This is a genomic window from Photobacterium minamisatsumaniensis, from assembly GCF_050336695.1.
GTDB lineage: Bacteria > Pseudomonadota > Gammaproteobacteria > Enterobacterales > Vibrionaceae > Photobacterium > Photobacterium minamisatsumaniensis.
The window spans coordinates 1-91,026 of the sequence record NZ_JAKJSI010000034.1; the positions used below are offsets into that span (position 1 = coordinate 1).

Sequence of the window (91,026 nt, forward strand, 5' to 3'; positions counted from 1 at the left end):
CTATCACTGTTTATATATCGTGGTAGTAATGTTATTACTAAAAATTTCAAACGTTTGTCAATGCATTCAATAAAGTGATAATAAAATTTCTCTTATTAACTTCGTTTATCAGATCATAGGTTGATTATTTAGGATGAAAAGGTAATCTAGAATTTATACCTATAAGAGAAAGTAAGTTTTTTTCTTTATAAAAGCCAATGTTAGATTGGTTGTTCTCTATAATGTTAATTGAAGTGATGCTCCAGTTTTCCCAGTTTGGTATGTTTGAATATTCATATGCAATTGTAAGTTTATATATATAATCCTCCTGTTTTTTATTAAATATCGGGTTCTCTGCTCCATATGTTTGATAGGAAACACTGCTTGTTATCGCTAGATTATGATTGTTAAACTGGGAAAAATAGGTTGCTTCTAATTTGTAGTTATCAAAAGAAGCAGCATTACCTATAGCATCATTATTTGTGTATGCGAGCGAAGACACTAACCCCGAATTCGGTTTCAACATTGTTAAGTATTGGCCTTTAACAAAATATGCGTCAGAGTTTCTATGAAGCTCATTATAATGAATAGCCTCTTTATCAACTTTTGATGTAGCACGCCCTAAACCAACCGAGAAGTTAGAGCCTAAGATGTGAGATAACTTTAGTCGGTAGGCATCCCTCTCCATATCGGTCTCCTTTCTATGGCCGATTTGGTATGGGTCTTCCCATACTTCACCAGAAATGATGCTTGGAAGGTAGGCAATGTCTAATTTTGTCCCCATATGAAGCCTACGGTGATAACCAATTTCAAATGCGAGTGTACCTATAGTCAAGTCGTAACGTGAGGTACCGATATAAATGCTTTGCTCTTGGCTGTCGTCTAACGTGTAATTTAAACGACCAAAAGGAACAATAAACACACTGTCATCATAGGATGACTGCTGTGATAACTTTTCCTGTTGGTTTTTCCCGTTTGAATTTAAATTAGAATTACTCAGAGATAACCCTGTGTTTATTGATAACTCTCCTGCTAAGTTAGATTTGTTAAATCCAAAGGAAGAGAAAGGAATACATAATAGTATGCAACCTAAAAATAGCTGTTTCATTTCTTGAGTGCCTATTATAAATTTATGGGTTACTTAATATTTTGGAAATAGCCTCACTTAGCTGAGAGGCTATTAATTTTCATTAACGACATGTTGTTATTTAATAAAAATAGTTTCACCATCTTTAATGGTTTCAAGAATCACTATTTTGTTGATACTCATAGGTTCGACAGTAAGTGGGTTCTCCGCGAGTACAACTAGATCTGCGCGTTTCCCAACTTCAATACTGCCTTTGGAATTTTCTTCAAAATTTTGCAATGCTCCTTTGATAGTGACGGCTTCTAATGCTTGATATGGGGTTAGCTTATGTTGCTCACCTAGCGTAATTCCACTTCTTGTTGTTCTGTTTATTGCAGTCCACATATTGGTCATCATGTCAGGGAACAGTACCGGTGCATCCATGTGTATAGTAAAGTCGAGGTCGTTAGATAGAGCCCAACCTGTTGGAGAAATATTGGAAGCACGCCATTTACCTAGAACTGACTCTCGGTGCCAGTCACCCCAGAAAAAGGTATGAGCAGGGAAGAAAGAAGGAATCATATTATTTTCTTTCATTCTTTTAATTTGGTCGAGTCGTGCGGTTTGGGCATGAATCACCACCGAGCGTCGATCTTCCTTACCAAATTTTTCATCTGCTTTTTCAATAGCATTCAATAGAATATCAGTCGATGCGTCGCCGTTACTATGACTTAAAATCTGAGCATTTAACTTATAGGCTTCTTGAACGTAGTGATCCATTTCTTCTTGAGAAAGCACAGGGTAGCCATGATAGTCGTATGAATGGCTATGGGGTGCTACATAATATGGTGTTGATAAATAAGCTGTTTTCCCCTGAGGGGAACCATCTCCAACAAGCTTCACTCCTGCCATTTTGAAATTGCCTACACTTGTTCTCATCGGTACTATTTTGTGAGCTTCATGTAGGTTAACCCACTTAGCATAAGCCAAGACATCAATTTTCAGCTGTTCTTGTTCCGCCATGTGCTTTAACATTTTTATCGCTGGAATCGTAGCAACCCCTTCTTGTGTGGTCGTAATGCCATATCCAGCAAACATATCTTGGACTTTATTGAACTTCCTTATTACGTCCTCGCCTGTCATCTCAGGCAAGTAATTAAGAATGGGGTATACCGCTGACTCTTCAAGAACTCCAGTTGGTATGCCGTTTTCATCGCGTCGGATCACACCGCCACTAGGGTTTTTGCTATTATTGGTGTAGCCAATGAGTTCAAATGCTTCAGTATTACAACTGCTTAAGTGCCCAGAAATGTGAATGKCGCAAAATTTATAGCCAGTGGTGTAACTGTCCAGTTCCTCACGCGTTGGGTGAGCTTTTTCTTCAAGCTCGGCATCATCGTAGCCCCAAGCGACATGAAGAATATCCTTGTCACGCTCTTCAGAGTCAAAATAGTTGGTTATCTCTCTTTTTAGCTCAGAAAAGTTATTCACATTACCCATTGGGGAAGGGTAGAGGAATGGACTTTCAATAAATGGCAGGTATTGGGCGAAATGAGCATGAGAGTCGATAAATCCTGGAGCAATAATTTTAAGATTCATGTTTCTTATTTCAGTATCTCCTGCTCTAGTTTTTAACACTACATTGTTTGTGCCGACCTTATAAATTAACCCATCTTTGATTGCGATAGCTTCTGCGGTGTCATTTTCACCGGTGATCGGCAAGACATGAGCGTTATACAAGATTAAGTCGGGTGCAGCAAAAATGACAGGGGAAAGAGTAAGGGACAGCACTAAGCAGAGTCTTTTCATCAGTTAGTTTCCTTATGTAGGCATGATATACGAGATGTGTCATACTTTTGCAAAAAATACTTACCAGATAAAATCGTATATGTTTGGGTTTCCCATACATTTAAGGGGGCGTATGCACACAATTGATCAGGTTCTAGCTTTCGTTTCAGTTTTCGACCATGGGTCATATAGCAGTTCAGCGAAGGATCTTGGAAAATCTAGAGCAACAATTAGGGAACATATTCATACTTATGAAGATATTTTGGGGTATGAGTTGTTTTCTATTGAGGGGAAAAAAGCAACGCCTACTCATAATGCCAAACGGCTAATCAAGCGAGCGAGACTTCTTGCGAGACAGCATCGTTCTCTTCATGATCATGGACTAAATCTCTTTGATAATGCGATTTCTGATATCACAATTTGTATTGATACCTTCACTCCAACACAGTTGATAACTGAAACAAATAGTTATATTCGAGAAAAGTGGCCTGAAATTAATACTCACTGGTTGATCAGAAATAGAGAACAATCACTACAAGGTTTGAGTAGTGGTGACTTTGATATAGCGATCTTACCTTCACATGGAAAGATATTTGCGGTCGAGAATGCAACATGGCGTGCATTAGGGTCAGTGAAATTTGGGGTATATACAGGAAAGAATTCAAAACTGGCAAAAGAAACCAACCCAACTCTTGAAGACTTATTTTTAGATACTCACATATTAACTGAATCGCAAGTAGAGTTAGGAGCAAGTCTTGACGGTTTTCGCGCGAGTCCCAATTCAATAGTAGTTAGTAATAATGATTTAATGTTCGAATTGATAAAAAATTCTGGTTGGGGGTTTATGCCAAAATCATATATGGATGCTTTAGAATCCAGCGAACAAATCGTTGAGTTGAATGTAATAGAGATCGGAAAGGAGTTTTCTTTTTTACTACATGCTTTTCATCTACACGAGAAAGATCAAGAAGAACCATTTTCCTCAGTTATTAACTTCATCCGAGGTTTTTTTAGTGATTAAGTTCACTTTCTGATGTCTTCAATGACCCATTTGGATGGAATTGCCATCCAAATGTGATTTCTTTGTTTGGTTTGTCACCTATAAAATATTGGTCATCCGATTTAGGAATACAAACAAACATTAATTGAAGTCGAGGAATACATAATGGCTAATAGGTTAAATAAACTGCTTTTATCAACATTAATTTTCGCTAGTCCGATGGTATTCTCCCACGAAGACGTTGATTCCATTATCAACCCAGATGACCTACAAGATGTGACAAAAGTAAACCCACAAGCAGCGCTATACATTACTTCAGATGCTAACATCCGAGTTTCGGGGATGTTTTCGGGCAAGTGGAATGAAAATGTAGATTTTGCAGGTTTTGCGGAAGGCATTTTCGGTAACCGTTACGGTGAAGATAGTTTTGATGGCGATTATTTAGGCGGTCGTGCTCAATACTTTCAAGTGCATGCTACAGGCAATTCCTATATTCCTCGTATTGGTTTTTCTACAGATCTAATTCATCAGAAAAATCGAGGTCTTGATGATACCTCACTGTTCTCAGCAGGTATTGTAGCTGCTATAGATGGAAGTTTTACACCCGGTTTCCAAGTGTTCCCAAATGTTGCTTATTCCGTTGGTGAGGTGTTTGGGGAAACAGCAGATGGTTATTTAGCGAATCTATTCGTTTCCACACCAATAGGTGATAATGGATCTTTTTTGCTACTTTGGCCAGAATACTTTGACGTAAGTGGTGATAATGTAGAGTTGGAATCTAAATCGCTAAATTTTGTTTTCCAATCTCCAATTAAAAATAACTATGGTCAGTGGTTTGTGACCAAGTTAGCTTATAACGAAACAGATATTACCTTACCCAACGGTGCTAGAATCGAAGGTGACGGTGACGTAACTCTCGAGTTCGGCGTAAAGTGGTACTTCTAACGTATCGTTAAATAAAGTTGTTCAATGAAGTTATCTAGGATTATGTCATGAATAGACTCAAGGCGTCTCTTTTATTCGCTGTTCTATTTACTGTTATTGGCTGTAAAGAGGTTAACGAATCAGAGTGCCTTTATGAACCAATGTGCGAATATGATACTAAACCAGTAACACCAGTTATTTTAGTAGTGGATTATTAACTGTATATTTATCGCTATGAATTAGTGTAAATGATGGATGTTCGCTCATTATTGGCGGAATTAAGAACTGAAAACATAAAGTCGAATACGGTACAGGTAACCAATATGTTATAGCAGTAATAGAATATTCAAAGTTAAYTATAAAGAATTAAAAATTAACGGCTGAACTTATCACACGAAAAGGCGGTATAGATGACCGTCTTTTTAGGTGCTGATATAGTAAATCGTACTCAGTTAGGCCTTTCAGGGATTTTATGCATTATAAGTGACGTAAACGGCGCACGAATGAAGTCTGTGTATTAATTTTAATGAGCTTATTGTGAACAACTTATCAGAATTAGATTAAATTCATCGAATTGTACATTTAACAAACTGAGATTATATTCACTATCTACGAATTACTCATAAAAATAATTTGTTATTACAGTCAGGTTATTAAAAGAATTGTGGATAATTAGTCATAAAGTGACTATTTATCCTATTTGTCCGGTACTCTAGTGGAATGAGATTTAGATGTATCTCACATTTACCCTAAATAATATAATTTACCATTGCTTCACTTAAATTATTCTTCCAAATGATAGCTATTAAAGATTAATGGCTATTTATGTACTACTACAAAGGACAATATTCGATATGACTGGCGCTATCATTAAAGTTTCTCGAAACACTGAAAATGCACCTCAAAGCTCTGTATCTTCACAGTCAGTTGCTTTCTCTCACTACAATAATTTCTCGGCACAATTACCTGTAGACCCTAAAACAGGTGAAATCGTTATTGGTGATGTGAAAGATCAAGCGAAACAGTGTTTAACGAACATTAAAGCAATCGTTGAAAGTATCGACCACGTGATGGACGACGTTGTAAAAATTAACGTATTTCTTAAGAACATCGAAGATGTTGAAGCGGTAGACGAAGTTTACGCAACGTTCTTCGAAAACCTTCTTCCAACACGTACCACGGTTCAAGTTGCCGCTTTACCTATGGGCGATGCTTTAGTTCAAATGGATGCGCTTATTTCAAACGGTGAAGGTACTGCTCCACAAGACCCTTGCGCACTTATCAAACTTTCACGTAACACTGAAAGTGCACCACAAAGTGTTGTATCTACACAAACTGTCGCTTTTTCTCACTACAACAATATTTCAGCTCAGCTACCTGTAGACCCTAAAACAGGTGCTCTAGTGGAAGGCGGTGTAAAAGAGCAAACAGCTCAGTGTTTAAGAAACATTAAGACAATCCTAGAAAGCATTGACGTACCTTTCGATGACATCGTTAAAATCAACATGTACCTTAACGATTTGTCAGATGTTGACGCGGTAAATGAAGTTTACTCAACATTCTTCCCTGACTCAGCTATCGCTCGTACAGTCGCTTATGTGCCTGCACGTACAACAATTGCTGCTGACGCACTACCTATGGGTGCTCTAGTACAAATCGATGCATCAGTATCACACGGTGACGGTACACCACCACAAGAAGTTGAAGATCGTCACGGCATCGTCATCATTGCAAACAACACTGAAAATGCACCACAAAGCGCACTACACACGCAAACAGTTGCTTTCTCTCACTACAACCACATTGCAGCTCAACTTCCAGTTGACGTGAAAACAAATGCCATCGTTGCTGGCGGTGCCAAAGAGCAGGCTGAGCAGTGCATGAAAAACATCAAAGCAATCGTGGAAAGCATTAACCACGTGATGGACGATGTCGTTAAAATCAATATCCAGCTTAAAGATATTGCAGATTTGGATACTGTGAACGAAGTGTATACGACATTCTTCCAAAGCGATCTTCCAGCACGTACTGTTGTTGGTGTTTCTCAAATTGAGATGGACGCTTTAGTGCAAATTGATGCCGTTGTATCTAACGGTGAAGGTACACCACAGAAAGCTTAATTAACTTATGGGTTAAGTTATTAGCGATGAAATGATAAAAAGGATCTAGTGAACTAGATCCTTTTTAGTTTATTAGCCCAAGCTTATTGCGAGGTTTTCTTCGTTTAATGAACATTTCCTACTTATTGATTTGGCCAGCTTTCTTCTTCAATTTTTGCTAAGGCTGCTGCGGCTCGTTGTAATGCCGGCAGAAAGTGTAAGGCTTGTTCGGGTTTTAGGCGCATAATCGGCGCTTGAATTGCAATGCCTAAGTTTGAACGTCCATTTTTTGCGGGGACTAATACGGCAACACAGAATAGGCCGGGTAAGAACTCTTCATTATCGATGGCATAGCCATTTGCTTTTACGTTTTCAAGCTCAGCTTCAAGCTCGTCGAAATCGATAATGGTTTTTTCCGTATACTGCGTGAGTGGAACATTGTTGAGTAAGCGGCGACGCTGCGATGGACTCATACTGGCTAAGAATAACTTTCCGGTTGCCGAGCAGTGTACTGGCACTCGTGAACCTGGGTGCAAGTAAAAACGCAATGGTGCTTCAGTTTCGACACGATCAACATAAATGATCTCACCACCGGATAACGCGGTTAAATTACAGCTTTCTCCAACCTCTTCCTTTAGTTGTGAAAGCACGGTATGACGGGCGCTATGGGTTGTACTGTTAAGTAGCAGTTTTTCTGCAAGGTTACGTAGCCTGATCCCTGAACTGTAGTGGCGGTCATCGCCATCTCGCTGAATAATCCCTGCACTTTCAAGCTGCTGCAGCATCCGATGCAAAGTCGGTTTTGGCAACCCCGTTTCCTCAACTAACCCTTGTAGCGAGAAAAATTCATCCTTCGCGGCAATGACTTCCAGTAAAGAAAAAAGGCGTAATGTTGGTGTGTCTCCCTCGACACGAGCTTGTTCTGGTATCTTTTTCACTTGTGCTGTCATTATCATATCTGTTTGATTCCTTTCTACATAATACTACTAATTATACCGTTTATTTGAATTTGCGTTGACGATTTGCGATATAGTGATTAATATTTAATCTTATATCAATAATTGGAATTATTTGTCTCATTATTTATTGTTTGTATTGTGAGGCCGATTAAGGCAGGCAAAGTGAAAGCAATCAATCGAATCATCGAACAAGCGAAAAAGCACCCAAAACGGATTGTTTTATGCGAAGTTGAGGACAAAAGGGTTTTATACGCGGCTCAAAAAGTGGCTTCTGAAGGTATTGCGAAGGTTATTTTGGTTGGTAGCAGAAGTAACATTCAGCATCAGCTTAAAGCCAATAAAATAGAAATTAGTGGGGTAGAGCTTATCGATCCTGCTGATTCAGCATTAACGAGTACTTTGGCTGACACTTTATTCGAACTTCGCTGCGAAAAAGGAATGACACGGCAACAAGCAGCACAAGAAGTAATGAAGCCGCTTTGTTTTGCTAATTTGCTGGTTAGGCAAGGGTTGGCTGATGGCTCGGTATCGGGCGCGGTACATACAACGGGTGATGTAGTTAGAAATGCGATTCAGGTTATTGGGATGAAACCTGACAGCAAACTGGTATCAAGCTTCTTTTTGATGATGTTGTGCCAACCTTTCCATCACTTAAAAGGAGGAATGATTTTCTCTGATTGTGGTTTAGTGGTCGATCCTAATGCCGAGCAACTCGCAAACATCGCGTTATCTGCTGCGCAAAGTGCCAAAAGTTTGCTAATGGAAGAGCCAAAAGTTGCAATGCTGTCATTTTCAACCAACGGCAGCGCAAAGCATATGGCGGTTGATAAGGTTGTTGAAGCATCAGGGTATGTAAAACAGCAGCAGCCAGAATTAGCGATTGATAATGATGTCCAATTAGATGCTGCCATTGTCGCTGAAATTGCCCAACGTAAATTGCCGGGTTCTAAAGTGAAAGGACAGTCTAATGTATTGGTCTTTCCAAATTTAGAGGCGGGTAATATCGGTTATAAATTAGCTGAAAGAGTCGGTGGCGCGATTGCTATTGGTCCATTACTGCAAGGGTTAGCAAAGCCTGCGAATGATTTGTCACGAGGCTGTAGTGCCGATGATATATACCATGTCATTGCGGTGACTGTTGTACAGGCCCAACAAGAAGCCGTTGGAATACAGCCGGAACCTGAATTAATACCCATTTAAGAGCTGACAGCGAATGACGATAGACAACCTTTTACTATTACTAACGATTATTATGGTTGGTACCTATTTTCAAACCGTGACGGGTTTTGGGCTGGGGATCATTGCAATAGGGGCGACAACGGCTTTTGAGTTAACGACAGTTGCAATAATGGCGGCAGTTGTAAGCTTGATCACGCTTGCCAACTGCGCTTTTGCATTGCCTGGCGCTACCCGAACGATTGATTGGAAAGCGGTTCGGGCTGTCGTAATAGGGGTACTGCCAGGTGTGGTTGCAGGCGTGCTGTTGCTAGAGTTTTTGAGCTATTCAGCGGCGAGTGTATTGCAATGTTTAGTCGGGATTATGATTGTTTATAGTGGTATTAACTTTATGCTACAACCGAAACAGCAAACGGAGCGCTCGGGTAATACCAGCTTTTTTGTTAGCGGGTTTGGCTCTGGGTTGACTGGAGGCCTATTTGGTATGGCAGGGCCACCACTTGTTTATCAGTTCTATCGTCAGCCATTTGATATCCATATTATCCGTAATATGCTCTTGGTCGTTTTCGCATGTACCTCTGCATCACGCAGTATCTTCATTGGTGTGCAAGGCCAGCTGAATACTGAAATATTGTTGCTATCAGCCATTGCGTTACCCGTTGTGAGCCTGACGACTTATCTTGGCCGGCGCTTTCCTCCGCCATTTAGTGCCGAAACAATGCGTCGGGTAGTGTTTAGCTTGTTGATGGTGATCGGGGTCTACCTGACGGTCTCGGCAATACAATCGATGATGGCTTTATAATTGTGGATATCTGCAAGTTACTCTTGCCGTGTTTATTAAAACAAGCCCGAAGGCGGGCTTGTTTGTATCAAGTAGAATTATAAATTATGGGATTAGATGGATTCCTTTTTCCATTTTTTAAAAGGGACCTTCATCAACATCGAGTTGTAGTAACAACGTTTTCCTGTCACTTCCTCAGCTAACCATGAGGGCTTTTCAAACTGTTCATCTTCTGAGCTCAACTCAACTTCTGCAACTACCAGTCCATGGTTATCACCGTAGAATACATCTACTTCATAAGTATGCTCACCACAAGTGACCAGATAGCGTGTTTTATCAATTATGCCTGTCTCGCAAATTTCCAGTAATGCCTGAGCTTCTTCTACTGAAATTTCATGCTCCCACTCAAATCGGCTTGCACCCGATTCACTACCAATACCTTTAACGGTCATGAAGCCTTTATCGCCTTTGACTCGTACACGGACAGTACGCTCAGGCACTGAACAAAGGTAACCTTGGATAATTCGCGTTTGCGCCATTGCTTGTTGCTTAAATTCATAACTACTAACTAAAAATTTACGTTCAATCTCAATCATATCCAACTCCTAGTTAGTTAGTGGGTCTCTAAATTTAGTTGTTGTTGCACATTATCTTCGGCAATAATCCGTTCTGGTTTATGGCGAAGAAAGAGGACGCTTGCAAGTAAGAAAGTGAGGCCTTCCCCGATCGGTAGTGCAATCACGAATCGGTTGTCGTCAAGGACTATAAATAACACGATCAACAGTGACGCAGGGAAGATAAGGCTACGGCATAATGAAACTACACCAGATTGGAAAGGCAAGTGAACCGCTGTGAGGTAACCGGATATAGTCATATTAATGCCAGCGAACACAAAAACTGGCCAAATGTAATAAAGGAATTCAGTCGCCATCGTGACGGTGGATTCAGTACCTTGAACATCAAGGAACATATAAATCAGTGATTCATTAAAAAACAGTAAAATGAAAATAAACAACGCGCTGACTAAGCAGCTCATCGCAAAAGTGATGTTTAAAAACTGTTTTAGCCGCTGGGTGTTTTTTGCCCCAAAGTTCTGACTAAGCATGACTTGTGCTGTATCGGAAATGGAGAAAAAGATCATGAATCCAATCATCAACAAGTAGTTTAACACTGTGATGGCAGCGACACCTTCAACACCCGCACGAGAAATTAGCATCAAGTTAAAAATAAGCGCAATAATCCCGCCAGAAATTTCATTAATGAATTCTGATAGGCCATTGTAGGCCGATTGAAACACTTCCGACCATTTTTTCTGGCGCAATGAGAAATGCAGTTTCCGCTTGGAGCTACAGAAATAGGTTAATAGGGTGAGCAGTGGAAACAGCTGTGATAAACCGGTAGCCCAAGCAGCACCTGTTAGTCCCCAGTCCAACACGGCGATTAATAGGTAATCAAGTGCGATATTAAGTACCGAGCCAATCACTAATGCGGTAGCCGCGAGGGTAGGGAAGCCATCAAGCCTGACAAAAAAGTACAGCACAATGGTAATTAACTGTGCTAAAAGGAACGGCATAATCACACGATAATATTGACTCATTAACGGGATCAAATCTTCACCAGCGCCGAGTAGCCTGAACAAGAAAGGTTCGAAAAGTAGACCTATAGTGATGATGAAGATGGCATATAAAACGACTGTAATCAGGATTTTACTAAATATGGCCGAAGCTGCTGTCGTGTTCTCTTCTCCAAGGTACTTGCCAGCTCTCACCGACCCACCAATGGATAGCATTAAACCAACGCCAAATAATACTGACAATATTGGAATGATCAGATTAACTGCAGCCAGTGCTGATACACCGACAAAATTGCCGATAAAAATACCATCGACAATTGAGGCTGAACTCATCGCCAGCATCCCTACGATGGAGGGCACTAGGTACTTTAAAAACGTGGTGAGAATAGGTCCATCGGTGGCACTGTTTTCTTGGTCAAGTTGGGGTTGCATGAAGGTCTCAGGTTAATAATATACGCGAGGGGCACGATACCAATTATTGATAGTGAACACTAGTCGACAGTGTTCAACGAAGAACACTTTGTCGCCTATGGCAACTTACATTACTAGCAAAGTGATTAAAACGATGTAGTTAAACAGATGATTACCAGTTGTGAGCCTGACGACTTATCTTGGCCGGCGCTTTTCACCGCTATTTAGCGCTGAAATAATACGCCGAGTAGTGTTTAGTTTGTTGATGGCTAAATAAATAGTGGCTAGTGTTCTGAATTAAAATTGGATATTTCTGTGTCAGGTCGGCAGCGCATAAATGTCCTGCTGTCGGAAGCCAAGATTGATTATTTTCTACATATAATTTAGCATTTCAAACAGTAATACTAAATTATATGTTTGTATAGATTTTTCTAGGGTATGTTGAGCTTTCGTGATTGCCATTTTGAATGGTATGGTGAAAGATTATAATTACTTCGAAAAAAACAACCAATCGTACAATACTATGGCGAGAACAATGTTAACTGATAAGCGGTCGCAACTGTGACTGAAAATTATCGTCACTTGTAGACCATGCATTTGCTAGGATTAAACATTATTTTACTGTATCAATTAGGTACGATAAATTGTTCGAAATTATGCCAGCGTGCTATCGCTGGCATTTTTAATGATGTGGCTACCAATGGAAGGGTGAATGAAACTTATACAACAAAGCTCAACACGCCCTTGTTAATGTTTTACTCAATCGTGAATGAATATGCAGCACCAACAGTAGATAGTGAATGGCCAGGGTTGTATTGGACAATATATTTACCTGGAGACAAAACTAGATCAGCCACAGAAATATTATGAACACCGCCAGATGATGGACCGACACTTACATGTTTTAAATAATTACTATTATTCATAATAGGTTGATCACCCTTAAAGAGGTAGATCCAATCAGCTCTTGAACTAGGTGAAACATTTTCAGGAACCTGATATCTAACACTTATATTTTGTGTTGTTGCGTTTGTAACAAATACTGACGTCGATTGATAATTCAATGGATTGGATTGGTTTAAAATTGCTGTCGCGACTAAAGTGCTCACATCATTGGCTTTCATGAATAAACCAATCGTATAAACACCATTAAATAAATCTATCCCAGGTTGGTTTGTTTCAATTGTTTTGTTTGCAAACTGACCTTTAGAAATACCAGATAGTTGCGTTTGTCCAACTATCTGCTTCATAGAGTGGGGAGCCTCAAGTCCTTGCCAGACACCAACAAAGGCTGCAAGCCCCCCCAGGTCACTGTTCAAAACAGTTTTTTCTTCTAATGTAACCGTATTTGATGAGGTAACAATCGCTTTATTCAGACTACTAGTCCAAAGGTTGACAGAACTAGTCACGTTACAAAGAGTTTCTTGTAATTCATGTAATGCTATACTCATTTTAGTTTCCTATATATAAAAATTAATATAAAAGTTCCATTTACAACTTAAATGCTTAATACCTCAGGAACACTTTTAATATAGGAAAAATAGCAAAATAAACTATTACACCTTATTACAACAAAATCATAAAGACATAAAAATATTTTGTCACCTAATATCCCTGTGATCATTGATGATGCTTAATTCAGAAATGTTGAATTACTTCGCGTATGGAAAACTCAAACTTGAAAATTTCGGCTTAAATGTGCATTATCAGAAAACCCAGCCATGTGAGCGGCATCTGGTGCTGGCTCACCATTTAGTATTGTACATACAGCACAAATCATTCGGTATCATAGCAGGTATGGTTGCCAGGGAATGCCAATTTCTTTGCTAAATAAGTGAAGAAAACGGCTTTCCGATAGAGCGAATTTTTGAGCAATATCAGATGCCCGCCAATGACTAGGTTTAAGGAATTTCCCATCTAAGCATTGGTTAAGCTTATGAAGTAACGTCTTAATGCGATGACCCGTTACCTGATTTTCGTTGATAAGAGGAAATTTGTTTGAAAGTCCTAAGCCTTCAAATGATGGGGAAAGAAGAACAGTCAAATCATCAGTGTGATCGGTATGTTTAAAAGTGGGAGAGGGAGCTTTAAATATTTTTGAAGGCTGCCCTTTCAGTATAATTAGACAATGCTAGCTCTAATTCACTAGTGGCTCGACCAGCAAGATCCAACCTTCATCAATTTGTAGCTGATGCTCGATGTTAGAATCAATAATTATTGGTGTCGATATTTTATTATTATCGTGTTTGCAGCAATATCCTCTTCTAGGTCAAGCTAGCTGAATTGCATGTTGACGAGAGGAGATGCATCGATAGACGAACTATATATGATAACTATACCAGCGTTGTTCCAAAAGTTAGACTTCATCGTTTCTCATCTCTTTAAAATCGCATTTTGTTTAATTGTTTGACTGTATTTACCTGTTTTAATTGTACTCGAAACAGCAATGGGAAGTAATGTTGAGTGGTTCGTTTCCATTAGTGCGATTTAGTCAAATAGGAAGCAGCAGTGTTGCTAAGTAATTATTCTAATGTTTGGCTATAAGCATCACTATTTCATTGAGTTGCTCCTGAGTAATCGAATCACCAACATCGAGAGCGAGGTTGTGACGGTAGTAAGGGCTAAGATCTAACCCGATGCCAAGTCCGTATATTTCTACTTCGTTGCTTGCTTCGTAACGCTGAACGATGTCTTTAAGGTGGTTATCGAGGTAGTACTTATCATTAGTGAGGTTTGTTGCTGTGTCCATTGGGCAGCCATCTGAAATAACAAAGAGCAGCTTCCTTTGTTCTGAACGTTGGTAAAGTCGTTGGCATGCCCAATGTACAGCTTCACCATCTATACCTTCTTTGAATAAATCTGCTTTTAATAATGCGGCAATATCTTTGCGTGTGTGTCGCCAGTTGCTCTCGGCATCCTTAAAGATCAAATGGCAACATTCATTCAATCGCCCAGGCAGAGAAGGGCGACCTTGTTTTAGCCAATCAGTATAGGCTTTACCACCATTCCAGCTATTTGTGGTGAAACCAAGTACTTCACTGCTGATCCCAGCGAGACCGAGCGCTTTGATCATGACGTCCACTAACATAGTGATACGGTTGATATGCTCACGCATCGAGCCAGAGCAATCAATTAAAAAACTGACAACACTGTTTGGCCGACGACGATAGTATTCAGTGCAGAAAACACGAGTTTCACTGGGGGAGCTGATGAGCTGGCTGAGCCTACGTCCATCGATGTAACCTTCCTCTTCGCCGTACAGCCAGCCATCACGCTCAGGTATATTTAAGATCGCGGCTAGTTGACGAGAGAGTAACTTAACATTCACTCCTTGCTGCTGAATACGCTCATCAAGTTGCTGACGAAGCTCTGTTAAGAGTGCTTTGCGAACGAGTTTGGTTGCGTGTATTTCGCGATCATATTGAGTGGTAAATACTTGGTAATCTGTATGGCTATCATGAAAGGTGGGGCTTCTTCCGCTAGCCACGGCTGCCATTGCTACGCTTTCTTCGTTATCAAAGTCTAATAGCAATGAAAATGCTGAGATGGCTTCATCGGTATCATTCTTGTCTTCAACTGTGTGTAACGCTCGTTCATCTTCAATCATCTCATTGATGACTGAAGCGATATAAAGAGCGTGTTCAGCATAAGCTTGCTGATTGACGCGATATTGGCGTAATCCGGCTAAAGCTATACCGATTAGCGGGACGATACCTGCACGGGTTGCTTCTATGTGATCTTCTATCTGAGGGTTAATGGGCTGACTGTGTAGTCGGGAGTGAACGATTTGTACGACGGTAAACAGCAAGATCCCCAAGTGGGTTTCTGTTAAGCCAGATGCATAGAATTCTTTACTCCAAGACTGGAAATTTCCCTCGATATTGACCTTCATGCCTGGCATTGCCTCTGGGGCATGTGTCTCGCAGCGAAACTGCTCAAGTATTTCGAATATGAGCCTCACTACTGGTTCTTTTGGGCATAGCTGCTGGTGCAAGGTTTCATTGCAGTGGAGTAATCGTAGCGAGACTGAATCAACTTTGCCCCGTTTATGACTCAATGGACGGATTCCATATTCAGCGCTGGAAGTATTATCTCTAAGGTGTGCTGCGTGTATAGGAACGAGCTCCTGATCGCGGTAAAGCTTGTCACCACGAAAGTGGAGCCTTGGCTCGTTGCTCAACGCTCTTGCTGCTGCGGCACATAAATTCTGGCTTTTCTGATATTGGCGATCCATTGGCTTCACTTTAGTTCTCCAGCTTGAATTACCCACGATTCTTCTAATTCTTCATCAAAGCAACGTTGGTAATACTCAGCGACGACAGGGCGTTCAAATTCATCGCACTTATTTAAGAACGACAGACGAAAAGCCTGCGAGGGACTGTTAAATATCTCGCAATTTTCAGCCCAAGTGATCACTGTTCGTGGCGACATCAAGGTTGATAAATCGCCTGCAGTAAAGCCTTTACGTGTTAGGTCGGCCAATGCGACCATACGTTGTATTAATTTTCTGCCTTGCGTTGTGTCTTTACTGGGTACTCTGGCTAATACAATCGCAGCTTCTTCCTGAGGAGGAAGGTAATTAAGGCTGGCAACGATGTTCCAACGATCAATCTGGGCGTGGTTCAAGACTTGAGTGCCATGATATAGCCCAGATAGGTTACCGAGGCCAACAGTATTAGATGTTGCAAATAAGCGAAACGCATTGTGAGGGCGAATGACTTTATTTTGGTCAAGTAGTGTGAATTTACCGTCACGCTCAAGTATTCGTTGGATAACAAACATCACATCAGGTCGACCCGCATCATACTCATCAAAGATCAGCGCAACAGGGCGTTGTAATGACCAAGGCACAATACCTTCCTGAAATTCAGTGACCTGTTTACCATCGCGAATGACAATTGCATCTTTCCCCACAAGATCAAGCCGGCTTAGGTGACCGTCTAAGTTTACGCGAACACAAGGCCAGTTCAGCCGAGCTGCAACTTGCTCGATGTGCGTCGATTTACCTGTGCCGTGCATACCTTGGATCATGGTACGGCGATCTTGAGCAAAGCCAGCCAGAATGGCCAATGTAACCTCGGGGTTGAAACGATAAGCATGATCGATTTCAGGAACATGATCATCTCGAGAGCTAAAAGCCGGCACCTGTAGATCGGTATCAATTCCAAATAATTGCCTAACTGACACCATTTGATCGGGCCTACACATCGCGATATCTGTCATCTCTCTTCCTTAATTATCTAATTGAGAGTCGATACATCGACAGCTTTTCTGATTTCTCGACAATGCATTCTTTCCCACTTAGCGGTAAAGCGGAATATCAAAATAGTAAAAATGGTGACCTCGTATCACTTTTCGGAATAATTTGTATCAATTATGTGTTTTTTGTTGACGGATAAAAAATGACCGACTAGGGTTATTTTGAATTCGAAATATTGAAACGATAAGTTCCATTTTGTGGATGTGGAATCCATCACCAAGGAGATACAGATAATGAACGAACTAGATGCACGTACTGTTGTAAGTGGCCCGACTAAAATGACCCCTTCTGAAGCATTTGTTGAAACCATGGTTGCCAATGGTGTGACCGATATGTTCGGGATTATGGGTTCCGCATTTATGGATGCGATGGACATTTTTGCACCGGCAGGCATTCGTTTAATTCCAGTTGTACATGAGCAGGGCGCAGCTCATATGGCTGATGGTTATTCTCGTGTATCAGGAAACCATGGCGTGGTGATAGGTCAAAACGGCCCTGGTATCAGTAACTGCGTAACCGCGGTTGCAGCAGCGTATTGGGCTCATAGCCCTGTGGTTGTTATAACGCCTGAAACGGGCACGACAACAATGGGGTTAGGGGGCTTTCAGGAATGTAACCAGTTACCTATGTTCCAAGAGTTCACCAAATATCAGGGGCATGTAACACACCCGTCTCGTATGGCTGAATACACAGGCCGTTGTTTTGACCGCGCGATGAGTGAAATGGGGCCAACGCAGCTGAATATTCCTCGTGACTACTTCTATGGTGAAGTGACGTGCGAAATTCCAAAACCTGCCCGTCTTGATCGTGGGCCTGGTGGTGATCAGAGCCTTAATGATGCTGTAGACTTATTGGCAGAGGCAAAATTCCCAGTGATTATTTCTGGTGGTGGTGTCGTCATGTCGGGTGCAATTGAAGAATGTAAAGCACTGGCAGAACGTCTAGGGGCGCCAGTTGTGAATAGTTACCTGCATAACGACTCATTCCCTGCAAGCCACCCACTATGGTGTGGTCCATTGGGTTACCAAGGCTCTAAAGCGGCGATGAAACTCATCTCACAAGCAGATGTTGTTATTGCTTTGGGTTCTCGTTTGGGTCCATTCGGTACGTTGCCTCAGCACGGTATGGAATATTGGCCAAAAGATGCCAAGATCATCCAAATTGATGCCGACCACAAGATGCTGGGCTTGGTGAAGAAGATCTCTGTTGGTATTTGTGGCGATGCTAAGGCTTCGGCTGTTGCATTGGGTGAGCGCCTTGAAGGCAGAACACTTGCGTGTGATGCAACAAAAGATGATCGTTTTAATAAGGTACAGGCAGAGAAAGAGATCTGGGAGAAAGAGCTGGATGAATGGACACATGAACGTGACCAGTTCAGCCTTGATATGATTGAACAGAATGCTCAGGAAAAGCCGTTTTCTGGTGGCGAGTATCTACATCCTCGTCAGGTATTGCGTGAACTAGAAAAAGCGATGCCAGAAGATGTAATGGTTTCAACTGACATTGGTAATATTAACTCAATTGCTAATAGCTACCTCCGTTTTGAAAAACCACGTAGTTTCTTTGCTGCGATGAGCTTTGGTAACTGTGGCTATGCATTCCCGACCATTATTGGCGCAAAAGCGGCGGCACCACATCGCCCAGCAATTTCGTATGCGGGTGACGGAGCTTGGGGTATGAGCTTAATGGAAACAATGACTTGTGTTCGACACAACATTCCAGTTACAGCGGTTGTTTTCCATAATCGTCAGTGGGGTGCAGAGAAGAAAAATCAGGTTGATTTCTATAACCGTCGATTTGTTGCTGGAGAGTTAGATAACCAAAGCTTCGCTGAAATTGCGACGGCGATGGGCGCAGAAGGGATCACGGTTGACCGCCTTGAAGATGTCGGCCCTGCACTACAAAAAGCGGTAGACATGCAAATGAATGAAGGTAAAACAACCGTCATTGAAATCATGTGTACACAAGAGCTTGGCGACCCGTTCCGTCGTGACGCACTATCTACGCCGGTTCGCTTCTTAGATAAGTATAAAGATTACGTTTAATTACGCGTAATTCGATGAGCCTGACCACATCAGGTCAGGCTCCTTTATACATGAAGCGAGGCAGTGGCAATGACAACCAGAGCGTCGAATATCGGTTCCTCAAAAGGGCCTAAGCTCATATTTAGTGATATGAGTGTCGTTTTACCCGGCTTTTTACTTTGTAGTGTAATAGCAGCGGCAGCATCGTTTGTCGCGGGTCAATATGGCGGGCCTACTTTTTTATATGCTTTATTAATCGGTATCGCTTTTCATTTTTTATCTGATAACCATAAGTGCATTCCTGGCATTGAAATGTCAGCCAAAAAGCTAGTACGTATCGGCGTGGCATTACTCGGCGTTAGAATTGCAATCAGTGACGTGAACGCGATTGGTGCTGTCGGCGTGGTCGCGTTAGCGGGGGCTGTGGTACTGACAATTGGTTTCAGTTTGTTGTTAGCTCGTTTACTGAAATTACCGTCGATGTTGGGTTTGTTGTCGGGGGGCGCAACGGGGATCTGCGGAATATCAGCGGCGATGGCCATTTCATCTACGCTGCCGCAAAATCGTGATAATGAACACTTCACATTACTGACCGCCATTGGGGTCGCGAGCTTTTCGACCGTTGCCATGGTGTTATATCCGTTAGTGGTGTCAGTGTTAGGGTTAACAAATTCGGAAGCTGGCTTGTTTCTCGGCGGCTCAATTCATGACGTTGCACAGGTTGTTGGTGCTGGGTTCATGATTTCATCTGAGGTTGGTGACTCTGCAACGTTAGCGAAAATGTTTAGGGTTGCCATGTTAATGCCTGTGGTAGTGCTGTTTGCATTTGCCTTTCGTTCAGCACGGGAAGCGAGCGGTGAAGACGCTGTATCTAAACAGCCTATTGTGCCTTTCTTTTTAGTTGTATTTATTGGGTTGGTGATCGTAAATAGTATGGGGTGGATTTCACCTGAAGCTGTCACGCTCAGCTCCGATATTTCTAAGTGGTGCCTAGTCATTTCTATTGCTGCACTGGGTGTTAAAACTTCTTTTGAAAAGCTATCAGAGCTCGGCTGGAAACCAATTATTTTGTTACTCGGAAATGCTGTGTTTATTGCCATGTATATGTTGGCTGTTGTTTATCTGTCGCGTTTTATTTCTTAAACGTTGTTAAGCATTAATACTCAGGAGGAAGTATGAATTCTTTACCTCATATAGGTTCATTAACTAAATACTTAACGGTTATTGATGAAATAAGCCAAAGTGGTGAATTGGTGTTATTTCGAGGGCAACCAAATAAGCGGAAATCGTTATTACCATCTATTGCGAGAGAAAGTGAAAATGTAAATTCAATATCAAAAGAAAAAGACATGCTTGATTATTTGTATCGTCTAGGGCGAAACAAGTTTGAAACGAAAAATATGGACTATTGGGGCTTATTATCGGAAGCGCATCATCATGGCTTAAAAACACGATTACTCGATTGGAGTAGTAACCCTTTGGTAGCACTGTGGTTTGCGTGCCAAACACCTGGTTTCCAACCCCATGTTTACGTGCTTAAGGCCGATAGGCGTCAGAAAGTTGATTTTGCGAGCGATCCTTTTGAACAAACCGAAACCAAAGTATTTTTGCCACCTGTTTCCTACCCGAGGGTGAAAGCGCAAAGTAATTGGTACAGTATACATCCATCATTAAATGATCATGCTAGTGGTCAGCGTTTTACTCCTTTTGAAAATGAAATTACGAACAACGATGAAATGTATGAAATTCCCATTTTATCTGAAATGAAAGAGCAGCTATTAGCCGATCTTGATAAATGTGGTGTCAATGAGAGACTCATATATCCAGATTTAACAGGTTTATGTCTACACACAAATAAACTGTTTGAACAATCACCAGAAGTGGATATTGAATTAAGTGCTGGTGGGGACGATTCAACTGATTTGTTACTAACATCAAATTTATTCGATTATCAGCGTTCACCATCAGAAAGCGTATTAGCAAATGGATCTCTGCAGCAGTTAACACGACGTGAAACCGTTGATGGCTTTCAGCAATACCGCCATACCTATACCAAAGACTTTGATTTCGATTGAATACAGAGTAGCAGTCCATATTGCTATAGCCATGCCACTTATATGAGGTGGCTAAGGCTTTGCTTTGTTTACTCCTTGTTATTGGTCCTGGAGGTGGAAGTTTATTCTCTTACATAGTGAAACAATTAAATGGAATGTTTTATCTCATTTTATGGAATTTAAATTGACCAAACATGAAGTGATGACTAAAGTTAAGTTAAATATTTGTTAATGAGATAATTGGTTCCGAGAGTTCACAATAATAGAGTCAGTTTTCAAACATGAACGTTAATGAAAGCACAACATAGAGAAATTACATAGTAACCATAAACTGGAATAATTTCATCTGGTTATAGATGGATAAATAAATAATTTTTCTGTAAGAAAACTGAATGAACATCAATGTCTCGTTTATCAATAAGTCTAATTGACGTCATTTTTACAGGGATATAAATTAACCAAAATTTAACATTTATATTGCAGTGGTTAGTTGAAAGATCATAGTAACAATTACTTTTATAAGGATAGAAAAATGAATACTCAGTCTGTTGTAAGCACCCAAAATGAAGTCAATGTTGATTTTTTACAGGCATTCAGTGATGCGTGGAACAACCATGACATTGATGCATTAATGAGTTTCGTAACAGATGATTGTATCTTCCACACCGCTGCTGGTGCTGATCTGCAAGGTAATACTTTTTCCGGCCGAGAAGCTGTACGTGAAAGCTTTCAACAGGTATGGCGTAATTTCCCAGATGCTGCTTGGCTTGATGGTGAGCATTTCATTAGTGGTGATCGCGCGGTTTCGGAGTCAACATTTTGTGCGACGAAGCCCGATGGCAGCCGAATAGAAGCGCGTATGGTAGATGTATTCACCCTTGAAGATGGCAAAATCAAAGTAAAAAATGCATTCCGTAAGGATCGCCCAGCCTTTTTTGAAAATAATTAAGCACCTCTGTAGATACCGAAGTTAGTACGTTGACACTAAGGAGCTTTATATGAACACTCTCGCTGAAAAATTGCGTTCTCCTAGTAAGGAGCAGCAACAGGAAGAGAAGCAAAAGACAACGCAAGCGCGAAATAAATATGATCCCACTTATGATCCACTAACTAAAAAAACGCCAGGTCATGGTACTGATTATGCGCCAACTTACTGGGTCGACACTGCGGGTGAGCCGCCTGCTGATGATGGCCCGATCACCAACGACGTTGATGTTGATGTTGTGATCATCGGTTCTGGTTATACCGGTTTAACCACTGCAATACATCTCGCGGAGCAGTACGGTATAAAAGCGACTGTATTGGAAGCGAATAGGGTAAGTTGGGGTTGTAGTACACGAAATGGTGGGCAGGCTCAGTGTGCATCGGGCCGATTAAAACGTTCGCAATGGATACAGCGCTGGGGGGTCGATACCGCACTAAAAATGCATGAAGAATGTCTTGATGGTATGGAAACATTTAAGTCGCTAATCAAAGACATCGATTGTGAGCCTCAGCATGGAGGCCATTTGTATGTTGCACACCGAGCCAAGGTGATGCCAACACTGGAAAAAGAAGCCAAACTACTTCGCAACACCTTTAATTACGATGCACAGATCTTAGATGCTGATACCGTTAAGAAGATCTACGTAGGTGATGAAGAAGCGGCAGGTGCAATGCATGAACCTGAAGGAATAGGTATTCATGCAGGAAAGCTAGCCTTCGGTTATGTGAATAAAGCGAGAGCGCTTGGGGCAACCGTTCACCCAGCAAGCCCCGTTATTGGCTGGGAAACCAAAAATGGTGTTCATTACCTGAAAACGCCAGGTGGTATTGTCCGTGCAAGAGCGGTGGGTGTAGCGACAGGAGGTTACACTTCTCAAGGGCTGCATTCACAATTAAAAAACCGTTTACTGCCTATATTATCTAATTCGCTTGTTACCCGTCCGTTATCAGAATCGGAACTGGCAGCGTGCAACTTCAAAACAAACCAAGTTATTACCGATACGCGTGTACTGCGTCATTACTATCGGTTACTGCCGGATAATCGGGTTCAAATTGGTACGCGTAGTGCGATTACAGGAAGCGCAGCACCAGAAGCTAAATATGAACATATGCTTCGTGCTGATTTAGCGCGAAAATTCCCCTCACTCGCAGGCATTGACGTGGACTATTCATGGTGGGGGTGGGTCGATGTTAGCCACGATATGATGCCGCGTATTTATCAGCCAGACGCTAAAGAGTCTATCTATTACGCCCTTGGTTATGGCGGAAACGGCGTTATGTATTCAGCTCAGGCTGGTAAACGTCTAGCTCAATGGATTGCAGGTGAAGGCAAAGAACTCGACTTGCCTATTTTCCAGTCCAAACTTCCTTTCCCGAATGTACGAGAGGTTGTCGAATCAGAAGCTTTTGCGCCATTTAGGCGATTTGGTCAGCGGTTCTTATATCGCTGGTATCACTTAAAAGATGAAGTGCTGTAATTAAAAAAAGAAATACTCTGCTGTACGTAATACACATAAAACAAATATGACCAGGATGTCTATGCACGTTGTTCCGCGGTCACCTTTAAATACTTCGCAATTCAATGCGAGAAAATAGAAAAGGTTACGACTATTATGTTCACGAAAAGCAAACTATTACCCTTTATTACTGCTGTTAGTCTTGCTGTCTCATCACCTGTGTTGATGGCTAAAAACTATAAAATGGCAATTGGTGATGCCGCAGGCGGCACACAATGGGAGCTCGGTACGAAATTTACCGAGCTTCTTGAAGAGAAAACGGATGGTAAAGTGAAGGTTGATATGTTCCCTAACGGCCAGTTAGGTAATGAACAAGATACCGTCAATAATGCCGCAATAGGTTTGCTCGATTTTTCAATTTTGGCCATTAATAACGTGACACCGTTTTCGCCAACGGTCGGTTTATTAACAATGCCTTATGTCATTCAAAGTGCCGATGAAGCGAAATTACTCACTCAGGGTGAGGTTGGTCAAGAGTTGGTTGAGAATACCATTCGAGATGCTGGGGTAAGAATTATTGGCTGGGCTTATTCAGGCTTTCGTGTGTTAACCAATTCTAAGCGTCCAGTGGCAACCCCTGAGGATTTAAAAGGGTTAGTAATTCGAGTCCCTCGTAATGAAATTATGATTTCGTCATATCAGGCGTGGGGCGTAAACCCAACACCAATGGCATGGTCAGAAACATTCACAGGTTTACAACAAGGTGTTGTTGATGGGCAAGACAATCCGTATATCACTGTTTATGCAATGAAATTCAATGAGGTACAGAAGTACGTTACCAATATTCGCTATATTTTCTCATTAGAGCCTCTCATTATTAGTGAATCGATCTTCCAGCAGCAAACACCTGAAATGCAAGCCGCTATTCTTGAAGCGAGTAAAGAAGCGACGGAGCACAGCTTTGCCTATTTGCAGCAGACAGAAGGCAAGATACGTAAAGACTTAGAAGCAAAAGGCATGGTATTTACCGATCCGGCCAATGATGAAAAAGAATGGATCGAAAAAGTGACAGCCTCAGTTTGGCCTAAGTTTTATGCCAGCATTGGTGGTAAGGATAAACTTGATGAAACACTGGCCTTACTCGGCCGCTAATTTCACTATTAATGACATGCTTTATTCGAGTGGCTGGCATTTGAATAAAGCATGGATCTACTTAGCCCCCTAACTTAATCGAAATATGGAAGTACTAAAAATAACTAAGTTGGGAATTGAAGTCGATTGGAGGCTACATGTCTGTCATGCAAAGTATCCGAAAGCATTTAAATAATGTTGAAGAATATACCTGCTGTTTGCTCCTTGCTGTTTTTGTTTTGCTATTATTCGCCCAAATTTTATTACGACAATTTTTTCAGTATTCTATTCCGTGGGGAGATGAAGTCGCGACGTATATGTTTGTGTGGTTTGCCTATTTAGGGGCTGTCGTTGCCGCCAAAATGTCAGCCCATAATAGAGTGAGTTTCCATTTTAAGTTCTTTCCTCCAATCGTAAAAACCATCAGCGAAACCATTGCAGACATGTTATGGGTTGCGTTTAACGCTTATTTTGTATACCTCAGTTATGATTTTGTCTTCAATAAAATGAACCTGTTTTGGAAGTCTCAAACAACAGGCATTCCGATGAAGTACTTCTATATGATTTTGCCAATTGCATTTACGTTAATGTCGATCCGCATTTTGTGGAATAACTACGAACGTTTGTTCAAAGGCGTTGAAGCGATTGATCCCGAAGCAGAAGAGCTGAAGAAAATGCAGAAGCTCCAAGTCCAAAAATCAGCGGCATAAACCAAGGCTAGGGATTAACCATGGAAGATTATCTAACACTTATATTATTCGGCGGCTTTCTCGTTTTGCTGATCTTAGGTGCGCCAATCACGGTGTCGCTCGCTGGTGCCTCGATGGCGGCATACCTAATACTCGACAAAAACCCGATAGCCTTAGTGCAAATTGCGTTTACTTCAGTGGGGAATTTCCCCCTGATGGCATTACCTGCTTTTGTATTGGCGGGTGCATTAATGGAGGCCGCTGGAATTTCAAAGCGGCTGGTCGATATTGCCGAAAGCTTGGCTGGACCTGTAACCGGCGGTTTAGGGGCGGCTACGGTTGTAGCATGTCTTTTCTTTGGTGCAATTTCAGGATCTGGGCCTGCAACAACGGCTGCCGTGGGGATGTTAATGGTTCCTGCCATGGTGAAACGAGACTATGAACGTAGTTATGCTTCGGCAGTGACAGCTGCATCTGGCGGGCTAGGGATCATTATTCCGCCATCAATTCCCGTTGTTATTTTCGGTATCTCTGCAATGGGGTTAATGCCGCCACCTGAAGCGATTGCCCAGCACGGTCAATTTGCGTCACTGTCTATTCCAAAGTTATTTGTGGCAGGTGTTGTACCTGGGTTGATCATGGCCTCAACGTTGATATTTACTAATTATGTCATTGCTAAGAAACGCGGTTATAAAGGATTAACTGAAGACTGGTCATTTGGTGATATCAGAGGATCGCTGCGTAAAGGTGTTTGGTCAATTATGGCGCCCTTTTTGATTCTTGGTGGTATATACAGTGGTATGTTCACACCAACGGAGTCAGCCATTGTTGCGATATTCTATTCGCTATTTGTTGGTTTCTTCCTTCACCGCGAGTTGGCGTTTAAGAGCATTATCAAATCGTTAACCACAACGACTTGGATTACAGGTCGTGTATTACTCATCTTGTTTGCTGCCACGGTATTTGGTCGTTTGTTAATCGAACAGAAAATACCTGTTGTCGTTGCCGATTCATTATTGAGTCTTACAGACAATATGTACATGGTTTGGGCGCTCACCATTATGTTGTTGTTGTTTGTTGGTATGTTCATGGAAACCTTGGCGGCGATAATGATTATTGTCCCAGTACTGCTGCCCATTATGTATATGCTTGGCGCTGACCCAACGCATGTTGGCATTGTGGTGGTGTGTGCACTTTCTATTGGTTTTGCGACGCCGCCATTAGGGGAGAACATATTTGTCGCCTCGGGCATTGGCGGCTCGACGGTTGAACAAATTACCTCACGGATCCACCCGTTTGTAATTGCATCTATTATTGGGGTGTTCCTGATTGCATTCTTCCCCCAACTTAGCCTCTGGCTACCGTCCTTGGTTGGTTATTAATTGCTTGGTGTAGGTTTATGAATAAAGTAAGTAGTTTAGTCATTATTGTAATGTCCATTGTGTTTATTGGTCGAGCTGTAGCATTGGATGTAGAGGAAGTATCAAAGAAGGGTACACAGGTAGTTTCTCCACCAATTATTACTGAAGATGCACGACGGGCTCAGGCGTTGTTAGATAAGGCTATATCACATGTTCAGAACAGAGGGGCAGGGGCGATATCAGACTTTTCTAACCAATCCCGATTTACCGATAAAGAGTTGTATGTATTCACTCTTGATATTGATGGCGTGTTTCTTTCTAGTGGCGGCTCGTCAGCGGTGCTTGTGGGTGACAATGTAACAAATACAGCAGACATGCATGGAAAGCTTTTCTTTCGTGACATGATAGAAATCGCTAAGCAAGAGGGAGGTGGTACTGTCGAGTATTACTGGACTAACCCTGTTGATAGTCGAGGTGAACCTAAGCGAACGATGTTCAAGCGGATCGGAGATGCTATTGTGGCTGTAGGTTACTACCCATCTCGTTCAACGGACTATCAGGCAAGGGGGTTCTTGGATGAAGCAACTAAAGCGTTAATCAATGATGAGCAAGATGCCTTGGCCGAGTTTAATCATCATGATAGTCAGTTCGTAAAAAATGACTTATACGTTTTTGTGTTAGATAAACGGACAGGGGTTTTTCTTGCTCATGGCGCGACACCAAATTTAGTCGGCAAGGTGTTTAATATTAAGGGAAAGCCGATGATAGAGGAGATGCTGAAATTGGCTGAAGAAACTGGCCGCGGCGAAATTAACTATCCTTGGCTTAATCCGACATCGGGAAAAGTGGAAAGTAAACACACTTACTACCGTATTCTAGATAACAAGTTAGTTGCGGTGGGATATTACCCAAGATAAGCCAACTTAGTTACTCGAAATCATTTAAAAAAATGGCTCTTCTATATCAGAAGAGCCATTTTTTATGCCAATTATTTACGCGGAATTGATGAAGTTTTCAGCGTGTTACCTCGCCCACAAAATGAACTATTTATTTCAAATTTGCTTTGAAAAGATTTTTTCGTTCGATTATGATTTTTGGAAAATAAATTCCATACCATGTCAGACGGCGAGGACGGATCATGTCAAAATTGCTTTCCAAATATCAAACGCCAGACCAGCATGGCAATACCCAAACCATTACCCCTGAATCGGCAGAGTGGGGCTATGTAGGTTTTCAGGCGTATGAGCTTAAAACCGGACAAAAACTTGAATTGCCTGCCAGTGACAATGAAGTATGCGTTGTATTGGTTGGTGGTTTTGCCACAGTGACAACAGCGAATGACACATTTGAGAACATTGGCGATCGAATGGGGCCATTTGAGCGGAAAAAACCGTACGCTGTCTATGTTGCCAAAGGTGAGCCAATTTCGGTTGTAGCGAATACAGCATTGGAAATTGCGGTTTGTCAGGCGCCGGGTAAAGGAAATTATCCTACTCGCTTAATCAAGCCTGATGACATTGATGCTGAACAGCGTGGTGTGGGCAATAACAAACGTTATGTTCATAACATTTTGCCTGACTATAAAGAAGCAGATAGCTTGTTGGTGGTTGAAGTGTATACCGATGAAGGCTGTACAAGTTCGTACCCGAGCCATAAGCATGATCAAGATGCAGAGCCTAATGAAACCTACCTTGAAGAGACTTATTATCACCGTTTGAACCCTGAGCAAGGCTTCTGTATGCAGCGTGTATATACCGATGATCGTTCATTGGATGAATGCATGGCGGTGTATAACAAAGATGTTGTCCAAGTACCAAAAGGTTATCACCCCGTGGCGACCATCGCTGGTTATGACAGTTATTACCTAAATGTAATGGCGGGGCCAACGCGTAAATGGTTGTTCACTTGGGAAGATGAACATCAATGGATTAATGAAGATCAATATGCAAGAAAACACCAATAATTAATTTCCGGCTAAGGAGTAAGTCATGTTTAATATAGCTCTATTTGGAGCTGGCAGGATTGGCCAGGTACATGCGGTAAATATTGCGAGCCACCCTAAAACGCGTTTGTATTCTATTATTGACCCTTATGTTGAAGGGGCAAATAAATTGGCACAAGAATACGATGCAATGGTGCAAAGTATTGAACAAGCAATGTCAGATCCAGCGGTTGATGCGGTTTGTATTTGTTCTGCAACTGACACGCACGCCGATTTAATGGAGCTTGCAGCCAAACATGGCAAGGTTATTTTCTGTGAAAAGCCGATTGATTTAGATATCAGTCGTGTTAGAGATTGTTTGGCAACAGTTAAGCAATATGATGTACCAATGCTTCTCGGATTTAACCGCCGTTATGATCCACAATTCCGTACGTTGAAAAACCAACTGGATGCCGGTGTGATTGGCCAGCCAGAATCGTTAGTGATTACATCGCGAGACCCGTCACCACCGCCAGCAGAATATACGAAAGTATCGGGCGGTATGTTCCGTGATATGACTGTTCATGACTTGGACATGGCACGCTTTATCATGGGCGAAGATCCGGTGTCGATCACCGCGCATGGCAGCTGTATGGTTGATCCTGCTATTGGTGAAGCCGGCGATATTGATACTGCCGTTTTAGTCTTGAGCTTTCCATCTGGTGCAATTGCAACCATCAATAACAGCCGTCGTTCTGGCTATGGCTATGATCAACGCCTTGAACTACATGGTTCGAAGGGGTTGCTACAAGCGCATAATGCAAAGGAAAACTTGGTACAGCATTGGGGTGAAGACGGATGTGTCGCAGCTAAGCCGCAGTATTTCTTTCTAGAGCGCTACCAAGCAGCTTATGTGGCTGAGTGGCAGCATTTTGTTGAAGTTCTGGAAGGTGTAGAACCTGAATGTAGCGGTGCCGACGGTGAGTTTGCACTTGTGCTTGCTGATGCTGCGCTTGAGTCAATGAAACTCGGCAAAACAATTAAACTGTAACGTGAACGCGTTCCTGAGTGATGTGAAGTTTGATTGGAATGTACCCCCAGAACAATCACTAATTTCATATCATTCTTTCTGATAAGCCTCGCATTTGCGAGGCTTTTTTCGTTAAACATATACGCTATGGCGTTGTGCTTTCGAAGACTTAACTGTCTGGGGCCAATGGTACGTCTCTGTTTACATTCTGTTTGTAGGCAAGGGATACAGCAAGAGTTTGCGCTAAACAGAGAGATGCAGATTGTGATCGGAAGGCATCGACTTGTGCTTCTTTAACAACGAAACAAACATCGCTAAATGTTGCCAGTGGGCTGATTTGGCTATCGGTAATGACGATTTGCTTCGCACCTGCTTTAGAAGCGACTTCACTTAGGGTGACAGTTTCTTGAGCGTAAGGTGAAAAGCTAATGGACAACACGGCATCATTAGGTCCAATCATTGAGAGCTGTTCTTTAAACATTCCGCCTAAACCATCAATAAGAAAGGCGCGACGCTCAAGGTGACGAAGGGCATAGGTTAGGTATGATGCAACGCTGAATGAGCGTCTGAGGCCGATTAGGTAGATATTGTCAGCTTTACTTAGGATTTCGACGGCTTCTTCTAGCTTATCTTCTGGCGTTTGAGCGACCAAGTGGTTCATTGCTTGTGTGTTAGCTCGGGCAAATTCTTGTAGAATCATCGCCGGTTTTTCTGCCGAACTCTCTTCAACTTCTAGTTCTTTGAATAACTTAGCCCGTTCGGTGTAGCTGGTGGTTTCTTCAACGAGGTTACGTCTGAATAGTTGTTTCATGTCATTAAAACCACTAAAACCAAACGCATTAGCAAAGCGGATTAATGTCGATGGAGGCACCTCTGCTTGGCTAGCGATAACGGCCACAGTATCGAATGCAACGCTATTAGTATTGTCTAATACATAACGAGCAACTTGTTGTAAACGCTTACTCAAATCACCATAACGAGTGCGAATTTGATCTTGTAATTCAGTAAGGTTGGTAGCGGCAGACATGTTTAACTCCCTAAGCTGATTCTATGATCTATTGTAAGGTTTTGAATTCAACTATGAAACATTTTTTTCATAATTACTGTTTTATATGCCTATCTGGAATGAATGTTCCAAGCGAAAAAAAGCCACGCTCTGGGGGGAACGTGGCGCTTCAACGTGAAGTCCTACAGTAAAGCTATATTTTGGGGTATTGGTTTAATTATTTACTTTTCTTTTGTCGTTTCATATCGAAGACAACAGCAACCACAATGACCAACCCTTTAACGACTTGCTGCCAATAAGCAGAGACATTCAATAAGTCGAGGCCATTTTGTAATACACCCATAATCATGGTGCCGACAATGGTACCTTGAATCGTACCGATACCGCCTGCATGGGAAACACCACCAACAGTTGCTGCTGCAATGGCATCCAATTCGTACATAACACCGAGGCCTGGCTGACCAGAGTTGATACGGGCAGTTAAGATAAGGGCTGCAATACCGGCGAGTAAACCTGCGTAAACGTAAACTAAAATTTTGTATTTTTTAACGTTAATGCCAGATACATAGGCTGCGGTTTCGTTACCACCAATCGCGTAAGCGTATTTACCAAATCGGGTGTAATTAAGCAGGATATAGGTGATCAAAGCCATCACAAGGAATATCACAACAGGAACAGGAATGCTGCCGATCGTACCTTGTCCAATCCACTGGTAAGAGTCTATTAGGCTACTGACTGGGCGACCGTCAGAATAGAGTAGTGCAGCACCGCGAGCGATGATCATCATACCGAGTGTTGCAATAAATGGAGGGATACCAGTATAGGCAATTAATGCACCATTAATTAGGCCGCATAACGCACCAACAGCAAGCGCAACAAGAATGGGTACAATGATAGGTAACTCTGGCATTGCAGGATACATTCTCATCCCCCAATCCAATGTTTGTGCAGTACTTGCTGAGACGACCGCAGCAACGGCAAGAACAGAGCCGGATGACAGGTCGATGCCTCTAGTAATAATGATAATGGTCACGCCAAGAGCAAGTAGACCGATACTGGCCATTTGTGTCATTACATTAAGAAGGTTGGCTACTGTTAAGAAAACAGGAGACAGAATCGACATCACCACACACATGGCGATGAAAACGAAATAAATTGCGTATTTTGATAAAAAGCGTTTTGTACTAGTGACTTTCGGTTGATCCGACGTCCCTTGAAGAATTTTAGCTATCATAACAACATTCCTTGATTTGTTCTGGTTTAGCTGATGGCTGTTTTAGTTGAAAGCCATTGACATAACTTGTTGTTGGGTGGCTTCTGTACCATCTAGCTCACCTTTTAGTTTACCTTCGTGCATAACCAATATTCGGTCACTCATACCAATAACTTCAGGTAGTTCAGATGAGATCATGACTAAGCTTTTTCCCATACCGGTTAATAAGCGCATGAGCTTATAAATTTCAGATTTAGCACCAACGTCAATACCACGGGTAGGTTCATCTAAAAATAAAATGTCGGGCTTTGTGAGCATCCAGCGTGCAAGGAGGACTTTTTGTTGATTGCCCCCGCTGAGGTTATCAATGGTTTCAGACATGCCAGGTGTTTTTACTTTTAACTTGGTGCATTGGCTTGCACAGTCTTTTTGCATCGAACGTACATCGAGCACGTTAACCACTTTATTTCGATAGGCATCGAGGTGAGCAATGGATGTATTTGCAAAAATATCGAGCATTAAATAAAGACCTGAATGGCGTCGATCTTCGGTAAGAAAAGCCATTTTATGATTGATAGCATCTTGCGGTGTTTTTATTTCGACATTCTCGCCGTTAATCCAAATTTCACCGACGTTATGCTGCCTAACACCAAATAAGGTTTCTATCAGTTCTGTTCGTCCGGCCCCAACAAGGCCTGCTATACCAAGAATTTCACCTTCATGGAGCTTGAAGTTGATGTTTTCAAACACACCATCAACTGAAAGATTTTTAACTTCTAGTCGTGTTTTTCCAGGTTTTGCCGTTGCTGGAGGGAATACATCACCAAGGTCTCGACCAACCATCATATGAACAAGTTCATCGTTATTCGTATCTTTAGCTTCACGTTCACCAATGTAGTTTCCGTCACGGAAGACGGTAATATCATCACAAATACGAAATATTTCATCCATCTTATGACTGATATAAACGACTGACACACCTTGTGCTTTTAACTTTTCGATAATCTCAAATAAATGATCTACTTCTTTACCGGTTAAGGCTGAAGTGGGTTCATCCATAATAATAATTTTTGAATTGTAGGAAATCGCTTTAGAAATTTCGATCATTTGCATGGTTGCAACCGTAAGCTCACTCATTGGCGTACGAGGATCGAGGTGTAAATCTAATTGTTTTAATAATTCTGTTGTATCATGGTACATCTTCTTATGGTCAATAAGCTTTAGTGGCCCCTTTACGGGTTCACGGCCTAGCCAAATGTTTTCTGCAATACTGCGGTGGAGAATAGGGGATAGCTCTTGATGGATCATTGAGATCCCAGCTTCAAGCGCTTCTTTTGCACCACTATAATTAACTTGCTCCCCAAGGTAGCGAATTGTCCCACCGTCGCGTTGATAGATACCAAACAGCACTTTCATTAGGGTAGATTTACCTGCGCCATTCTCTCCCATCAGAGCCATCACTCGGCCTTCTTTTAATGTTAATTGCACATTATCAAGTGCCTTCACGCCGGGAAATGTCTTGGTAATTCCACGCATTTCTAATACAACATTGTGCATGCTTTATGCTCCATTTAGGATGCTCTATGTATCAGTGTTCAAACACATAGAGCATGTCAGTGCGGGGGATGATTAGCCTTGCTTAGCTTCAAATGCTGCGAGGTTATCCTTTGTCACGAGCTCAGCAGGAATCCAAGTGATTTTGTCGCGAGGTGTTTTGTTTATACCGTTTATAGCTGCATCTAATGCTCCACGTGCTTGGCCAGCACCATCTTGGAATACCGTTGCATCAAGCGCACCGTCTTTAATTGCCATGATGCCATCTGGCGTTGCGTCAACACCTATAACGATTGTTTCATCGAGTTTACCAGCAGCACGTAAAGCTTGAATTGCACCTAATGCCATATCGTCATTATTAGAAATAATGATGTCTAATGGGTCACCAGAGTTGATCCAGTTTTCCATTACGATCATGCCTTGCGAGCGCTGCCATAGACCAGTTTGCTTACGGATAATGTTATATTCAGGCTTGTCTTTGAAGAAGTCTTCTACACCTTGAGTTCGCATAATTGCCGCTTCAACTGTCATCATTCCCATGATAATGCCAATGTTTCCGCCTTCAGTATTATCGGCAGCATACTTTGCTTGCTCTTCACCAAAGCGAAGTTCTTCTGAACCGACATAAGAAACGCCCTCTGGTAGGTAAGAAGGACGGCGGTTTAGGTACACTAAATCAATACCCGCTTTTTGAATATTGTCAGTCATCGGCTGCGTTGCATCGGTATTTACTGGTACAAGAATGATGCCGTCAACTTGTTGGATAATGAAGTTTTGAATTTGACCAAGTTGTTTTACCGTATCTTCTTTAGCGTCTACGAATATAAGCTCTACATCATCATACTCTTTGGCATATTCTTCCATTGAATCTTTCATGGTAACCAAGAAAGTGTCATCAAAATTCGGAATGGCTACACCGATACGCTTAACGTTACTATCCGCTTCTTCCCCACCACAAGCGGCAAGTAAGGCAACGGCGCCGATAATCGCAACCTTACGTAAAACGCCTTTGGATAAGTCTTTTGTGGTTGAAATACAAAGTGTGAGTAGAGAAGTAAATCCATGCTTCGTTGATGGCATTATTGCCTCCTTATTATTGTTCACGACACTGCATTTTTTATGAAATGTTCATTTCATAAAGTGCAGTGTTATTGTGCAATGTACTTTCTTAAACGAAAATTTTGTTTAGAAAGCATATTCGCGCTTGTTGAAATAAATTTATTGTTTTTATGTTAACGACTATAAGTCCGAGCTTGAAAAATGACCACCCCAAAAGACATCAAAATAACAATTTTGTTAACTACGTCTCACTGAAATCGATTAAACACATTTTGAAACATTTGTAAGTTATTGTTTTTAATAAAATAAATATCAACTATTGATTGATTTACTGCTAAGTCATTGATCTTTATTGCTTTGCTTGCTCGTAGTTACAATGTGAAATAAGTGTTGTGTGAATATGAAAAATATTTTTCGTCGCATAAGGGTTGATATTAGTTGTTGCTGATTTTACGGCTGGAAATAAAAAGGCTACCTAGGTCACAAATAAGCTCATCTATTTCGCATTTCATTTGAAATGAAATGAATATTTCGTATAGTGGTTGTATCGAAACGATGTGTGTTTTGATTTTTAATCAACACAGTCGCAGATAATCAATTTAGTCATTATCCGGTTGGGTTCTTAGCTAGTTAAGGTAGTTATAGAGGGAGTGGAAAGGATGAAAACCAACAATAAGGAATTAGATCTTATTTGTATGGGGAGAGTGGCTGTTGACTTATATGGACAACAGATCGGTGCCCGTCTTGAAGATATGGGCACTTTCTCTAAATACCTTGGTGGATCATCAGGTAACGTAGCCTACGGTACAGCAAGGCAAGGGCTTAAGTCATCCATGCTTGCACGAGTTGGTGACGAGCATATGGGGCGCTTTCTTCGTGAAGAGCTGCAGCGAGTAGGGGTCGATATAAGTAATCTTATTACTGATAAAGATCGCCTGACTGCTTTGGTTATTTTGGGTATTAAAGATGAAGATACTTTTCCACTCATCTTCTATCGTGACAATTGCGCAGATATGGCAATAACAGCTGATGACATTAATGAAGATTACATCGCATCTGCTCGTTGCCTTGCTATTACGGGTACTCATCTATCACACCCCAATACTCGAGAAGCAGTATTAACCGCGTTACGTTATGCACGTAAACACGGCGTCAAAACCGCGATTGATATTGATTATCGGCCTGTTTTGTGGGGGTTAACTTCGTTGGGAGACGGTGAGTCGCGTTTTGTTGAATCTGAGAAAGTGACAGCTCAACTTCAAGAAGTACTGGGCTTATTTGATCTCATTGTTGGTACGGAAGAAGAATTTCATATTGCAGGTGGTTCGACAGACACTCTTGATGCATTGAAGGCTGTTAGAGCGGTTAGCCAAGCTGAATTAGTGTGCAAGCGTGGTCCATTAGGCTGCTCTGTATTTACTGATAATATTCCAAATGACCTAGATGATGGTATTACCGTACAGGGGGTGCGTGTCGACGTGCTTAATGTGCTCGGTGCAGGCGATGCCTTTATGTCGGGTCTATTACGTGGCTACCTCAATGAAGAAGGCTGGGAGAAAGCCTGTTCCTATGCGAATGCCTGCGGTGCGTTAGTTGTTTCTCGCCATGGCTGCGCACCTGCCATGCCATCTAAAGAAGAGTTGGATGATTATTTAATCCGTGCCAATGAGGTTCCACGACCAGATCTTGATGAGCGATTGAATCACCTTCACCGCGTAACAACGCGAGATAAGGATTGGGATGAGCTTTGCGTATTAGCCTTCGACCACCGCATTCAGTTTGTTGATATGGCCCGCGAAGCGAATGCCGATATTGCTCGTATTAAGCCTCTGAAACAGTTGATTCTTCAAGCAAGCCGTGAAGTCGCACAAGAAGCAGGTTTGGCTGGCAAAGCGGGTTTGCTCTGTGACAGTACATTTGGTCAAGATGTACTGAATGAGATAACAGGAGAAGGGTGGTGGATTGGCCGCCCTGTCGAGCTACCAGGTTCACGCCCGCTGGAGTTAGAACATGGCAATATAGGATCTCAGTTAATTGACTGGCCTTTAGATCATGTTGTGAAGTGCCTAGTTTTCTTCCATCCAGATGACCATCACGCATTGCGCTTAGAGCAAGAAAAACAGGTACGTGAAGTATACCAAGCATGTTGTAAGACAGGGCATGAATTACTGCTTGAAGTGATTTTACCTGCAGATATGGAGCGAAATGATGAGTTATACATTCGTGCCATGCAGCGTTTCTACAACTTAGGGGTGAAACCTGATTGGTGGAAACTACCACCGATGACGTCTGAATCATGGAATACGGTTGATGCCTTGATCCAAGAGCGGGATAACCATTGTCGTGGTGTAGTGTTACTTGGCCTTGATGCGCCGGAAGATGAGTTGAAAGCCGGCTTCAACGCTGCCGCACATAACGATGTTGTTAAGGGGTTTGCGGTTGGGCGTACCATCTTTGGTCAGCCATCTCGGTTATGGCTTGCCAACGAGATTGATGATGCGGGGCTGATTGAGCAAATCAAGCAAAATTACCATAACCTCATCACGCTATGGCGTCAGCGCGGCTAGGAGAAAAATCATGACTGTTAACACTATTCGCCTGACGATGGCTCAGGCACTGGTAAAGTACCTTCAGGCTCAAAAAGTTGAAATCGATGGTGAAATTCAACCAATGTTCGCTGGTGTATTCGCTATCTTTGGACATGGCAATGTAGCAGGACTTGGCGAAGCGCTTTATCACGCTAATGCAAGTTTGCCAACGTATCGTGCCCACAATGAACAAGCAATGGCACACAGTGCTATTGCATTTGCCAAAGCAAATAACCGTCAGCAAATGATGGCAGCGACAACCTCTGTAGGGCCTGGAGCGTTGAACATGGTAACAGCGGCGGCTTTAGCCCATGTAAATCGCCTACCAGTACTGCTATTGCCGGGGGATACTTTTGCGACCCGTGAACCTGACCCGGTGTTACAGCAAGTCGAAGACTGGAGTGATGCGACAATTACACCGAATGATTGTTTCAAACCAGTCAGTCGATTCTTTGACCGTATTACTCGCCCAGAGCAGCTACTGAATAGCTTACCGCAAGCGATGCGTGTACTGACAGATCCGGTTGAGTGTGGCCCTGCGACCATTGCTCTTCCACAAGATGTCCAGACGATGGCGTTTGACTATCCATTGCACTTTTTTAAAGAGAAAGTACACCGTGCTCGTCGCCCAGGGGCGGATGAATATGAGCTAGCAGAAGTTATTGAATTAATTAAAGAAGCCAAACAGCCTCTAGTGATTGCTGGTGGCGGTATTCATTACTCGGGTGCATTAGCGCAGTTCCGAGAGTTTGTTGAAACTTACCAGATACCGGTGGGTGAAACACAAGCAGGGAAAGGGGCGTTACCATGGGATCACGCTTCTAACCTTGGCTCTATTGGGGTAACGGGATCGGCTGCGGTAAATACATTAGCAGCAGAAGCCGATGTAGTTATTGCTGTGGGTAGCCGTTTGCAAGACTTTACCTCTAGCTCGCGCGCACTGTTTAAGCCTGATGCAAAGATTGTGTCTTTGAATATCAATGGTTTCGATGCGACAAAACATTATGGTACGCCGCTGGTGGCAGATGCCAAAGTCACGCTGCCTCAATTAACATCGAAGTTAGCAGATTGGCAGGTGAGCTCTAGCTGGCAGGCGAAAGCAGAATCGCTGCGTCAGCAGTGGAACGAAACAGTGTCTATTGCCATGACAGATCGTAAAACTGATTTGCCAACTGATGCAGAAGTGATCGGTGCGGTTAACCGTGCTGCTAACGAGAAAGACATTGTTGTTTGTGCCGCAGGTGGTTTACCAGGTGAGCTTCATAAGCTTTGGCGTACGCGTTATGACAAGGGTTATCACCTTGAATATGGCTTTTCATGCATGGGGTATGAAATTGCTGGTGGCTTAGGGGTCAAAATGGCAAAGCCAGACTCTGAAGTCTTTGTCATGGTGGGTGATGGTTCATACCTGATGTTGAACTCAGAAATTTCAACATCAGTAATGCTTGGGCAAAAGCTGGTGCTTGTGGTGCTTGATAACCGAGGTTACGGGTGTATTAACCGCTTACAGCATGCTTGTGGTGGTGCAGGGTTTAATAACCTGCTGAAAGATTGCAATACCGTCGAAGAAGGTGCGCCGAAAACTGATTTTGCCGCCCATGCTCGATCACTGGGAGCACAAGCAGAAAAAGTCGGCAATATTGCTGAATTGGAACAAGCACTGGTTCGTGCCAAGCAAGCAGCGTCGACTTATGTGATCACCCTAGATACTGACCCGTTAAGTACGACGGAATCAGGCGGTTCATGGTGGGAAGTTGCAGTGCCAGAAGTATCTGAGCGTGAACAAGTTCGCCAAGCCAGAAAGCGTTACGAACTCGCCAAGCAGCAGCAAGTAATTTAAGGAGAAGTAGTATGACTGTTCAACTAGGTATTAACCCGCTGACATGGACTAATGACGATCTGCCATCCCTTGGTGCTGAAACACCACTTGAGACTTGCTTGAGCGAAGGGCGACAAGCTGGCTTTACAGGGTTCGAGCTGGGAAACAAATTCCCACGCGATGCCAGTGTACTTGGCCCTATTTTGGCTAACCATGATGTAAAGCTGGTTTCGGGCTGGTATTCGGGTGAATTGCTGACGCGTTCGGTAGAAGAAGAAATCGAAGCTGTGCAATCTCATTTAATCTTGCTGCGCGAATTAGGTGCAACCGTGATGGTTTTTGCTGAAGTGACCGACTGCATTCATGGTCAACAGGGTACCCCTGTGCGATTACGCCCTCAATTCCCAGCAGAACAATGGCAAGAGTACGGTAAAAAGCTGAGTGAATTTGCCAAATACACCAAGAGCCAAGGGGTACAGGTTGCGTATCACCACCACATGGGAACGGTGATCGAAAGTGCAGAGGACATCGATAATCTGATGGACTACACCACAGAAGATGTTGGTTTGCTGCTTGATACTGGACACCTAACATTTGCAGGTGCTGATCCGGCGGTGGTCGCTACTCGCTGGGCCCACCGTATTAATCATGTGCATACCAAAGACGTACGCGCAGATGTGCTAGCGGATGTGAAAAACCGTAAAACCAGCTTTTTAGATGCAGTATTGGATGGTGTGTTTACGGTACCGGGTGATGGTTGCGTAAATTACCCTGCGGTTTTCGAACCGTTAAAAAAAGCGAATTACCAAGGTTGGCTAGTGGTTGAGGCAGAGCAAGACCCAGCCATCGCTCACCCTATGACTTATGCCTCTTTAGGCTTCAATAATTTACAACAACTTGCTGGCGAAGCTGGGCTATTAATCGGCCAAGAACAAAAATAATTTCAGGAGCGAAAAATGGAAACTGTACAAAATTTCATCCACGGTCAGATCAGCGAAAGCCATAGCCAGCGATTTGCACCAATTTATAACCCTGCGACAGGCGAGCAAACCCGTCAGGTTGTGCTGAGCTCGGCAGCTGAAACAGCTGAAGCGATTTCAGCTGCTGATAAAGCTTTTCCAGCATGGGCAAAAGCATCACCACTAAAGCGTGCTCGTGTGATGTTTAAGTTTAAAGCGTTACTTGAACAAAACATGGATGAGCTGGCACGGTTAATTTCTAATGAGCACGGTAAAGTCTATTCAGATGCTGTGGGTGAAGTAACCCGTGGCCTAGAAGTGGTTGAGTTTGCTTGCGGTATTCCGCACTTACAAAAAGGTGAGCATTCAGCCAATGTCGGTACTGGTGTTGATAGCCATTCTTTAATGCAGCCGCTAGGTGTTTGCGCTGGGATTACACCATTTAATTTCCCTGCGATGGTGCCAATGTGGATGTTCCCTATCGCGTTGGCAACGGGTAATACTTTTATACTGAAACCATCGGAAAAAGATCCGTCGATGGCGATTATGATGGCCAAATTACTGAAAGAAGCAGGCTTGCCTGATGGGGTATTTAACGTTGTTAATGGTGATAAAGAAGCGGTAGATGTGCTTCTTACCGACTCTCGAGTTCAGGCGGTGAGCTTTGTGGGCTCGACACCAATCGCAGAATACATTTATTCGACCGCATCAGCCCATGGCAAGCGTTGTCAGGCATTGGGTGGGGCGAAGAACCATTGTATTGCCATGCCTGATGCAGATTTAGATATGGCGACGAATGCGATTATGGGGGCGGCTTATGGTGCCGCGGGTGAGCGATGTATGGCGTTATCTGTTGTTGTTGCTGTCGGTGATGAAACAGCAGATGAACTAATCGCCAAATTAACTAGCCAAATCGGTGCTATGAATGTTGGACCAGGTGTAATTGAAGGGCCTGAAAATGATATGGGTCCAGTGATTTCTGCTCAGCATAAAGAGAAGATCTGTGATTACATCAACTCTGGTGTAGAGCAGGGCGCTTCGTTAGTTGTCGATGGTCGTGATATTAGTATCGATGGTCATGAAAATGGCTTCTTCGTTGGCCCTACATTGTTTGATAATGTATCGCCAGAAATGACAATCTACCAAGAAGAGATCTTTGGTCCGGTATTAGCCGTTGTGCGCGTGCCTGATTACCAGACTGGTCTTGAGTTAATCAACCGCCATGAGTACGGCAATGGTACGGCTATCTTTACTCGAGATGGCGAAACTGCACGCCAGTTCAGCGAAGATGTACTTGCGGGCATGGTAGGGATTAACGTACCAATTCCTGTACCAATGGCGTTCCATAGTTTTGGTGGTTGGAAACGTTCAGTCTTTGGGCCGTTGAATGTACACGGTAACGATGGAGTACGTTTCTACACTAGAATGAAAACAGTAACCAGCCGTTGGCCGACAAGTGTTCGCCTAGAGCAACACAGCAGCAGCTTTGTGATGCCGACAATGGACTAAATTAGATTCACGGTCTATGTAATAAAGCCAGAACAGTATCACTGTTCTGGCTTTTTCAGCACTGTAGCTGCGATGGTTGTAAACGCTTTAATATTATATAGAGAAATGGCTTCGCGTTTATTTAGTATCCAAAAGCAGGGCTTAATACATTGTGAATGATGGCAGGGTAAGCCTTATCCATCATGAAAATGCTATCTTGCTCTTTACCTGTGTTGAAGTCAGTAAAGTTAGCAATAAAGAAGAACCTATCGACATTTTTATAAGAATCCATGACGAAATCAGTGTTGCCGCCATCCAATGGTGTACCATCAGAAACAACATGGTTTCCATTGGCAATGATGCTTACTGGGTGAGTAATAATATCATAGTCATTTTCAGCACACTGTTCGTCATTACAGAAACCGAGTGAATATAGTACATCGCCATATTTAACATAGGTATCGTTGCTAATAACCCCGGTAGCTAAGTGATTAGATTGAGGCCAGATTTTACCTGCAGCAATATTTGCGTCACTAACAACCCATTTGAAGCTATGTTTGAAGTCGGTACTGCTATGGCCAGGATCATTATCACCCGTACTCTTCTCTGCATAATAGGTAACAGTGAGAGTTTCGTTTTTCCAATCACAATAAGTCGTCACTTCAATCTGAGGATGGTTATTTTCAAAGCTACAAGCTTGGTGTAGAGAAGCAATGCTCATGCCGTAACGAGCAGAGGCTTCGGGATACCAAGTATCTGGCATTGGACGATCGGGTGACATATCACCAGCGGGTAAATGCGCTGGTGGCAATTGAGGTTGCGGTTTTTCTGGTACCTCAATCTCTGGCAGGTGTGTACTTGGTGGTAGTGTTTTATCGTCAGTGTTGTTGCTCGATGAATTACAACCCGCTAGCAACGCAATCATAATGAAGGTGGAGATTTTTTTCATATTAATTCACCATTTAAAAAGTATGGGTTAATTTATGCGAGTAGCTACAAGTCACTCGATAAAGATACAGTGTTTTTTATCATGTATTTGTGGGGTTAATATAATTACTATTATGAATGTATGTGATTAGTGAGATTTATCGAACTCTGTTTTATTGCTCTATCTGGTTGATAATGAAGGGATGTATATTTTGTTGTTCTAATTTTTAAATTTAATGTATCTTTGGTTTTGTGAATTGAACGGTATTTTTAATTGTTTTTTAGATGTTCAATTTATTGTTTGTGTTGCATGTAAAATGGTAAATATTTCACTCTGGTAACTGTGTTTTTGATATCAGCAACAGATTATTAGGTTCTACTGTTTAACGCCTGGCTTTGATTTTCAGGCGTTTTTAGATTTAGTTAGTCTATGGTGTTAGAAGAGGAGGGCTTGAATGAGAACAGTTGAATAAATGGAATAGTTTTGGATTACCTGCTGCATAAATTGGGATAGCTGCAGCACCTGTTGCAACAATATTATTATATTGAGGGGCGATCATTACTCGGGGGTGTTCTCGTGAAGCCGTGACACAAATTGAGGGTGGAAGGGGAGATGCATGGCTAAGGAGAGTATGGAGAAGTTCATTTGGTAAAGTACTGCCAATTATGATGCTCTCAGGTTCAAGCATGTTTTCTAAAATATTGATAACAAATTTTAACCTAGAGGCTGCGTCATCAAGCCACTTTATTAGTCTTGGTGACTTTAATGAAAGCTGATCATGTATAAAATCTGCCATCATTAACTCTGACTCTGGGCATTCGAGAGCTCGGCTTAAGCCTGAAATAGAGAGTAATTTCTCAACAAACTCTAATCTTCCTTCGTTAGGCCACTGTATTCGACCAACCTCACCTGCGTTGTTCCAAGATCCTTTATAGGGCTGTCCGTTTACAATAATTCCTGCACCTATACCGTTACCAATATAGAGGTAAACGAAATTGTTAAGTTTCTGGCCTTGACCTGAAACACGGCTACCAATTGCTGCAGCTGTAGCATCATTTTCTACGTAAATTGGAATCTCAATTTGTTTGCGTAGTTCTCCCACTAAATCAAAGCCTTTCCACACTCCCCATCCTGGGGATAACAGGTCAGCAGGTGTTCGATTATCGAGTAAAGTCGCTAAAGCAATTCCTGCTCCCCAAAGAGTTTGAGTTGGGCTGATCCTTGAAGATAAGAGGCGAATTACTGAAGCTAACTCATTGACAATGTAATACGGGTCTAAACTGTTCATTTCCAGCCGATGGCTAGCCAAGGTGTTTAAGTTTATGTCGACAAGGCGTGCTGTCATTACTCCCTTGTCAATTTGAATTCCTATAGAGCAAGCGGCTTGTTCACATACTTCCAATAATGTCTGCGGTTGTCCTCGTTTTCCTTGAACTTTCCCAGTTTCGGCCAGCAAACCACACTCAAGCAACTCACGAGTTATGTTCGTAATAGTTTGATTTCGAAGGCCTGTTCTTCCGGCAATCTCAACCCTGCTGATTGGCCCTGATTTCCGAATAGTCTCAAAGACAACAGCCTGATTAAACTTTCGGGTATCTTCGTGGTTAGTTCCTATCAATGTTCACCGCTCTGTAGTGTTTGATTTCAATAAGTTGAGAAGTTAATACCGTAGCATAAAAGTGATGTGTCGTTATTTAACTAAGTCATCCATTACATTAAATCCATTAAGTTGATTTATCAAGTTGATATTATAGTAATCGCTCAGTGCAGCTGTGAGACTTGGGTAATAGAGTGTTATGTAAATAAAATGTGATCCAATATACTATTTTGGAATATTTATATGGTCAAATGATGCTCAGATCACGGTGGTTAGATTAAAGGCTGGTCAATTCATTGGGATTTCTGATTAAATCAATTTAATGGATTTATTACGTGGGAGGGAACATCATGCCGCAACAAAGAAAGATAATAAGCTTGGCTGCAGGTATTGCTTTTAGTGCGATGCCTGCTCTTACTTATGCTGCTGAGGTGACAGTTTTTTGTAGCTCATCAGGTGTAGAGCTGCAGCTTTGTCGTGAAGGGACTGATGCTTGGGCTGAAAAGACAGGTAATGACGTTAATGTTGTTACATTACCAGCTGGTTGGGATGATGTTCTTCCTTTATATCAGCAGTTACTTGCTTCTCAATCAAAAGATATCGATGTACTGATTCTCGATACAATTTGGCCAGGAGCGTTGAAAAACCACTTGCTGGATATGAATCAATATGTCGATAGCAACGTTATTAATCAACATTTTAGCGCTGCTATTAATGGAACAACAGTGGATGGGAAAGTGCTTTCCTTACCTTGGTACATGGACACAGGAATGCTTTTTTATCGAAAAGACTTGTTAGAAAAGTATGAGCTTGATGTACCAGTAACCTATAGCGAGTTGACAAAAACAGCTGAAATTGTTCAAGCAGGTGAACGTAAAACAGGGCAGCGTGATTTTTGGGGGTATGTTTGGCAGGGTAGGCCTTATGAAGGGCTGACTTGTAATATAGCCGAATGGTTTGGTAGTACCGAAACTGGAGCCATAGTTAATGACAGCGGTGATGTGACGGTAAATACACCTGAGAATATGGAAGTTCTTAAAGTTGCAGCTAGTTGGGTGAATAACATTAGTCCTCCAGGTGTACTTAATTACGATGAAGAATCATCCCGAGGTGTGTTTCAAAATGGCAATGCACTATTTATGAGAAACTGGGCATATGCTTGGAATTTAGCAAACTCTGATGGCAGCGTTATCAAAGATAAAGTGGGTGTTGCTGCTTTACCAATGGCCACAATAAATGGTCGTAATGCAGGATGTTATGGAACTGCTTTACTTGGTGTTTCAAAATACTCCGCTAATCCTAAAGTTGCTGTTGATCTTGTTAAATACTTGACGGGGCCAGAAGAGCAGAAACGGCGTGCGATCGTTGGAGGATATAGTCCAACGTTACCTGAGCTTTATAATGACGAAGACATAGTGGCAGCTAATCCATTCCTCGTTGATGCAGAAGATGCGTTCGCTAATGTCGTAGCAAGGCCATCCCAAATAACAGGTGATCAATATAGCCGAGTGAGTTACACCATTTGGTCAGATGTACATTCAGCCCTCGCTGGTAATTCGAGTCCACAGGACGCGCTACAGAAATTAGAACGAGAGTTAGAGCGGATTAAACGTCGGGCACATTGGTAATAAATTAAAACTCTTATTCGGCACAGTATTGTGCTGTGTCGCCTGAATATATCTTGGTAGGCAGCTTCTATTATGACAACGAAAATCACTAGTTACTCTTCTTGCAATGAGCAAGGAATAGCAATAGCACGATATTTATTAGGAGAAATTAAAACAGCAAAAAATAATAATAGACACTACTTACTTGGTTGTCCCGGTGGGCGTTCACCAATGGCGGTGTACAATGCAATGGCTGATCTTGCTGAACAAGGTGGTGACGACCTTAGCAAATTAATCATTATTATGATGGACGACTATGTATTAGAAACCTCTGATGGCTTGAAGCAAGCAGATGATAGTGCACATTATAGCTGCAGGCGCTTTGCTGAAATTGAGATTAGGCAGCGACTTAATTCCGGTTTAGAGACGAATAAGCAAATAACTAAAGAAAATGTTTGGTTTCCATCCATTGATAGTCCAGAAAGCTATGATGAAAGAATAAAGCAAGCAGGGGGTATTGATTACTTTATATTAGCTACTGGTGGCTCTGATGGGCATGTCGCTTTTAACCCTCCAGGAACATTATTGTCTGAGATAACTCGAATTACAAAGCTAGCAGATACTACTAGGAGCGATAACCTCGGTACTTTTCCTGAATTCACGTCTCTAGCTGAGGTACCTACATATGGCTTAACGGTTGGTCCAGCTTCTATCGCATTATTATCAAAAGAAGCTGGCTTACTAATTGATGGTGAGCATAAACAATTCGCAACAAGAAAACTGTTTAATAGCACTAGCTATGAAGAAGATTGGCCATCAACGATTATTCATGAATGCCTCAATGGAACATTGCACATCGTGAAAAGTGCAATTCCTAAGGATTTAAATATTGAGTAATAGTTTTTAGTTATTGTATTTATTTTTTCGATTCTAAACTAGTTATGGAGTTTTTATGTCAGGCAATATATTAAATATTGGGTTAGTCGGCATGGGTGAGGCCGCTCAAACATTACATTTACCAACTTTGTTTCGCTATAATACTAAATTCAATGTTGTAGCTGGTCAGGATATTAGCTCAACATTAGTAGAACAGTTGTGTATGCAATATCAAATTAATAATGGGTACGCTAATGCTGAAGATGTAATTACTGACAGTAATGTTGATGCTGTTATTATTATGTCTCCAGATCCTCTGCATTATTTACACGCAAAAATGGCAATTGAAAATAATAAACATGTATTGTTAGAAAAGCCATCATGTCTACAGTTAGAGCATATTCAGGAATTGGCAGAGTTAGCAGAAGTAAATGGCGTAAAAGTTTGTATAGCCTATATGAGGGCATATTCTGAAGCATTTAAACAGGCTGAAAAGCAATTAACTGCATTTGGTGATATTAAAAGTGTTCGAGTTAGAGATCTTCAGAGAGAAGGGGATTACTATATTCCACAGGTCGCTGCCGTTGTGACACCCAATGACCATGACAGAGCTAAAATTACCGAATTAGCTGGAGTCGAATTATCACAAAGAAAGCATATCCTTGGAAATAAATCACATTCCGATTTGCTCTGGAAAATTTACCGAGTTTTAACTGGTGCTGCAATTCACAACCTTTCAGCACTTCGAATGTTAATTGGTGAGCCTAAACGAGTTGTGAGTGGTTATAGTAATTCGACGGGTGACAACATTGTTCTAACACTCGATTATGGGGAATTTTTTGCTAGCTATGAAATTTTGATTGATAACCTTTCTCGTGTTGATGCTCACATTGAAGTCACATCAGAATCGGAAATGTTTCGAGTTAATTACACAACACCGTATATTCGTAACTTACCTACGACCTTTGAATATCAATCATCCTTAAATGGGAAGAATATTAAATCTGTTAGTGGCCCTTATTATCAAGACCAATTCACTAACGAGTTACTGCATTTTCATGCTGCTATCAAGCAGGGTGAAGCAGTTAAAACAACATTAAATGATTCATTCAAAGATATTAAATTAGTTCAGCAAGCATTGCTATGTATAGCTGACTCATTGGGGGTAACTGAGCATGTCGAATAATATCAAATTAGCAACTTGTCCTTGTTCGTGGGGTGTTTGGTATCCGCAGGATGAACTGCAACCTAGTTGGCATAAGTTTTTAGATGAAGCGGCTGAGATCGGACATTCAGTTATTGAGCTTGGACCGTACGGATACTTGCCAAGCAATGTTGATCAACTAAAAGATGAACTTGCCGCAAGAAATATGTCAGTGTGTAGTACTGCTCACATGTCAGATCTGATAGTACCAGGTTCACTTGATAACCTTCGCCGTGATATTGACAAGATTTGCCCACTTTTAGTCGAGCTTGGTGCTGAATACTTTGTCTTTATGGATGGTGATGAACTTTACCCTCACCCAAGCGACCGTAATCTAAATTTATCGCAATGGCGCCATGTTATCGAAGTTATAGGTGAATCAGCGAAAATTGTTCAGGAAGAGTATGGATTAAAATATGCGTATCACCCTCATGTAGCAACTTGCATTGAAAATGAGCATCAAATAATCCGTATGCTAAATGATACAGACGATAAATATGTCAATCTTTGCTTTGATACTGGGCATCATTTATATACAGGAGGTCTTCCTGAGGAGTTTATTAAGGAGTTCGGTAGTCGTATTAATTATTACCACTTAAAAGATATGAGCATGGAAGTTCTTAGCAAAGTGAAGCGAGAAAACCTTTCAGATAATGACGCGTTTGAAATAGGTGTTATGGTTCCATTAGGTCAGGGGAATGTGAACTTTTCCGCAGTGAAAGAAGCAATGATTACGACAGGTTTTAATGGCTATGCTGTGATTGAGCAAGATATTTACCCTGATCGCGAGAAACGGGCAAAATCATTTGCGCAGAGTAACCTGACCTTTGCACTAGAGCATGGTTTGGGTTGCAAATAAGGTTACGTATTTGGTTTGCAGCATGACCTGCAAACCTATATCTCGTCGAGTATTCATCTCATCATATATTACTGAAAAAAACATAATACCGATGAGTATTTGAAAGGGCAGGGAGTTTTAAATGCGAGAACCAAAATATGGAATTGGTATTGATATAGGTGGCACTAAGATTGCTGCAGGATTAGTTGATTTAACAACTGGTGCAATTCAAAGTACAAAAATTATTCCTACAGGCCGAGAGCGACACTCATCTGAAATAATAAAAGACTTACAGGAAATGGTTACTGAACAAACAACAATAGCTTTAACTAAAGGATGGCAAATCGAGCATTGTGGAATAGCGTTTCCTGAGTTGGTTAATAATGAAGGTGAAGTTGTAAGTGATTGGAATTTTAACTTATGTAGTTTGCGGACTGATGTATTTCCATTGAAGCATGTGGTATTTGATAGTGATGTCAGAGCTGCAGGCTTGGCAGAAGCAAAGTTTGGTGCGGGTAAAACTTATCAGAGCTTTGTCTATGTGTCACTCGGGACAGGTCTTAGTTATAGCTTGTATAACCAAGGTACACCTTGGCGTGGTGCTAATGGTTATGCCATTCACTTTGCAAGTAGCTTATTAAGCGGCCACTGTCATCATTGCGGAGAGCAGGCCAGCTTTATAGCTGAAGAACAGGTATCGGGTAACGGTATAGAAAGTACTTGGTTAAAAGTGCACTCAAAGCCTTATCAAGGTGGAGTACCTGCTCTTCTAAGGGCCGCTGAAACTCGTGATGGAGATGAACGAGAATGTGTTGCCTTAGCTGCTGAATCATTAGGTGGACTGATTGCACAGATGGTAAACATGCTGGACCCCGATGCCGTTGTAATTGGTGGAGGTTTGGGGTTAGCAGGAGGTATTTATCATGAGCTTACAGTCAAAGCGATAAGAGAAAGAATTTGGGCCGAGGAGTGCAAAAGCATTCCGATCAAACATGCTCAGTTTGGTACGTCTGCAGGTGTAATTGGTGCGGCTTTGTCTTCGATGGAAAATAGTTAGGGATAATGATAATGAATATTTTGACCCTTCGTAATGTGACAAAAAGTTTTGATAAAAACCAGGTTTTAAAAGATATTAATCTTGATATCCAGCAAGGAGAGTTTATTGTTTTTGTCGGCCCCTCCGGTTGCGGAAAATCAACATTGCTTCGCTTGATTGCAGGCTTAGAGCCACAATCCAGTGGCGATATGTTTATCGACAATTTTTTGGTGAATGATGAACCTCCTGGAAAAAGAGGTCTTGCCATGGTTTTCCAATCTTATGCACTTTATCCTCATATGACAGTACGTGAGAACATGGCTTTTGCATTAAAAACAGCGGGCCAACCAAAAGAGTATATTCAAAGCCAAGTTCAACGATCTTCTCGGATTCTTCAATTAGATCATTTATTAGATCGAAAGCCGAGCCAGCTATCTGGTGGTCAACGCCAACGTGTTGCGATCGGCCGTGCGATAGTGCGAGAACCAAAGATATTCCTATTTGATGAGCCACTTAGTAACCTCGATGCTGAGCTGCGGGTTGATATGCGTGTTGAGATATCGGCATTACATAAAAAGCTAAATTCAACCATGATTTATGTTACCCATGATCAAGTTGAAGCAATGACCCTCGCTGATCGCATAGTAGTTTTGCATGATGGTATCGTTGAGCAATTTGGTACTCCCTTAGAGTTATTCAATCATCCCTATAATCTTTTTGTAGCGGGCTTTATTGGCTCACCTAAAATGAACTTCATTAAAGGGGAGATGAGCATAGACGGCTTTAAAAATGCAAATGGGGATAAAATTGCGAATGCTGTAGTTTCTTATGCTGGAAAGCAGTTAACCATGGGAATTCGACCAAAAGATATCCGTCTAGATTTGAATTGTCAGCCTGAATCAATAAAAGCTGAAATAGTTTTAGTCGAAGTGTTAGGTGATGAAACATGTTTGCACTGTTGCTTAGAGAGCGGTGAGAAGATAATTGTGGTTCAAGAAGGTCAGTCAACACAGGCTGTAGGGAATACAGTTTGGTTGTCGTTTGATTCAAATAAGATTCAATTCTTTGGTCCAGATGGTATTAATTTATTTTATGCGACTGAGCAATCTGTTGCTATCGCATCATAGGGGGGATATATGACAGTTATTAATCAGTCCCTTAAACCAGTATCATTTGATAAAGATAAAAAAGTGCCTAAGCTCGCGATGTTACGGCAGCGGGAAGCATGGTACTTTTTGTTACCAATGCTAATTGTTTTAGGTTTTGTGGCCTTGTGGCCATTAACTCGAACTTTCTACTTCTCCTTAACCAATGCATCTTTAACCTCGCCGGAATTAGCTGAATTTATTGGACTAGAAAACTATTATTATCTAGTTACTGATCCTAGCTGGTGGAAGTCGGTATCTAATACACTTTATTTTGCTGTTATCTCGGTGAGTATAGAAACGGTGTTGGGTTTAGCTATTGCGTTGATCTTGAATACGAATATGCCGACAAAAGGTTTGATGCGCGCGGTTGTTTTAGTTCCATGGGCAATACCAACGATTGTATCAGCTAGGATGTGGGAGTGGATGTTTCACGACCAATTTGGTGTGATTAATCAAATATTATTGTCACTGGGTATTATTGGCGAGAAAATCGCTTGGACGGCAGATCCTAATTGGTCGATGAGTGCTATCATTTTTGTCGATGTTTGGAAGACGACACCCTTTATGACTTTACTTATTCTTGCTGGTTTGCAGTTGTTACCTAAAGAGGTCTATGAAGCAGCTAAAGTCGACAATGTTTCGGCTTGGAATAGATTTTTATACATCACCTTACCATTAATTAAACCAGCTATTTTAGTTGCTGTCGTCTTTCGTTTACTCGATGCTTTAAGAATGTTTGATCTTGCATATGTACTGACATCGAGCAGTGAATCAACCATGACTATGTCTGTATATGCGCGCAAGCAACTCGTTGATTTTCAGGATATGGGCTATGGATCAGCAGCTTCAACCTTGCTGTTCTTTATTGTTGCCCTTGTGACAGTATTGTACCTCTATCTTTCAAAAGCACATGCATCAAGGAGTGAACAATGAAAATTTCAACGCAAAAACGTTTGTCGAATATTTCATTTTACGCAATTGTGCTTGTTGTAATTGTGTATACGTTATTTCCTTTTTATTGGTCAGTTGTCTCTTCGTTCAAAACAGGGGCTTCACTATTTGAGGTTGAGTTCTTTCCAACAATTGATTGGTCTAACTATGTCAGTGTCTTGAATGATGGGGCCTTTGTTCGTAATATTTTGAATTCAGTCATAGTTGCGGTAGCCGTTGTCCTTCTATCTCTTTTTTTATCGGTGACTGCAGCTTATGCGTTAGGAAGAGTGAAGTTTAAAGGTAGGACAGCTGTTCTAATGTCAGTGCTGAGTGTCTCGATGTTCCCACAAGTTGTCGTTCTTTCTGGTTTATTTGGAATTATTAACCAGCTTGGCTTATATAACAGTTTATGGGCTTTAATCTTGTCATACATGATATTCACATTACCATTTACTGTGTGGGTTCTTACAACCTTCATGAAAGAGATTCCTATTGAACTTGAAGATGCTGCAAGAATGGATGGATGTTCAACGTGGCGAATGGTAACTCATGTTTTCTTACCTATTATGGGGCCAGCACTGGTTAGTACAGGACTTCTTGCTTTTATTGCAGCATGGAATGAATTCTTATTTGCACTGACATTTATTCTAAGTGATGAAATGCGAACAGTACCTGTTGCTATTGCTATGATTTCCGGTGCGAGTCGCTATGAATTACCGTTTGGTGCAATCATGGCGGCTTCAGTTATTGTTACAGTTCCATTGATAGTATTAGTGTTGTTTTTCCAACGCAAGATTGTTTCTGGCTTAACGGCAGGGGCGGTAAAGGGCTAAAGTATATTTACGTTATTTGCTCTGATTTTACGCAAAGCGTATTCAGATAAGGGGTAACAGGCCGCGGATAAAAAATACCCTCTTTCCAAAAAGAAAAGAGGGTATAGTTCACTAACCGCAGCGCTTAATTAAGCATCAAAAGCGGGTTAGCTAAGGTAAGCGTAACCTGTAGTGAATGCCGCTTCTTGGAACTGGCGCAGGCCAGTTGCACGGAACTCAATTGATAGAGGGTTGCGCTTCATTTTTTGTTTGATGTCTTGATTGCTCATGAAATCAACTTCAACACCATCAATAAGCTGAATTGCAGCTTCAAGTTTAAAACCAATTGCACTACCCGCGAATTTGCCACGAGTTTCACGAGTACGAATAACAACGCGATCGACTTGGTAGTCTTCTAGTAATTTAGCAAACGTCGCTTGGAATTTACGCATTTGCTCATTATCTAGCATATCTTGCATGATGAACTTTTGAGAACGGCATTCAGGGATGTCGAATAGACCATTTTCTTTTGTTAGAAGGCAAATAATCGCCTCATTGCTTCGTAGCTCAACAGCACAAATTTTCATGTAAACACCTAAATATCTTATTAGCACACTATTGTAGGGAAAACTCTGGCAAATGTCAGATTTTTTCAGTCATATACCCTAAGCAGATTCATGAAATATTTCACAGCTTGCGTTTTAGTTACTTATGAGTGCAATCGTTAGGAGTTGGCATAAATAGGACCGTCAAGGTCAAGTTGTGTCAGTAACAAGCGAGTGTCTAGCTCAAGTTGATGGTAATCAGGCTCCATGTGGCAGCAGAGCTTATAAAAGGCTTTGTTGTGATCTTTTTCTCTGATGTGCGCTAATTCATGCACTGCAATCATCTTTAACAGAGGGAGTGGGGCATGTTTAAAAATGGCAGAGATACGGATTTCATTTTTAGCCTTCAACTTTCCGCCATGAGCGCGTGATACGAAAGTATGCAACCCAAGCGCATGATTAACGACATGGATTTTACTGTCATAAGCAACTTTGCTTAAAGGTGACGACTTCTTCAGGTATGAGTTTTTAAGTTCAATAACATAGTTATAGAGTGCTTTTTCTGATTGAATGCTATGCCCAGTTGGGTACTTTTTAAGTAAGTAATCTTTCAATTTGTCATTTTTAATTAAATGATCAATTTGATCCAATAGTGGTGAAGGGTAACCTTGAAGGTACTTTAAGTGCTGTGTCGACATAATGAGAAAAGGCTTCGGCTTTAACGGTATTGTGCTGATTTTATCTACCTGCTAAAAAACACGCAATCAAAACTGTGACTTCAACATCTTGAGGTTAGTTGAGTATCTGCTATATCTAAAGAATCGGAAGTGACGCATGGGAGGCGCTATGAGTTTACGATTACCACCACCGTTGGTTTTAGTGTTTACGTTGGGGGCAATGTATCTGCTTTCGATTTACTGGCCGTTGGTAGAGTTTCATTTTTTTGGACAAAAGGCGATTATATTCCTCTTTCTACTATTCGGTGCGCTCATTGGTTTGGCGGCAATCATGTCTTTTGCAAGAGTGAAAACAACCGTTGATCCAAGAAACCCACACAAAACCTCATCGCTTGTGACTAAGGGGATTTATCAATATACCCGCAATCCTATGTACCTAGGGTTACTGTGCTTATTACTCGCTGCTTTCTTCTATCTATCGGCGCTTTCAGCGTTATTTATGATTATAGCCTTTGTATTTTTCATCAATAGCTTTCAAATTGAGCCCGAAGAGGCGGTATTGGAAGCTATGTTTGGTGATGATTATCGAGAGTATTGTCAGCAGGTAAGACGTTGGTGTTAAAAATATCAGTAGCAAAAAAGTTACAAATTAAGATTTTAATACTATTTTTATTAGAGCTATGGGCTTAATGTTTTAAGAAGGAGCAGCTAATGAAACTAGGGCGTTCAAATGATTTTTTTCCGCTTTTAAAATGGCCGCTAGCCTGTTTGTTTGCTCAAACAGATGAGGTGATTGTTATTCGTCCGAGTAACAGACCTTCCAATTCCAAGATAACATGTGACTTAGCTTCACAAGTGCAGGAAGAAATTAATTTATTGAAGCTAGAACTCCATAAAAATGGCTATCAATTAAGTGAAATCATTCAGACTGAAGTGAGGTTGTCTTCCCTTATTCCCGATGAGCAACTTGATGAAATATACCGATTAATTGAGCAGTTGCCCGGTGAAATCGAAGTTATTGTCGTGGCTTGCAGTAGTCATCAAGAGTATCAAGATACTGGCAAGGAAAAATTAATATCCATTGAGGCGATGGTTATACACTAAGCAAGTTCCCCCCGTAAGAGTAATTTGTATTTTGCGGGGTGCCATTCTTTCCCTTTCTCCTTGATAAAATTAACCTTTTTTCAATCACCTTATGATGCATTGCTTACATATACTTGCTGTTGTGAGAGAACAGCTACACTTGTGTCATAGCTGAGAGTGAATGCTCGAATCATTATTAGTGAGGTTCGTCGATGAGTTATGTACATGGCATTTATGCCGAGATTGATACAGTAGATGATAAAGTCTTTATGGAATTTAAAGCCGTAGGGACATTAACGCATCAAGACTATGAAAAGATAACCCCTCTTATTGATAAAGCGTTAGATGGCATAGATAACCCGATTGTTGATGTTTATATCGATGGTACGGATTTTGAAGGTTGGCAATTACAGGCCGCTTGGGATGATCTCAAGCTTGGTTTGAAACATGGTAAAAAATTCCACAAAGTTGCGATTTACGGTAATCAAGATTGGCAAGAAGTCATGAGTAAAGTTGGCGGGTGGTTTGTGACGGGAGAAGTGAAGTTTTTTGAAGAGCCGCTCGATGCAATAGCCTGGCTTCGTGAATAATTTACTAGGGATTATATGGTATTGATTATTAATCTGAATTAAAATTGCCCTATTATTTTTGATAGGGCATGGCGTGTTAGTTTATACCTTGATTTATGACTTTAAGGTATCGTTAAACAGCAGCCCAATAGGTGTGAAATACATGATACAAAGGATGACAGCTGCTGGTGTACTGCTCTCATTGTTGCCGCTTACAGCAATGTGTAATGAGTCAGCAGAAGCAAACCCAATGGATATGGATACGACGACTCCAACGTCAAAGTACTTCATTGGTCTGCGGAGTGGTGCAAGCTTGATGGGGAACTCTGATAGCATAACGCTAAGTGGTAACACGGTAGATGCCGGAGACTCTGATTTCGAGGCGTTTGTTGCAGTTGATGTAGGCTTGTACACAAAGAACAGCAAGAACAGGGTGTATTACAGCTATGAACATCATGAATCAACCTCTAAATTTAATCAGCAAGACCAGCTAGAAACTGATCTCTCTTTGCATTTATTAAATGCCGACTACATTTATCGCCATGATAAAAAGATTAAACCCTTTGCTGGTTTACATATAGGCTATGCATCTGCAGAGTCTAAATCAAACTCTGGTCAAAGTAACGATGTGAGTGGTTATGCGTTTGGTGTTCAAGCTGGCGTCGCTTGGCAAGTTACTGAAGGGCTGGATTTTGAGATGGGGGTTAAGCATACCGCTTTACCATCAGACCGACGCTCATGGACCTTTAGTGATGGGCAAGGTAATAGTGCGAAAGTCGAATCTCAGCTTAAAACACTAACATCGGCCTATTTAGGCGCGAACTATCGTTTTTAACTGGCTGTTTACACCCAAGTTTAGCTGCGTATAATGCCCTGCTAGTTTAACGACAACCATTATCAGTAAGGACTTCACGTTGAAGCTATTTGTTAGAGATCTTACCGTCATCGATGCCTCTTATTTGTGTGAACAGCGAGGTATGGTGGGGGAGAGTTGGATTCTCGATGTGGTGATGTCGGGCGAATTAAATGAAATGAGCATGGTGCTTGATTTCAGCAGGGTTAAGAAGCAGATCAAGCAGATTGTTGATGAGTACATTGATCATCGTTTAATTGTCCCAAGCTTGAATCAGGCCGTCAGTGTCGCCCAAAGTAAGGCTGGCTATTCAACGGTTGATTTGCTTCGCGGTGACAAAAGTATGTACTTAAATTGCCCCGATGAAGCGTATTGTTTTATTGATGCAGCCGGTGTCACTATCGAGTCAGTGACTGAGCATGTGTACAAGGTACTTAAGGGGAAATTACCCGAAAATGTTCAGGGTTTAGAAATAACCCTTCGTCATGAGAATATCGATGGTGCGCTTTACCATTACTCGCATGGTTTGAAAAAGCATGATGGGAACTGTCAGCGTATTGCGCATGGTCATCGCTCACCCATTGAACTGATTGTTGAGGGTAAGCGCGATAGCCAACTTGAACAGCTTTGGGCTGAACGCTGGACGGATATTTATCTTGGTAGTGCTGAAGACCAGTGTGCCGTTAGCGCACTTGCTTTAAGCTCTGCAGCGAAAGACGTTTCTGACAACGAGCATTTCGGCTTTCGCTATACGACGGCTCAGGGAGAGTTCCAGTTAGCAATCTCACGCGCTGAGGTTGAAATGCTTGATACCGATACAACAGTAGAGCTACTTGCGCATTATATTGCAGAGCAGGTTGCACCTTTAGTCGCTGACGGCAAAACGTTAGATGTACTCGCCTACGAAGGTGTCGGTAAAGGGGCAATGGCATCAGTGATAGGCTCTTCTCGGTAAGCAAAGTTTCTAAGTTTTATGATGTTAAAAGTCCTGAATGCAAAAGCAAGCAGGGCTTTTTTTATCGGCTTATATCAATTCAAACTCTTTTTTTGCTAACTCGAGGCCATTAAGAATAATTGAGAGCTGGTGGCCTCCAAGGTGGAATTTTCGTGTTGTGATAATTTTAAAGCTTTGCTTTCTTTCGACCAAATACTGGCTATTCGCTTCAATTTCTCGCTCACTAATTTTAAAGACTTTACGTGATAGAGAGCCATTCTGTTTTTTGTAGTAAACAGCATATTCTAATCTTAGCTTTTTGGGCTCATCATTTTGATTATGCACACAAAAAGAAAAATTCAAATCTGTGCCTACCTTTACTTTCGGGTTTTTAATATCAAACGCAGACATGTAGATCCCACGGCTGTCAAAACCAAAAAGCTGTAGAACGTCAGGGTCAGCATTCTTGAGCAATGTCCGACATGCATGCTTAATCAACCTATTGGTATTATCGCTTTGGCCATAATGTGTTTTAGCGAATTGAATAACAAAATGAGGATTGTCTTTGGCAATGTCATTTAAACTGTTAGCGACGCTACGCCTAACCGCTTCGCACTCATCCCCTTTTAACAAGAGTAAGATGGGCAACAGCGGTGAAGGGTCTTGCTTTAATGACGACAGTGCCATTCCCCAAGGTAATCGTGGCCTTGCTCCCTCACTAGCAAGTCGTCTGACTCGTCTATTTTGATGTGATGCCCAAAGCGTCATTTGCGCTAACATTTCACGTTCATATTTTACAATGAATGGTCTTACCGCAAACTCACAAGTAATAAAAGGTGTTACTACCTCAAAGGCTGCGATTGCTTTGTTGTAGTCATTGATACCATAGCGTTCAATATACTCAGCTAAAAATAAATATTCTAAGCTATCTGGTTTAATGTCAGCACTCTCCAAGCGCTTCACAAGCGTAAGGAGATATTCAACGGCTTCATCAAATTGCTCAGGCATAAACTGATGAAGTACCTTGGTTGTATGTGTTATGCGTTGTTTTAATTCGTACCCTTCAAATTCTTCACAAAAAATGCGAGAGGTAAATTCCTTACGATTAAAGTTAGGGATAACGTCAATAAGAACCCCCGAGAGGGAATCATAAAAATCGTCAGAGAAAAGGTCTTTAAATAGAGTGCTCATTGAATGCCTTAAAGTTGATCTTCTATCGGTAATACTCCAGCCATCCAAGCGCCTATTCGAAGCCAAATACTTGCGTCTGGCTCTGAGTCGAAAGAACGGCCTGACAGGTCGTTATGCCAGACAATATCGTTGCTTTGATTGAGTGATAGTCGATAGGTGCCTTTTTTCAATGCAGACTCAAAACCACGGTAGAGCAACCGGGTAAAGCCCGGAGCATCAATGAGTACACCCATCTCGGTATTCAAATAGGCAGAGCGAGGGTCAAGGTTTGATGATCCTACAAAGATTTTCCGGTTATCCATGATAAAGGTTTTAGCATGTAAACTTGTACGTGAACTACCGAGCCATGATCGTTTTTTCTTTAGGCTGGGGTCAACTTTTACTTCATAGAGTTTGATACCTGCAGCGAGTAAATCTTTACGGTATTTCGCGTACCAACCATGCACGGCAAATACATCATTAGATGCCAATGAATTGGTAATAATAGTGATCTCAATGCCCTGTTCAGCGGCTTTAATTAATGAGGCTGTCCCTACTTCTGTTGGTACAAAATATGGCGATATCAGTAGAAGCTTAGAGTTGACATTTTTTAGTGTTTCACCGAGCTCATGAAGCATTAAATTGGTTTCATCAGGCGCGTAGACTTTTGATGGTAAATCATAGTAGAGCCTCGCCTCGCCCCAATGGAAGTTGATAGTTTGATTTTTAACGTGTTGTGCTAGAGGAGAGTCAGAAAATTTTTCTATATAGTCAGACCCCTTAAATGCAGCTTTTAATGCATGCTCCCAACGAACGACATCGCTTGGCGAAAGGGGACCAATATTTTTAATAATCGACTCAATAGGGGAAGCTGGTTCACTGTTCCAATAAAGATCAAATTGGGCTGAAATATCAGGAACGATCGGGCCAAGAGTCAGAATATCAAAGTCACCGAAATCAATTGATCCATTAGCAGAAAAGTATTCGTCGCCTATGTTTCGCCCACCAGTAATGGCAAACGCCCCATCGGCTATCAATGCTTTATTATGCATTCGACGGTTTAGGCGATCAAAATCTTTGAGCCCAAAAATCCGGAAAAAGCGTTGATGGAATGCATTGAATAGTCGAACCTCAATATTCGGATGACGAGAAAGTGAGGCAAGAATTTTATCATTACGTGACTGCATATCATCCAGTAACAACCTAACTCTAACCCCTCGTTCAGCCGCTTGGTAGAGTGTATATGTCAGTAGCGAACTGGTATTGTCATCGCTGTATATATAGTACTGAAGATCGATACTTTGTTGTGCTGAATCGATAAGAGCTAAACGAGCCCATAAGGCTTCTTGCCCATCAACTAAAGGGTAAAACCCCGTGAGTTCTGGGTTCGCTTTAAGATAGGGTAATGCTTGAGAAGCAAGCTCCGTATCTTTGTTAAATGGTATTGATTGGCTGACCGTTTTTAATGAAGCTGTAGGCTTGTTGCAACCGAGAAGAGCGCCAATAGTTAGCACAAACAGCAAGACAATAAAAACTTTAAACTTGGAACCCATATGTAATTAGCGTTAACCTATTTTATTAATTGATAAGTTTAATCGGGTAAGGCATCCTTTACAATTCTTTCATTTAAATGTAAAAATACCCGCGATTGTGTGAGAAATCATTGGTTAACAGGCTTGCTTTATTGTGCTCATAATGGCTTTTAGTAAGCATTTTAGAGCTGATCTTCTATTGGAAGAATGCTAGATAGCCAAGCCCCCATTCGTAGCCAAATACTCGCATCTGGTTCAGTTTTATAACTTGTCCCTAGAAAGTCGTTGTGCCACTTAATATCACCATTTTCATCGAGTGCCAATCGGTATGTGCTCTTACTTAGGCTGAGATCTGCATCTTTGTACACTTCGGCCGAAAATTCTGGTGATTGTAATAGAATTCCCATCTCAGTATTGATGTATGCAGAGCGGGGGTCAAAGTTGAATGAACCAACAAACACTTCTTTTCTATCAATTATGAATGTTTTTGCGTGTAGGCTTGTACGAGAGCTACCGAGCCAAGAGTGATTCTTTTTCACACTAGGATCAACTTTTACTTCATATATTTTCACACCAGAACGTAGCAATTTTTCTCGGTATTTTGAATACCAGCCGTGTACAGCAAAGACATCATTTGATGCGAGTGAGTTGGTAATGATGGTGACGTTAATGTCATTTTCTGCTGCACTAATGAGTGTTGCAGTTCCTTTTTTTGTTGGAACAAAATAGGGAGAGATAAGTAAAAACTCAGACTCAGCACGATCTATAACATTACCAAGCTCATGCATTAAGAAGGTGCTTTCTTCGGGAGCATACACTTTAGAGGGCGTATCATAATAGAGCTCAGCTTCTCCCCAGTAGAAGTCAATCGCCTGATTGAGGATTTGCTTAACTAAAGGTAACTCGGCAAGTGCTTCGGTGTAACTTGAACCTTCGAAGGTATTCCTTAGTGTTGTTTCCCATCGTTCGACATCATTACTCGATGGTGGTGTGATATTACTGACTAATGCTTCAACGGGGATGGAGGGTGCACTATTCCAATAAAGATCAAATTGTACCGCGATGCCTGGAACAACCTCGCCTAAGGTTAGGATGTCAAAGTCACCAAAATCAATAGCGCCATTTGCTGAAAAGTATTCATCACCAACATTCCGTCCGCCAGTGATGGCAAAAGTACCATCAGCGATTAACGCTTTGTTATGCATACGGCGGTTTAAACGATCAAAATCACCGATAAACCCAAACAGTTTAAAATCTCGGTTTTCAAAAGGATTAAAAAGTCGAATATCAATATTTGGATGACTAGATAAAGATGCCATCGCGTTATCACTTCGAGATTGCATGTCATCCAAGAGAATTCTAACTCTTACTCCACGCTCGGCGGCTTGATATAAAGCATATGTGAGTAAAGAGCTGGTATCGTCGTTACGATAAATATAGTACTGCAGGTCAACACTTATTTCTGCTGCGTGAATAATGGCCAGTCGCGCCATTAATGCTTCTTGACCGTCATCGAGAGGGTAAAATCCAGTAAGATCTGGGTTACTGCTTATGAAAGGGGAAGCAATTGAAGCCAGTTTGGTGTTGTCAGCCATTGGAATGGAATAACTTGATGTTTTTTCGACCGCTTTAATGTCGGTAGAGGTGCTGCAACCAGTAAGTACACCACTTGATATTAACAGCAGCGATGTAAGAATCGCCATAATCGGGTTTGTCATAAATTTATAGTTAACTTCATTCCATTATTAACAAGAGTTTAATGTGCCAAGCACTTGTTGACAATTTTTTCAYCAATCTGTCAAAAAGTGCTCGTATATTTTGTATAACTTTAATTGATGGATTAATAACTAAAAAATGAATGTGTTGAATAAAATTGGACTTTCCTCTGTAGCCATATTACTTTCTTTTCCGCTTTTTGCTGAAGGCTATGAGGGTGTCAAACGAGGTGACGCAATAGGCGTTACTTTACATCAGTTAAAACCCACTCAACCCTCAGTTGGCTACGATCAGGTTTATTATAAACTGGGGCGTTTTCAATATGACACAGAAAAGCAGTTTGATGAGGTGTGTGAAGCGAATGGTCAGAAGGGACTTACTGATTTTAATTCACAATCACACCCTAATATTCCAAGTTCCTTCTCTTGTAAAACTGCCGTAGGAAAAGAAAAAAGCGACATGAAAACGGTGGTAATTGCACCGGATAACAACTTGTATCTAACGGATGGCCATCATACTTTTAATACTTTCTGGCACATGGAAGGTGGCGGTGCTGCTTTTAAAGTGAATGTTGTCGTTGACCAAGACTACCGAGCGCTTGAAACAATGGACGCGTTTTGGCAGCAGATGGAAATTGATAAAAACACGTGGCTATTCAACCAAGATGGTGACGCTATCAGTTCCGAGGTTTTACCTACATCGTTAGGCCTACAGCATTTTTCGAATGACCAGTACCGGGCATTAATGTATTTCTCTCGTGGTATTGGCTGGGATAAGCCTAAATCACCTGTACCATTTTTAGAATTCTATTGGACAAAAGCATTACGCGAAAATATCGATTTAAGTCAATTTGATTTGCAATCACAGGATGGATACATCGCTGCAATAACAGCAAACAGTAAGGCTATTTTGGCTTTAACCGATACCAATTTAGGTGGCTCAGGTAAGTCGGTTTCTGAAATGGGGCAATTTGATACCTTCAATAGCAAAGGATTAGCGAAGGCGAGCAAACGCAATAGTAAATTAGATTACATGCTACGTTATAAAACAGCATCCACGTCAAATGGCTTGGCTTATGATAAAGCGGTAAACCACAGTAAAGCATTGTTATCGCCAGATGAGTTTAGTATTGAGGCGAGCCATGACTTAATGGCACTTCCTGCAATGAGCGCGGAAGGTACAGTAAATGCCATTGTTGAGATCCCTACGGGGACATCTGCAAAGTGGGAGCTAAATAAAGACAATACCAATCAAGTGATTTGGGAGTTTAAAAAAGGCAAGCCAAGAGTTGTGAACTACTTAGGTTACCCTGGTAACTATGGCACTATTCCTCAAACCGCATTACCAAAAGAGTTTGGTGGTGATGGTGACCCATTAGATGTCATTGTTCTTGGTCAAGCTGTACCTCGTGGAGAAGTGGTGCAAGCTCGTTTGATTGGAGTGCTGAAAATGCTAGATGACGGTGAGCAAGACGATAAGCTGATTGCTGTTATTGCGAATGACTCACCCTTTCAGGACGTTACGTCAATGAAGCAGCTAGACCGTGAATTTAGCGGTGTCTCTGACATTATTCAGCTTTGGTTTAGCAACTATAAAGGCGCAAATGGCGGCATGGAAGTACAAGGGTATGAAGACGCGCCAGTTGCACAAGAGGTGTTGCAACAAGCGATGGCCTTCCATCGTCAGCAAGGCTAAAAAGAACGATACCCAAGTTACCTCAAGTTGCAGGGTTCTGAGTGAACTCACGGGGTAACATTTATTCCTATCATTTTCATAATATGCATAGCATTGCGTGTTTCAGACTGACCAGAGTAGATTTTGTAATCAAACTTAATATGTTTATTTACGTAGTGCTCGCGAAAATGAAAGTTCGCAAAATGCTCAGGGTGGTGAGTAGCATACGTACATAATTCTAAATCGTGGGTTGAAACCATGCCACAGCATTTTTTTATACTCAGCTGGTTTAATATCATTGTGGCTGCATCAATCCTGTCTATCGAATTGGTCCCACTGAATATTTCGTCTATCACAAAAAATGTTTTGTTCAACTCACTTTTATCTAATAATAATTTTATTCGTAATAATTCAGCATAAAATGTCGATATATTATCGCTGAGGTTATCCCGTTTTCTCATCGACGTGACAATTGAAAAATGCCCGCAGATAAAGCCATCAGCATATACAGGCGCTCCCGCATAGGCAAGCAATAGATTCGTGGCAATGGTACGTAAAAACGTACTTTTACCTGACATATTTGATCCGGATATAATTGATACCTTATTCGTTTTTTTTAAACTAAAATCATTTCCGATACTTTTTTTATAATGGATCAAAGGATGTTTTACATTGTTCGCTGTAATGCATTCAGAACTGTTTACCGCTGGCATGGCCCAGTCTGAGTGTTCAAAACGCAATACTGCCAGTGATGATAATGCTTCAAACTCACTGACAACATCCAACCAGGTGCGAACATACTGCCCATATGACACTTTCCAGTTCCGTGCAGAAATATAGCAATTCAAATCCCACATAAAAAATAAATTAATAAAAAAGTGCAACATCTGATTATAACGTAAGTCTGATTTTTGCGAAATTTGACTTAGCTGCAACATGCGTTGTGACGCACTGAGATCTTCAACAAATAGTTTTTCTTTCTCACGTTTCAATAACGCAGAATTAAAATCAACGGACTCAATCAAGCCTAAGACATTTGAGTAAGCTAGAAATAATCTCACGATACCATTTACATCACTAAAATAAGCAATTGTTTTCTTTTTATAATAAAGATAGATAATTGATTGAATCGTATAGAAGAATAAAGGCACGACAACGGTATGAAAGACAAGTAAATCCAGCAAAAGAACCAACAACGAGATGACTGGTAAAATTCGGATCACCTTGGCAACATGGCTACCAACTATATTTACGGTTTTAATTTCTAACCAATCAATAAAATCATTCGGGCTTTTATTAGTGATATTGGCTGTTTTCAACTCTATATTTTGCCGAAAATCGATCATACCTGATAACTCATCCACGGCTTTTTGTGAATTGGCTATATCTGTCGAACCGTCGCACAACTTGGCTGCAAGTTTCTGACGCCCTAAAAATGTATAAGTGGTATTTATATACTGAAAAATTGACGACTTTCCAAAGACATCAAGATCATAACTAAACGGGTGTGCATCATCAATAAAATCTGCACCAGTATCCTCAAATGTCCGCCATTCATCATCCATGCGTTTAACCCCATTTTCATTAATGAGGATCAGCCTTTTTAACTGTGCAATACGCTTAAACAGCCTTGAATGAACAACAATCAATAAAATAAAAATGAATAAACTAATAACCGTAACAGTATAAACGGAAATACCGTCGTGTGATTTGTAACCAAAATAAAATGAGCTCGACATAACAAGGAATATAAAAAGACGGAAATAACTAATAATCGCTATTCTTTTGTTTTTGTCATTTAGCTCTTGGGAAAACCGTTTAATTCTAGAGAGGTATAAACCTCTGACATTGCGACCCATCATCAAGCTCTCAGTGGAATAACAACACATAACATAGAAGAAACTTACCACAATAGCCTTTAATTTAAAATGCGTATATCACTTAGTAAATGTATACGCATCTATCTCGTGATCATTAAAATTAACTAGTAACGGTACACTTGCGCTTTAATTGAAGATGCTTTCCTATTATTGATAAACTGAAATGATTTTAAAAATAATGGATATTTTTCTAATATTAAATAAGCTTTTACAACGAATCGCTCAAATTTACCGCCACCAAGTTGATAAGGGTTTCGATTTATTTTTGCATAATTCTCTTTATATAAAAGTTCCCATGGACTATCTCCCATAGTAAACCATAACAACTGTTTTGTTTGACTGGTGGACCTAACCCGTTTTAATGGTCACGCATAACCAATCAGGAGATTGAATATGTTAAACGTAACGAAAAAGGGCATATTTAGAAGATGCTTCTTCACTCTCTTAAAGAATTCTAACGTTAAATACCCAATCATCTTGAAGATGCAGACTTTAGTACCTGAAAGTTGTCATTAAATCGAGACGTCAATGAGCCTGCGACCTCTGGAAGAGTGGCAGTAAAAAATTGGTCTATAGCTTCCTTGAAGTCACGTTTACTCTTGAAGTAAACGTTATTCCTCGACTTCTCGTTCATCACTTTCAAAAGTCGTACTATAGGATAAAGTCAGCTACGACTACCTGTTGTTTCAAGCACTTTATCTTGCCGTGTACGTATCCAACCATGCGTGATTTTGGTCGCCTGCGTTGGATGAACAGCAGTAATGAATAAAATCGATTCACCTACGCTACAGCTCGCTTTAAGAGCGGCATAAGCCTCGATAAAAGCCTGCTGTTTTGCTTCATCAAACTTATGTGGGACACCTTTGGGCATCTTATAACTATAGCCATTCAGATGAAGCCATTTGTTCATACCTGAGACACTGTATTGCACGCCAAAATATTCCATTACGTAGGATACGATTTGATGAGTATGATGGTAGGCATGCTCAGTCAGATGCTCTATTAGCGCCATAGTTTGAATGACAGATAAGTATCCCGATGACCCGCCATTTTCAGGTGTCACTTTTTCATATTGTTCATAATATTTGAGATGACGAAGAACTGTCGTTTCATGGATGCGCAGAGCTTGTGAAATCATGGAAGTACTCCAACCTTCAGATCCAAGAAGTACCGCTTTTATATGGTCACGCACTCGACCATCACGAGTTTTATCATGTTGGTTTTCAAGTTCGTGTTTCTGCTTTTGGGTTAGAGTTATTTCATAGTGTGTAGCATGATCCTGATTTTGTGGAAAATCAAGCACCTTCAATGATCACGGGTAGATATACAACGAAGTAACTTGGGTATATACAAACAGAAAAAAGCCCGAGCAGTTTAACCTATATAGTTTGCTACTCGGGCTTTTTTGCATACACGTTAACGTGATTAACTTTCAGCGACACCGTGCCATTGATAGTGATTGTTAGGCTTTTTACTTACGATACCTTCTTCCATAAACTGTTTGAAAATATCATCAACCTCATCGCTGCCAACCTTCAAGTGACGTGTCACAGCGCGTTTGGTACAGTTCACCTGGTTATTGCTAAGTGCTTCGATGGCCTGTTCATAAAGTGTTTTTGGTTTTTCTGGTTCTGCAGGCGTTACTGGCTCTTCATTCCCTTCCATTTGTATGGTGGATTCTGTTGCCTGTTGTTTATGCGTTAAAAACTCCGGCTCTTTGGGTTCACTATTATTTCTAAACGTGTCAATCGTAATGGGGTTTAAGCGACGGAACTGATTTCGAAAACGTAGCTCTTCACCGATAAGACCAACAAAGAAAGCAGCAAAAAAATCGAGTAATACCGATAGGAAAATCACCAAACCCAATTGAGCCGTTTGTGTTTGAACCTGCATCGACTTCGCTAAGCTGTCAATTAAGCCAATAACCGAACCTTGGTTTACAACGGGCAAGCTGTCACGTTCAGCCGCGAGTGTTTGTTGCTGCTTACGCAATTGTTCATTTTCTCGCTGAATACGTGCTACACCCATAGCGATACGCTCCATTTGGATGTACTTTTCAGCTGCCACATTATTGAGTTCAATTTGCTTATCAATTGCTTCAATTTGCATATTGAAGGTATTAACTCGGCTTTGCTGAACATTCACATGGCTTTGTGCTTGGTTGGTTGCGCTGTTAATTCCACCTACAGAGCCACCAATCGAGATAGCCGCGAGTACGGCGTAAAAAGTAAAGGCTGAAAATGCGCCAGTGTAGTTACGGCGTGCTCGGCGCTCGCCATATTCATACCAAGCAAAAAATTTACCTAGTTCAAAAATAACCGCAAGGCCGCCAAATAAAATCTGCATGACTGGATCTTCATCGATCGATAAGAACAGCAGAAGTGAAAAGATAATGGAAGCAAGAATAGAGGCGCCAGTAAAACTGTACACCGACCACATTGCAAATGTTCCCTTGGGGTAGCGAACTGGAAGATTGTCATTGTAAAGCATAAGTTATCATCTTTCGGTGGGTGGTAAACCCAGATAAGAGACGGCAATTAGCATACCGCGTTGGTTGCCCGCTCTATAAAAAAAGGTGGCTAAGCATACCTTATAATTACCGCTCAACCCTTATAAATTAAGGCATTTAGCACTTCCCCGCCGAAATTTTACACGGCGTTGTCACAACTGGAGAAATGTTGTTCAACTTACAATGTAACTACACAGTTAACGTGCTAGAACTTTGTACAATAGGACTGGTTAGATCTCGCTTTTGATAACGAATGTTGCAAATTTGTTGTTAGCGGTCTAGGTTAATTACTCTAAGGTAAACGGCTGTTTAATTTTTTTTAAAAATCAATGCACGTTCAAGGATGGCAGTATGAAAGCACTATTGGATGACTACCCTGTGATTACGACGATCCCTGTTGCGTGGGGAGAAATGGATGCACTTAATCATGTTAACAACGTAGTCTACTTTCGTTATTTTGAAACGGCACGATTGGAGTACTTCTCACATATTGGCCTAATGGAAGAGTTGGCCAAAACGCAGGTTGGCCCAGTATTAAGTGAGACTAGTTGTCGTTACAAGTTGCCCATCACATATCCTGATACACTGCTTGTCGGTAGCCGCGTTGTTGAAATAAAAGAAGATCGCATTGAAATGGAATACCTTATTGTGAGCAAAAAGTTAGGCAAAATTTCAACAATAGGTAAGGCAGAAGGTGTGATGTTCGATTTTAAGAACAATTGCAAAGCGGGGGTGAGTGAAACAGTTAAGCAGCGGATTATCGCGTTACAGCCAGAACTGGCGTTAGAATATAGGGTAGTGCAATAAATTAGTCATAAAATCTTATTATGATTAGTTACCCCTGAGACTGATGGCAGAACAGATGTGAGCAGCAATCAAAAGCATGATGCTATTCTGAGTAACCCTCAAGTATCCAATACGACAAAAATGTCTGGTATCTCAGCTGTGATTAGTGAGAAAACAACCCCGCTTTATTATACTGAGCGTGAGCGAGTAATGTATGAACGATTGGGGCAGGCATATGCTTGGTATCAGGTACTTAATGATGAAATACAGCCCATTGAGCAATCATTGTTGAGTGCACACTATGAAATTTGGCCTTCATTAACCAAATTTAAATTTAAACGTTATGCTGATCTCATTGTAAATGAAGCTCATGTGATGTTTGAAGTGGAGAGAATTCAAGCCAAATCACCTGCAACGAGCGAACAAAAGCAATACATCGAGCACCTGAACCAACAGCGCCGACAGCTTTACCCTGAATGGAATAGGGCCAAAAAAGCATTAGAATACATTGAGTCTGAAAAAGCGTACTTACGTGCATTTAGAGAGTTGACCTAAACCTGATAACGATTGTTATGGCTATACTTACTATCGTCAGGTGTTCTCTCAGACAAGTTGTTCAAGATAGAGGTAGGCCATGTTTATTGTTATACAGCACGACATTACCAACCCTGAATTGTTCTGGCAAAAAGCGGGTGGGGCGTTAACGCATCCGCCTTCTGGCATGCGTTTACATTCAACCTTTGTTGTTGAAAGGCATACACTTTGCCAAAGTATGTGGGAAGCTGAATCTATCGATGCCATTCGTGATTTTCTTGAACCTGAGTTGGGGGGAGCAAGTAACAGTACTTATTGCCAAGTTGATCCTGACAATGCGATTGGCTAAATATCAAAGTAGAATGATTAAAAAGGGCGGTTATATGCTCTTAACGAGTAAGAGCTTATTAACCACCCATTTTTAGGCTTTACGATTGAGGATTATCTTACTTACCTGCAATACTCAGCTTATTGAAACGTATAGTAGGGGCGTAAAAATCACGCTCATAATCATGCGTTAGCGTATTACCTACGGCATCAATCTCTTTGATCATTTGATAGAAGTTACCAGCTACCGTAATGCCTCGAACAGGTTGAATTCGTTTGCCATCGCGGCAAAGGAAGCCACTCGCACCAAATGAGAAATCACCACTTACCGCATCAGCACCAGAGTGTACGCCTTGCAGCTCAACTAACTCTAGGTACTCACCTGCAGTCGTTTCGGCTTCAGAACTTGTACCCGTTGCGATGACGGTATGACGTGAAGACACACCTAACCCGCCTTTTGCCGAGCGAGAACCGTTGGCTGTATTCTCAATACCAAAGAAGCTGGCGGTATGGCTGTTATGCAGCAAACTCTGTAATTGGCCTTCGCCAATTAAAATTGTGTCACATGTTGTAAAGCCTTCACTATCGAATGCTTTAATTGCTGAGCCACCTTCAATATACGCAATATCTGAAACAGTAAGCAGTGAACTTGCGACAGTTTGGTTTATAGAGTTACGCCATGGGTTGATACCTTTCATGGCAGACTGGCCAGATAAACACATCCCGAATGCACCAAAGAGATTACTTAAGCAACTCAGGTCGAAAATAACGCTGTAATTCCCTGTTTTAACCGGTGCGCCGTCAAGCAGTGCCTTAGCCATCTCATAGCCATGCTCAATACAGTAGCTTGGGTCTAGTTCATCAAAGCGGCGACCTGAAGACATGCCGCCATGCATGGCTTGCTTACCTTTTTGCTCATATAAGGTATACGCGTAGCAATAGCTTGAACGTTCTTGGTGATAGCAGCGAGTACCTTGTGTATTGGCTAAGATCACTTGGCTGTCTGATTCACCAAAACCATTATAAGGTGCAGATGTCGCATTAGGCTTAGCAACGACACCACTTTCGAGTGCCAAGGCCAGTGCGATTTTATCATCGACTGAGGCATTATCTTGTTGATAAATTTCTGGGTTGTTTGTCGTCAGTTGGCTATTTACGCAGCTGATGGTTTGATGCTCATCTTTTTTAGTGAACAGTGCATTTTGTAATGCCTGTTCAACCATCATATCAAGGCTTGCTGGCTCAATAGATTCAGAGTAGCTGGTGGCGACATGCTGATCTTTTATGATGCGTACGCCAATCACTTGACCTGACGTGACTTTGTATTCATCTAACTCGCCAGCATTTGCTTTGAGCGAGAAATTGTTACTGCCGCTGGCAATAACATCGGCTTCAGCGCCAGATGACATTACACGTTCAAGTACATGATCAATTGCACTTTGTAGTTGTTGTTGATCGGCCATTAGTTACCACCTCCCACAAGAATGTTATCGACTTTAAGCGCAGGTTGTCCCACCGTAGTAGGGACCGAGCCACTGACCGAGCCACACATACCGGCAGCCAGTTCGAAATCGCTGCCAACCATTGAAATCTCTTTGAGCACTTTAGGGCCTGTGCTGATCAGTGTTGCTGACTTGAGAGGTTTAGTGATTTTTCCATTTTCAACAAGGTAAGCTTCCTGCACTGCGAAATTAAACTCGCCCGTACCTGGCTGAACAGAGCCGCCACCCATTTTTTTCGCGTAGATACCACGTTCTACACCGCTGATCATCGCTTCAAGAGAGCTATCACCCGCTTCGATAAATGTGTTACGCATACGCGAGGTTGGTGCATATTTGTATGACTCACGACGGCCAGAACCTGTTGGCGCAAAACCTGTCTTTAATGAGCCCATATGGTCAACCATAAAACTAGTCAGCTTACCGTCTTTGATAAGTTGAGTTCGCTGGGTTTCCATGCCTTCATCATCAATATTGATAGAGCCCCATTCGTTGCTCATGGTGCCATCATCAACCGCATTAACGACAGGGTTGGCAATCATCTCGCCCATTTTGTCATGGAAGACAGATGCTTTTTTCGCGACAGATGTGGTCTCTAGTAAATGTCCACATGCTTCGTGGAAAATGACGCCGCCAAAGCCATTACCGATAATGACGGGCATTTCGCCAGAAGGGCAGTGCTCAGCATAGAGTTTGACCATGGCTTGTTTGGCCACTTTTTGACCTAGTTCTTGTGCATTGAGCTGTGAGTTGAACTCCCAACCGGTTAATGCGCCAGGCGCTTCAAAGCCAGTTGATTGCTCATTGCCATTTTGTGCAATTGCAGTTGCAGCAACACGGGTATAATGACGTGTATCGGCAATGTGCAAGCCCGTTGAATTGAAGATTTCAACTTGTTGTTCACGCTGGAGGATACGGCCAATAAACTGAGAGATCTTATCGTCTTCATGCCGCGCAGCATCATTGGTTTGACGTAAGAAGGCAATTTTAGCCTCTAAATTTGCACCTTGAGCCAAAGGCAGTTGGCATTGGTGTTTATTGGTATAACGGCTTAAATTCAGTGAACCGGCGGAAGCGATTTGATCACGTTTATCCTTTGCGGCAAGTAGGCTAGTCACGCGCTTTAATTCTTCTTCGTCGGTACTATTGGTATAACCATAAAGTACTTTATGCCCAAAGAAGAGTCGTACACCGATACCAAAGTCGATACCAGAGTTAACTTTATCAACATCACCTGAGATCAGCTCTACAGAGCTTGATTGATGATGTTCAACGAACAATTCGGCAAAATCCGCACCGAGAAAAAGTGCGTGATCGATAACCGTTTGTGCAGTAGCAGGGTTTAGCATAGTYGCTCCTTGCGTGATAGCAATTTGGTGCTGCGTGGGCATCACCAAAATGGTACGTCTGTCTTGTTTTCACAAAGGTATTCAGTGAAAACGTTGATCAGTTGTTATCGTTATACCAACTTAGGCAAACTTTCATCAAAAATTTGCCTACATTGGTTTAATTATTAGCAGGTTATAGCGATTTTTAAATATATAAACCGGCTTATTGAGTTATTTTTCACCCGCGAGAGAGCATAAAATCTCTTCGAGTTCATCCCAAGGTAGTCTGTCTTTATCGATAATTTCAATACGAGACTCAAAGCCTTCTAATGATAACTCGTTAACCGAAACGACTTGGTTAACCACGTTAAATGCAAAGCAGCCTTGCTCGGTATTAACAACGGCTTTAACGCGTTGAGCATTGATATTTGATAGCAGAGAAAACATCTTAGAAAAATCGAATTCTTGCTCAACCGCAAAGAACCAACCGCAGCTGTGATAGCCCTGACCGCTATTTTCTTTACGAATAAATAACTGCCCAGGTGCTAACTCGAACCCCGGTAGTGGGGCAACATCGTCACCGTGATGATGGTGGTGACTATGTTCCGCTTCACGTTCAATACGCTCTAGGTCGAGTAAATCAAGCGCAAGCTCACCTTGAGTTACTTTAGCAATGGCGGCTTTTTTGGGCTCCGCTTGATTGACATATGCGTCGAAGGCAAGCAAATCGTAGTCGGTACATTCATCGATTTTATTGGCAACGACAATATCAGCCAACGCGATTTGATCTTGGAAGTTATGGTTATCAGTGTATAGCGGATCAGACACATGGCGAGGGTCAACCAAGGTGATAGTCGCTTTTAAATCAATGTAATCGCTGTATGTATCAGAGATCATCTTGTTGATCATTTCTTTTGGGTGGCCTAAGCCTGTTGGCTCTAGAATTAAGCGATCTGGTTTTTGAGCAAGAAGAGCATTGATGCCGACCGACATGGGTAAACCAGCCACGCAGCACATACAGCCACCTGGTACTTCTTTAACGATCGCGCCTTGTTGGTCCAAAATTGCACCATCGACGCCGACGTTACCGAACTCATTAATTAGAATGGCCCATTTTTCATTTTCAGGCTTACGCGCCAATAGTGACAAAATAGAGGTTGTTTTACCTGCGCCAAGAAAGCCGGTAATGATATTTGTTGGAATGCGCTTCATACTCAGTGTCACTCTCCTTTTTGGTGGCATTATCATATCACTCAATTGATGATATCTTGGTAAATTAGTCGAAATTGAGTGTTGTTACTGGCTTATTGCTTGAGTTCTGGCCGGTTTTTAAACGCTTCTAATGCTTGTGGATTAGCAAGCGCGCTGACATTTTTAACTGGTAAATTGTGGACAATATTTTTAACCGCAAGTTCAACCAACTTGCCTGACTTTGTTCGCGGAATATCACTTACCTCAAGAATGATTTCAGGCACATGTTTTGGTGAGCATTGTGTTTTTATGGCCTGTTTTATGTTTGAAATAAGTACGTCATCAAGTTTCGCAGTGTCGACTAATTGTACAAAGAGTACAATGCGGCTATCACTCCCGACATTTTGGCTGATCACCAATGAGTCGACAATCTCGTCCATGGGATTAACTTGGCGGTATATTTCAGCGGTACCGATACGGATCCCCCCTGGATTTAATACAGCGTCTGAACGGCCGAAAAATATCATCCCACCGGTCGAGGCCAACTCAACAAAATCACCGTGATGCCATACGTTAGAGTAGGTATTCCAATAGGCATCATGATATCGGCTTCCGTCGTCATCGTTCCAAAAACCACAGGGCTGGTTGGGAAAGCTGTTGCAACACACCAGTTCACCTTGCTGGTCAATAATGGGCTCACCATGGTGGTTAAATACTCGGACATCCATACCTAATGCTCGGCCTTGGCATTCACCGCGAAGTACAGGGCTTATAGAGTTACCTATGGCAAAACACCCGCAAATATCGGTTCCTCCCGATATCGAGGCAAGTTGAATATCATTATTGATGTGTTGATAGACAAAATCGAATTGCTCAGGAGCAAGAACTGAACCCGTTGAAAATAGGGTTCTTAGAGATTTTAATGGGTAGCTTTCTTTGGGAGAGTAATGCTGCTTTTGGAGCGCTTCAAGATATTTAGCGGAAGTACCAAAATGCGTTATTTCTTCCTGCTCAGCCATATCCCAGAGTACGTTTCCTGAAGGGTAGAACGGCGAACCATCATATATTACCAACGAAGCCCCTGATGCAAGTGCACTCACCATCCAGTTCCACATCATCCAGCCACACGTTGTGAAGTAAAATACCTTGTCACGAGGTTTTATATCACATTGTAATTGATGCTCTTTTAGGTGGTTGAGAAGTGTGCCGCCAACGCTGTGGGTGATGCATTTAGGTTGGCCTGTAGTGCCTGATGAGTACAAAATATAGAGCGGATGATTAAAAGGGACAGGTTGAAAGGTGATTTCATTTGGTTCGAATGTTTCGAGGATTGAATCCCAGTGAGTGACCGCTATCGTTTCAATTGAAAGAGACAATGGCTCGTGTTCACTCTCAATATAGGGAATAACAATGACGCATTCTAAGCTTGGTAAATTCGACACAACTTGGTCAACTTTATCGTTGTAGCAAATTGACTTACCATTATAAAAATAGCCATCTGCACTGAATAAGACTTTAGGTTTTGTTTGATTAAACCGCTCAATGACACTTTCGGACCCAAAGTCGGGTGAGGTTGATGTCCAGATAGCCCCTAATGACGTCGTTGCGAGCATTGCAACGATGGTTTGCGGCAGGTTGGGTAGGTAACCTGCTACAACGTCTCCCTTCGACACACCGTAACTTTTTAGGAAGGCTGCGACTTGTGAAGTCTGACGATATAATTGTTGCCAGCTTAGGTGCTGCTTTCTCGTGAGCTCGCCTTCGCTATGAAAAATGATGGCATCAGCCGCGGCATGTGTATGCCAATTATTTAGCAAATTCTCAGCATAATTAAGTGTAGAGAGTGGAAACCATTGAGTTTCCTTCGGCTGGTTCGTTGAATGAGGAGGGCAAAAAGTAATAGGTGGTAGCTTATCGCCGACTACGCCACAGAATTGCCATACCATTTCCCAAAAGTGCTCGTTATTATCAACACTCCATCGGTGTAGCTGGTTGTAATCATGAAACAACACATCTTGCTGCTCACTTAACTCAACCATGAATTGATATAATTTACTTTTTTGCAGCCTATCTTTACCTGGCATCCATAACATTGTCGGTTCAGTGTGAGTGCTATGTACTTGTTGTGTTCGCATAACCTCTTCCTTAACTATTTAGCGGCTTCATGTGTTGAATGCACGATTGATAGCGTTTCGTCATTATTGTTGATTTATATTGTTGGTTTATATTGATTGATTATCGGGATGGGCTTGAATAAATGGGGTTAATGCAAGACACCGTCTTTCAATATTAAGTAGTTCAGGGTAGGGGCTAGTATCAAAACCAAATCGTTTGGCATTATAGAGCTGTGGAATTAGGCATAAATCAGCCATTGTTGGTTGTTCACTACAACAAAAAGAAGTGTTCTGGTGGGAAATTAGTCGTTCAAGTGTTTGGAATCCACGGCTTAACCAATGGTGATACCACACCATTTTTTCATTCTGATTAACACCTAGCTCGGTATTGAGATAGTTCAATATTCTTAAGTTATTTAAAGGGTGGATATCACATGCAATGGCGAGTGATATTTCACGACATCGTGCTTTTTCTAGGGGGAGCGCTGGCAGTAAAGGTGGTTCAGGGTAGCATTCGTCAAGGTACTCAATAATCGCAATTGATTGACCTAGTACGCTGGTATCTCCCGTGCTTTCAAGCTGTAAGCCAGGCACTAACGCATGCGGGTTCATTGAGGTATAGCTGCCGCTATTCTGTTCATTGTCTATTAATGATATGGGTAACTGTTCATAAGCCAATTGCTTTATGTTTAACGCGATGCGAACTCGGTAAGCTGCTGATGAACGGTAATAGTCGTAAAGCTTCATCATTTGATCCTTTATACCCCGAATGAATAAAGCCAACTAATGTGGCTTGTGGTGATTAAGGTCGCCATCTCGGTATTTATGTTGATATTTAACGACTTTTTGTTCGATAGCCCCGAATATTGACACATTGTTGTTATCGAACATTTCTATACGTACCGTATCACCAAATTGCAGAAATGGTGTTTTAGCTTCGCCAGACTCAAGGACTTCTAACATGCGCTTTTCTGCAATACAGCAAGAGCCACTACTTCTGTCTTTGTTCGATACAGTGCCAGAACCAATAATCGTACCTGCCGCGAGATGACGACTTTTAGCGACATGCTGTACCAGTTCAGAGAAGTTAAATGTCATATCTACCCCAGCGTGAGGCTGGCCAAAGAGACTATTGTTTAAATGTACGTGTAAACGGTGGTGAAGCTTAAAATCATGCCAACTATCACCTAACTCATCGGGTGTAACCGCTACGGGTGAAAATGAGGATGAAGGTTTAGATTGGAAAAACCCAAACCCTTTGCCAAGTTCATTAGGAATAAGGTTTCTCAGTGATACATCGTTTACCAGCATGAGTAACTTGATGTGGCCATGTACTTCTTCTGTCCGTGTTCCCATTGGTACATCATCAGTGATAATGGCTATTTCACCTTCAAAATCAATGCCCCAGCTTTCATCTTCAATACTGATATCTTGATTTGGCGCTAGAAAACCATCTGACATACCTTGATACATCAGCGGGTCGCTCCAAAAGCTTTCAGGCATTTCTGCCCCTCTTGCTTTTCTTACTAATTCGACGTGATTGACATAAGCACTGCCGTCAGCCCATTGATAAGCACGAGGCAACGGGGAGGCACAAAACATCGGGTTGAAAGTGAAACTATTGGATATATCACCGTTATTAAGGTTGTGGTAAATATGTTGAAGGTCGGCTTCGACTTGATCCCAATTATCTAAGGCAAATTGTAATGTGGGCGCAATATCGTGAGCATGAACAGCTACCTTTAAGTCACGTGACACCACAATGAGTTGACCATCACGGCCATGATTAAGAGATGCGAGTTTCACGTTTGGCTCCTTGTTTACAATGTAAATTGACGGCCTTTAGACCGAACAATTATTTATTCTCTTGCCATGAGTAAACATAGTCGGTGTTTTCTGCCCCTTCCGGTAGTTCTGCAATTTCAAGTGGGTAGCGAGCATCGATCATGACAGCAACTTCATCGGTGTCTTTTTTCGGTTGTGACTGGCTTGCTGCAAGTGCTTTGGGGTGAGGCCCGTGAGAAAATCCGCATGGGTGATGGGTAATCATTCCAGCTTCAATATTATCGCGGCTGAAAAAATTACCGCGGTGATAAAATAGCACTTCATCATAATCATCATTGTTATGAAAAAATGGGACTTTTAATGCGTCAGGATCTGTCTCTATTGGCCTAGGTACAAAAGTACATATTACAAATGCGTCGGCGACAAATGTGGTGTGAGCGGATGGCGGCAAATGGTAGCGATGGCTCATTAGGGGGCGAATATCACGCCAATTTAGTTTGAATGCGGTTAGGTTGCCTTTCCAACCCTGCGCATCAAGTGGATTAAAAGGGTAAGTAATCGTATTCAGGCTATTCCTGGCTTTTAAGTGTACCTGCCAATGTTGATAGCCCTCTTCGGTTTTAACTTGATGATAGGACTGCTGCTCAAGAAATTGATCATTAATTTTCGCGTATTCAAGTACCGCTGGATCATAAATAGCGTGTTGACCGACTAACCCTCTATCAGCCATTTGAAAACCACTATTGGTTGCTTCAATCAGTAGTAGAGTCGTCGATGTATGCGGGGTAATTCGCCAGCTAGTTGCTCTGGGTAAGACAATATAATCGCCGTCTTTATAGCTAAGGTGCCCATAGTCACAGTACAGATCACCGCAACCATGATGGACGAAAAGCACTTCATCGCCATCACCGTTGCGCACAAGGTGATCCATTGCGGTATTGGTTTGCCATACGCGCAGTTTAAGGTTGTTGTTAAACAATAAGAGAGGGGCACTCCAAGGTGACCTTGTCGATGCATTTATCGCGTTGGTGTCTATGGCGCGAGGTCGTAACGTACCTTCCCATTCAATCCAACCTGTAGGGGGGTGGGCATGATACATGTGGCTTGCTGGACCAAAAAAGCCTTCTTTTCCACACTCTCTTTCATATGTACCTTCCGGAAGGTCGCAATGCGCTTGTTTAGAGGCTTTTCCTTCCGTGATAGGAAATTGAAACCATTGCCGCATAAGCACTCCTGTTTTTAACGCTAGTTAACAGCGATGTTGCATTGAAAAATGAAGAGTAAGAAACGCTTCAAGTGTGGATTCTACTTTGCTGTGGAATGTTTTAACTCTGGCTTAACAAGCGTGATCAAGCAACTTTTTGCCTTGATGAAAAAGGGCTTGGTATGTCTTGAGCACTTTACATGTTGTTGTAATAACACAAAGTGCTGGGATGAATGAAAGCCGAATGAGTAAGGTGAATAAACATTTAAATGTAAATTTATTGTTACGCTGGGCGGGGCTAAATTATCTAGTCACGAAGGCGGTGAGTTGAGTTAGGCATCTACCCTTAAATAAGAAAATATTGAAATGAACACTTTTTGAATTTGTGCCACGGAGAGGCGGTGACGGTAAATCGGTGATTAATTATGGGTAGTGCGACTAAATACACATCAAAAAAACTAGGCAATGACGGCCACGTTGATTGGAATGAGTCAGAAAACCGCGTCTGGCAAGATTTGGTCACGCGGCAATTAAGTTGTTTAGAAGGTCGGGCGTGCAATGAATACTTGTACGGTTTGACGCTACTGAACTTACCAAAAGAGCATGTACCGCAACTAGCGGAAGTTAATCGTGTACTCGGCAGCACAACAGGTTGGGAGTGTACTGCAGTGCCAGCGTTGATTAATTTCGATCGTTTTTTTTCATTGCTGGCAAATAAACAATTTCCTGTTGCAACGTTTATACGACGCCGAGAAGAGTTTGATTATTTACAAGAGCCCGATTTCTTCCATGAGATATTCGGTCACTGTGCAATGTTAACCAATCCTGCATTTGCAGAGTTCACTCATGCGTATGGAAAGCTAGGGCTGGCAGCAACACCTGAAGATCGGGTGTATTTAGCTCGGCTATATTGGTTTACCGTTGAGTTTGGTTTATTACGCCAGCAGGGTGAAATACGCATTTATGGTGGTGGAATATTATCATCCCCTGGTGAAACGCATTATGCACTTACAGGCGGTCAGCAAGCACGTATGAGTGCTCAAGAACACCCAAGGTACGCTAAGTTTGATCCTGTTGAGATCATGCGAACCCCATACCGTATCGACATTATGCAGCCAATCTATTTTATATTGGATGATATACAGCAGCTTTATGAGCTCGCACAGCAAGATATTATGAAATATGTAAATGAGGCTCGAAAAAAGGGAATGCATTCGCCTATCTTTAAGTATGCCGTTTAAATTGTTGCTTAATGCATTATTTCAATAATCTTAATAATCAGAAGAGTAGGATAATAGCCAATGGCAGATTTACATGAATTAAAGTGCGAGGCTTGCCAAGCAGGAGCACCAAAAGTAGCAGAGGAAGATGTCAAAGAGCTTTTAACTCAAGTGCCTGAATGGGGTGTAATAGACGTTGGTGGCACTATGCAGTTAGAGCGTATCTTTAGCTTTAAAAATTTCAAACATGCATGGGTATTTACTGATCGCGTTGCCGAGTTGGCTGAACAAGAGTTTCATCATCCAGAGATTACGTTAGAGTGGGGGAAGGTAACCGTTCGATGGTGGAGCCATTCTGCTAAAGGTTTGCATAAAAACGACTTCATTTGCGCCGCTAAAACAGATCAATTGTATTAATATTCACCCGTAAATCCATTAGCCCTACGTTTAGCCTAATTGATTGGTAAAAAACGGTTATTTATACAGAGTGATTATATTCAGGGCACTTTAAGACAAATCCTTCCTATACTTGAACCAAGGTGAGTTTTTTGGAAAGGAAATGTCTAAATCACTGTCATTACAAACGCTTGTTAGTTGTGAAGAATGTGGGCTTGTTGTTGAGCTGCCATCATTAGATGATGGCGAGAAAGCATCATGTCCACGCTGCCACCATACTTTAGCTAAACGTGTGGCACAGCCATTTCAGCGGCCTCTTTCTTATGGGGTTGCGAGTTTAGTGATGCTCGTCGCTAGCGTCAGTTTTCCTTTTATGTCGTTCAGCGTACAAGGCATTAGCCAAGAAATTACGTTAATGCATTCTGCCAAAATGTTGAGTGAGTACGAAAACAGTTTATTGGCACTGCTGCTATTGGCCACCGTTGTGGTATTGCCTGCTATGTACCTTAGCGTCTTATTGTATCTGTATGTTCGAGCAGGCCGAATTGTCTCAGGCAGTAATAAACAAATTACCGGCATGGAAAAGCGATTATGCAGGGCGATGATACGCATTGAACCATGGTTAATGGTGGATGTGTTTTTGATTGGTGTATTAGTTAGCCTGATCAAAATAGCGGCCTTGGCTGATGTTGGTTTAGGGATGTCATTTTGGGCTTTTTGTATTTACACCATACTGGTTGTTAAATGCGTTTCAATGGTTGACCGAACTTGGTTGTGGATGCAGTTCCTGCCGCTTGTACCGATAAAAGGCATTATGGCAGGCGATAGCCATCATTCAAACAACCATACTAATTGCCATGTTTGCGCACAAATAAATCCGATATCTATCAATCATAAGGATGCTGTTTGTTTCCGTTGTCATGGTTCGTTGCACCCTTATAACCCGACACAAATGTTGCAGCGTTCTTGGGCATTATTAATTGCAGCGGCTGTGTTTTTTATACCAGCAAACCTTTATCCAATGATGTATACGGTAAGTCTTGGTAATACTGAAGGCTCTACTATTTTAGGTGGGGTCGTGTTGCTGTGGCAATTGAAGTCATACCCCATTGCTGCGGTCATTTTTCTTGCCAGTATCGTGATTCCATTAGCCAAGATGTTTGCTTTAACGTGGCTATATTTTCATGCCCATCGGAATAATTCTGAAGGTGAGCGGAAAGCTATTCAGCAATTAAAGCTTTATCGAATGACTGAGCTAATTGGCCGTTGGTCAATGATTGACATATTCGTTGTTGCCATATTAGTTGCTCTTGTTCAACTGCAAAACTTAATGGCCATTTTCCCCGGCCCTGCCGCACTTTCGTTTGCTTGTGTTGTTTTGCTAACTATGTTGTCGGCGATGACATTTGATCCTCGTATATTTTGGACACAAGGCGCTGAAAATAAGCCAGCGGAAAAAACAGAGATAATGACCAATAACAACAATGAGAACAATGCTCATGAATGAACAACAATCGCCTAAGGCGAGTAAAGAAGCAGTGAAGCAAGTTTCTTCGATATGGCTTGTGCCACTTGTCGCTATTGGAATTGGGATATGGATGTTTTATCAATTTATCACTAGCCAAGGGCCTGAAATCACATTAACGATGGATACTGCCGAAGGTATAGAGGTCGGGAAAACAGAAATAAGAGCGTTGAATGTAAAAGTGGGAGTCGTTAAAAATGTCACACTGAATGATGATTACAGTGCTATTCAGGTGGTTGTTCAGATGGATAAAAATGCAGCCAGAATGTTGAAAGACGACACACTATTCTGGGTGGTTAAACCACGAATAGGGAAAGAAGGTGTATCGGGCTTAGAAACCTTACTTTCTGGTGCATATATCCAGTTAAGGCCGGGACGAAATGGAAAAGAGCAGCGAGACTTTACGGTTTTGGAAATCCCTCCAGTCGCGCCACCAGATGCTAAAGGGATACGGATTATTTTAACTCACAATGAAGCCGGAAAGCTGGGCGTTGGTGACCCAGTTTTATATGAAGGATTTACAGTTGGACGAGTTGAAAAAGCAACATTTGACCCTGACACAAAGAAAGCTCACTACCAGCTATTTATTTTTGAACCTTATAACGGTTTGATTCGTAAAAGAAGTCGCTTTTGGTTAACGTCAGGGATTGATCTTAATATGTCGGCTGAAGGGTTTAACTTAAAAATCGGCTCGATAGAATCGCTTATTACTGGAGGGGTCAGTTTTCGAGTTCCGAAAGAAAGAGATCCCGGAGCCCTCATTACTGCTGAGCTTTCAAAATTTCGACTTTATAACAACCTAAAACAAGTTAAAGAACGCTTTTTCGATGAATATTTAGAATATGTCATGTTTTTTGATGAGTCGGTGAGGGGGTTAAATGAAGGTGCACCAATCGAATACCGCGGTATAAGAGTGGGCACAGTACAGAAAGTGCCTCTTAGCTTATCAACGATGGATAAAGGCTTCACGAATAAACAAATACCAGTATTAGTGCGTATCGAACTTGGGCGTGTACTTCAACACATCAATTATGGCTCGTTGGATGAATTGAAGTTAAACCTAGAAAAAGAGTTTCATAGCGGTTTAAGGGCATCTTTAAAAACCGGCAATATACTGACGGGGGCGTTACTTATTGACTTAGAACAATATCCCGATGAGAAACGGCCAGATACAAGGCAATATAGCGGTTATGATTTATTCCCAACAAAAGCGGGTGGCTTTGCTCAAATACAGAAGCAAATTATGGCGATTTTGAATAAAGTAAACGAGCTACCGGTTGAAGACACATTAAAGAGTTTAAATGCGACATTAAGCACCTCTCAGAAAAGCTTGGCAGCGGCGGAAGGCGTCGCAAAAGAACTCACAGGTTTACTAGCGCAAAAAGATACTCAAGCAATACCGGGCGAGATTCGTCTTAGTCTAGAGCAAATTCAGCAAACGTTGAATGGCTTTGGCCCTGATGCTCAGCCTTATCAAAATTTGGAGCAAGCTTTAGCCCAGTTTGAACATGTAATGGCAGAACTTCAACCAGTGTTAAGGCAGTTAAATGAAAAGCCTAACTCGCTCATATTTTCCAGTGAGAAAACACCCGATCCGATACCTGCTGGGGGAGTGCAATAATGTCACGGTTTATCTTTATATTCATACTTGCTTTAGCTGGGTGTAGCTCATCAGAGCCGATGGTTAAAACCTACCTTCTCCCAAGCCATGACAACGATCAGTTTATGACGTATGCCAACAAATCTCAGCCGTTAGTCATCGTCAGGCCGGTAGAGGTGAGTGCACATTTGAATAGTACGAGCCTTGTTTATCAAGTGAGTGATACCGAGATCGTTCAGGCTCAGCAAAATCTTTGGGCTGAAAATCTGACGTTACAGTTAACTCGGTTGATTACGACGGATCTTAGGCAAAAGCAATCACGCTATTGGTTTGATGAACTAACCCCAGCCGTTGGGTCTGTAGGTTTACCTAAGCTACAGGTTAAATTCACCGAATTTAACGGACACTTTTCAGGGCTTGCCAAGCTCAAAGGGCAATGGCTAGTGATTAATCAAGCTGGCGATGTGATTTCTCGGCAGCCATTCTTTATTCAAGTTCCACTCGAAGAAGCTGGATACAATGCGCAAGTCAAAGCGCTTTCAGTTGGAGTGGATAGATTAACAAAGCAAATTAGTCAGAATATCGGGCAGGTGTCCTTTTAACTTTATTTCAAACAGTGCTCGTAACACAATTAGCCTCTTTATTTATCGAAGTTTACGATTTTCACTTTCCTCTCTTACACCTCTAGTGGGGGTAAGAGAGGAAACCTAATGCTAACGTTGTCCGTGTTTGTAATAGCCATTGATCCAACATTCAGGCAATTCTTCGCCAGAAGGGAAGGCTAATTGTTGTTTGTCTATATTCACCGGGTCAGCTAAATCTTCCCCTGATTGATACTGCACGGTGACATGTTGAGAAAAGGGATTAATCAACGAAGACATGTCAACGACGTCAACTAAATCACCCGTTCGAGATTCTTTCAAAAACATTGCTTTTATCTCCTAGTGAGAAACATAAACATAAAAGGACGTTATTGTGAGAATGCAAAGCAGCTCTTATCAATAACTGCACCTATCTGTTTTGGTTTAAGTATGGCTGATTTTTCCTTAATTGGATGCTTGTGCTTATCATGTGAAACCGGTCGCTAAGTGATCTGTGGCATTTTGTTAAGGTCAATACTTGAGAAGAAAATTGCCTTGGAGTCGCTGATGTTTAAGGCTTATTTAAGGCTGGTATTGATGACGATTTTTTTTAATAGGAATTAGAATGGCAGAGTATTACTGGGGAATCGATCTTGGCGGTACAAAAATTGAATGTGCAGTATTGTCATATAAAGATGATAAATGTGTGCTTAGAGAGCGCATTGCCACAGAAGGTGAACAAGGCTATCAGCATGTACTTGGTCAGATAAAAACGTTAGTCGGGCGTTGTACGGCGCTAATTGGCGAACAACCTTGTGCGATAGGATTCGGGACGCCCGGAACATTAGACCCATCAGCACAAGTTATGAAAAACTGTAATTCAACACACCTAAATGGCCAGCCATTACACCACGATCTTGAAGCCTTATTAGGGGTAACAGTACGTTTAGCCAATGATGCTAACTGTTTTGCTTTGGCTGAAACTCATCTAGGTGCCGTTAAACAAAGTGAAATCCAAGCTGAAACAGTATTTGGTATTATCATGGGAACTGGTGTAGGGGCGGGCATTGTAGTGAATGGGCATATTCTGTATGGCTGTCACGGTATTGCTGGTGAGTGGGGACATAATTTGCTTGAATCCGGTGGTAAGGATTGTTACTGCGGAAAATCAGGCTGTGTTGAAACAGTATTATCAGGTAAGGCGCTTGAACGTTATTACACGTCGCAAACTGGAGATACATTGTCGTTACCTGAAATCGTAGTGCTATCTCAACAGGGTAACGTCAATGCATTGCAAACACTTGAAAGGCTCTATGCTAATTTTGGTATTGCAGTCGCCTCAATCATCAATGTGTTAGACCCTGATGTTATCGTCATCGGTGGTGGGGTTGGTAACATTGGTGGGATATATACCGAAGGTAAGAAAGCAATTTTGCCCCATTTATTTAATCCAGAAGTGAAGACTAAAATAATGAAACCGTTGCTTGGGGATAGTGCAGGCGTGTTTGGCGCAGCGATGCTTGTGAAGTGACATGAAGCTGTAATAGAAAGCACTTAGCACAGCCTGCTAAGTGCCTTAGAGTAGTCGCTAGAACACAAAGTTAAGCATTAACGTAAACACATTGGCGTCTTTATCTTCACCTGTCACTTTAGATGGGAAAATAAACTGGCCAGTGTCAAAGTCATCATAATCACCTTGTCTCATGTAGATACCTTGCCACTCTGCGTTTACAGAAATTGAATAGGTGAGGTCATAACGAACACCTGCGGTAAGGCTGTTTGTTTTACGACGCTGGTGACTTTCACCATAAACAAGATACGGCGTAAATTTATCTAAATGATAAGCACCGCTGACGTACCAGTTGGTTTGAACTTTGTCAGCTTGAACTTCAGCCATGAACTGCCAGTTATCAAGTGAATATTCACCACCTAATGTATAAAGGTTGAGGGTTTCTTCTTTAGGCGAGGGTACTATCGAGTATTTTGTATTCATATAGCCAAAATGAACACGGTAGTTAAATCCGCTGACTTCAGCGGCAAGACCTGCCATATGCTTAGTGTCAAAAGTCAGTGTAGTAGAGCCAAGGTCGACTTTATTGTCTCTTTCAAAACCATAATAAGGCGATAAAGTGAGTACTGCTTCGTCATTGAGCTCATAACGCCATGAGGCTGATAGGCCGTCGAAATAAGTAAACCCGAGAATACTATCGTAGACTTCTTGCGGTGGTCTAGCCCAAGGGTAGGCTTGACCAACATAGTAATATTCTGAAATTAAAAATAAGGGGATGCGTAATCGGCCACCGTTAAAGGTGAGGTCGTTATATTCATATGATACATAAGCCCACTCAAGCTCGGGGTCAGACCAATCATCTTGTGGACGTTTAACGACTTGTACCGATGCATGTAGTTCGTCAGTGACATGTAAATCGGCTTGGAGACCAAAGGTGGTATCACAGTCATAACAGGTATCGTCAGTTATTTCACGATTGACAAAGAGAGGGACTGAATTGTCTGATTTCGTGATTGATGTTGAACCAAAACCACTAACTGACAGGTTATCCGTAACATTTATCGCCGCTAGGCTTGTTATAGGAGAAACAAGCAGAGGCAACGAAAAGAGAAGACGTTTTTTCATTTTACTCTCCTTGTAAAACGGTAATTAGAATATTCGCATTTTCTGGCACAGCATTAACTGGTGCGTAGGCAATGCCATTTGGATTATTATTTAACCACTCTAAAATTTCTTTAATGTCATCGCTGCTCAACTCTTCCGGTGGTGTTCCCTTCCCAGAAAATGACTGGCTAGCCCAATACCCATTCATTTGAGATATCGATTTACCTAATAACATATTATAAAAATCTTCACGGAGAATAGAGCTTTCTGGTAAATCAACTAAGATGATCTTTATACTGCCATTTAATTTTTTTGTTTTTCCTTTATACAACATCCTTGTTTTACTCTTGCTCAACGCTGGGATGTCTTTATTCATAGAAAACACGGCAAACTCAACCTCATTACCTTCAGATGCATAAGATGAAAAACTTATTACTGATAGGTAAGTAAATAGAAGGAGCCTGATAAAATTTGATTTAAAATTCAATCCATTGTTCATTAATTTAAATTCCATCATTACTTATTAATCCTGCTATAAATAATAGTAGACATTGTTGTGACTACAAATAGACATTTAAAGGTTTTTTTCAAGGAGTGATAAATGAGCCTGTTAAATCGGTTTTCTATAAAATCAAGGCTGCTTTTTTTAATAATCATACCGCTGGCACTTTCAAGTACACTTGCCTTTGTTGAGGTTAAGTCGTTGTTTCATAAGGTTGAAAGCCTAAATTACCTTAATGCTAGAATACAATTATTAGAAGCGAATTCAAATTTTGGGACATTGGTCCACAAGTTAAGAACAAATAAGCTGTATGAAAATGAATCAGAGTTAACAACAGATGAATTAACAAGATCTATCTCTCAAATTACAACTGCAATACCGAGTGCCTTTACAGTCGAGTCGAGTTCTGATCTTATTTCTATTTCCGAAGAGATGGAGGAGTTAGCATCAGATTATGATGGTGTTGGGCAGGAAGATATTAATGATTGGTCGGATTGGGCGTATGACTTATCAGTACAAAGTATGGTTAATTTGGAAAAAAGTAGCCTGATTTTGAATGATGTGAATATAGAGCAGAAATTATCGGTTCTTTATCAACTTCAATGGTTACAACTGTGGGCACAACAAGAGAATTGGTATATTCATTTAATTAGCTATAACCCTTCAAATAGCAATGACTTTAAGGAGCAGCTTGATACCATCATCGAACGACAGCAATTGATTATTGATAGATACCTTACAATTAATGCCACCACTCAGCAGATAGAGCTACTGAGTAAAACCTTTGCAAATCCCGTTTTCTCTGAAAGTTACCGTTTACGAACGGATATCATGTCAGATGCATTCGCTGGTATTCAATCAATGGATAGTTTTAAGGCGATTGATGAACGATTTAATCTGATCAAATTCGTTGTCTATCAAATAAGCAATGAACTTAGAGCTGATATCGATCAGTCAATTAATGAAGCTAAACAATTAATGCTACTGTACTTGGTGGCTATTGTTTTATCACTTACGATACTCGTTATCTTGGGTGCAAACTTAATTAAGCGGATAGGCTCTTACTTGCACCGCGTACTAAAAGCCATGTCAACCGTTAAAGACCGTTCTGGTGAAGAGGCAAAAGTAAAAGTTGATGGTAATGATGAATTTACGGTTTTCAGTAAGAAGCTAAATGCGCTGATTGAGGAGCGAACGCATAATCAAGTTAACCTTGTAAAAGCGAAAGATGAAGCAGAAAAAGCAAATGTGGCAAAAAGCTCATTTTTAGCCAATATGTCTCATGAAATCAGGACACCTTTAAACGGAATTATTGGTATGTCTTCGATTCTCTCCGATACAGATTTAAATCCATCACAATCAGAATATTTACAAACCATAGAAACGTCCTCGCAAACGTTATTGCTATTGATTAATGATATTTTAGATTTATCTAAAATTGAATCTGGCAACCTTATCCTTGCTCCCAATGATTGCCGTGTCAGTGAAGTTGTTTATGACACGATGTCAATTGTGATCGCTAAAGCGGCTAATACCGGGCTGGATTTAATTGTTAGTATTTCACCAGAGGTTCCCTCTGTAGCAATGATTGACGAACACAGGTTACGTCAAGTGCTGATGAATTTAATGTCTAACTCCGTTAAATTTACCACAAGCGGATCAGTCACGTTAAAAATTGACGCTGAATTGAAGGAAAATAATAAAGCTGCATTAACGTTCTCTATCATAGATACAGGCATTGGTATTGCTAAAGATAAACAAGCACAAGTATTTGCACCGTTTACGCAAGAAGATGGTTCAATCACTCGCCAGTTTGGTGGTACGGGGCTAGGGTTGGCGATATGCCGTCAGCTTGTAGAATTGATGGGGGGGGATATAGCACTTGAGTCTGAAAAAGGAAAAGGAAGTAATTTCTTCTTCACTTTAGAGGTTGATATTGTTACTCAAGAACCGAAACTGCTCCCTGAAATCAATCAACGTAAAGTATTAATGATTAGTCGTGAGCAGAAGCAGCTTGAACGATTGAAAGCTGAAAGTGAGCTTAATGGACTTGTTGTTGAAACGTGTAATGAAGTTGATGAAATAAAAAATGCAACTCAACCAATTGATGTAGTGATGTATTGCCAAGAGTCACTGTTTTTATCTACGAAAGAACTAGGTGATATAAAGGGGCTGTTACCTAATACACCGTTAGTCTTGTGCTGTAGTCATTTGGATGAACAGCATGATTTTGGACATACTGTTGAAGGTATTGTGACCACACCACTATTGGGCAGTCGTTTTACCAAGACAATTAAATCTGTCATCACATCAAAGGGTTCTAATCGCACGCAATTTAATGAGCAACTTGATGAATCAAATAGTATTGTGAAAAGCAATCATAAAATTTTGATTGTTGAAGATAACCTAGTCAATCAAAAAGTCGCTTCTCTATTCTTGAAAAAAGCAGGCTATGAGTTTGACGTCGCAAATAATGGCCAAGAAGCGGTCGATTTTATTCGCTTAGGTAAACAATATAATGCGGTGTTAATGGACTGTATGATGCCGATTATGGATGGCTTTACTGCGACGGAAGCAATCAGAGCATGGGAAACGGAACAAGAGAGCACGCGTATGCCGATTATTGCATTGACTGCGAGTGTGTTGGATGACGATATTAGCAAATGCTTTGATGCGGGTATGGACGATTACGTTGCGAAGCCATTCAAGAAGGACGTGTTACTCGAAAAATTAGAAGTGGCTGTTTCTGTTGCGTAGTACTCGTTTTTCAAAGGCGTTCTTGTTCTGGAGAACCAAGAAGGGTTAATTTTTATCTATTTACATAGATAGCGGATAAAAAAGTGAGGCTATTGAGCCTCACTTTTTAAATTTATACTTAACTAGCCACAATCCTTGGCTTAGTACGTGCGCTTACTAGTAGCATGTAAATTGCCGTTGCTAAAAATAAGCTAAAGAAGAACCCCATTAACCCCATATCGCCTTTCATAAATTCATTGGCAATAATTGGTCCAGTCGCAGAGCCAACGCTGTAACTAAATAGCATCACTTGAGTTGCTGAAACAATAGCTGAAGAAGCTAAGCCATCGCACGCAAGTGTGATCGCAACTGGATATAACGCAAAAGCTGACATGCCCAGTATTGATAAAGAAATAACTTGCGTACTGTAGCTTGAGTCTAACAGGTACAGCCCCATCGCAAATACGCCAAGTAGCGAGAAAGCGGCGAGCAATAATGATTTAGACATAAGATTTGATACTTTGCCAACAATAGGCTGTATAAGCATCCCACCAAGTACTGTTATAGCCATAAGTACGCTAATTTGGTGATTATCATTCACTGTCACTTTCAGTGCTAAAGGCAGTAAACCATAGATTGATCCCATCACCATGCCTGAGACAAGGCACCCGATGATTGCAGGTTTACTTAACGCCAAAATTTTACGCATTGATAAACTTTGGTGCTCATCACAGGTCGGGTTAACATTTTTAGCTAAAGCGACTGGGAGTATTGCGATAATCAATAAAGTCGCTATCGCGGCAAAAGGAAGACCCCCTTCAATGCCAATCGTGCCTATACCAAACTGGCCAATTGTTGTTCCACCGTAGAGCGAAGTCATATATAGGCCCAGATTTTTAGCGCGTTCTTTGGCATTGTCGCCAATCAAAAGCCATGACTCGATGACAACAAAAACACCCGCAACAGCCATTCCTGCAATGAATCGAGCGAAAAGCCAGCTTGCAAGGCTAGGTAGCATTATCATCGTGACGACACTCACGAAGAGTAAAGTCATAAAAATAACAAAAGCTCGCTGGTGGCCTGCTTTCTTTATAACAGGTTCGATAAACATCGAACCAAACAGTAACCCTAAATAATAAACACTTGCTAACCAACTCGCCGACTCTTTTGGAAGTTGGTATTGCCCTAACGATAGCGGCAATAAACTCATTAAATAGCCAGAAGCAATAGCGAAAAGAGACAGTCCTAATATAGGTACCCAGACTGTGTTACGTGCAAGTGGTACTGTAGTGTGCTTATTCACTACTGTGATCTCCAAAGCATGAGAGGCATAGACAGATAAAAACTGCTATGAATCAAAAGTTAATATTTATACCTAAGTTACTGCAATACGAAGGTGTACAGGAATGATATCCCCTCTCAAAAGCCTTCTATAAAATGACAAAGACAAAGATCGATAACTAGCGAAGGATTGCTAGTATTTATCAACCTTTTTGATGATTGGTTAAATCCGTGGGTGGAATATGAACTTAAAAATGAATACCGTAAAATGAGTAAAACTAATAGCAAGTAATAGGGAAATTAATGGAATTAAAATAACATTATTACTC

General features: G+C 41.5%; 77 protein-coding genes and 2 pseudogenes. 45 read left to right on the forward strand and 34 right to left on the reverse strand.

Annotated elements, in window-relative coordinates; translation table 11 throughout:
* Positions 1 to 124: 124 nt before the first annotated feature.
* Complete coding sequence (locus L4D78_RS18210; protein ID WP_428468254.1) at positions 125 to 1,087, reverse strand: DUF2860 family protein; 963 nt, start codon at positions 1,085 to 1,087, stop codon at positions 125 to 127.
* A gap of 96 nt (positions 1,088 to 1,183) precedes the next feature.
* Entirely contained in the window at positions 1,184 to 2,854 is a 1,671-nt protein-coding gene (locus L4D78_RS18215; protein WP_428468255.1) for an amidohydrolase, read from the reverse strand.
* 112 nt (positions 2,855 to 2,966) lie between these two features.
* On the opposite strand from L4D78_RS18215, the gene L4D78_RS18220 reads away from it, so the two are divergent.
* The 3 genes from L4D78_RS18220 to L4D78_RS18230 all read left to right on the forward strand — a co-directional run bounded on the left by L4D78_RS18220 (position 2,967) and on the right by L4D78_RS18230 (position 6,877).
* Positions 2,967 to 3,854 carry a LysR substrate-binding domain-containing protein gene (locus L4D78_RS18220; protein ID WP_428468256.1) on the forward strand — a complete coding sequence of 296 codons (888 nt, stop codon included), beginning with the start codon at positions 2,967 to 2,969 and terminating at the stop codon, positions 3,852 to 3,854.
* A gap of 144 nt (positions 3,855 to 3,998) precedes the next feature.
* Positions 3,999 to 4,778, forward strand: a complete 780-nt coding sequence (locus tag L4D78_RS18225; protein ID WP_428468257.1) for a hypothetical protein — start codon at positions 3,999 to 4,001, stop codon at positions 4,776 to 4,778.
* Positions 4,779 to 5,611: 833 nt separating this feature from the next.
* A complete protein-coding gene (locus L4D78_RS18230; protein ID WP_428468258.1) occupies positions 5,612 to 6,877 on the forward strand; it encodes a RidA family protein in 1,266 nt (421 codons plus the stop codon).
* A gap of 122 nt (positions 6,878 to 6,999) precedes the next feature.
* Here L4D78_RS18230 and L4D78_RS18235 read toward each other — a convergent pair whose 3' ends face one another.
* Positions 7,000 to 7,806, reverse strand: coding sequence for an IclR family transcriptional regulator (locus L4D78_RS18235; protein ID WP_428468326.1), 807 nt, complete (start codon positions 7,804 to 7,806; stop codon positions 7,000 to 7,002).
* A gap of 171 nt (positions 7,807 to 7,977) precedes the next feature.
* Between L4D78_RS18235 and pta the strand changes: the two genes are divergently transcribed.
* Positions 7,978 to 9,015, forward strand: coding sequence for a phosphate acetyltransferase (pta, locus tag L4D78_RS18240; RefSeq protein ID WP_428468259.1), 1,038 nt, complete (start codon positions 7,978 to 7,980; stop codon positions 9,013 to 9,015).
* A 13-nt stretch (positions 9,016 to 9,028) separates the two neighbouring features.
* On the forward strand, positions 9,029 to 9,793 hold the full coding sequence (locus tag L4D78_RS18245; RefSeq protein WP_428468260.1) for a sulfite exporter TauE/SafE family protein: 765 nt from the start codon (positions 9,029 to 9,031) through the stop codon (positions 9,791 to 9,793).
* 92 nt (positions 9,794 to 9,885) lie between these two features.
* Here L4D78_RS18245 and L4D78_RS18250 read toward each other — a convergent pair whose 3' ends face one another.
* Together L4D78_RS18250 and L4D78_RS18255 are read right to left on the reverse strand one after the other, a co-directional pair.
* A complete protein-coding gene (locus L4D78_RS18250) occupies positions 9,886 to 10,368 on the reverse strand; it encodes a CYTH domain-containing protein (protein ID WP_428468261.1) in 483 nt (160 codons plus the stop codon).
* 17 nt (positions 10,369 to 10,385) lie between these two features.
* Positions 10,386 to 11,777, reverse strand: a complete 1,392-nt coding sequence (locus tag L4D78_RS18255; protein WP_428468262.1) for an MATE family efflux transporter — start codon at positions 11,775 to 11,777, stop codon at positions 10,386 to 10,388.
* Between the two features lie 560 nt (positions 11,778 to 12,337).
* Here L4D78_RS18255 and L4D78_RS18260 point away from each other — a divergent pair.
* A pseudogene (locus L4D78_RS18260) lies at positions 12,338 to 12,468 on the forward strand (IS5/IS1182 family transposase); the annotation flags it as partial.
* Positions 12,469 to 12,511: 43 nt separating this feature from the next.
* Here the strand turns inward: L4D78_RS18260 and L4D78_RS18265 are convergent.
* The 3 genes from L4D78_RS18265 to L4D78_RS18275 all read right to left on the reverse strand — a co-directional run bounded on the left by L4D78_RS18265 (position 12,512) and on the right by L4D78_RS18275 (position 16,979).
* Complete coding sequence (locus L4D78_RS18265; RefSeq protein WP_428468263.1) at positions 12,512 to 13,207, reverse strand: hypothetical protein; 696 nt, start codon at positions 13,205 to 13,207, stop codon at positions 12,512 to 12,514.
* A gap of 1,076 nt (positions 13,208 to 14,283) precedes the next feature.
* The gene (locus L4D78_RS18270) at positions 14,284 to 15,990 is read right to left on the reverse strand and encodes a cobaltochelatase CobT-related protein (RefSeq protein WP_428468264.1); all 1,707 of its coding nucleotides are present in this window, start codon (positions 15,988 to 15,990) and stop codon (positions 14,284 to 14,286) included.
* 5 nt (positions 15,991 to 15,995) lie between these two features.
* Positions 15,996 to 16,979, reverse strand: coding sequence for an AAA family ATPase (locus tag L4D78_RS18275; protein ID WP_428468265.1), 984 nt, complete (start codon positions 16,977 to 16,979; stop codon positions 15,996 to 15,998).
* 270 nt (positions 16,980 to 17,249) lie between these two features.
* Between L4D78_RS18275 and xsc the strand changes: the two genes are divergently transcribed.
* The 11 genes from xsc (at position 17,250) to iolG (ending at position 29,688) form a co-directional block, all read left to right on the forward strand.
* Positions 17,250 to 19,061 carry a sulfoacetaldehyde acetyltransferase gene (xsc, locus tag L4D78_RS18280; protein WP_428468266.1) on the forward strand — a complete coding sequence of 604 codons (1,812 nt, stop codon included), beginning with the start codon at positions 17,250 to 17,252 and terminating at the stop codon, positions 19,059 to 19,061.
* 69 nt (positions 19,062 to 19,130) lie between these two features.
* Entirely contained in the window at positions 19,131 to 20,183 is a 1,053-nt protein-coding gene (locus L4D78_RS18285) for a YeiH family protein (RefSeq protein ID WP_428468267.1), read from the forward strand.
* A 32-nt stretch (positions 20,184 to 20,215) separates the two neighbouring features.
* Positions 20,216 to 21,115, forward strand: a complete 900-nt coding sequence (locus L4D78_RS18290) for an FRG domain-containing protein (protein ID WP_428468268.1) — start codon at positions 20,216 to 20,218, stop codon at positions 21,113 to 21,115.
* A 511-nt stretch (positions 21,116 to 21,626) separates the two neighbouring features.
* Entirely contained in the window at positions 21,627 to 22,043 is a 417-nt protein-coding gene (locus tag L4D78_RS18295) for a nuclear transport factor 2 family protein (RefSeq protein WP_428468269.1), read from the forward strand.
* A gap of 49 nt (positions 22,044 to 22,092) precedes the next feature.
* Complete coding sequence (locus L4D78_RS18300; RefSeq protein ID WP_428468270.1) at positions 22,093 to 23,556, forward strand: NAD(P)/FAD-dependent oxidoreductase; 1,464 nt, start codon at positions 22,093 to 22,095, stop codon at positions 23,554 to 23,556.
* A gap of 135 nt (positions 23,557 to 23,691) precedes the next feature.
* Complete coding sequence (locus L4D78_RS18305; RefSeq protein ID WP_428468271.1) at positions 23,692 to 24,687, forward strand: TRAP transporter substrate-binding protein; 996 nt, start codon at positions 23,692 to 23,694, stop codon at positions 24,685 to 24,687.
* 137 nt (positions 24,688 to 24,824) lie between these two features.
* Positions 24,825 to 25,376, forward strand: coding sequence for a TRAP transporter small permease (locus L4D78_RS18310; RefSeq protein WP_428468272.1), 552 nt, complete (start codon positions 24,825 to 24,827; stop codon positions 25,374 to 25,376).
* 20 nt (positions 25,377 to 25,396) lie between these two features.
* Positions 25,397 to 26,737: a TRAP transporter large permease gene (locus tag L4D78_RS18315; RefSeq protein ID WP_428468273.1), complete on the forward strand. Its 1,341-nt coding sequence runs from the start codon at positions 25,397 to 25,399 to the stop codon at positions 26,735 to 26,737.
* Positions 26,738 to 26,754: 17 nt separating this feature from the next.
* Complete coding sequence (locus L4D78_RS18320; protein WP_428468274.1) at positions 26,755 to 27,633, forward strand: cache domain-containing protein; 879 nt, start codon at positions 26,755 to 26,757, stop codon at positions 27,631 to 27,633.
* Positions 27,634 to 27,854: 221 nt separating this feature from the next.
* Positions 27,855 to 28,679 (forward strand): 5-deoxy-glucuronate isomerase, encoded by an 825-nt coding sequence (gene iolB / locus L4D78_RS18325; RefSeq protein WP_428468275.1) that lies wholly within the window; start codon positions 27,855 to 27,857, stop codon positions 28,677 to 28,679.
* 25 nt (positions 28,680 to 28,704) lie between these two features.
* Positions 28,705 to 29,688, forward strand: a complete 984-nt coding sequence (iolG, locus tag L4D78_RS18330; RefSeq protein WP_428468276.1) for an inositol 2-dehydrogenase — start codon at positions 28,705 to 28,707, stop codon at positions 29,686 to 29,688.
* Between the two features lie 148 nt (positions 29,689 to 29,836).
* Here the strand turns inward: iolG and L4D78_RS18335 are convergent, their stop codons facing one another.
* From L4D78_RS18335 to L4D78_RS18350, 4 genes are all read right to left on the reverse strand, one after another.
* On the reverse strand, positions 29,837 to 30,694 hold the full coding sequence (locus tag L4D78_RS18335) for a MurR/RpiR family transcriptional regulator (protein ID WP_428468277.1): 858 nt from the start codon (positions 30,692 to 30,694) through the stop codon (positions 29,837 to 29,839).
* Between the two features lie 196 nt (positions 30,695 to 30,890).
* The gene (locus L4D78_RS18340) at positions 30,891 to 31,907 is read right to left on the reverse strand and encodes an ABC transporter permease (RefSeq protein WP_428468278.1); all 1,017 of its coding nucleotides are present in this window, start codon (positions 31,905 to 31,907) and stop codon (positions 30,891 to 30,893) included.
* Between the two features lie 42 nt (positions 31,908 to 31,949).
* Complete coding sequence (locus L4D78_RS18345) at positions 31,950 to 33,443, reverse strand: sugar ABC transporter ATP-binding protein (RefSeq protein ID WP_428468279.1); 1,494 nt, start codon at positions 33,441 to 33,443, stop codon at positions 31,950 to 31,952.
* Positions 33,444 to 33,515: 72 nt separating this feature from the next.
* Positions 33,516 to 34,520: a sugar ABC transporter substrate-binding protein gene (locus L4D78_RS18350; protein ID WP_428468280.1), complete on the reverse strand. Its 1,005-nt coding sequence runs from the start codon at positions 34,518 to 34,520 to the stop codon at positions 33,516 to 33,518.
* A gap of 638 nt (positions 34,521 to 35,158) precedes the next feature.
* Here L4D78_RS18350 and L4D78_RS18355 point away from each other — a divergent pair.
* Genes L4D78_RS18355 through L4D78_RS18370 form a run of 4 tightly spaced genes read left to right on the forward strand, consistent with a single transcriptional unit; the run spans position 35,159 to position 41,374 of the window.
* Positions 35,159 to 37,066, forward strand: a complete 1,908-nt coding sequence (locus tag L4D78_RS18355) for a bifunctional 5-dehydro-2-deoxygluconokinase/5-dehydro-2-deoxyphosphogluconate aldolase (protein WP_428468281.1) — start codon at positions 35,159 to 35,161, stop codon at positions 37,064 to 37,066.
* A 10-nt stretch (positions 37,067 to 37,076) separates the two neighbouring features.
* Positions 37,077 to 38,927: a 3D-(3,5/4)-trihydroxycyclohexane-1,2-dione acylhydrolase (decyclizing) gene (gene iolD / locus L4D78_RS18360; protein WP_428468282.1), complete on the forward strand. Its 1,851-nt coding sequence runs from the start codon at positions 37,077 to 37,079 to the stop codon at positions 38,925 to 38,927.
* A gap of 11 nt (positions 38,928 to 38,938) precedes the next feature.
* On the forward strand, positions 38,939 to 39,847 hold the full coding sequence (gene iolE / locus L4D78_RS18365; protein ID WP_428468283.1) for a myo-inosose-2 dehydratase: 909 nt from the start codon (positions 38,939 to 38,941) through the stop codon (positions 39,845 to 39,847).
* Positions 39,848 to 39,862: 15 nt separating this feature from the next.
* A complete protein-coding gene (locus tag L4D78_RS18370) occupies positions 39,863 to 41,374 on the forward strand; it encodes a CoA-acylating methylmalonate-semialdehyde dehydrogenase (protein ID WP_428468284.1) in 1,512 nt (503 codons plus the stop codon).
* Positions 41,375 to 41,495: 121 nt separating this feature from the next.
* Here L4D78_RS18370 and L4D78_RS18375 read toward each other — a convergent pair whose 3' ends face one another.
* Positions 41,496 to 42,302: a hypothetical protein gene (locus tag L4D78_RS18375; RefSeq protein WP_428468285.1), complete on the reverse strand. Its 807-nt coding sequence runs from the start codon at positions 42,300 to 42,302 to the stop codon at positions 41,496 to 41,498.
* Positions 42,303 to 42,708: 406 nt separating this feature from the next.
* Positions 42,709 to 43,899, reverse strand: coding sequence for an ROK family protein (locus L4D78_RS18380; RefSeq protein WP_428468286.1), 1,191 nt, complete (start codon positions 43,897 to 43,899; stop codon positions 42,709 to 42,711).
* 329 nt (positions 43,900 to 44,228) lie between these two features.
* Here L4D78_RS18380 and L4D78_RS18385 point away from each other — a divergent pair, with 329 nt between their 5' ends.
* The 8 genes from L4D78_RS18385 to L4D78_RS18420 all read left to right on the forward strand — a co-directional run bounded on the left by L4D78_RS18385 (position 44,229) and on the right by L4D78_RS18420 (position 52,353).
* Positions 44,229 to 45,506, forward strand: a complete 1,278-nt coding sequence (locus L4D78_RS18385; protein ID WP_428468287.1) for an ABC transporter substrate-binding protein — start codon at positions 44,229 to 44,231, stop codon at positions 45,504 to 45,506.
* Between the two features lie 72 nt (positions 45,507 to 45,578).
* Positions 45,579 to 46,382: a sugar phosphate isomerase family gene (locus L4D78_RS18390; RefSeq protein WP_428468288.1), complete on the forward strand. Its 804-nt coding sequence runs from the start codon at positions 45,579 to 45,581 to the stop codon at positions 46,380 to 46,382.
* A gap of 55 nt (positions 46,383 to 46,437) precedes the next feature.
* Positions 46,438 to 47,547 (forward strand): Gfo/Idh/MocA family oxidoreductase, encoded by a 1,110-nt coding sequence (locus tag L4D78_RS18395; RefSeq protein ID WP_428468289.1) that lies wholly within the window; start codon positions 46,438 to 46,440, stop codon positions 47,545 to 47,547.
* Positions 47,537 to 48,424 carry a sugar phosphate isomerase/epimerase family protein gene (locus L4D78_RS18400; RefSeq protein ID WP_428468290.1) on the forward strand — a complete coding sequence of 296 codons (888 nt, stop codon included), beginning with the start codon at positions 47,537 to 47,539 and terminating at the stop codon, positions 48,422 to 48,424. Before L4D78_RS18395 ends, L4D78_RS18400 begins: the two co-directional genes overlap by 11 nt.
* A gap of 121 nt (positions 48,425 to 48,545) precedes the next feature.
* Entirely contained in the window at positions 48,546 to 49,460 is a 915-nt protein-coding gene (locus L4D78_RS18405) for an ROK family protein (RefSeq protein ID WP_428468291.1), read from the forward strand.
* A gap of 11 nt (positions 49,461 to 49,471) precedes the next feature.
* The gene (locus tag L4D78_RS18410; RefSeq protein WP_428468292.1) at positions 49,472 to 50,566 is read left to right on the forward strand and encodes an ABC transporter ATP-binding protein; all 1,095 of its coding nucleotides are present in this window, start codon (positions 49,472 to 49,474) and stop codon (positions 50,564 to 50,566) included.
* A 9-nt stretch (positions 50,567 to 50,575) separates the two neighbouring features.
* Positions 50,576 to 51,520 carry a carbohydrate ABC transporter permease gene (locus L4D78_RS18415; RefSeq protein WP_428468293.1) on the forward strand — a complete coding sequence of 315 codons (945 nt, stop codon included), beginning with the start codon at positions 50,576 to 50,578 and terminating at the stop codon, positions 51,518 to 51,520.
* Positions 51,517 to 52,353 carry a carbohydrate ABC transporter permease gene (locus L4D78_RS18420; protein WP_428468294.1) on the forward strand — a complete coding sequence of 279 codons (837 nt, stop codon included), beginning with the start codon at positions 51,517 to 51,519 and terminating at the stop codon, positions 52,351 to 52,353. Before L4D78_RS18415 ends, L4D78_RS18420 begins: the two co-directional genes overlap by 4 nt.
* 146 nt (positions 52,354 to 52,499) lie before the next feature.
* Here L4D78_RS18420 and L4D78_RS18425 read toward each other — a convergent pair whose 3' ends face one another.
* Positions 52,500 to 52,919, reverse strand: a complete 420-nt coding sequence (locus L4D78_RS18425; protein ID WP_428468295.1) for a DUF3010 family protein — start codon at positions 52,917 to 52,919, stop codon at positions 52,500 to 52,502.
* Between the two features lie 137 nt (positions 52,920 to 53,056).
* A complete protein-coding gene (locus L4D78_RS18430) occupies positions 53,057 to 53,575 on the reverse strand; it encodes a YgjP-like metallopeptidase domain-containing protein (RefSeq protein WP_428468296.1) in 519 nt (172 codons plus the stop codon).
* Between the two features lie 148 nt (positions 53,576 to 53,723).
* On the opposite strand from L4D78_RS18430, the gene L4D78_RS18435 reads away from it, so the two are divergent.
* From L4D78_RS18435 to L4D78_RS18455, 5 genes are all read left to right on the forward strand, one after another.
* On the forward strand, positions 53,724 to 54,176 hold the full coding sequence (locus tag L4D78_RS18435) for a methyltransferase family protein (protein WP_428468297.1): 453 nt from the start codon (positions 53,724 to 53,726) through the stop codon (positions 54,174 to 54,176).
* An 89-nt stretch (positions 54,177 to 54,265) separates the two neighbouring features.
* Entirely contained in the window at positions 54,266 to 54,658 is a 393-nt protein-coding gene (locus L4D78_RS18440) for a hypothetical protein (RefSeq protein ID WP_428468298.1), read from the forward strand.
* A gap of 191 nt (positions 54,659 to 54,849) precedes the next feature.
* Complete coding sequence (locus tag L4D78_RS18445) at positions 54,850 to 55,227, forward strand: SpoIIAA family protein (RefSeq protein ID WP_428468299.1); 378 nt, start codon at positions 54,850 to 54,852, stop codon at positions 55,225 to 55,227.
* 142 nt (positions 55,228 to 55,369) lie between these two features.
* The gene (locus L4D78_RS18450; protein ID WP_428468300.1) at positions 55,370 to 56,041 is read left to right on the forward strand and encodes an opacity family porin; all 672 of its coding nucleotides are present in this window, start codon (positions 55,370 to 55,372) and stop codon (positions 56,039 to 56,041) included.
* Between the two features lie 79 nt (positions 56,042 to 56,120).
* Complete coding sequence (locus tag L4D78_RS18455; RefSeq protein ID WP_428468301.1) at positions 56,121 to 57,014, forward strand: 6-pyruvoyl trahydropterin synthase family protein; 894 nt, start codon at positions 56,121 to 56,123, stop codon at positions 57,012 to 57,014.
* A 69-nt stretch (positions 57,015 to 57,083) separates the two neighbouring features.
* On the opposite strand, the gene L4D78_RS18460 is transcribed toward L4D78_RS18455, so the two are convergent.
* The 3 genes from L4D78_RS18460 to L4D78_RS18470 all read right to left on the reverse strand — a co-directional run bounded on the left by L4D78_RS18460 (position 57,084) and on the right by L4D78_RS18470 (position 61,413).
* Entirely contained in the window at positions 57,084 to 58,232 is a 1,149-nt protein-coding gene (locus L4D78_RS18460) for a DNA alkylation repair protein (RefSeq protein ID WP_428468302.1), read from the reverse strand.
* A complete protein-coding gene (locus L4D78_RS18465; RefSeq protein ID WP_428468303.1) occupies positions 58,193 to 59,716 on the reverse strand; it encodes a phospholipase D family protein in 1,524 nt (507 codons plus the stop codon). Before L4D78_RS18465 ends, L4D78_RS18460 begins: the two co-directional genes overlap by 40 nt.
* A gap of 161 nt (positions 59,717 to 59,877) precedes the next feature.
* Positions 59,878 to 61,413, reverse strand: a complete 1,536-nt coding sequence (locus L4D78_RS18470) for a phospholipase D family protein (protein ID WP_428468304.1) — start codon at positions 61,411 to 61,413, stop codon at positions 59,878 to 59,880.
* A 136-nt stretch (positions 61,414 to 61,549) separates the two neighbouring features.
* On the opposite strand from L4D78_RS18470, the gene L4D78_RS18475 reads away from it, so the two are divergent.
* On the forward strand, positions 61,550 to 63,106 hold the full coding sequence (locus L4D78_RS18475; protein WP_428468305.1) for an inorganic diphosphatase: 1,557 nt from the start codon (positions 61,550 to 61,552) through the stop codon (positions 63,104 to 63,106).
* 47 nt (positions 63,107 to 63,153) lie between these two features.
* Here L4D78_RS18475 and L4D78_RS18480 read toward each other — a convergent pair whose 3' ends face one another.
* The 4 genes and pseudogenes from L4D78_RS18480 to L4D78_RS18495 all read right to left on the reverse strand — a co-directional run bounded on the left by L4D78_RS18480 (position 63,154) and on the right by L4D78_RS18495 (position 67,455).
* Positions 63,154 to 64,947 carry a MutS-related protein gene (locus L4D78_RS18480; protein ID WP_428468306.1) on the reverse strand — a complete coding sequence of 598 codons (1,794 nt, stop codon included), beginning with the start codon at positions 64,945 to 64,947 and terminating at the stop codon, positions 63,154 to 63,156.
* 122 nt (positions 64,948 to 65,069) lie between these two features.
* Positions 65,070 to 65,276, reverse strand: a complete 207-nt coding sequence (locus L4D78_RS18485; RefSeq protein ID WP_428468307.1) for a hypothetical protein — start codon at positions 65,274 to 65,276, stop codon at positions 65,070 to 65,072.
* A 161-nt stretch (positions 65,277 to 65,437) separates the two neighbouring features.
* A pseudogene (locus tag L4D78_RS18490) lies at positions 65,438 to 66,268 on the reverse strand (winged helix-turn-helix domain-containing protein).
* Positions 66,269 to 66,390: 122 nt separating this feature from the next.
* Entirely contained in the window at positions 66,391 to 67,455 is a 1,065-nt protein-coding gene (locus L4D78_RS18495) for a Preprotein translocase subunit SecY (RefSeq protein ID WP_428468308.1), read from the reverse strand.
* Between the two features lie 370 nt (positions 67,456 to 67,825).
* On the opposite strand from L4D78_RS18495, the gene L4D78_RS18500 reads away from it, so the two are divergent.
* From L4D78_RS18500 to L4D78_RS18510, 3 genes are all read left to right on the forward strand, one after another.
* Positions 67,826 to 68,281 carry an acyl-CoA thioesterase gene (locus tag L4D78_RS18500; RefSeq protein WP_428457614.1) on the forward strand — a complete coding sequence of 152 codons (456 nt, stop codon included), beginning with the start codon at positions 67,826 to 67,828 and terminating at the stop codon, positions 68,279 to 68,281.
* 57 nt (positions 68,282 to 68,338) lie between these two features.
* The gene (locus L4D78_RS18505; RefSeq protein WP_428468309.1) at positions 68,339 to 68,815 is read left to right on the forward strand and encodes a hypothetical protein; all 477 of its coding nucleotides are present in this window, start codon (positions 68,339 to 68,341) and stop codon (positions 68,813 to 68,815) included.
* A gap of 79 nt (positions 68,816 to 68,894) precedes the next feature.
* Positions 68,895 to 69,143, forward strand: coding sequence for a hypothetical protein (locus L4D78_RS18510; RefSeq protein ID WP_428457616.1), 249 nt, complete (start codon positions 68,895 to 68,897; stop codon positions 69,141 to 69,143).
* Between the two features lie 97 nt (positions 69,144 to 69,240).
* Here the strand turns inward: L4D78_RS18510 and L4D78_RS18515 are convergent, their stop codons facing one another.
* The 7 genes from L4D78_RS18515 to L4D78_RS18545 form a co-directional block, all read right to left on the reverse strand.
* Positions 69,241 to 70,584 carry a TldD/PmbA family protein gene (locus L4D78_RS18515; RefSeq protein WP_428468310.1) on the reverse strand — a complete coding sequence of 448 codons (1,344 nt, stop codon included), beginning with the start codon at positions 70,582 to 70,584 and terminating at the stop codon, positions 69,241 to 69,243.
* Entirely contained in the window at positions 70,584 to 71,969 is a 1,386-nt protein-coding gene (locus L4D78_RS18520; protein ID WP_428468311.1) for a TldD/PmbA family protein, read from the reverse strand. The genes L4D78_RS18515 and L4D78_RS18520 overlap by 1 nt, the downstream gene beginning before the upstream one ends.
* 210 nt (positions 71,970 to 72,179) lie before the next feature.
* A complete protein-coding gene (locus L4D78_RS18525) occupies positions 72,180 to 73,160 on the reverse strand; it encodes a CobW family GTP-binding protein (RefSeq protein ID WP_428468312.1) in 981 nt (326 codons plus the stop codon).
* Between the two features lie 92 nt (positions 73,161 to 73,252).
* A complete protein-coding gene (locus L4D78_RS18530) occupies positions 73,253 to 75,274 on the reverse strand; it encodes an acetoacetate--CoA ligase (RefSeq protein ID WP_428468313.1) in 2,022 nt (673 codons plus the stop codon).
* Positions 75,275 to 75,361: 87 nt separating this feature from the next.
* On the reverse strand, positions 75,362 to 76,000 hold the full coding sequence (maiA, locus tag L4D78_RS18535) for a maleylacetoacetate isomerase (RefSeq protein ID WP_428468327.1): 639 nt from the start codon (positions 75,998 to 76,000) through the stop codon (positions 75,362 to 75,364).
* Between the two features lie 36 nt (positions 76,001 to 76,036).
* The gene (locus tag L4D78_RS18540; RefSeq protein WP_428468314.1) at positions 76,037 to 77,059 is read right to left on the reverse strand and encodes a fumarylacetoacetate hydrolase family protein; all 1,023 of its coding nucleotides are present in this window, start codon (positions 77,057 to 77,059) and stop codon (positions 76,037 to 76,039) included.
* Positions 77,060 to 77,108: 49 nt separating this feature from the next.
* Positions 77,109 to 78,263 (reverse strand): homogentisate 1,2-dioxygenase, encoded by a 1,155-nt coding sequence (locus L4D78_RS18545; RefSeq protein ID WP_428468315.1) that lies wholly within the window; start codon positions 78,261 to 78,263, stop codon positions 77,109 to 77,111.
* A gap of 404 nt (positions 78,264 to 78,667) precedes the next feature.
* On the opposite strand from L4D78_RS18545, the gene phhA reads away from it, so the two are divergent.
* From phhA to L4D78_RS18570, 5 genes are all read left to right on the forward strand, one after another.
* Positions 78,668 to 79,483 carry a phenylalanine 4-monooxygenase gene (gene phhA / locus L4D78_RS18550; RefSeq protein WP_428468316.1) on the forward strand — a complete coding sequence of 272 codons (816 nt, stop codon included), beginning with the start codon at positions 78,668 to 78,670 and terminating at the stop codon, positions 79,481 to 79,483.
* 60 nt (positions 79,484 to 79,543) lie between these two features.
* A complete protein-coding gene (locus L4D78_RS18555) occupies positions 79,544 to 79,879 on the forward strand; it encodes a 4a-hydroxytetrahydrobiopterin dehydratase (protein ID WP_428468317.1) in 336 nt (111 codons plus the stop codon).
* Between the two features lie 142 nt (positions 79,880 to 80,021).
* Positions 80,022 to 81,365 (forward strand): PqiA/YebS family transporter subunit, encoded by a 1,344-nt coding sequence (locus L4D78_RS18560; RefSeq protein WP_428468318.1) that lies wholly within the window; start codon positions 80,022 to 80,024, stop codon positions 81,363 to 81,365.
* On the forward strand, positions 81,358 to 83,004 hold the full coding sequence (gene pqiB, locus L4D78_RS18565) for an intermembrane transport protein PqiB (RefSeq protein WP_428468319.1): 1,647 nt from the start codon (positions 81,358 to 81,360) through the stop codon (positions 83,002 to 83,004). The genes L4D78_RS18560 and pqiB overlap by 8 nt, the downstream gene beginning before the upstream one ends.
* The gene (locus tag L4D78_RS18570; RefSeq protein WP_428468320.1) at positions 83,004 to 83,585 is read left to right on the forward strand and encodes a PqiC family protein; all 582 of its coding nucleotides are present in this window, start codon (positions 83,004 to 83,006) and stop codon (positions 83,583 to 83,585) included. Before pqiB ends, L4D78_RS18570 begins: the two co-directional genes overlap by 1 nt.
* Positions 83,586 to 83,696: 111 nt before the next feature.
* On the opposite strand, the gene L4D78_RS18575 is transcribed toward L4D78_RS18570, so the two are convergent.
* Positions 83,697 to 83,912 carry an acetyltransferase gene (locus L4D78_RS18575; RefSeq protein ID WP_428460911.1) on the reverse strand — a complete coding sequence of 72 codons (216 nt, stop codon included), beginning with the start codon at positions 83,910 to 83,912 and terminating at the stop codon, positions 83,697 to 83,699.
* Between the two features lie 277 nt (positions 83,913 to 84,189).
* Here L4D78_RS18575 and L4D78_RS18580 point away from each other — a divergent pair, with 277 nt between their 5' ends.
* On the forward strand, positions 84,190 to 85,095 hold the full coding sequence (locus L4D78_RS18580) for an ROK family protein (RefSeq protein ID WP_428468321.1): 906 nt from the start codon (positions 84,190 to 84,192) through the stop codon (positions 85,093 to 85,095).
* 57 nt (positions 85,096 to 85,152) lie between these two features.
* On the opposite strand, the gene L4D78_RS18585 is transcribed toward L4D78_RS18580, so the two are convergent.
* Both L4D78_RS18585 and L4D78_RS18590 read right to left on the reverse strand, forming a co-directional pair.
* Positions 85,153 to 86,199 carry a porin gene (locus tag L4D78_RS18585; protein WP_428468322.1) on the reverse strand — a complete coding sequence of 349 codons (1,047 nt, stop codon included), beginning with the start codon at positions 86,197 to 86,199 and terminating at the stop codon, positions 85,153 to 85,155.
* Position 86,200: 1 nt separating this feature from the next.
* Positions 86,201 to 86,695 carry a hypothetical protein gene (locus tag L4D78_RS18590; RefSeq protein ID WP_428468323.1) on the reverse strand — a complete coding sequence of 165 codons (495 nt, stop codon included), beginning with the start codon at positions 86,693 to 86,695 and terminating at the stop codon, positions 86,201 to 86,203.
* Between the two features lie 84 nt (positions 86,696 to 86,779).
* Here L4D78_RS18590 and L4D78_RS18595 point away from each other — a divergent pair, with 84 nt between their 5' ends.
* A complete protein-coding gene (locus L4D78_RS18595; RefSeq protein WP_428468324.1) occupies positions 86,780 to 89,437 on the forward strand; it encodes a hybrid sensor histidine kinase/response regulator in 2,658 nt (885 codons plus the stop codon).
* A gap of 118 nt (positions 89,438 to 89,555) precedes the next feature.
* Here the strand turns inward: L4D78_RS18595 and L4D78_RS18600 are convergent, their stop codons facing one another.
* Positions 89,556 to 90,719, reverse strand: a complete 1,164-nt coding sequence (locus tag L4D78_RS18600; protein WP_428468325.1) for an MFS transporter — start codon at positions 90,717 to 90,719, stop codon at positions 89,556 to 89,558.
* Between the last annotated feature and the right edge of the window lie 307 nt (positions 90,720 to 91,026).

What these genes read in the sequence shown, in the direction of transcription:
- L4D78_RS18430 (WP_428468296.1), bottom strand. Translation starts at nt 53,575, where the DNA reads ATGTCGACACAGCACTTAAAGTACCTTCAAGGTTACCCTTCACCACTA.
- L4D78_RS18375 (WP_428468285.1), bottom strand. Translation starts at nt 42,302, where the DNA reads ATGAAAAAAATCTCCACCTTCATTATGATTGCGTTGCTAGCGGGTTGT.
- L4D78_RS18355 (WP_428468281.1), top strand. Translation starts at nt 35,159, where the DNA reads ATGAAAACCAACAATAAGGAATTAGATCTTATTTGTATGGGGAGAGTG.
- L4D78_RS18385 (WP_428468287.1), top strand. Translation starts at nt 44,229, where the DNA reads ATGCCGCAACAAAGAAAGATAATAAGCTTGGCTGCAGGTATTGCTTTT.
- L4D78_RS18395 (WP_428468289.1), top strand. Translation starts at nt 46,438, where the DNA reads ATGTCAGGCAATATATTAAATATTGGGTTAGTCGGCATGGGTGAGGCC.
- L4D78_RS18575 (WP_428460911.1), bottom strand. Translation starts at nt 83,912, where the DNA reads ATGTTTTTGAAAGAATCTCGAACGGGTGATTTAGTTGACGTCGTTGAC.
- L4D78_RS18300 (WP_428468270.1), top strand. Translation starts at nt 22,093, where the DNA reads ATGAACACTCTCGCTGAAAAATTGCGTTCTCCTAGTAAGGAGCAGCAA.
- xsc (WP_428468266.1), top strand. Translation starts at nt 17,250, where the DNA reads ATGAACGAACTAGATGCACGTACTGTTGTAAGTGGCCCGACTAAAATG.
- L4D78_RS18370 (WP_428468284.1), top strand. Translation starts at nt 39,863, where the DNA reads ATGGAAACTGTACAAAATTTCATCCACGGTCAGATCAGCGAAAGCCAT.
- L4D78_RS18590 (WP_428468323.1), bottom strand. Translation starts at nt 86,695, where the DNA reads ATGATGGAATTTAAATTAATGAACAATGGATTGAATTTTAAATCAAAT.
- L4D78_RS18510 (WP_428457616.1), top strand. Translation starts at nt 68,895, where the DNA reads ATGTTTATTGTTATACAGCACGACATTACCAACCCTGAATTGTTCTGG.
- L4D78_RS18410 (WP_428468292.1), top strand. Translation starts at nt 49,472, where the DNA reads ATGAATATTTTGACCCTTCGTAATGTGACAAAAAGTTTTGATAAAAAC.
- L4D78_RS18270 (WP_428468264.1), bottom strand. Translation starts at nt 15,990, where the DNA reads ATGGATCGCCAATATCAGAAAAGCCAGAATTTATGTGCCGCAGCAGCA.
- L4D78_RS18480 (WP_428468306.1), bottom strand. Translation starts at nt 64,947, where the DNA reads ATGATGGGTCGCAATGTCAGAGGTTTATACCTCTCTAGAATTAAACGG.
- L4D78_RS18210 (WP_428468254.1), bottom strand. Translation starts at nt 1,087, where the DNA reads ATGAAACAGCTATTTTTAGGTTGCATACTATTATGTATTCCTTTCTCT.
- L4D78_RS18390 (WP_428468288.1), top strand. Translation starts at nt 45,579, where the DNA reads ATGACAACGAAAATCACTAGTTACTCTTCTTGCAATGAGCAAGGAATA.
- L4D78_RS18285 (WP_428468267.1), top strand. Translation starts at nt 19,131, where the DNA reads ATGACAACCAGAGCGTCGAATATCGGTTCCTCAAAAGGGCCTAAGCTC.
- maiA (WP_428468327.1), bottom strand. Translation starts at nt 76,000, where the DNA reads ATGAAGCTTTACGACTATTACCGTTCATCAGCAGCTTACCGAGTTCGC.
- L4D78_RS18220 (WP_428468256.1), top strand. Translation starts at nt 2,967, where the DNA reads ATGCACACAATTGATCAGGTTCTAGCTTTCGTTTCAGTTTTCGACCAT.
- L4D78_RS18290 (WP_428468268.1), top strand. Translation starts at nt 20,216, where the DNA reads ATGAATTCTTTACCTCATATAGGTTCATTAACTAAATACTTAACGGTT.
- L4D78_RS18495 (WP_428468308.1), bottom strand. Translation starts at nt 67,455, where the DNA reads ATGCTTTACAATGACAATCTTCCAGTTCGCTACCCCAAGGGAACATTT.
- L4D78_RS18415 (WP_428468293.1), top strand. Translation starts at nt 50,576, where the DNA reads ATGACAGTTATTAATCAGTCCCTTAAACCAGTATCATTTGATAAAGAT.
- iolE (WP_428468283.1), top strand. Translation starts at nt 38,939, where the DNA reads ATGACTGTTCAACTAGGTATTAACCCGCTGACATGGACTAATGACGAT.
- iolD (WP_428468282.1), top strand. Translation starts at nt 37,077, where the DNA reads ATGACTGTTAACACTATTCGCCTGACGATGGCTCAGGCACTGGTAAAG.
- L4D78_RS18425 (WP_428468295.1), bottom strand. Translation starts at nt 52,919, where the DNA reads ATGAAAATTTGTGCTGTTGAGCTACGAAGCAATGAGGCGATTATTTGC.
- L4D78_RS18305 (WP_428468271.1), top strand. Translation starts at nt 23,692, where the DNA reads ATGTTCACGAAAAGCAAACTATTACCCTTTATTACTGCTGTTAGTCTT.
- pqiB (WP_428468319.1), top strand. Translation starts at nt 81,358, where the DNA reads ATGAATGAACAACAATCGCCTAAGGCGAGTAAAGAAGCAGTGAAGCAA.
- L4D78_RS18525 (WP_428468312.1), bottom strand. Translation starts at nt 73,160, where the DNA reads ATGAAGCGCATTCCAACAAATATCATTACCGGCTTTCTTGGCGCAGGT.
- L4D78_RS18265 (WP_428468263.1), bottom strand. Translation starts at nt 13,207, where the DNA reads ATGAGTATAGCATTACATGAATTACAAGAAACTCTTTGTAACGTGACT.
- L4D78_RS18310 (WP_428468272.1), top strand. Translation starts at nt 24,825, where the DNA reads ATGTCTGTCATGCAAAGTATCCGAAAGCATTTAAATAATGTTGAAGAA.
- L4D78_RS18350 (WP_428468280.1), bottom strand. Translation starts at nt 34,520, where the DNA reads ATGCCATCAACGAAGCATGGATTTACTTCTCTACTCACACTTTGTATT.
- L4D78_RS18435 (WP_428468297.1), top strand. Translation starts at nt 53,724, where the DNA reads ATGAGTTTACGATTACCACCACCGTTGGTTTTAGTGTTTACGTTGGGG.
- L4D78_RS18595 (WP_428468324.1), top strand. Translation starts at nt 86,780, where the DNA reads ATGAGCCTGTTAAATCGGTTTTCTATAAAATCAAGGCTGCTTTTTTTA.
- L4D78_RS18580 (WP_428468321.1), top strand. Translation starts at nt 84,190, where the DNA reads ATGGCAGAGTATTACTGGGGAATCGATCTTGGCGGTACAAAAATTGAA.
- L4D78_RS18585 (WP_428468322.1), bottom strand. Translation starts at nt 86,199, where the DNA reads ATGAAAAAACGTCTTCTCTTTTCGTTGCCTCTGCTTGTTTCTCCTATA.
- L4D78_RS18570 (WP_428468320.1), top strand. Translation starts at nt 83,004, where the DNA reads ATGTCACGGTTTATCTTTATATTCATACTTGCTTTAGCTGGGTGTAGC.
- L4D78_RS18560 (WP_428468318.1), top strand. Translation starts at nt 80,022, where the DNA reads ATGTCTAAATCACTGTCATTACAAACGCTTGTTAGTTGTGAAGAATGT.
- L4D78_RS18275 (WP_428468265.1), bottom strand. Translation starts at nt 16,979, where the DNA reads ATGACAGATATCGCGATGTGTAGGCCCGATCAAATGGTGTCAGTTAGG.
- L4D78_RS18345 (WP_428468279.1), bottom strand. Translation starts at nt 33,443, where the DNA reads ATGCACAATGTTGTATTAGAAATGCGTGGAATTACCAAGACATTTCCC.
- iolG (WP_428468276.1), top strand. Translation starts at nt 28,705, where the DNA reads ATGTTTAATATAGCTCTATTTGGAGCTGGCAGGATTGGCCAGGTACAT.
- L4D78_RS18520 (WP_428468311.1), bottom strand. Translation starts at nt 71,969, where the DNA reads ATGCTAAACCCTGCTACTGCACAAACGGTTATCGATCACGCACTTTTT.
- L4D78_RS18235 (WP_428468326.1), bottom strand. Translation starts at nt 7,806, where the DNA reads ATGACAGCACAAGTGAAAAAGATACCAGAACAAGCTCGTGTCGAGGGA.
- L4D78_RS18245 (WP_428468260.1), top strand. Translation starts at nt 9,029, where the DNA reads ATGACGATAGACAACCTTTTACTATTACTAACGATTATTATGGTTGGT.
- L4D78_RS18440 (WP_428468298.1), top strand. Translation starts at nt 54,266, where the DNA reads ATGAAACTAGGGCGTTCAAATGATTTTTTTCCGCTTTTAAAATGGCCG.
- L4D78_RS18445 (WP_428468299.1), top strand. Translation starts at nt 54,850, where the DNA reads ATGAGTTATGTACATGGCATTTATGCCGAGATTGATACAGTAGATGAT.
- L4D78_RS18335 (WP_428468277.1), bottom strand. Translation starts at nt 30,694, where the DNA reads ATGTCTGCCGCTACCAACCTTACTGAATTACAAGATCAAATTCGCACT.
- L4D78_RS18450 (WP_428468300.1), top strand. Translation starts at nt 55,370, where the DNA reads ATGATACAAAGGATGACAGCTGCTGGTGTACTGCTCTCATTGTTGCCG.
- L4D78_RS18485 (WP_428468307.1), bottom strand. Translation starts at nt 65,276, where the DNA reads ATGGGAGATAGTCCATGGGAACTTTTATATAAAGAGAATTATGCAAAA.
- L4D78_RS18545 (WP_428468315.1), bottom strand. Translation starts at nt 78,263, where the DNA reads ATGCGGCAATGGTTTCAATTTCCTATCACGGAAGGAAAAGCCTCTAAA.
- L4D78_RS18465 (WP_428468303.1), bottom strand. Translation starts at nt 59,716, where the DNA reads ATGGGTTCCAAGTTTAAAGTTTTTATTGTCTTGCTGTTTGTGCTAACT.
- L4D78_RS18530 (WP_428468313.1), bottom strand. Translation starts at nt 75,274, where the DNA reads ATGCGAACACAACAAGTACATAGCACTCACACTGAACCGACAATGTTA.
- L4D78_RS18405 (WP_428468291.1), top strand. Translation starts at nt 48,546, where the DNA reads ATGCGAGAACCAAAATATGGAATTGGTATTGATATAGGTGGCACTAAG.
- L4D78_RS18500 (WP_428457614.1), top strand. Translation starts at nt 67,826, where the DNA reads ATGAAAGCACTATTGGATGACTACCCTGTGATTACGACGATCCCTGTT.
- L4D78_RS18475 (WP_428468305.1), top strand. Translation starts at nt 61,550, where the DNA reads ATGAATGTGTTGAATAAAATTGGACTTTCCTCTGTAGCCATATTACTT.
- L4D78_RS18295 (WP_428468269.1), top strand. Translation starts at nt 21,627, where the DNA reads ATGAATACTCAGTCTGTTGTAAGCACCCAAAATGAAGTCAATGTTGAT.
- L4D78_RS18250 (WP_428468261.1), bottom strand. Translation starts at nt 10,368, where the DNA reads ATGATTGAGATTGAACGTAAATTTTTAGTTAGTAGTTATGAATTTAAG.
- L4D78_RS18225 (WP_428468257.1), top strand. Translation starts at nt 3,999, where the DNA reads ATGGCTAATAGGTTAAATAAACTGCTTTTATCAACATTAATTTTCGCT.
- L4D78_RS18255 (WP_428468262.1), bottom strand. Translation starts at nt 11,777, where the DNA reads ATGCAACCCCAACTTGACCAAGAAAACAGTGCCACCGATGGACCTATT.
- L4D78_RS18515 (WP_428468310.1), bottom strand. Translation starts at nt 70,584, where the DNA reads ATGGCCGATCAACAACAACTACAAAGTGCAATTGATCATGTACTTGAA.
- L4D78_RS18320 (WP_428468274.1), top strand. Translation starts at nt 26,755, where the DNA reads ATGAATAAAGTAAGTAGTTTAGTCATTATTGTAATGTCCATTGTGTTT.
- L4D78_RS18555 (WP_428468317.1), top strand. Translation starts at nt 79,544, where the DNA reads ATGGCAGATTTACATGAATTAAAGTGCGAGGCTTGCCAAGCAGGAGCA.
- L4D78_RS18230 (WP_428468258.1), top strand. Translation starts at nt 5,612, where the DNA reads ATGACTGGCGCTATCATTAAAGTTTCTCGAAACACTGAAAATGCACCT.
- L4D78_RS18470 (WP_428468304.1), bottom strand. Translation starts at nt 61,413, where the DNA reads ATGACAAACCCGATTATGGCGATTCTTACATCGCTGCTGTTAATATCA.
- iolB (WP_428468275.1), top strand. Translation starts at nt 27,855, where the DNA reads ATGTCAAAATTGCTTTCCAAATATCAAACGCCAGACCAGCATGGCAAT.
- L4D78_RS18420 (WP_428468294.1), top strand. Translation starts at nt 51,517, where the DNA reads ATGAAAATTTCAACGCAAAAACGTTTGTCGAATATTTCATTTTACGCA.
- phhA (WP_428468316.1), top strand. Translation starts at nt 78,668, where the DNA reads ATGGGTAGTGCGACTAAATACACATCAAAAAAACTAGGCAATGACGGC.
- L4D78_RS18315 (WP_428468273.1), top strand. Translation starts at nt 25,397, where the DNA reads ATGGAAGATTATCTAACACTTATATTATTCGGCGGCTTTCTCGTTTTG.
- L4D78_RS18400 (WP_428468290.1), top strand. Translation starts at nt 47,537, where the DNA reads ATGTCGAATAATATCAAATTAGCAACTTGTCCTTGTTCGTGGGGTGTT.
- L4D78_RS18340 (WP_428468278.1), bottom strand. Translation starts at nt 31,907, where the DNA reads ATGATAGCTAAAATTCTTCAAGGGACGTCGGATCAACCGAAAGTCACT.